We start from the raw sequence: 115,343 nt of genomic DNA, 5'->3' as shown, positions 1-115,343 counted from the left end.
CAGGTCAGCGGGATCGAGGTCGAAGTCGACGAGGTAGGGCACCTGACCGGGCCTGACGTAGTAGAGCCGTTCACGCGCCTGAGTGGTGATGTACACCGGATCATCCCAGCGCGCCTGCTCGCGCTCGAGCTCGGCGATCTGCTCCTCGGTCAGCTGCACCGAGTGCTCGAGGGCGGCGATCTTCTGGCGCTGGTCCAGGTACGTGCCGATGGTCGGCACGAGCACCCAGGTGCCCAAGACTACCAGCGAGAGCATGATCGCTGCGAAGGCCGAGAGGCGGATGCCACTGGCCCACTCCCGCACATCGACGGCGCGGTCGGCGAGGCGGGTGCGCGTTCGCGTTCTGCGGCCCGACGGGGCGGATGCCGAGGTGCGCGGTGCGTGCTGCGGGCGCGGCTCGTCGCTGTGCGGAGACGATGAAGGGGGAGCTGGTCGTCGTGCCATGCTCCCCCTCCTTCGTAGCGTCTCAGTGCGGTATCAGCCGTTCAGCGTCCGCGTGTCTTGGCTCAGCGGCCGAAGCGCGGGAACGCCGATGCACCGGCGAACACCGCGGCGTCACCGAGGTCCTCTTCGATGCGCAGAAGCTGATTGTACTTCGCGACGCGCTCGCTGCGGGCGGGCGCACCGGTCTTGATCTGACCGGCGTTGGTCGCGACAGCGAGGTCGGCGATCGTGGTGTCTTCGGTCTCACCCGAACGGTGCGAGAGCATGGCCGTGTAGCCGGAGCGCTGTGCCAGGCTGACCGCGTCGAACGTCTCGGTGAGCGTGCCGATCTGGTTGACCTTCACCAGCAGCGAGTTGCCGACGCCACGGGCGATGCCGTCAGCGAGGCGCTCGGGGTTGGTGACGAACAGGTCGTCTCCGACCAGCTGCACCTTGCTGCCGAGGGCATCCGTGAGCAGCTTCCAGTTGTCCCAGTCGTCCTCGGCCAGCGCGTCCTCGATCGTGACGATCGGGAAGTCATTGACCAGGCCCTGGTAGTACTCGATCAGCTCGGGGCCGGTCCAGTCCTTGTTGTCGAGGCGGTACACGCCGTCGTTGAAGAACTCGGTCGCGGCGACGTCAAGACCCAGGGCGATGTCCTTGCCCGGGGTGAAGCCCGCCTTCTCGATCGCCTTGATCAGGAATTCCAGGCCTTCGCGGTTGCTGGGCAGGTCGGGAGCGAAGCCGCCCTCGTCGCCGAGACCGGTGGCGTAGCCGGCGGCCTGCAGCTCGCTGCGCAGCACGTGGTAGGTCTCGACGCCCCAGCGCAGCGACTCCGAGTAGGTGTCGGCGCCGATCGGGGCGAGGAAGAACTCCTGCATGTCGATGCCGTTGTCGGCGTGCTCGCCACCGTTGATGACGTTGAACAGCGGAACGGGCAGCACGTGCGCGTTCGGTCCGCCCAGGTAGCGGTACAGCGGCAGGTCAGCCGAATCGGCAGCAGCCTTGGCCACAGCGAGGCTGACGCCGAGGATGGCGTTGGCGCCCACGCGCTTCTTGTTGTCGGTGCCGTCGACCTCGTTGAGGATCTCGTCGACGATGCGCTGCTCGCTCGCCTCAACGCCCTCGATGGCGGGGCCGAGCTCGTCGAGCACTGCCTCGACGGCCTTCAGGACGCCCTTGCCGCCGTAGCGACCCTTGTCGCCGTCGCGCAGCTCGTATGCCTCGAAAGCGCCGGTGGATGCACCCGACGGGACGGCGGCGCGCTGCACGATCCCGTCATCGAGGAGCACCTCCACCTCGACGGTCGGGTTTCCGCGCGAGTCGAGAATCTCGCGTGCGCCTACTGCCTCGATGAGTGCCACAGATGTGCTCCTTTTCAGAGAGGAAAGGTGGTGTGGAGCGACGTCGATCCGTGGCCCAGTCTAACCCGGGGTGCTCAGCCCGCCGGGGACGCATGACGCGGCGCCAGCGATGACACCAGAACCGCCCAGGACGGCCCGGGATCCGCGCCGGGCGGAAAGCGCTGGGCGATCTCGAGCGCGACCAGACCGTGCGCGAACGCCCATGCGGCCCGTGCCCGCGGGTGATCCTCCACGCTCTCACCGAACAGTTCGAGCAGTGCGCGCATCGCCCGCTCCTCCGCGCCGGGTTCGAGCTGGGTGCGGTCGAGCGGATGCTGGGTCATCAGACAGTACAGTTGCGGTGCCGCGAGCGCCTGGGCACGGTACACCTCGGCGAATCCCGCCAGCCCGTCAGCGCCCTCCAGTGCAACGCCGAGCCGCATGAAACCGCGAGAGATGAGCGCGTGCACGATGGCGTCAAGGCCTCGGAAGTGCTTGTACAGGCTCGGCGGCTTGATATCGAGCGCACGGGCGAGCTCACCGATTCCGAAGCGGTCCGCCCCGACGTCTTCGAGCACCCGTTCGGCGACATCGAGGATCTGCTCGCGGCGAGCGCTCATGCCTGACACGCGCCGGGCGTCGGCGCGCCGGCGACCGATCGAATGTACCCGTCGCGGTCTCGCAGTCCGTAGCCGACGGCACGGTCGACGGCGATGTGCGCCAACCAGGCGAGCCCCATGCCAACGACCACGGCTCCCCCCGGCGCACCTCCGACCACGGGAAGCGCGATCAATGAGCCACCCGCGATGAGCAGCACCGGAAAGCGCGCGAGGTGCAGCATGTTGTACCCCACCACCCGGTCAGGGCGCAGCGCCCCCGATCGGTTCGGGTCGAAGGCGCCGATGAGCGCGACGTCGGGCAGCAGTGCGAAGACGATCACCGGACCACCGACGATCCAGCCGTAGTCGACCGATGAGATCACGGACAGCGTGATCGCGGCGGCGGCGAGAATTCCCCAGAGGATGCGAATGACCATGTGGCTAATGGTATTAGCCACATGGTCATTCGTCAATCATCGCCGCGTGCGTCTGCGGCAGAGAAGGTCAGCCGGTCCGGCCGCGTCGACGGAGGGCGAAGAACGTCACCGCGCCGCCGACGGCGAGCAGGACGCCACCCCCGAGCAGGAGCCCGACCGGGAGGGACGAGCCCGTCGCAGCCAGGTCACCGCTCTCGCCGGGCGACGCGACGTCGGCCGCGACCACCACGATCTCGACGCCTGCGCTCTCACCCGACGCGGCGACGAGGACGATCTCGTGCGTCCCCGGCTCGGTCGTCGCGGGAATCGTGACCGTTGCGGAGAGTTCGCCCGAGGCATCTGCCACCGCCGTGGCCAGAACGACCGGATCGGAGTGCAACTCGATGGTCGCCGCCTCGCCCGCGGCCAGGCCGGATGCCGAGATCGTCACCTCGCCACCGGCAGCGACCGACAACACCGACGTGGTGACCGCGAGCTCTCCGCCATCGCCAGGCTCTGTCGGGTCGGTCGGGTCGGTCGGCTCAGGCGTGGGCTCCGGGTCGACCGGCTCCCCCGCCTCACGACCCAGCGCGAACCGGTCGATGACCCACGGTGAGGTCTCCGGGGTGCGCACGTCGTACGCGTACGAGACGACCTCGTTCGCGGCCGTGTCGAGCATCGCGAACACCGCCAGATCGTTGGACTGCACGAACGGCTGGGGGTCTCCGGTTTCCGTGCGGAACGGCGCGACGTTGGGCACCACGGCCTCAAGGCCGCCCGGGTTGCCCTGCGACAGGTAGTTCGAGGCATCCCAGGGCTCCGGCGGCAGGGGCCGGCTGCGACCACTCAGCTCGTGATACGCGCCGTAGGAGTTACCGGTATTGCTGGTCTCGAGGTAGTTGACTCCGTTCTCGGAGACGAAACGGTTCCACAGGTGGGAGTGACCGTTGTGCACGAGATCGACGCCGGCGGACTCGAGCAGAGGCGTCAGGTCGTTCAGCAGCATGTTGTTGTCGGGTTCGTACTCGTAGCGCACGCCGACGACCTCGCCCTCGGCGTTCGTCTCTTCGATGCGCGTCGGTTCGGCGAAGTGCGGCATGACGTTGTCACCGAGCCCCTGCGGCCCCTCGTGCAGCATGACGACCCGAAAGCGCGCGTCTTGGAAGTCGTCACTCGCGAGTTCCGCCTCGAGCCATTCGTACTGCTCGCTGCCCTCTTCGAGCGACTCGAACACGAACTCGCCGTAGCCCTGCTCCAGGGGCGCGTCGAGGTTCGCCGCCGCCTCCTGATAGCGGCTGGTCGAGGTGCGCTCCTGCGCGTCGGCCTGCGCGGCGGTGCCCCGCCAGATGCGCGTCGAGTACAGCGAGACGAGCCGGATGTCACCGAAGGTCACCGCGTAGTAAGTCTCGCCGCCGGGTGAGTCATCGGGAAGCGTGAACATCTCCTCGTAGCTGGTCGTGCTGAACGAGTTGTTCTCGATCCACTGCGCTTTCACGTCGGGGTCGGCGGTGGGATTCACGTCCGCGGCGACCTTCTCGTACTCGGCCTCGGCGATCTCCACCGGCACCGGCGCGCCGAACGAGGCCCCGATCTTGGTCTTGCCGTCTACCCGGCCCTGCACCTCGTGGTTGCCGACCGCGGGGAACAGCACGGCGTTCTGTACGATCTCGCCACCGGAGTACTGCTGCACGCCATTGTTGTCGATGCGTCCGCCGTTGCCCTGGAGTGCGGCGAAGAAGGCGCTCCCGCGGGTGTCGTCGAACCACTCCGATGCGCGGTCGGGGTGGTTGACGAGGTCGCCGGCGAGGAACACCGCGTCGATGTCGCCGATCGTCTCGGCCGCCATCTGCAGGTTCGCGGGAGTGTTCGCCATCGCCTGGTGGTCGCTTGTGATGAGCACCCGCAGGTCGTCGCCGGCCTGCGGCGATGGCGCGAGCGAGAAGGTGCCTGAGACGACGGTTCCGTCGCCGTCGGTCGAGACGACGCGGTAGTCGACGCGTTCACCGGCGGCGAGCCCTGCGACGGCGGCTTCGTGACGCCACACCTCGCGTGCTGCGATGCCGTCCTCGGCAGAGGGCAGGAGGTCTTGCGGCAGACGCGAGGAGGCGTCCTCGGCAAGTCGCGAGAAGCGGGACGATTCCGCCGCGTAGGCCGTGACGCCGGAGAAGGTCGCCCCGGCGGCCGCGGCGCGTGCCTGCTCCACGGTCAGCGACGACACGCCGTCCCCGACGAGCACGACGTTCCCGTCACCTGCATACTCGGTGGTCCAGACCACTCGTACGCCGTCGGCGGTGGGGAGTTGCAGGAACGGATCGCTCAGCAGCGCGAGATCGCCCACCGGGTCGGTCGTCGGATCCTCGACGGCGTGGGCAGCCGAGGCGAGCGGCACTGCGAGTGTGGCGCAGAGCAAGGCGCCCAGAGCGACCGTGGAGGTACGCGAGCGGCGTCGGTTCATGGGGTGGAGATCCTTCCGTTTCGGCGCGCGCGATCGTGGCGCGGATCGCGCGGCGCAGGGGGTAGATCTCGGATGCTAGGGACGCGACCTGAACACGAATGCACGCTCGGGTGAACTGCCGGGTGACTCCCCTGGCAGCCGTTCCCGCGTCGTGAGCGTCCCGGCCGCCTCGCTCAGACCACGACGGCGAGCGCGACCCCGTCCCATCCCTTCAGACCGACAGTCTGCAGGGCGGTGGCATCGAAGCGTGGGTCATCTGCCAGCATCCGCAGTCCCGCGCGCGTACCCACCACCATCGGATCGGTGCTCGACGCGTCGGCGACATCGCCGTTGCGTCCGATGTTGTCGACGACCACGACGGTGCCCGGATGCCCGAGCTTCGCGGCCCAGTCGAGATAGATGGTGTTCGATTCCTTGTCAGCGTCGATGAACACCAGGTCGAAGCCGCCGACGAGCGTCGGCAGCACGTCGGCGGCGCGTCCGATGCGGATGTCGACGCGGTCACCGACCCCGGCCGCGTCGATGCTCGCTCGTGCCACGGCGGCGTTGCCGCTCTCGGCCTCGATCGTCGTCACCCTCCCGCGCTCACCCACGGCGCGCGCCATCCAGATGGTCGAGTAGCCGCCGAGCGTTCCGATCTCGAGCACCCGTTCGGCGCCGCTGATGCGCACCAGGAGGTTAAGGAGTTTGCCGGCCACGGGCGCGACCTCGATCTCGGGCATCCCCGCGTCCCGCTGTGCAGCGAGCGCCGCCTCGAGCGCGGGATCGTGCCCGACGAGCGTCTCGGCGAGGTAGTGGTCGACGTCGTGCCAGTTCTGCGGTGTGGATTCGGCCATTCCCTCAGCCAACCTGGCGCGCCGCGCGCGGTCAAGACTCTGCGCTGTGTGGGAAATCCCAGACCGTCCGCGCGGCCGGCGGCGCGCCGTGCCGCGACACACCGATCGGATACCGGATGGTCTGGGATTTCCGACGGGATCAGGCCACCGACGGGATCAGGCCACCGGCGGAGCGGGTGGCGCGACCGGCGGGGCGACGGATGCCCGGGGCTTGGGCTCTGCCAGGTTCGGCTGCTGACGGAACTGGCCGGTCAGCAGCAACACGACGATCACCACGCCACCGACGATCCACCCCGAGGCGCCGAGCGCCATCGACAGCGCCGGGTCGGTCACGGCACCGGCCGCGAGGAAGACGATCGGCAGGCCGGCCGCCGCGTTGAGCGCACCGTGCGCGAACACGGCCGGCCACATCGACGCGCTGCGCAGCCGCAGCCACCCCAGCAGGACGCCCCAGACGATGCAACCTGCCGTCATCAGCAACACCCCGGTGATGTCGGTGCGGCCGAAGTTGTAGCCGAGCAGAATGACCGGCGCGTGCCACACACCCCAGATCACGCCGCTGATCAGCAGTGCGGGCCAGGTGCCGTAGCGGCGCAGTGCGGGCACCAGGAATCCCCGCCACCCCACCTCTTCTCCGAAGGCCATCACGGCGTTGATCGTCGCCGCCGCGAACGGGATCGAGGCCAGCTGCACGGCAACCAGCACCCACGCGGGCGGCAGCGGCGTTCCCGCGGGCACCGACGATTCGAGCGTCTGCGCGAATCCGGAGAGCCCGATGAAGTCGGCCGAGAGCCACCCGAGCGCGACCGACAGCAGCATCGCCGCCACGACGACGGCGACCGTGCCGAACAGGCCGATCACGCACATCCAGATGACGCGCTTCGCGGGGCGCAGCGGCCACATTCCGAGAAACCGCAGCCGCTCACCCTTCGGGATCGGATGCATCGTGAACATCACGATCAGCAGTGCAAGAGCCGGCGTGAACATCATCAGGGGCAGCAGTGCGCCGGTCAGGGGCGAGGCGAGGCCGTCACCCAGCCACAGCGGCAACGCCACCAACCAGGCCAGGCCGCAGGCCAGCAGAACGAAGGCAAGGATCGGGCCGAGCCCGATAGTCACCTTCCGACGAGTCGTGGACTGTTGTACAGCATCCATTGTCCTCCTCCGGTTTCACGCATGCGCCGACCGGGCACGGTCGAGATATGCCTGCAGTGTCGCGGCGCCGACCTCGGCGCCGTCCACGGTCACCACCAGGGTGCGCTTGCCGCGCCGCTGCACCTCGATCGCCGGTCCGGTTCGAAGCACGATACCGTTTCGGCCATCCGTGCTGAGCCGCCATCCCCAGCCGCCGAACTCGGCGAAAGGGTGGCACTGCACGGCCCGCACCGAGATGATCTGCTCAAGCGGCACGTCGATGCGCGGGAATCCGAGGAACGAGCGCACCCGAAGGCCCTCGGCACCGGCCCGCACTCGGAACGACGACATGGCGCCGACGGCGACGCCGATGAGCACGATCACCAACAGCGGGATCCACACGATCTCTGGCGCCTGCACGGCTGTCACCGCAGCGATGCCGACCAGCGCGGCGACACCGACGCCCAACGCGATCATCCCCGCACGCGCCATCGACGCGGTCGCCAACCATACGATCCGCTCCCCCGCCGAGATCGACGCGAGGTGGGCGGGCTGCAGCGCCACCGCCGGTGTCGGGTGCACGTCAGGTTGCAGCACCCAACCGGCGGCGGTGAGCACGAGCAGCGCGCTGAACCCGCCGATCACGGTCGGCAGGATCGACCCCGCCTGCGTCGCGTCGTCGAGTCCGCGCTGCAGCCAGACCGAGCCGGTGGTGAGAACGGCGCTGAAGCCCGACATTCCCAGAGCAACAGCACCGAGCAGACGCGCGCTGCCGCCCCACTGCCCCCGCGCCACGCTGAGCACGGTGATCACCATCAGCACCGGCACGCCGAATCCGAGACCGATCGACAGCCACAGGTACGTCACCGGCGCACCGAAGCCGTCCACACCGCCCGGCCCCCAGTGGGTCGACGCCGGATCGGGCACGTCGGGCAACCACGCGAGCACAAGCCCGGCCGCGATCGCCGTGAGCATGACAGGCAGCACGAGTCCGACGACGACGAGGGCGCGGCGCGCGCGCCGCAGTTCGTCGTGCCGCACGTCCGTGACGGACAGTTCGGGGGCATCGCTGCTGCGGGAACGGTCGTTCATCGGTTCGTCTCCTTGATGAGGGCGGCGAGGGTGGTGGGCGTGACGCCGAGCTCGACGGCACGGCGCACGAGGGCGGTGATGTCGTCGGCAAGCGCGGCGAGAGGGGCGGCGGATGCTGAGATGACTGCGCCCCGGCCACGACGCAGATCGACAAGACCCTCGTCGCGCAGTTCCTGGTAGGCGCGCAGCACGGTGTGGACGTTGACGTCGGTCGCATCGGCCAACTCGCGCGCCGCCGGCAGACGATCGCCGGGGCGCAGTCGCCCTGCGAGCACGTCACCCCGCACCGACGCCGCGATCTGCTCGAACAGCGGCCGTGGACTCTCGGGGTCGATCCGGATCAACATGAGCACCTCCAACACGCTTATTCTAGTTCAAATAGAACAGTTGTCGATAGTATCCAGCCGATCGCGGCCACCAGAGTCTCCCCCGGCAGACTGACCGCATGCGCATGACCCCTCGTCGCCTCGCCCTCGGCATGAGCCTGTGGGCTCCGAACCTCTTCAGCGGCATCCGCGTGCGTCGGTTCTCGGATGACTGGACGCACGCCACCGTCGAACTGCACGTCAACGTGTTCACCCGCAACTACGTCAAGACGGCCTTCGGCGGATCGATGTCGGCCATGACCGACCCGTACTTCTTCATGCTCGTGATGCACCAGCTCGGTCGCGATTACGTGGTCTGGGACACCCGCGGCGAGATCGAGTTCGTCAAGCCCGGACGCGGCGTGCTGACAGCCCACTTCCACGTGTCACCTGAGCAGGTGCAGCGTCTGCGCGAGCGTGCGCACGGCGGGGCGAAGGTGCTCGAGTGGTTCGAGACCGAGATCACCGACGCGGCCGGCGACACCGTGGCACGTGTGCGGCGCGAGGTCTACGTGCGCGAGAAGAAGCGCGTCACCGACGCGCGCGGCGCGTAGGTCACCGCCCGTTCACCAGACGGTGGGACCATGATCGGATGCCCCTCGCTCGCCGCCTGAACCTCGCCGACGCCATCGCCATCGGACTTGGCTCGATGATCGGTGCCGGCGTGTTCGCCGTCTGGGCACCCGCCCTCGGCGCGGCAGGCTCCGGCATCCTGATCGCCCTCGCGATCGCCGCGCTCGTCGCCTTCGCCAACGCGACTTCGTCGGCACAGCTCGCCGCGGTGCACCCGGTCGCCGGCGGCACCTACGCCTATGCGCGCGCCGAGATCGGCCCCTGGTCGGGGTTCATCGCCGGCTGGTGCTTCGTGATCGGCAAGATCGCCAGCAGCGCAGCGATGGCGATGACCTTCGCCGCCTACGCGGCCCCCGAGGAGTGGCGTGTACCGGTGGCCGTTCTCGCGGTCGCCGCACTGGTGACCGTGAACTGCTTCGGCATCACCCGCACGGCCCTGCTGACCCGCATCCTGGTGGTGATCACGCTGCTCGGGCTCGCTGTCGTCACTGCCGCCGGCGCCACCGCCGCCCCGGGCGCGACCCCTGACGCGTTGCCCGACGCCACCCTGTACGGCATCCTGCAGGGCGCCGGTCTGCTCTTCTTCGCCTTCGCCGGCTACGCCCGTATCGCCACCATGGGCGAGGAGGTCACCGACCCGGCCCGCACGATCCCGCGCGCTATCGTGTTCGCCCTCTCGGGCGCGGTCGTCGTCTACGTGGTGATCGGGATCACCGTCGTGTCGACTCTCGGAGCCGACGCGATCGGCAGCGTGCACCCGCTCGCCGACGTCGTCGCCGCCGCGGGCTGGGCAGGCGCAGAACCCATCGTGCGCGTCGCAGCCGCGACGGCATCGCTCGGGGCTCTGCTGGCGCTGCTGACCGGTATCGGACGCACCACCCTGGCGATGGCGCGCGAACATGACCTGCCGCGATTCCTCGCGCACGTCGACCCGCGGTGGCACGTCCCGCGCCGGGCTGAGATCGCGATCGGCCTCGCGGTCATCGGCATCGTGCTGATCGCCGATCTGCGCGGAGCGATCGGCTTCTCATCCTTCGGAGTCCTGCTCTACTACCTGATCGCGAACGCCGCGGCGTTCCGCCAGCACGGTGCTGCGCGCCGCTACCCGCGGTTCCTGCAGGTGATCGGCGCGCTCGGATGCCTCATGCTCGTCAGCACCCTGCCGCTGATCGCCTCCGCGATCGGCACGGTGGTGCTGCTGATCGGCGCCGCGTACCGCGCCGTGCGGTTGCGCGTCGCCGACCAGCGATGACGTGCCTCAGCCGAGCGGCTTGACCTCGACCGTGCCGACCACGTCTCCGGCCCGCACCGTGGCGAAGCCGGTGTAGCCGTCGGCCGTCGCGCGCTCCAACAGCGCCTTCATGTTCTTCGGACGGCGCTCCAGCCGCACCCGCGCCGCACCACCGTCGCGCAGCAGCGCCGCCTTGTGCGCCAGCAGCTCAGCCACCGGAACATCGGCATCGTGCACCAGCACCACCGCCTGCGCAGCCTCGGCCGCAACCTCGGCGACCAGATCGACAATGCGCTCGAACCCGATCGAGAAGCCGACAGCGGGCACCTGCTGCCCGAGGAACCGGCCGATCATGCCGTCATAGCGGCCCCCGCCGCCGAGCGAGTAGTCGACCGACGGGTGGGCGAGTTCGAAGATGGTGCCCGTGTAATAGCCCATGCCCCGCACGAGGAAGGGGTCGTAGACCAGCGGCGGCTCGCCGGCATCCGGACGCGCAGCGCTGACCGCGTCGCCGAGTGAGACCAGGTGCTCGACGATCTCGTCGGGGGCCCCCTCGGGAAGTGCCTTGCGGATCTGCCGCTCGCCGTAGGGCACATAGTCGCGCGTCTGCGGACGCGTCAGGAACGCCTCGAACGTGTCGACCGCCGCGGCGGTGACCCCGCGATCGCGCAGCTCGGCGGCGACTCCCGTGGGTCCGATCTTGTCGAGCTTGTCGATCGTGATCAGCACACCGGGACGCTCATCCGCGGTGAAGCCGAAGGCATCGAGCATCCACTCCAAGGCGCGCCGGTCGTTGACGCGAACGATGCCGCCTTCGAGACCCAAGGCGTCGATCGTATCGATCGACGCGACGATCAGCTCGGCCTCGGCGCGAGCGGTCTCATCGCCCATGATGTCGATGTCGCACTGCACGAACTGGCGGTAACGGCCCTTCTGCGGGCGCTCGGCACGCCACACCGGCCCGATCTGGATCGAACGGAAGACGCCGGGCAGCTGACCGCGGTTGGTCGCGTAAAAACGCGCCAGCGGCACCGTCAGGTCGTAGCGCAACCCGAGGTCGCTGAGCGCCGCCGGGTCATCGGCCGCGGCACGAATGCCCTCGGCATCGAGCCCACGGCGCAGGATGCTGTACGACAGCTTCTCGTTGTCGCCGCCGATTCCGGCATGCAGACGCGCATGCTCCTCGACCACCGGCGTCTCGATCTCGTCGAAGCCGTGCGCACGATAGCGCTCGCGGATGACGGCGAGCACACGCTCGCGACGGGCCTTGTCAGCGGGGAGGAAATCGCGCATTCCGCGCGGCGGGTTCACAGTTGCCACGGGTCTATCTTTCCAGGTCTGAGAGGTATCCCTCTTGGTATACTTCAAGTATGACCATGACGACGATCAAGGTCTCCACCGATCTGCGAGACCGACTCAAATCACACGCAACTGCCGAGCAGCTCACAATGAACTCGTACCTTGAGAAGCTGCTCGAGCGGGAGGAGCGCGCACACCGCTTCGCTGTGCTGCGCGAGCAGATGGCGAACACGTCCGAGGAGGACTGGAAGTCCTACCGCGAAGAGACTCAGTGGTGGGACACCCTTGAGAACGGGTGAACTCCGCCCCGGTGACGTCGTCTGGGCAGAGCTCTCGCCGGTCATCGGACGCGAGCAGGCAGGCCGCAGACCGGTGGTCGTGGTGAGCGGCCCCGAGCATCTCCTGCTCGCGGACACCCTCGCGATCGTCGTTCCGATCACTTCGGTGCATCGCGGCTGGGACAACCATGTGCCGTTGCCGAACGCGGGGCTCCGCACGCCCTCGTGGGCGATGACGGAACAGGTACGCACCATCTCGCGGCAGCGCATCGTCGGCAGCGCGGGCTGGGTCGGTCCGCGCACCCTCCATGAAGTCAGAACGTGGATCCGCGACTTCCTGGAGGCGTGACAGCACTACCCAAAGGAGCCAACCGTTGCTTCTCGACCCCTCGGAGTCGACGTTTGGCTCCTTCGCAGGGCGAGAATCGCGCCCGTTGACGGGTCAAGCATCCGATTCGGCGGCGCGCACGTCGTCCTCAAGTGCACGCAGGCGCTCGCGCAGGGCACGCTCGGCGTCCCAGCCGTTCGCGCGGGCGTGGGCGACCAGAGACAGCAGCGCGTCGCCGAGTTCGATCTCGGATGCCGGCAGCGGCGCCGGCTCGTCGCGGGGGTGTTTCGTCTCGGTCGCTGCGCTCCCTCGCTCAACGGCCGGAAGTGCCACCGCACGCCCGAGCACCTTCTGCGCTCGGGCGAGCACAGGCATCCCCGCGGGAATCCCGTCGAGCACGCTGCGACGCTCGTGCTTCTCGGCGGCCTTCGCCGCGTTCCAGTGCACCAGCACCTCTTCGGGCGTCTCAGCGATGGCATCCGAGAAGACGTGCGGATGCCGGCGCACCATCTTCTCGGTGAGGCCGCGCGCGACGTCGTCGATGTCGAAAGCGCCGTCGTGCGCGGCGATGGCCGCGTGGAACAGCACCTGCCAGAGCAGATCCCCGAGCTCTTCGCGCAGGTCTGCGCCGTCGCCGGTCTCGACCGCCTCGATGACCTCGTGCGATTCCTCGATGAGGTACGGCACGAGGTCGCGGTGCGTGATCTGCTGAGACCACACGCACCGCTCGCGCACCTGCCGCATCGTCTCGGCGGCAGCCCGCAGCGGGTCCGAAAGATGCGACGGGTCGGTCATGGGTCTCTCCTCAGTCGAGAATGGCGACCGTGGCGCGACGGTAGTGGCGCGCGCGCCACGAGACGATGAAGCCCGACAGCACCAGTGCGATCAGCGAACCGCCGAGCACGCCAAGGATCGCCTCGTCGCGCACGAGCTCGTCGCCGGCGAACGCGAGGTTGGCCAGCAGCAGCGACACGGTGAAGCCGATGCCGCCCAGCGCACCGGCGGCAAGCAGGTCGGGCAGCTCCAGTGCGGGCGGCGTGCCCTTGGGGCGGATGCGCATGGCGATCCATCCGAACAGGCCGATGCCGATGATCTTGCCCACGGGCAGGGCCACCAGAATGCCCCAGAACGCGGGCGAGAGCTGGCTGGGCGCCACCTGCGGGATCACCACGAACGCCGCGACGAACGCGAACAGCGGCAGGATGACCCCGTTCACGGTCGGTTCCAGACCGTGCCGCACCTGCTCGGCCGGCGCCGGCGACATGACCAGCCCCAGCAGCACACCCGCGATCGTCGCGTGGATGCCCGACGAGGCGACCAGTCCCCACGTGACGACGGCGATGACGCCCATGAGCACGGCGATTCCCGACGAGCCGTTCCTGGCCACGATGCGGCTGAGCACGCCGAACCCGATCACGCCGACAGCGGCGAGCGCCAGTTGCACCCAGTTGACGTCGTGCGCGAACAGCACCGCGATGAAGACGATGCCGATGATGTCGTCGAGGATCGCCAGTGCAAGAAGGAAGACGCGCACCGACGTGGGCAGCCCCTTGCCGAACATCGCGAGCACGCCGAGCGCAAAGGCGATATCGGTGGCCGTCGGAATGGGCCAGCCGCCCGCCGTCGCGGGCTCTGCCCCGGCGATCAGCAGGTAGACGGCGATCGGCACGAGCACGCCACCGGTCGCGGCGATCGCCGGCTGCACAGCCTTGCGGGGCGAGTCGAGCTCACCGTGGGTGAGTTCGTAGCGCAGCTCGATCGCGACGACGAAGAAGAACACCGCCAGCAGTCCGTCCGACACCCAGTGGGCGATCGACAGGTCGAGTGCCGTACCCGGGATCGCGATGTGCGCGTCGAGGACGGCACCGATCGCATCGTGCGTGGGCAGGTTCGCCAGCAGCAGTCCGAGCCCGGCGGCGATCAGCAGGAGCGCCGCGGGAAACTGCTGTCCGCGGAGGGGATTGTCTGAAATGCGCATCGCGTCCATCGTAGGCGGCGTGTGTCACGTGGCGCGGGCGACATCCACGACGGGGATACTCTCGAAGAATGTCCCCCGAGCCCACGAACACCGAAGCCATCCGCGTCATCACCCGCTTCGAGGCATCGAACGGCATCCCCGAGGCGATGCGCGCCGACGTGCGCATGCTGGGCGGGCTGCTGGGTCAGGTGCTGCGCGAATCCGGCACTCCCGGACTGTACGAGGACGTCGAGCGCCTGCGCCTGGCGACGATCCAGGCCGCGGATGCCGACAGCACCGACGCCTTCGAACGCGCCGCATCCATCGCCGACGCGTTCACGATCGAACGCGCCGATGAGGTCGCCCGCGCCTTCACCTGCTACTTCCACCTGGTGAACCTCGCCGAGGAGCACCAGCGCGTCCGCGTGCTGCGGGAACGCGCCGGACAGCCCGGTCGCGAGAACGTCGCCGACACCGTCGCCACCGCCTACGCCCGGCTGCGTGCAGAGATCGGAGAGGATGCCGCCCGCGAGCGCCTCGCCGACCTGCGCTTCCACCCCGTCTTCACCGCGCACCCGACCGAGGCTCGTCGCCGGGCGGTATCGGGCAGCATCCGCCGCCTCTCCGACCTGCTCGGGCAGCACGATCTGGCCAGCCCCGGCGGCTCCGAACAGCGCCGCGCCGTGCGTCGGATGCTGGAAGAGATCGACACCCTGTGGCGCACCGCGCCCCTGCGGGCTGAGAAGCCCACTCCCACCGACGAGGTGCGCACCGTGATGGGCGTCTTCGACGAGACGCTGTTCACCACCGTCCCTCACGTGTACCGCCGGATCGACGACGCTCTGCGTGGCGAGGGCTCCGGCTCGAGCGCCCCCGTGGTGCCCGCGTTCGTGCGGATCGGTTCGTGGGTCGGCGGCGACCGCGACGGGAACCCGTTCGTGACCGCTTCGGTCACCCGTGAGGCGGCCGAGATCGCCTCGGAGCACGTGCTGCGCGGCCTGGAGCGCGCGATCGAGCGCATCGGCCGCACCCTGACGCTCGATGCCGAGAGCACGCCACCGACCGCCGAGGTCGCCGATCTCTGGGATGCCTTCGCACGAGACCACGCCGACGCGGCGACCGAGATCGCCAAACGCTCGCCCGGTGAACCGCACCGCCGTGCCATGTTCGCGGTCGTTCACCGCGTACACGCCACACGCGTCGAGACCGAGAGCGCCTACGCCGCTCCCGAAGAGCTACTGGCCGATCTGCGTGCCGTGCAGCGCTCGCTCGCAGCATCCGGAGCCCGCCGACACGCGTTCGGAGGCCTGCAGCACCTGATCTGGCAGGTCGAGACCTACGGCTTCCACCTCACCGAGCTCGAGGTGCGCCAGCACTCGCAGGTACACGCCGAGGCGCTCGCAGAGCTCGACGCCGGCGCCGAGCTGAGCGAGCGCACGCAGGAGGTCCTGGAGGTCTTCCGCGCGATCGCCGACATCCAGCGCCGCCACGGGCTGCGCGCCGCGGGCCGCTACGTCGTCTCGTTCACCCGTTCGGCCGACGACCTCGCCGCCGTGCACCGGCTCGCCCACTACGCTCTCGGCGACCAGGCTCCCGTGCTTGACGTCGTTCCGCTGTTCGAGACCTTCGCCGACCTGCAGGCGGCGCCCGGCATCATGGCCGAGGTCGTGCAGCAGCCCGCGTTCCGCGCGCGACTGGACGAGACCGGCAACCGACTCGAAGTCATGCTGGGCTACTCGGACTCCTCCAAGGACGTCGGTCCGGTCGCCGCGAACCTCGCACTGTACGAAGCGCAGCGCGACATCGCGCAGTGGGCCGTGGAATCGGGCATCCGACTCACCCTCTTCCACGGTCGCGGCGGTGCCCTCGGGCGCGGCGGCGGACCGGCGAACTCGGCGATCCTCGCCCAGCCGCCGCACTCCGTCGACGGCCGCTTCAAGCTCACCGAGCAGGGCGAGGTGATCTTCGCCCGCTACGGCGAGCCGGCCATCGCCATGCGACACATCGACCAGGTCGCCGCGGCGACGCTGCTGGCGTCATCGCCCAGCGTCGAGCAGCGCACCAGCGGCGCCGCCGAACGGTTCGCCGGCATCGCCAAGGTGATGGACGTCGCCTCGCGCGAGCGCTTCTTCTCACTGGTGGGCGCCGACGGCTTTGCCCCGTGGTTCGCCACCGTCACCCCGATGGAAGAGATCGGTCTGCTCGCCCTCGGCTCCCGCCCGGCCCGCCGCGGCCTGTCGGTCGAGTCGCTCGAAGACCTGCGGGCGATCCCGTGGGTGTTCGCCTGGACGCAGGCGCGCATCAACCTGGCCGGCTGGTTCGGACTCGGAACGGCGCTGCAGGCAGTCGGCGACGAGCAGGCGCTGGTCGAGGCCTACCGCGAATGGCCGTTGCTGCGCACCATGATCGACAACGTCGCCATGAGCCTCGCCAAGACCGACGAACGCATCGCCGCCGAGTACCTGTCGCTCGGCGACCGTGACGACCTCGCCGGCATCGTGCTCGACGAACTGCGACTGACACGGGAGTGGGTGGTCCGTCTGACCGGTGGCGAGCAGCTGCTGGCCGACAAGCCGATCCTGCAGCGCGCCGTCCAGCTGCGCACGCCCTACGTCGATGCCCTCTCGTTGCTGCAGTTGCGCGCGCTGCGCGCCCTGCGCGCCGACGCAGATGCCCCCGCCGCCGACCCGGAGCTGCAGCGCCTGCTGCTGCTCTCAGTCAGCGGAGTCGCCGCCGGTCTGCAGAACACCGGCTGACAGCATCCGCCGCGTCTTGTCGTCGGTACCAGCGGATCTCGCGCGTTAGAGTGAGACCTCTGCCTGATCCGGCGACGCATCACGCGACACGATCGCATACATCACATCCCCCGTCAGAAAGCTCCCCCGCGTGACCGATACCACTGCCGATTTCCACCCGCTCAACGTTGCCGCTCAGCCCGTCTTCGACGCCGTGCTGCACGTCAACCCCAACGAGCCGGAGTTCCACCAGGCAGTGCACGAGGTGCTGCACTCCATCGGCCCGGTGCTCGAGCGCCGTCCCGAGTACTTGGACAAGGGTGTGCTCGACCGCATGGTCGAGCCCGAGCGGCAGATCATCTTCCGAGTGCCGTGGATGGACGACTCGGGCAAGCTGCAGGTGAACCGCGGCTACCGCGTGCAGTACTCCTCGGTGCTCGGCCCCTATAAGGGCGGCCTGCGCTTCCACCCGTCGGTGAACATCTCGATCATCAAGTTCCTCGGATTCGAGCAGATCTTCAAGAACGCGCTGACCGGTCAGGGCATCGGCGGCGGCAAGGGCGGCTCGAGCTTCGACCCGCACGGCAAGAGCGACGCCGAGGTCATGCGCTTCTGCCAGTCGTTCATGAACGAGCTGTTCCGCCACATCGGCGAGCACACCGATGTGCCCGCGGGCGACATCGGCGTCGGCGGCCGCGAGATCGGCTACATGTACGGCATGTATCGCAAGATCACCAACCGCGCCGAGACGGGAATCCTCACCGGCAAGGGCATCGGTTGGGGCGGCGCGCAGGTGCGCACCGAGGCGACCGGCTACGGTGCCGTGTTCTTCGTGCAAGAGATGCTCGCGGTGCACGGCGAGAGCCTTGAGGGCAAGCGCGTCGCCGTCTCGGGCTCCGGCAACGTCGCGATCTACGCGATCGAGAAGGCCACCCAGCTCGGGGCGCGTGCGGTGACGGCATCCGACTCGTCGGGTTACATCGTCGACGACGCGGGAATCGACCTGGGGCTGCTGCGCCAGATCAAGGAGGTCGAGCGCGGTCGCATCATCGAGTACGCCAAGCGTCGCCCCGGCACCCGCTTCGTGGAACGCGGAAACGTCTGGGAGACCCCGGTAGACATCGCGATCCCGGCCGCCACGCAGAACGAGCTGAACCTCGAGTCGGCGCAGATGCTCATCGCCAACGGCGTGCGCGCTGTCGCCGAGGGCGCCAACATGCCGTGCATGCCTGAGGCCGTCGGCGCCTTCCAGGATTCCGATGTGCTGTTCGCCCCGGGCAAGGCCGCGAATGCCGGTGGCGTTGCGACGTCGGCGCTGGAGATGAGCCAGAACGCCTCGCGTCAGCGCTGGAACTTCGCCGACAGCGAGCAGAAGCTGCGCGACATCATGGCCGACATCCACGATGCGTCGTTCCGCGCAGCCGAGCGCTACGGCACGCCTGGCGACTACGTCGCGGGGGCCAACATCGCGGGCTTCGAGCGCGTCGCCGACGCGATGCTCGCCCAGGGCGTGATCTAACCCCCACTCCCCCTTCTATCTGTCACAAAGCCCTGGAATTCCGGCCGAATTCCGGGGCTTTGTGACACATAGGCGGATGCCGGAGAGCGGATGCCGGAGGGCTGATGCCGCGGTCAGAGCCTGTGGTCGTCGGCGTGGCGGGCCAGTGACGTGCCGTAGCGCTCAGTGAGCTGCACCATGAGGTCAGGGGTGTCGCGGTCGACGCCGAACACGTGCCCGGGAAAGTCGAGCTCGGGCATCGCGGCGGCGATCTCATCGGCCTGATCGGGTGAGAACAACCGCACGGGATCGCCAACGGCCACCCATCCGATCGGAACGACGGTTCCCTCGGGCAGCACAGCCCGGCGCTGCACGATCGCATTCACCCGGATCTCGCAACGTGCCCCCACGATCGCCCCGTTGAACACCCGAGCCCCCGAGGCGAAGAACACCTCTTCACCGACGGTCGCGCCGGCGATACTGGCCAGAGTGCCCACCAGGGTGTGATCCCCGATATGCACGGCATTGGCGGCCGTGGCACGGATCAACGCATTCTCCATCACGATCACGTACTCGCCCAGTGTGATGGGCCCGCCTTCCGCCGTGATCACGGCGCCGTGCAGCACCTGGCAGTTCGGTCCGATCTCGACATCGCCCGAGATCACAGCGGTCGGCGCCACGACGGCGGTGTCGTGGATGCGGGGCCGAGCCCCGAGGTGCTCGTACATCATGCGGCCAGACTAGCGCTCCCCGGGCGGTGTTCCGAGGCCAGGACGTCGGAAATCCCAGACGAACCCTGACTGGCTCGGTGTGTCTTGGGTGGACACGCCCGTAGCGCGTGGGATCGTCTGGGATTTCCGACGTGGCTCAGCGGGCGCGCAGCACCGCCGGCAGCACGATGTGCGCCTCGGGGATCATGCCCGGGGTGACGCGCTTGCGGAAGATCCAGTAGCTCCAGGCCTGGTAGAGCAGGATGACCGGCAGAGCGACGACGGCGACCACCGTCATCACTCCCAGGGTGTACGAGCCGTTGGCGGCGTTCCAGACCGTGAGGTCGAACGCCGAGTCGACGGTCGACGGCAGCACCAGCGGGAACATGCCCGCGAAGATCGCACCGGCGCCGAACAGGCCGAACCCGGCGTAGCCGACGAAGGCGTAGCCCTCGTTGCGCTTGCGTGCGGCCACCCAGCCAAGAACCGCCGAGACGACGGCGAGCGCGATGAACGCCCAGGCGAGGATGCTGCCACCGTGCGCGATCTGCACCCAGATCGCCCAGAGCGCGGCCGGCACCAGGCACAGCGGCGCCCAGCGGGCAGCGAACCGGCCGGCCCTCTCGCGCACGGGCCCGTCGGCCTTGAGACCGAGGAAGGTGGCGGCGTGCGCCAGCGAGAAGCCGACCACGGCGAGTCCGCCGAGCACGGCGGTCGGGGTGAGCCAGACGAACGGTCCGCCCACGCGGTCGCCGTTGCCGTCGATCGGCAGTCCAATGGAGGTCAGCGCGAGCGCGGCACCGATGCAGAACGCGACGATGAGCGAACCGAGGCCGATCATCCAGGTCCAGAACGTGCGCCAGCCTTCGGTGTGGATCTTGCCGCGGTACTCGATACCGACCGCTCGCACGATCAGGCCCACCAAGGCGATGGTCAACGGTACGTACAGCGTCGAGAACAACGAGGCGTACCAGGCCGGGAACGCGGCGAACATCGCCGCACCGGCGGTGATCAGCCACACCTCATTGCCGTCCCAGACCGGGCCGATCGTGTTGAGCATGACCCGACGATCACGCTCGGAGCGCGTGGAGAAGCTCATGTGCATGCCGACACCGAGGTCGAAGCCCTCGAGCAGCAGGTAGCCGATCCACAGAACGGCGATGGCGATGAACCAGACGACGGGAAGCGGTTCCATTTCGATGTTCCTCTCGAGTCAGCCGGTCAGTACGCGAACGCGAGCACGTCGTCTCGCTTCTCGTCGCCGTCGGGGTCGTCACCGTGGCCGTCACCGGCCGCGAGCTCGGGCATGGAGGCCGCGACACCGCCGCGGATGTACTTGACCATCAGGTATCCCTCGATCACGAGCATGATGCCGTACACGAGCGTCAGGGTGATGACCGAGAACAGCATCTCGCCCGCTGTGACTCCGGGAGAGACGGCCGCCGCGGTGAACATGAACACGCCGTCAACGCCGGTCGGGTCGGGGTTGGGCGCCACGACGAAGGGCTGGCGTCCGAGCTCGGTGAAGATCCAGCCCGCGATGTTCGCGGCGAACGGGGCGACGATGCCGAGCAGCGCCAGGCGCATGATCCAGGGAGAGCGGGGCACGGTGCCGCGGCGGGTGAGCCAGAGGGCGACGACGCCGCCCAGCGCGACGATGCCACCGAGTCCGATCATGAGGCGGAAGCCCCAGTAGGTCACCCACATCACGGGCACGTAGTTGACTTCGGCTCCCGCGTGGATGCCGTAGAGCTCGTCGTCGGGGATGGTCGCGCCGTACTGGTCGATGTACGTGGGTTCGAGGTCGCTGATGCCGGGCATGTCGGCACCCCATTCACCGGTGCCGAGGAAGCCGAGCACGCCGGGGATCTCGATGAGCGTGACGACGTCGGAGCAGTCGGTCGAGCCGGGGTCCCCGAGCGACAGCACCGAGAACGACGAACCGGTGTGGCAGGCGGCCTCTGCGGCGGCCATCTTCATGGGCTGCTGTTCGTACATGAGCTTGCCCTGGATGTCGCCGGTCACGACGGTGCCTAGGAAGCCGGCGATGGCGACGATGGCGCCGACGCGCAGCGACCAGATCCACACACCGTGGTCGGTGCGGTCACGCCCGGGGACGCCCTGGGCCTCTCCGACGACGACGTTGCCGGCATCATCGACCGTGTCGATGCCGTCGTGGCGACGACGCCACAGGTGGTACCACGAGATGCCGAGCAAGAACATGCCTGCCACGACCAGGGCCCCCAGGATGGTGTGCGTGTACGCGGCGAGGGCGGTGTTGTTGGTGAGCACTGCCCAGACGTCGGTCATGACCGGGCGTCCGTCATCGCCGAGCTCCACGCCGACGGGGTGCTGCATCCAGGAGTTGGCGACGATGATGAAGAAGGCCGAGATCCACGAGCCGATCACGGCGCACCACAGTGCCGCGAGGTGGAGCCCCTTGCGCAGGCGGCCCCAGCCGAAGATCCAGATGCCTAGGAAGGTCGACTCGACGAAGAACGCCAGCAGACCCTCCATGGCCAGCGGTGCACCGAAGACGTCGCCGACGAAGCGGGAGTACTCGCTCCACGCCATGCCGAACTGGAACTCCTGGACGAGTCCCGTCGCGACGCCGACGATGAAGTTGATCAGGTAGACCTTGCCCCAGAACTTGGTCATACGCAGGAACTTCTCATCGCCCGTGCGGACCCACCGGGTCTGCATGATCGCCACCATGAGGCCCAGCCCGAGCGTGAGCGGGACCATCAGGAAGTGATAGACGGTTGTGATTCCGAACTGCCATCTTGCGATGTCGAGCACGTCCACGCGGTGTCTCCTTCTGGATGCGGAATGCGATCGGCTCTACCGACCTCTTGAATTCTACGACACGTAGAACTATTTCGACGAAGCATAGAACAAATTCGACAGCAGGTAGAATCAAAGTCACCCATACGTCGCGAAAGGGAAGGAGGACGACATGGGAACGCTAGGAGAACTGGAGCGGGCCGTCATGGATGCCCTCTGGGACGCGAACGGGGCGCAAAGCGCCTATGACGTGCAGCACACCCTCGAGGAGCGCGGTCGCACGCTCGCCGCAACGACCCTTCTGACCGTGCTGTCACGCCTTGAGAAGAAGGGGTTCGTGGCATCCGACCGCTCCGCCCGCCCGCACCGTTACACCGCGCTCGCCTCGCGCGCCGACCACGTCGCTGAGCTCATGCACTCGGTACTGGGAGACGCCCGCGATCGCACGGCCGTGCTGGAGCGCTTCGTCGGCGGCGTGTCGACCGAGGATGCCGCGGTACTGCGCCAACTACTCGGACGCGCGAGCTGAGCCTGTGCCGCTGCCGCTGGCGACCGCGGTGCTGAACGCCGCCGACCCGACGCTCGACGGTGCGCTGGTGATCCCTCACGAGGTCATCGTCGCGGGTGCCGTGGTGCTGGGAGTCATCGCGATCGCCCTCGCCTGGCCGGTACCGGTAGCGCTCTCGCGCGCCGGCTGGCCGATGCGCGCCCCTGTCATCACGCTGCTGCTGTGGCAGGGCATCGGGCTCGTCGGCGGCCTGTCGATGATCGGTGCGCTGGCGTTGACGGGTTATGCCGCACTGCCGCAGCACCCCTGGCTCGCGGCTGTCCCCGCGATGCTGTTCACTGCTTACCTGCTGGTGCACCTCGGCGTGACGGTCGTGCAGGTGACCCGCCAGCGCCGACGCCACCTCGCGCTGCTCGAACTGCTCACCTCGCCGCATCCGACGCGAGCCCGCACGCGCGTGATCGACGACGCGGTTCCGGTGGCCTACTGCCTGCCCAACGGAACGGGCTCGGTGACTGTACTGTCACAGGGTCTGCTCGACCGGCTCGACCCCGACGAGCTCGTCGCAGTGATCGCGCATGAGCGCGCGCACGTCGAGCAGCGCCACGACCTGCTGCTGCTCGCCTTCCGTGCCTGGCGGTCGGCGCTGCCGTGGTTCCCGACCGCCGCGCGCGCCGAGGTCGAGGTCGCCGCCCTCGTCGAGATGCTCGCCGACGATCACGCTCGCCGCGAGGTGCGCGATGAGGTTCTCGCCCGTGCGATCCTGCAGGTCGGCGCCGGCGGGATCAACGGCGGCGCCGTCGCCGAGCAACCGGTCTCGGGCTCGATGCGGGTCAGCGACCGTTTCCGCCGCCTCGCCTCCTGACGCATCCGCGCGAAGGGCCGTCAGCCGACGCGCTCGACCATCGGCCGCGAGATGGTCTCTCTGCTCAGACGCACGACCGAGTCGCCCGACTGCCGGTCGGCTGTACGGTGCGAGACGAGCATCACGATGCGATCCGTCGTCGCCGCGCGCACGTCGGCCATCATCGCCGCCGCCGTGGGCTCGTCCAGGTGCGCGGTCGGCTCGTCGAGCAGGATGACATCCGCCCGGGTGAGCAGGGCACGCGCCACAGCGAGCCGCTGGCGTTCCCCACCCGACAGAGCCGACCCGCCCGCGCCGACGCGCGTGTCGAGTCCGTCGGAGAGCCCGCCGAGCAGGCGCGTGAGTCCGGCCCGTTCCAGCGCCTGTTGCATGAGGGCGTCATCGGGCGCGTCGTCGCGCGACCGTGACAGCAGCAGATTGCCCCGCAGCGTCGAGTCGAACACATAGGCGTCCTGCGGGCACCAGGCCACGCGGTCGCGCCACCCGCGCTCGTCCAGTTGCGTGAGGGGGTACTCCCCCGCGCGGATGCTGCCCGCTTCAACCGGCAGCGACCCCATCACGGCCGAGAGGATGGTCGACTTCCCGGATCCGGAGGGCCCGTCGATCACCAGCCACCGTCCACGTTCGGCGGCACCGCTGATGTCCTGCACCGCGGGCGTCGCCGCTCCGGCGTAGCGGATGGTGATGTGCTCCAACCCGACCCGGGCGATCTCGCCGGGGCTCTGCGCGCCCCACTCGGCCACGGGTGCGGGCCGCAGGATCGGATCGAGACGGCGGATCAGCGCACGCAGCGTGGGCGTGCGCTGCACCGCCGACACCAGTTCGGCGAGCGGCTCGAGCACACCGAGCGCGAGCAGGGCGATCACCGACACCAGTTCGGCGGGGACGCCGGGCGACAGCACGGGAACCAGCACGGCGAGGATCGCGGCGGCAGCGGTCACCACCGCCGCTCCCAGCCCCGCAGACCAGGCGGCGCGCCGCTCGGCGTCAGCGAGGTCGTCGGCGGCGGCGTTCAGGTCGTCCAGCGCGTGCCGGGCGACACCGTTGCCGCGCAGGTCGTCGGCGGCGGATGCCAGTGCCGAGGTGCCGCGCACGATCGCTGATCTGGCGGCGATGCGCGCGGTGCCGGCGCGTCGCTCTCCGGCGATGGCGAGCACGGATGCCAGCGCGACCGCACCGAGCAGCACGAGTGCGACGAGCAGGGTCAGGTGCGGGGTGACGTATGCCGTGGTGATGATCGTTCCGGCGATCACCAGCAGCCCGGCGCCGATCGGCGGGATCACCCGCGGAAGCTGGTCACGCAGATCGTCGGCGAGGGTGACGAGGTAGTCGAGGGGTGCCCCGCCTTCGAGCAGGCGGCGCGAGCCGGCACCGCGCGCCGCGATCGCCTTCCACAGGCGCAGGCGAAGGTCGTCGACGACGAGGAACGCCGCCCGGTGCGTGACGAGTCGTTCGGCGTAGCGGCCGGCTGCCCGCCCGATACCGAAGGCACGGACGCCGACGATGGCGACGAGCAGGTACATGATGTACTCCTCGACGCTGGCGCGCACGATCAGCCATCCCGACACGGCGGTGAGCGCCGCGGCAAGTCCCGCCGCGAGTGCGGCGAGGCCGACCGCGCCGGCCCAGAGCCAGGCGTGCGGGCGCAACAGCGAGCGCAGCGTGAGGCCGCGCCGGCCGGGCTGACTCCGCGGGGGCGCGGTGGCGCCCTCCGTAGAGGATGCGCCGGTCGCCCCCGAGACAGATGCCACAGACGCGGATGCCACAGACGCGGATGCCGGAGTATTCTGCGCTGCGCCGAGCACCGGCGATGCGGCCGAATCGTCCTCGGTCGAGACGACCGGCACCCGCTGTGTCGCCAAGGCCAGAGTCTCGGCCTCATGGCTGGCGAAGACGACGGTGCACCGGTCGGCGCGGCGCAGCACCGCCCGGCGCACGCGCTCGGCGGAGTCGCTGTCAAGGTGTGCGGTGGGCTCATCCAGAACGAGCAGTCGAGCCCCGGCATCCACTCGCGCCAGCGCTCGCGCGACCGCGAGGCGACGCAACTCACCGGGGCTCAGCTCTGCGACGGCGGCATCGGCGAGAGCCCCCAATCCCAACTCGTCCAACCCGGCCGGCCCGGCACCGTACAGGGCGAGCTCATCGCGGGGCGTCGCGGCGAAGGCGCGCGGTGCCTGCGGCGCCCACGCGACGGCATCCGCCGTGATGCCCTTAATGGCGCCCGAGACCTCGGCATCGACAGGCAGCACCCCGGCGAGCGCGCCTAGCAGCGTCGACTTGCCGGTACCGCTGGGACCGGTGACGGCGACGATCCCGGTCAGTTCGGCGGTGACGCTTCGCAGCGCGGGTTCGGTGCGGCCGGCGTAGCGCACGGCGAGTGCGTCCAGGTGGATGGCGTCAGCATCCGCCGTCGCGGTGCGCGCATCGCGCGCGAACGGACGCGCGAGCAGCGCCTTGGCGCGGTCAAGCGCAGACAGCCCGTCCTGCGAGGCGTGGAACGCCGTACCGACGTCACGCAGAGCCTGAAAGCACTCCGGCGCGAGGATCAGGGCGAGCAGTGCCGGTTCGAGCTCCATCGTGCCGTTGAGCAGCCGCAGTCCGAGGAACACGGCGACGATCGCCACCGAGATCGTCGCGATCAGTTCCAGGGCGAGCGCCGAGAGAAACGCCCAGCGCAGTGTCTCTTCGGTGCGCGCACGGTAGCGGCTCTGGATGCCGTCCAGCGCGCGGGTCTGCTCATCGATGCGCCCGAGCCCGACGAGCACGGGCAGGCCGCGCGCGAGCTCGGTGAGATGGTCGGCGAGGCGGGTCAGGGCGTTGAGAGCGGCGTCCGTGCGCTGCTGCGTGTGCTTTCCGATCAGCACCATGAACAGCGGCACCAGCGGCACCGTGAGCACGATGATGAGGGCGCTCAGCCAGTCGGCGCCCAGGATGCGCAGGCCCACCAGCAGTGGGATGACGGCGGCCGATACGAGAGCCGGCAGCGACTGCGTGTAGTAGTCGTCGAGATCGTCGAGCGCGTCGGATGCCAGCACGGCCGTGCCCCCGCCGGCGCGGTCGCCCGCGGCGATGCGGCGCCAGATCTGCCGACGCAGGTCGCGCTTGACGGCGGTCGCGATGCGGCGCGCGACGACGGTGGTGGCCCATTCCCCTCCGGTGCGCAGCAGTACGCCGGCCAGGCCGAGCACCAGGACGAGTTGCACGGTCGACGGCGCTAGGCCGCCCGACGCGAGCCCAGCGATACCGCGGGCGACGGCCTCGGCGATCAGCACGAGTCCGGCCGCGCGTGCGGCGGCGAGCACGCCCAGGCTGTACAGCGAGCGCTTCGGCACGGGCCCGAGATCGGGGCGGCGGAAGCCGGGGGCCTGAGCGGCTCGGGCCGCTTCAAGGGCCCACGGGTCGTTCGGGATCGGCTGTACGCTCACGCGACGATTCTACAGTGCGTAGAAATCACGTCCCGGCCGCACGTTCATGCCTCACCGACCTCGGCGAGCGCGCTCAGCAACGCGCGCGTGCTGCTCTCGGGGGCATCCCACGTGACGACGTGGCCGGCGCCAGGGACGATCCGCTCGGCCACGCCCTCGAACGCCGCCCAGGCCGGCATCGCCGTAGCGATGTTGCCGGTGCTGTCCCGCGCACCGCGGATCAGAGCGAGCGGCACCGGGGTGCGGTACTGCGGATCGGGATCGGCGAAGGATGCCGTGGCGCGCCACACGTCCATGAAGCGCTTCTTCGGCATCCGATGGAAAATCCGTTCGATCTCTTCGATGGCACCGGGCTCGACCGCCGATGCCCTCGCCATGATCCGCGGCAGTCGTGACGCGGGGATCAGCGCCAGCACCGGGGCCGCGAGCGCGAGAGCGAAGCGCTCCCGCCCGGTGAGAGGCCCGGCGTTCCAGGTCGCGTCGACGACGATCAGCCCGCCCGCGCGCTCCGGATGCTCGCGCACGAACGTCTGCGCGAGATTGCCGCCCAGCGAGTGCCCCACGAGCACGGGCCGATCGAGTTCCAGGGTCTCCAGGAGTGCCATGAGGTCGGCGAGGGCATCCGCCGCGGTGAAGCGCACGCCGGTACCCAGCTCGGAATCGCCATGACCGCGCAGGTCGCACAGCACGACGCGATGCCCCATCGCGATCGCCGCGTGCGCCTGCGCGCGGAACATCGTGTGGTCCATGCCCGCACCGTGCAGCAGCACCACTGCGCGCCCACGTCCGCCGCTGTCGTGAAAACGCACTTCCGCGCCGGGACGGTGCAGCGTGCGATCGACGGCGATCATGCTCCGACCGTAGACCACGCCCGACCGGCCATACCAGCCCTAGCCGGCGGTTGCGGCTTTCACGGGTTCGGGGAACATCGCGGTGAACAGGTTCCCGACCCAGTCGATGAGCTGATCGGTCTGATCCGAACCCGCATCAGCGGCCGGCATCGGCACGACAAGCGCCTCTCCCCCGCCCACGAGCTTGGCCTTCGGATACAGCCGCTGCAGACGCACCTTCATCGAGTCCTCGAAGCGTGCCGGGGCGATGCGCAGATTGGAGCCCATCGCGACGACATCCGACAGACCGGCCTTCGCCGCACGGCGACGCAGCCGCGCCACCTTCACCAGCGTCGACACCTCGTCCGGGAACGCCCCGTACCGGTCGACCAGCTCTTCGACGACCAGATCGATCGCATCGTCGGCCGCCCCCGCACCGGCCGCGGCCGACAGCTTCTGGTAGGCCTCCAGACGCAGGCGCTCACTGTCGATGTAGTACTCGGGGATGCGCGCGTCGACGGGCAGTTCAAGACGCAGCTCGGTCTCGCCCGAGGTGTCCTCGCCGCGGAACGTCGCCACGGCCTCGCCGATCATGCGCAGGTACAGGTCGAATCCGACACCGGCGATGTGACCGGCCTGCTCGGCGCCCAGAAGGTTTCCGGCACCGCGCAGCTCGAGGTCCTTCAGCGCGACCTGCATACCCGAACCGAGGTCGTTGTTGACGGCGATGGTCTGCAGGCGATCGGCGGCCGTCTCGCTGAGCGGCTTGACATCGTCGTACAGGAAGTATGCGTAGGCGCGCTCGCGTCCGCGACCCACGCGACCACGCAGCTGATGCAGCTGCGACAGACCGTACTTGTCGGCGCGGTCGATGATGATCGTGTTGGCGTTGGAGATGTCGAGACCGGTCTCGATGATCGTGGTTGAGACGAGCACGTCGTACTTGCGCTCCCAGAAGTCGTCGACGACCTGCTCGAGCTGGTGCTCGCCCATCTTGCCGTGTGCGACGGCGATGCGTGCCTCGGGCACCAGCTCGGCGAGCTCGGCCGCGACCCGCTGAATCGACTGCACGCGGTTGTGCACGAAGAACACCTGACCCTCGCGCAGAATCTCGCGGCGGATCGCCGCCGCGATCTGCTTGTCGCTGCGCGCCCCGACGAACGACAGGATCGGATGCCGGTCCTCGGGCGGCGTCTGCAGAGTCGACATCTCACGGATGCCGGTGACGGCCATCTCGAGCGTGCGTGGGATCGGCGTGGCGCTCATGGCGAGGATGTCGACGTTCGTCTTCATCTTCTTGAGGGCATCCTTGTGCTCGACGCCGAAGCGTTGCTCCTCGTCGATGATCATCAGACCGAGGTCCTTGAAGATCACCTGATCGGTGAGCACACGATGCGTGCCGATGACCATGTCGACCGAACCGTCGACGAGCCCCTGCAGGGTGAGCCGGGCCTCTTTGTCAGTCTGGAAACGCGACAGGGGGCGCACCTTGACCGGGAATCCGGCGAAACGCTCGGTGAACGTCTCAAGGTGCTGCTTGACCAGCAGCGTGGTCGGCACGAGCATGGCGACCTGCTTGCCCTCCTGGATCGCCTTGAAGGCAGCACGGACGGCAACCTCGGTCTTACCGAAGCCCACATCGCCCGACAGCAGACGATCCATCGGGATCGGCCGCTCCATATCGGCCTTGATCTCATCGATCGTCTGCAGCTGGTCCGGTGTCTCAGCGAAGGGGAAGGCCTCTTCGAGTTCGCGCTGCCAGGGCGTGTCGGGGCCGAAGGCGTGCCCCTTCGCACTCATGCGCGCCGAGTAGAGCTTCACCAGTTCGACGGCGATGTCGCGTACCGCGCGGCGTGCCTTGCCCTTGGCCGCGGCCCAGTCACTCCCGCCCATCTTCGACAGCGTCGGGGCTTCACCACCGACGTACTTCGAGAGCAGGTCGAGCTGGTCAGTGGGCACGAACAGCTTGTCGCCGGGGTAGCCGCGCTTGGCCGGCGCGTACTCGAGCACCAGGTAGTCACGCGTGGTCTTGACGGCGTTGCGGCCACCGCTGGACACCTCGCGCTGCGCCATCTCGACGAACCGCCCGATGCCGTGCGTGGCATGCACCACGTGGTCGCCGGGCTTCAGCTGCAGCGGATCGACGACGTTGCGACGACGCGACGCCAGCTTCTTGACCATCCGCTGATCGCCGCCGATGGTGCGGCCGTAGAACTCGTTGTCGGTGAGCACGGCGATCCGGGCATCCGGCACCTGGAACCCCGACTCGACCGTCGCGGCGGCGATCGACGCCACGCCGCCCTCGGGGGCGTCGACGAGATCGTCGACAATGCGCGCGGCGAGCCCGCGGTCGCTGAGCACGTCGCGCGCCCGCTCGACCAGCCCCTGCCCCGAGGCGACGATGACCACGCGCCACTTCTCGGCGAGTTTGGTTTCGACGAACGCGATCGCCCCGTCGACGTTGCCGTGGAATGACGGGATCACCGACGAGTCGAGGTTGGCGGCATCGTCGTCGTCGGTCGCGAACGGGCTCAGCCGCCACCACACGCCGTCCCGGTCACGGACGATCTCACGCAGCCGGGCCAGCGAGATGAAATCACCAGCGCCGAGGTCGATCGGCGCCGAGGCACCCGAGGTCGCCGCGCTCCACGCCGCATCCAGGAACTCACGGTTCGTCTCGCCCAGATTCTGCGCCCGCGCGCTGGCGCGCTCGGGGTCGATCACGGCCGTGGCAGATCCTGCGGGCAGGTACTCGGCAAGCGTCACCAACGGGCCGGCGACAGCCGGCAGCAGCGACTCCATGCCCTCGACCGGAATGCCCTCCGACATCTTCTCGAGCATTCCGCCGATCGCGGGGAACCCCGCCACCAGAGCGCCCGCACGCTCGCGCACCTCAGCGGTCAGCAACAGCTCGCGGCTCGCGGGCAGCGACACCCCGGCGACATCACCGGGCAGCGACCGCTGATCGGCGACCGAGAACGCGCGGATCTGGTCGATCTCATCGCCGAAGAACTCCACCCGCACCGGGTGGTCAGCGGTGGGCGGGAAGACGTCGAGGATGCCACCGCGCACCGCGAACTCACCACGGCGCGACACCATGTCGACCCGCGTGTATGCACGCTCGACCAACTGCTCAACAGCGCCTTCAAGCTCGAGTCCGCGACCGCCCACGGCGAGTTCCAACGGTGCCGCGTCGCCCAGGTTCGCGGCCAGCGGCTGCAGCGCGGCCCGAACCGACGCGACCACGACGAGCGGCCTCTCCCCGCTCCAGGTGGTGATGCGGCGCAGCGTCTCCAAACGCCGCCCGACGGTGTCGGGGCTGGGGCTCAGGCGCTCGTGCGGCAGGGTCTCCCACGCGGGGAAGGTCAGCACCTCAGCATCGGCGAGGTAGGCCTCCAGCGCCGTCGCGACGGACTCCGCACGCCGGCCCGTGGGGGTGACGATGAGAGCGGATGCCGGTTTGCCGGACGCTGCGCGTTTGTGCAGCAGCCCCGCCACGATCGGCACGTCGAGTCCGTCGACGGCAGAGATATCGGCATCGGTCTGCGCCCAGGTGAGGGCGTCTCGGTACAGGTTCGCCTCTTCCAAGGCGCGCAGAATCCCCGGAACAGTCACCGGAGAAGTCTACGCGGAGCGCCGACATCGCACGCATCCGACGGCCCCGCGAGCAGCCGACGTAGCCCGCGGATCACGCTGTCAGCGCGGACCGATCGCCTCCGGGTCCGACCCCGACGCCGACCGCGGGCGCCACCTCGCGCGGAACCCCTCGACCGCGAGAATCGCCAGTGCGGCGGCGAGGATGCCGTAGACCAGGGCATCCGCTCCCTGCATCCGCTCCCCCAGCAACAGCGCTACCCCGACGAGCATCACCGGCTCGGCATAGCCGAGGAGCCCGAACACCGGCATCGACAACCGCGACGACGCACCCAGGTAGAACGTCATCGCCACGGCGCTGCCCACACCGATCGCGGCGAGCGCCGCGACCTCGAACGCGGTCGGTTGCATCGGCTCGGCCAGCGCCAGCAGCGCCACCGCGAGCGGCGACAGCAACGCGGTCTCGAGACCGAAGACCATCGCACCGTCTAGCCCGAACCGCTGGCGCAGCACGAAGTACACCGTGTAGGGAATGCAGACCATGAGCGTCACCCACGACAGGGCGGGCGTGGCGATCAACTTGACGGCGACCGCGACGGCGGCCAAGCCGACGACGACCCACTGCACCGTGCTGACGTGCGCGTGCAGCAGAAAGCGGCCGCCGAGCACGAGACAGATCGGCAACAGCAGGAAGCCCAACGCGGTATCGAGGCCGTGCCCGTGCATCGGCGCCCACATGAACAGCCACAGCTGTGCGCCGACGATCGCGGCCAGCAGCAGGCTCAGCAGGGGCATCCACCACCGCGTGCGAAGTCGGCGCCACAGCACCGCGACGGCGCGACGGGCCGCGGGATGCAGCAGCGCCGCGGCGTAGCAGACGGCGGTGAGCAGCACGCGCCAGGCGAAGACGACCTCGGCGGACGAGCTGACGAAACCGGCGAGGTAGAACATGCCGGCGAAGATGGTCGATGCCAGCAGCGAGAACAGCACGCCTCGCGGCGATGACCGCTGCACGACCACGGCTCGTCCTCCCCTGATGACGGCTGACAGCCGCGTTCCTGATTCTACTCGCGCGCCCGCTACGCTGGCGCGATGGAACCGGTGGCCCTGCGCACAGAACGACTCGTCCTCAGCATCCCGACCGAGGCCGACGCCGACGCGATCACCGCGGGCTGTCAGGACCCCGAGGTGCCGCGCTGGACGACCGTCCCCAGCCCGTACACGCGGGAGAACGCCGTCGAGTTCGTCGGCCTGGTCAGCGGCTGGTGGGCCGATGGGGTCGAGACGGTGTGGGCGATTCGCAAGGACGGCGAGCTGGCTGGCATGGTGGGTTTGCACCGGATCGCGGCGCACCCGCACGGCGGGGAGGCCGAGATCGGCTACTGGGGCGTCGCGACGTTCCGCGGCCAGGGCATCATGACCGAGGCGGCCCGTGCTGTGGTCGACTTCGCGTTCGACGACTTGGAGCTTGCGCGACTGACATGGCGAGCGGTCGCGGGCAACACCCCATCGGCCCGCACGGCGCGGGCGCTCGGCTTCCGCTACGAGGGGCTGGTGCGCCAGGGCCTGACGGGTCCACGTGGGCGTGACGACGGCTGGGTGGCCGGCCTGCTGGCATCCGACGATCGCATCCCCGTGCCCTGGCCGGTGCTCTCCTCCTGAGGTGCTCTCCCCCACCCACGAGGGGTCAAAAAACGCGCAGTCCGGGCGTGCGCACACGACATTTCTTGACCCCTCGTGGGGAGGTACGTGGGGAGGTGAAGGGGGAGGTGAAGGGGGTCTCGACGCGTGTCGGCGGGGCGTGCCAGGATGACCGCATGCCCGAAATGCCGGAGGTGCAGGGACTGGTCGACTTCCTCGGTGAGCGCGCCGCGGGGCGAGTGATCACGCGCGCGAGCGTCTCGGCGATCGCCGCGCTGAAGACCTTCGACCCACCGATCACGGCGCTGCAGGGCGCCACGATCACGGGCGCTGCCCGGCATGGCAAGTTCATCGACCTCGCACTCGGCGATCAGCTGCACCTTGTCGTGCATCTGGCGAAGGCGGGCTGGCTGCGGTGGTACGAGAACCTGCCTACGACTCTCATCAAGCCGGGCAAGAGTCCGATAGCCCTGCGCATCGCACTCGACGACGGCAGCGGGTTCGATCTGACCGAGGCGGGCACCAAGAAGTCGCTCGCCATCTCGGTGGTGCGCGATCCGCTCGATGTGCCCGGTATCGCGCGCCTGGGCCCCGACCCGCTCGACCCGGCATTCACGCGGGAGGCGTTCGCGGCCGTGTTGGCCGGCCGCCGTACGCAGATCAAGGGGCTGCTGCGCGATCAGGGTCTGATCGCGGGCATCGGCAATGCCTACAGCGATGAGATTCTGCACGCCGCGAAGATGTCGCCGTACGCACCCGCGGCGAACCTGGACGACGCCGATGTCGATCGGCTGTACGAGGCGATGCAGACCACTCTGCGCACGGCGATCGACGAGGCCGCAGGAAAGCCCCCGGCCGATCTGAAGGATGCGAAGCGGTCGGGCTTCCGGGTGCACGCACGACGGGGGCAGGCCTGCCCTGTCTGCGCCGACGAGGTGCGCAGTGTGTTCTTCGCCGATCGCAGCCTGGAGTACTGCCCGACGTGCCAGACGGGAGGCAAAGTGCTCGCCGACCGGCGCCTGTCGCGGCTGTTGAAATGAGAACCCCGGAATGTTGATTCGCGGGAATGCAATCGCACGCGCGGCGTTGAGTAGACTCTGAGCATCAACGTGCTCCGGGGTCGGTGAGAATCCGAACCGGCGGTGACAGTCCGCGAACGCCTGGCGACAGGCGCCGATCCGGTGAAAATCCGGAACCGACGGTGATGCGAGCGAAGCTCGCTAGTCCGGAAGAGAGGCAGCACGAGCAACGCGCGTGCGCGTTCGCTGCCGTCCCCGGAATCCCAGAGAAGGATGACCGATGGCAGTGACCGAGACCGAGCGCACCGCGATGCGCCGCGCGCTCGAGATCGCGACGAGCGGCCCGCGCGGACTGAACCCGCAGGTGGGTGCGGTCATCCTCTCCCCCTCCGGTGAGACGCTCGCCGAGGGCTGGCACCGCGGCGCCGGCACGGCGCACGCCGAAGTCGACGCGCTCTCGAAGCTGACAGCGGATGCCGCCCGCGGGGCCACCGCCGTGGTCACTCTCGAACCCTGCAACCACACCGGTCGCACCGGCCCGTGCGCACAGGCGCTGATCGATGCCGGGGTCACGCGTGTCGTTTACGCGCTCGACGATCCCGGCGCCGAGTCCAGTGGTGGCGCTGAACGGTTGCGCACCGCCGGTATCGAGGTGCTGTCGGGCGAGCAGGCCGGCGCTGCCCACGACCTCATCGCCGACTGGCTGGAGCTGCAACGGCTGGGCCGCCCGCACGTCACGGTGAAGTGGGCGCAGAGCCTGGACGGCCGGGCCGCGGCATCCGACGGCACCAGCCAGTGGATCACCGGGCCCGAGGCGCGTGCTGACGTGCACCGGCGCCGCGCGGCGGCCGACGCGATCGTCGTCGGCACCGGAACCGTGCTGGCGGACGACCCCGCGCTCACCGCACGCGACGGCGATGCCCTGCACGCCCGCCAACCGGTGCCGGTCGTGATCGGAACACGGCCGACGCCAGCGGGTGCCACCGTGCACCGGCATCCGCACGCCCCGCTGTTCTTCGCAACGCACGACGTCGCCGCTGTCGTCGCCGCGCTCGGCGAACGCGGCGTGCAGCGCGTATTCGTGGAGGGCGGTCCGACGCTGGCCAGCGCGTTCGTCGCCGCCGGCCTGGCCGACACCGTGCTGGCCTACATCGCCCCGGTGCTGCTGGGCGGGGATCGCCTGGCCCTCACCGATATCGGCGTCGCCACGATCGGCGATGCCCGCCGACTTCAGGTCGACGAGTGGATTCCGCTCGGCGCCGACCTGCTCGCCGTGGCGCGTCCCGTCGCCACGCGCGTCGACTCTGTCTCCCCACCGGAAGGAAGCTGATGTTCACCGGAATCATCGAAGAGATCGGCGAGATCGCCGCGATCGCGCCCTCGGGCGACGGTTGGCGTCTCACCGTCCGCGCTCCCAAGACCGCATCGGATGCCGTCCATGGCGAGTCCATCGCGGTGAGCGGCGTGTGCTTGACTGTCGTCGGCTCGACCGCAGACACGTTCGACGCCGATGTGATGCGGCAGACGCTCGACGTGTCGGCGATCGCTGACGCGCAGGTCGGCACCCGGGTGAACATCGAGAAGGCGATGCCGGTGGGTGCGCGTCTGGGCGGACACATCGTGCAGGGACACGTTGATGGCATCGGCACCGTGGTCGAGGTGCGTCCCGGCGCCGAGTGGCGGGTGCTGCGCATCAGCCTGCCCGCCGAGCTCGCACCGCTGGTGGTCGACAAGGGGTCAATCGGCGTGGCCGGCACGTCGCTCACCGTGAGCGCCGTGAGCGAGCCCTCGACCGCCGTGGACGGGCACTGGTTCGAGGTGTCGCTGATCCCCGAGACGCTGGATGCCACCACGCTCGGCGCGCTCGAAACGGGCGACACCGTCAACCTCGAGACCGACATCCTCGCCCGACACGTCGAACGCCTGCTGGCGTTCCGTTCCCACCCGGAAGGAGGCTCGCGATGAGCCTTTCCCCCATCTCCGACGCGCTCGACGCGCTGCGCGCGGGCCGCCCGGTGATCGTCGCCGACGACGAGAACCGCGAGAACGAGGGCGACATCATCATCTCGGCCGAGCTCGCCACCCCCGAGGTGATGGCGTGGATGGTGCGCTGGACGTCGGGACTGATCTGCGCGCCGATGCCGGCCGACCTCGCCGATCACCTGAACCTGCCGCCGATGGTCGAGGCCAATGAAGATGCCCGGTCGACGGCGTACACGGTCAGCGTGGATGCCGCCGAAGGCGTGACCACCGGAATCAGCGCGCACGATCGCGCACTCACCCTGAACGTGCTGGCCAACCCCCAGTCGACCGCCACGAGCCTTATTCGCCCGGGCCACATCCTGCCGCTGCGTGCGGTCGATGGTGGCGTGCGCGAACGCGCCGGACACACCGAGGCAGCCGTCGAACTGATGCGCCTGGCGGGGTTGCACCCGGTCGGGGCGATCGCCGAGGTCGTCGATGAGGACGGCAGCATGATGCGCCTGCCCAGTCTGCTCGAGCTCGGTGCTCGCGACAATGTTCCGGTGATCACGATCGAGCAGATGATCGCGTACCTCGACGAGCACGAGCCGCGTGACGCACACGCGCCGCACACCCCGCACCGTCGGGTGAGCCTGCGCGCTGACGCCACCGTGCCCACCGCGCACGGCACGTTCCGCATGCTCGCGTACAAGGACCGCGTCACGGGCACCGATCACCTCGCGATCGTCTCGGGCACGCTCAGTGAGACGGCTCTGGTGCGAGTGCATTCGGAGTGCCTGTCGGGTGAGGCGTTCGGTTCGTTGAAGTGCGAGTGCGGCCCGCAGCTGCAGTCGGCGCTCGATCGCATCGACGACGAGGGCGGTGTGGTCATCTACATGCGCGGTCATGAGGGCCGCGGCATCGGGCTGATCAACAAGCTGCGCGCCTACAGCCTGCAGGAGGAGGGCCTCGACACGGTCGACGCCAATCTCGCGCTCGGTCTGCCGGCCGACGCCCGCGACTACGCGGCAGCCGCCGGCATCCTCACCGACCTCGGTGTCTCGCGTGTGCGTCTGCTGACCAACAACAGCGACAAGGTGAACAAGCTGCGCGAGCTCGGACTCGATATCGTCGAGCAGGTGCCGCTGATCGTCGGAGTCGGCCCCAACAACCACCAGTACCTCGAGACCAAGCGCGACCGCATGGGCCACATCATCGGCGAAGCCGAGCTGGCCGAGGCGCTCGCGCAGGGAAAGGACCACGCATGAGCCACGCCGGAGCCCCCGCCGCCGCACCCATCGACGGAAGCGGTCTTCGCATCGTCGTGATCGCCGGCACCTGGCACGAGACGATCTCGAACGGCCTGATCGCCGGAGCCCAGCGCGTGCTGGATGCCGCCGGAGCCGAGCACTCACTGGTGCGCGTGCCGGGCTCGTTCGAGCTCGCAGTCGCCGCGCAGGCCGCCTTCGCCGGTGGTGCGGATGCCGTCGTCGCGCTCGGCGTGATCATCCGCGGTGGCACCCCGCACTTCGAGTACGTCTCGGCGGCAGCCACCGATGGACTGAACCGGGTATCGCTGGATGCCGGCAAGCCGGTCGGCTTCGGACTGCTCACCCTGGACGACGAGCAGCAGGGCCTCGACCGGGCGGGACTGGAAGGCTCGAAGGAGGACAAGGGCGCCGAGGCCGCGGATGCTGCCGTGCGCACTGCTCTGGTGGTGCGGGAGCTGCGCGGCTGATACGCGCCGCGTAGCAGATCCCACTCTCTTTCGCGGATGGCTACTCTGGGGTCATGGAGACCCTGCGGCACATCGTTGTATTCATCCACCTGATCGGTTTCGCCGTGCTGTTCGGCGCCTGGGCCGTGCAGGCCTTCGGCGGCAAGCGCGAAGTGACCCGTCTGATGCACATCGGCATCTCGATCGCGGCTGTGGCGGGGCTCGCTCTCGCCGCCCCCTGGGGTATGCCCGAAGGCGCCGAGCTCAACCACATGAAGATCGGCGTCAAGCTGGTCATCCTGCTGGTCATCGGCGCGTTCCTGGGCATCGGCCAGGCGCGCCAGAAGAAGCACGGCGCGGTTCCGCCCGCTCTGTTCTGGGGCATCGGCATCCTGACGCTGACGAACGCGGGACTCGCCGTCCTCTGGTGATCCGCTGAGCGGCTGTAGCCCCGGAGCGCCCGACGCTCCGGGGCTACAGCTATGCCTCGGTAACATCCGTGTCGTGTGGCATCCGGTGGCCGTGACCCCCACTAGGCTCGATCCAACGCCGATTTCGCGCGCATCGATGAGGCTGACGCGCGCGCCCGGTGAGCACAACGTCTTGTACTCGCCCCCTTCGGCGAACTCCCCTGCAATCCGTGTGCCTCGCTGATTGGAATTCCCATGCGCAAGCTGCTCAGTTCTGCTGTCTTCCTGTCCGCTTCCGTTCTGGTGCTCGCCGGCTGCAGTAGCAGCGACACCGGCAGCGGCGCATCGGCCGAGGGTCTGAAGGGCTCGGGCAGCGGTGACAGCTGCGTCATCGATGCGACCGTCCCCGTGGGTGCTGCGCTCAGCCTGACCGGTGGGGCGGCGAGCTACGGCGAGTCGCAGCAGATGGGTCTCGAACTCGCGCTGGAGCACCTCAACGAGAAGGACGGCGTCGCATACGATCTCACCGTCGAGGACGACGGCACCGACCCGCGCCAGGCCATCAGCGTCTTCGAGGGCTTCGTCTCGGCGGGATCGAGCGCCATCATCGGCCCGACCCTGTCGAACACGGCGTTCCAGGCGCAGCCCATCGCGCAGGAGTCCGGCGTTCCCGTGCTCGCGATCTCGAACACCGCCACGGGCATCACCGCACAGGGTGACTTCGTCTTCCGCGACTCGCTCACCGAGGCTCAGGTGATCCCGCAGACGATCGCCGCCGCCAAGCAGAACCTGGGCCTTGAGAAGGTCGTCGTGATGTACAGCAACGACGACGCGTTCACCGAGTCGGGCGTCGAGGTCATGCAGTCGGCGCTGGATGACGAGGGCGTCGAGGTGCTCGACACGCTCACGTTCTCGGTCAAGGACACCGACTTCCGCAGTCTGCTGACGGCCGCGAAGCAGCAGAACCCGGATGCCATCGTCGTCTCGGCCCTGATCGAGGCGGCCATCCCGCTGGTGACTCAGGCGCGCGAGCTGGGCATCGACCAGCCGATCATCGGCGGCAACGGCTTCAACAACCCGCAGCTGATGGCCGATGCCGGCGAGGCCGCCGAGGGCGTCATCGTGGGTGCCGCGTGGAACTCCGCGTCGGACAGCCCCGAGAACACCGCTTTCATGGCCGACTTCGAAGAGAAGTTCGGTTCGGCTCCCGACCAGTTCGCCGCGCAGGCGTACTCGGGGCTGCTGGTCATCGACCACGCCGTGCGCACCAACTGCTCGGGCGAGCGTTCCGACGTGCAGTCGGGCCTGACCCAGGTGACCGACCTGGCGACGCCGCTCGGCGCGATCAGCATCAACAGCGACCGCGACGCCGAGCACCCGGCCGTCGTGCAGATCGTGAAGGACGGCAAGTTCACCGTCCTGAACTGATCGCCGCAACGCAGAGAGACTCCCCATGCAGCAGTTGTTGAACGGCCTGTTCCTCGGGTCGATATACGCCCTGTTCGCCATCGGTTTCACGTTGGTGTTCGGGATCCTCGACCGACTCAATCTGGCTCACCCGGCCGCGTTCGCCGCTTCGGCGTTCTTCGGCATCTGGCTGACCGAGTCGTTCGACATGCCCATCGCCCTGGTCCTGGTGATCGTGTTCGCTTTCGGCGCGCTCCTGGGCCTTCTGATCGAGCGCATCGCGTTCCGGCCGCTGAAGGATCGCCCCGACGCGCACTTCGCCGGTCTGATCTCGTCGATCGCGGTCGGTGGCATGCTCATCGCGCTGCTGCAGGCGGTGTTCGGCCCGAACACGCGCCGGTTCCCTGCTGACACCGTGCCGGCCGAGACGATCGACTTCGGTGCCGGCGTGACCGCCAGCGTGCTGCAGATCGTGATCGTCGCGGTCTCGCTGGGACTGATGATCGGGCTGACCGTGCTGGTGGGGCGCTCCTCTCTGGGGCGTTCCATGCGCGCGGTCGCCGAGAACCCGGGCGCCGCCCGGGTTCTCGGCGTGAACGTCGACCGGGTGACGGCGACGACGTTCGCGATCTCGACGGCACTGGGTGCGGTGGCGGGTGTGCTGTTCGCGCTCAGTGTGAACAGCGCCCAACTGGGTATGGGCACCGCGATCGAGTTGAAGGGCTTGGCGGTGATCATCGTCGGCGGCATGGGGTCCTTGCCCGGCGCACTCGTGGGCGGTCTGATCCTCGGCGTCGCCGAGGTCTTCGCGATCCAGTACGTCGGCTCGAGCTGGCGAGATCTGATCGCCTTCGCCCTGCTGTTCCTCATCCTGCTGGTGCGTCCGCAGGGCCTGTTCGGCAAGCGGAAGGTGCGTGAGGTCTGATGCTGTTCACCGAGTCCACGCTCGTCTTCATCGCGCTCAACGGGGTCTTCGCGTTCTCGTTCTACGCGGTGCTCATCGCCGGCCAGCTGAGCCTGGCGCAGGCCGGGTTCGCGGGGCTGGCCGCCTTCACCGCGGCGGCGATCACGCCGGCGCCGACGGTGTGGGGGCCGATCCCCACCCTGCTGTTCGCGATCACCGTCGGCATGCTGGTCGGTGCTGCCGCTGCCGTCGTCCTCGGGCTTCCCACCATGCGCCTGCGCGGTGTCTTTCTGGCGATCGCCACGCTCGGCGCGGCCGAGGCCATCCGCATCTTCCTGCTCAACGCCGAATGGACCGGCGGCGCTCAGGGCATGCCGGTGCCCAAGATCATGAACCCGGTGGCCGCGTGGATCATCCTGCTGGTGGTCGCGTACTGGTTCTGGCGGCAGGCGCGTTCGCGCTATGGCCGGGCGCTGGACGCGATCCGCGAGGATGAGCTTGCCGCGCGCTCGATCGGCATCAACGTCGGCGGGCACCGGCTGAGCGCATTCGTCGCGGCCGGCGTCATCGCCGGTCTGTACGGCGTGATGTGGGCGTACTACCTGCGACTGATCGCCCCCGAGGATTTCGCGTTCGAGAAGGCGATCGACGGCCTGGTCACTGCCGTGGTCGGCGGCACCGCCAACTTCCTGGGCCCGATCCTCGGCAGCGGCTTCCAGACGCTGCTGCCCGAGCTGCAGCGGGTGATCGGTATCGAGGCGGGGTGGATCCGCCCGTTCATCTCGAGCCTGCTGCTGCTGCTGGTCATCCTGTACCTGCCGGGCGGTATCGCCAGCCTCATCCCCCGTCGCAAGCAGCGGATCGATGTGTCGACGCTCGACAGCGGCGAGCCGTTCGTCGGCCGCATGCACCCTGCCAAGGGCGAGGTCATCGCCGAGCTGAAGGGGTTGTCGAAGGAGTACGGCGGCGTGCACGCCGTGCGCGGTGTCGACCTCACCGTGCGCAGTGGAGACGTGGTCGGTCTGATCGGCCCCAACGGTGCGGGCAAGACCACGCTGGTGAACATGATCAGCGGCCTGACCCCGCCGTCGTCGGGTTCGGCGACGGTGCTGGGCGTGCCGATCGGGCGCACGCCAGTACACAAGATCGCGGCTGCGGGTGTCACCCGCACGTTCCAGCACTCGAAGCTGTTCAACCGGCTGACGGCGCTCGAGAATGTGCTGATCGGTGCGCACCTGGTCGCGAAGCCGACCTTCCTGCGCCGTCTGCTGTGGCTGCCGTCGGCGCGCCGCGACGAGCGTCTCGCGCTCGAGCACGCCGCCCGCTGCCTGCGCCGCGTCGGCCTGCTCGATAAGGCCGATGTCACCGCCAAGGGCCTGTCCTACGGCGACCAGCGTCGGCTCGAGATCGCGCGCGCTCTGGCTGCCGACCCTTCGCTGCTCATCCTCGACGAACCGGCCGCGGGCATGAACCATGTCGAAGCCGAGGGGCTTTCCGAGCTCATCCGCTCGCTCACCGACGATGGTCTGACGATCATCTTCATCGAGCACAACGTCGGCATGGTGCTCGACACGTGCGACCACATCATCGTGCTGAACTTCGGTGAGGTGCTCGCTGATGGCACGCCCGCCGAGATCGCCGCGGACGAGCGCGTGATCGAGGCCTATCTGGGCGCCGCCGACGAGAGTTCCGCGCCGCACACCTCGACGCCCGTCGCTCGTTCGGAGGAGAGCAATGACTGATCCGCTGCTGAGTGTCACCGACCTGTCGGTGTCGTACGGGCGCGTGCACGCCGTCCGCGGCATCTCGTTCGACGTCGCGCCTGGGTCGCTGGTCACGCTCGTCGGTGCCAACGGCGCCGGCAAGTCATCGGTCATCAATGCGATCGCCGGTGTGGTCAAGCCGTCGGCCGGCAAGATCGTGTTCGACGGCGTCGACGTCACCAAGTCGAAGTCGCACCACCTCGTGCCCCGTGGCCTGGTGCAGGTACCCGAGGGTCGGCAGATTCTGGCGACGATGACCATCGCCGAGAACCTGCAGCTGGGGGCCCGTTTCTACGGGGCCGGTGCGAGCGCGGGCATCGACGAGATGTACCAGCGGTTCCCGGTGCTCGGCGAGCGCCGCAAGCTCGCCGCCGGTTCGCTCTCGGGCGGTGAGCAACAGATGCTGGCGATCGCCAGGGCGATGCTTGCGCGTCCGAAGCTGATCCTGATGGATGAGCCTTCGATGGGGCTCGCACCGAAGATCGTCAACGAGGTCTTCGGCGTGATCGACGAGGTGCTCGCCGGAGGCACGACCGTGCTGCTCGTCGAGCAGAACGCCCGTCGTGCGCTGCAAGCGGCCAGCGAGGGGCACGTGCTGCAGAACGGCGAGATCGTCCGTTCCGGGGCATCCGAGGCGCTGCTGGCCGACGACGACATCATCCAGGCGTACCTGGGCACCGGACGGGAGAAGGAATGACCGACCGACGTCGCATCGCCCGCCGCATCCCCACCTGGGGCGCCGTCGCACCGTTGCTGGGATTCCGTCGCCCGGTCTGGAACGGCGTCGATCGCCGCCTCGCCCAGGCACTGTCGGTGAAGGACCTCGCGCGCATCGCGCGACGCACGACTCCCCGCCCTGTCTTCGACTACGTCCACGGCGCCGCCGAGGACGAACTGAGCATCGCCCGTGCCCGGCAGGCGTTCGCGGGCGTCGAGTTCGAGCCGCGCGTGCTGCACGACGTGGCCGAGGTCGACACCTCCACGACGATCCTGGGAGCGCGCGCCTCGTTCCCGCTGATCATGGCGCCCACCGGGTTCACGCGCATGATGCACCACGAGGGCGAGATCGCCGTCGCGCGGGCTGCAGCCCGTGCCGGCGTGCCGTACACGCTATCGACCATGGGGACGACCTCGCCGGGCGAGCTGCGCGGCGCCGTCCCGGACGGCGCCAACTGGTTCCAGCTCTACCTGTGGAAGGACCGCGACGGCACGCGGCAGCTCATCGACGAAGCGCGCCGCACCGGCTACGACACGCTGGTGCTGACGGTCGACACGCCCGTCGCAGGAAACCGACTCCGGGATGCGCGCAACGGGCTGACCATCCCGCCGACGCTGAATCTCAAGACGATGTGGGACATGGCCTGGCATCCGTCGTGGTGGTTCAACGTCCTCACCACCGATCCGATCGAGTTCGCCAGCCTGCGCTCGTTCGACGGCACGGTCGCGGAGTTGGCGACGAAGATGTTCGACCCGAGTCTGAAGATCGAGGACCTGGCTTGGCTGCGCGAGGAGTGGGACGGCAAGCTGGTCGTCAAGGGCATCCAGTCGGTCGCGGACGCGGAGCGGGTGGTGGATGCCGGAGCCGATGCCCTGGTGGTCTCCAACCACGGCGGACGTCAGCTCGACCGGGCGCCCACTCCCCTGCGGCTGCTGCCCGAGGTCGCCTCGGCGGTCGGTGACCGCACCGAGATCTTCCTCGACACGGGCATTCTCTCGGGTGCCGATGTGCTCGCGGCCGTCGGACTGGGTGCGGATGCCTGCATGGTCGGCCGCGCGTACCTGTATGGCCTGATGGCCGGCGGCGAGCGCGGGGTGGATCGGATGCTGCAGATCATGCGCGCCGAAGCGGTGCGCACCATGCAGCTGTCGGGCGTGTCGACGGTGAACGAGCTGCGTGGGCGGGTGCGGTTGGGCTGACCCGTGGTGGAGCCCAGAGCACAGCCCCACTCGGGAGCGGATGGCGGTGCGACTGGTCAGTCGTCGAGGAACTCCTCGACGGCTGCGATCGTCTCGCTGTTGTCGCGGTGCAGGATTCCCCGGATACCGACGGCAGCAGCCCCGTCGAGCGCTCCCTGGCGGTCGTCGATGAAGAAGACACCCGCCGGGTCAGCCTCCATCCGCTCCAATGCACGCAGGTACGCCTGTGGATCAGGCTTGCTCACGCCCTGCTCGTGGCTGTAGCAGATGGGGTCGAAGATCTCTGAGAAGCCGTAGCGCCGTTCCTCTTGCTCGCGGGCGCCATCGGCCGAGTTGGACAGGATCGCAAGTCCGGCCCGGCCTCGTAGCGATCGGGCGTAGTCGATGAGTTCGGCGTTCGCGGTACCGCAGTACGCGTCCCAGAAGTCAGCGCGCATGGCATCCCGTTCGGAGGTCTCGAGGTTCAGTGCGGCGCGTATCCGCTCCCAGAACTCGCTCTCCTTGCCTGCAACGAGATCGATCTGCGGCAGGCGCGCCTCGGCGAGGCGCGCCTCGAATTCCGGGCGCGGGATGCCCGTGTGCGCGCACCACCGCTGCCACCACTGCTCCTGCCAGGCGTCGTCATCGACGACCTCGAGCACGCCACCGATGTCGAACAGGACCCACTTCTGCGCGCGCGTAGGTGGTGATTCTGCGTGCGTTGCGCTTGCGGATGAGCTCATTGCGACACGGTCACGCGGCAGGTGCTTCGGAGGAGTCAGCATCCGCACATCCTGACATGCACGCCTTCGGAAGCTTGCGCTGTCAGACGATCTTCTCCGACAGAGATTCCCAGGCGGTGTAACCAGACAGGCACCGCATAAGAACTTCGGCGGAGAATAGAGGGGATCCCCCAAGCATCCTCCCTCCAGATCGAGGTCCTCATGTCTCGCACGGCGCCAGCACGCCGACGCGGACGCCGTGCGCAACAGGACGGTCCGCGCGCCACGTTCCGCCAGCTCCTCCCCTTCCTGTTCGAGCATAAGAAGGTGCTCGTCGTGGTCGCGGTGCTCAGCATCGTCGGCGCGGCGGCATCGCTCGTGCAGCCGCTGCTGGTCGGCCAGGTGATCGACCGTGTGCAGCGTGACGAGGCGCTCGGCACGCTGGTGTGGTTGCTGATCGCGTTCGTCATCGCCGCCTCGGTGATCTCGGGCTACCAGCACTATCTGCTGCAGCGCACCGGCACAGCCGTGGTGTACTCCAGCCGCCGCAAGCTCATCGCGCGAATCCTGCACCTGCCGATCAGCGAGTTCGACTCGCGACGCACCGGTGACCTGGTCTCGCGCGTCGGTACCGATACGACGCTGCTCTACGCCGTTCTGACGCAGGGTCTGGCGGATGCCGTCGGCAGCAGCATCCTGTTCGTCGGCGCGCTGATCGCGATGCTGATCATCGATCCGCTGCTGTTGCTGCTGATCGTCGTCGTCATCGGCGCCTCGGTCGTCGTGGTCGTGGGGCTCAGCGGCCGCATCCGCACCGCATCCGCCGCCCAACAGCACAAGGTGGGCGAACTGGCCTCCGGCATCGAACGGGGTATCTCGTCGATCCGCACCATCCGCGCTTCCGGTGCGACGGCGCGCGAGACCGCAGCGGTCGATGAGCTCGCCGGCGAGGCCTACGGACTCGGTGTGCGGATCGCGAAGATCTCGTCGATGGTCGTCCCGATCGCCGGCATCGCCCTGCAGCTGTCGTTGCTCGTCGTGCTCGGTGTGGGCGGGTTCCGGGTGGCGTCCGGTGCCCTCACCATCGCGGCGCTGGTGACCTTCATCATGTTCCTGTTCATGCTGATCATGCCGCTGGGGCAGGCGTTCGGCGCGATCACCTCGGTCAACCAGGCGCTCGGTGCGCTGGGTCGCATTCAAGAGGTGCTGGATCTGCCGACCGAGAGCCAGGACGACGAATCGGATGCCACAGTCACTGCCGCCCCGGTCGTCGGCGCCCCGGCCATCGAGTTCCGCGATGTGCGCTTCCGCTACCCCGACAATGTCATCGCCGCGCGCGAGGCCGCCGCGAAAGAGGCGCAGAACCTGCTGGTCGACGCACATCTGGAGCACGCCTCGGACGAGGTCCGGGCCGATATCGACCGCGACGTGCTCAAGGGCGTCTCGTTCGCTGTGCCGCGCGGTGCACGCGTCGCGTTGGTCGGACCGAGCGGCGCCGGCAAGAGCACGATCCTCTCGCTTGTCGAGCGCTTTTACGATCCGACGGGCGGATCGATTCGCCTGGCCGGGCACGATGTGCGCACCTACCCGCGTGAGCAGCTGCGCGCGCAGTTCGGGTACGTCGAGCAGGATGCCCCCACGCTCGCCGGAACGCTGGCCGAGAATCTGCGTCTTGCCGCCCCGGACGCCACCGACGAGGAGTGCGAACGGGTGCTGCGTTCGGTGAACCTCGGCGATGTGCTCGAGCGCAGTCCGCTCGGACTGACTGCGCCGGTCGGTGAGGACGGCGTGATGCTCTCGGGGGGTGAGCGCCAGCGTCTGGCCATCGCACGCGCCCTGCTGACCGAGGCGCCGATTCTGCTGCTGGACGAATCGACCTCGTCTCTGGACGGTGTGAATGAGCAACGGATGCGCGAGGCGATCGACGCCGCAGCCGAGGATCGCACGCTGCTGGTGATCGCCCACCGCCTCTCGACCGTCGTCGACAGCGATCTGATCGTCGTGCTGCGTGACGGCGTCGTCGAAGGACAGGGCACTCACGACGAGTTGATCGAGTCGACACCGTTGTACCGGGACCTCGCACGGCATCAGCTTCTCGTCTGAGCATCGGGTGGCGCCGACACCCCCACTTCGCGCCGAGACCCCGTCGTATGGACGTCCATACGACGGGGTCTCGGCGGTATCTAGGGGTCTCGGCGAGTCAGGACGGGGCGTACTCTGAAGCATGCGTTCCTGGTACCTGCGTGCACGCGAGTCGTTCTGGTTCGTGCCGGCACTCTTCGCTCTCGGCGCCGTCGCGCTCGCTCTGACGCTGATCGAGGTCGACCGCCTACTGCTGGAGACCGGCATGGCCGTGCCTCTGGCGACCGGTGGCCTCTCGGCCACCGGTGGGCGCGCGATACTCACCGTCATCGGTGGCACGATGCTGGGCGTGGCCGCGACCTCGTTCTCGATCACCATCGCCGTGCTGGCCACCGCTTCGTCGACCTACGGACCGCGCCTCGTGCGCAACTTCATGGCCGATCGGGGCAACCAGGTGGTGCTGGCGGTGCTCACCTCGACGTTCTTGTACACGCTCGTCGTGCTGCGCGCCGTGCGCACCGAACAGGACTCCAGCGAGGCATTCGTGCCGGCCCTCGCTGTCGGGTTCGCCGTCGTCCTTGCCGTGTGCGATGTTGCGGTGCTGGTGTACTTCATCCACCACATCGCTCGGTCGGTGCAGGTCACCACGCTGCAGGCCCGGGTGTTCGACGAGCTGATGGCCGCGATCGACTTACTGTACCCGTCTGAGCGGGAGCGCACCGAGGATGCCGTCGAGATCGCCGGCCTGCGCACGGCGGGAGTCATCACTGCTGCGCGAGCCGGGTACGTGCAGCACGTCGATCTGCCCTCGCTCACTGCGTGTGCGCGCCAAGTGGATGCGCTCATCCAGGTGCTGGCTCCTCCGGGGCGTCATGTGCTCGCCGGCGACGCTCTCGCCCGGGTCCTCTACTCCTCGGAGCACGACGACGATCCCGGTGCGGATCGCCTTGAGAGAACCGTACGGGCGGCGATCACCATCGAGCGCTACCGCACGCCGCAGCAGGACCTGCGCTATGCCGCTCAGGGGCTGACCGAGACCGGGATCCGTGGACTCGGCAGCGGTACGAACGATCCTTACACTGCCGTCTCGGCGATCGATGCGCTCGGAGTAGCCCTGACCGAGTTGTTCCGGCGCCCGCCGGCAGCGACCGTGCACTCCGACGCGTCGGGCCGTGCACGCGTACTGTGCGCATGGCCGCCCCCCGCACAGGTGCTCGCCGATGTGATGCTGGCTCTGCGCACCTACGCGATGGGGCATCCTCTCGCCGTGCACGCCGCAATCCGGATGCTGATGCGTGTCGAAGCGGTAGCCGTGGGCGAGAACCGGACGGCGCTCCGTGACGAGGTCGCGGCGTTCCGTCAGGCGTACCTCGCAGCCTCGCCCACAACGGTCGACGCGACGCCCATCGTGGCCTCGTTGGACGGCCTGATCACCCGCGTGGACGCACCGGGAGCATGACGCGACGCCGGGATGCCGGCGACCACTCAGCCATGGGTCGTCTCCGGCATTCCGGCGTCGCGAATCTGCGTTGGAGGTTCAGCGCGCGGTGTTCAGGCGGTAGCGCAGTGCCTCCAGCTCGCTGTGCAGCGCGGCCGGGAGCGTGTCGCCGAAGACCTTGTAGAACTCCTCGGTGGAATCTGCCTCGGCCAGCCACGCATCAACATCGACGTCGAACAGCTCATCCAGATCGGCGTCGGTGACGTCGAGGCCGTCGAGGTTGAGGTCCTCCCGCAACGGCAGTCGTCCGATCGGGCTGTCGACGGCGGCGACTTCGCCCGAGATACGGCGGATGATCCAGTCGATCACGCGCGAGTTGTCGCCGAACCCGGGCCAGAGGAACCGGCCGTCCTCGCCGCGGCGGAACCAGTTGACCTGGAAGATGCGCGGAGCGCGATCGAACCGCAGCGAGCGGCCGACCTTCAGCCAGTGGCCGAAGTAGTCGCCCATGTTGTAGCCGCAGAACGGCAGCATCGCGAAGGGGTCGCGGCGCAGTTCGCCGACCTTGCCCTCGGCCGCGGCGGTGCGCTCGGACGAGATGGTCGACCCGAGGAACACGCCGTGGGTCCAGTCGGTCGCCTCGACGACGAGCGGCACGTTGCTGGCACGGCGTCCGCCGAACAGGATGACATCGAGCGGCACGCCCTCTGGGTCCTCCCAGTCCTCGGCGATCTGCGGGCACTGCGATGCAGAGACCGTGAAACGCGAGTTGGGGTGCGCCGCCGGACGACCCGAGTCCGGAGTCCAATCGTTGCCCTGCCAGTCGATCAGATGCGGCGGCGGGGTCTCGGTCAGCCCCTCCCACCACACGTCTCCGTCGGGACGCAACGCGACGTTCGTGAAGATCGTGTTGCCCCACAGCGTCTCGACCGCGGTGACGTTGGTCGACTCGCCTGTTCCGGGTGCCACGCCGAAGAATCCCGCCTCGGGGTTCATCGCGTGCATCCGCCCGTCCTCGCCGGGGCGGATCCAGACGATGTCGTCGCCGAGCGTCTCGACCTTCCAGCCGGGGATGGTGGGGCGCAGCATGGCCAGGTTGGTCTTGCCGCACGCCGAGGGGAACGCCGCGGCGACGTGGTACGCACGCCCCTTCGGGTCGGTGACGCGGATGAGCAGCATGTGCTCGGCCAGCCAGCCCTCATCGCGGGCGATCACCGACGCGATGCGCAACGCGAAGCACTTCTTGGCGAGAATGGCGTTGCCGCCGTAGCCCGAGCCGTACGAGTACACCTCGAGCGTGTCGGGAAAGTGCACGATGTACTTCTCATCGTTGCAGGGCCATTCGACGTCTGCCTGGCCCGGCTCGAGCGGAGCGCCCACCGAGTGCACGGTCTTGACCCACGGCGCGCCCTCGGCGATCTGGCGGGTGACCGCGTCGCCGACGCGCGTCATGATGCCGATGGATGCCACCGCGTAGGCGCTGTCGGTGACCTGGACGCCGATGTGCGAGAGCTTGCCGCCGACGGGACCCATCGAGAACGGGACGACGTACATGGTGCGGCCGCGCATCGAGCCTTCGAAGACGCCATCGAGCGTGGCGCGGATCTCGGCCGGGGCGACCCAGTTGTTCGTGGGGCCGGCGTCTTGCTCGCGCTCGGAGGCGATGTAGGTGCGTCCCTCGGTGCGCGCGACGTCGCTGGGGTGCGAGCGGGCGAGGTAGGAGCCTGGGCGCCACTCGGGGTTGAGTTTGAGGAGCTTGCCCTCGTCGACGAGGGTGTGCATCAGGGCGTCGTTCTCGGCGCGCGACCCGTCGATCCAGTGGATGCGATCGGGCTGGGTGAGCGCGGCGATGCCGTCGACCCACTCGCGCAGCTCAGCCATGGCCGGGGTGTCATACGCGGGCACGGCACCGAAGCTGCGCAGCGGTGCGGCGGCAGGGATGCTGGGTGCGTACGTCTCGGCGAGTGCCATGTCTGCTCCTTGATAGGGGATGCGATACGTCCATCATCCGTGAGTTTTCCTTTCACTTTCGGGCGGTCCGCGTTGAAAGAAAAGCTGATCTTTCGGCTATGCTCAAGGAATGGCGAGCACCAGCGGACTCGAACTCAGCACTCTCGGACATCGCATCCGGCACCATCGCACGGCGAAGGGCTTCACTCTCGATGACCTCGGCGCGCGAGTGGGGATCGCCGGTTCGCAGCTCAGCCTGATCGAGAACGGCAAGCGCGAGCCGAAGCTGTCGCTGTTGCAGGCCATCGCCGATGCGTGCGCCACCGACGTCGCCGACCTGATCTCGGGAGAGCCGCCGAACAAGCGCGCCGCTCTTGAGATCGAACTCGACCGCGCGCAGGCCAGCCCGGTCTTCCGCCAGCTCGGCATCTCACCCATCCGGGTGTCGAAGGGCATGAGCGACGAGACCATCGAGTCGGTCCTCGGCCTGCACCGTGAACTGCACCGCCGTGAGAGCGAGGCCATCGCCACGCCGGAAGAAGCCCGTCGAGCCAACACCGAGATGCGTCTGACCATGCGCTCGAAGGGCAACTACCTTCCCGAGATAGAGGCCCTCGCAGAGAAGCACCTCAAGGCCGCGGGGCACGTCTCGGGCGCGCTGACGCACCGCACGGTCAGCATCATGGCCGAGAAGCTCGGTTTCGAACTCATCTACGTCGACGATCTGCCCCACTCGACCCGCTCCATCACCGACCTCGAGAACGGCCGCATCTACCTGCCACCGGCATCCATCCCCGGCGGTCACGGACTGCGATCGATGGCGCTGCAGGCGATGGCGCACCGGCTGCTGGGCCACACCCCTCCGACCGACTACGCCGACTTTCTGCAACAGCGCCTGGAGATCAACTACTTCGCAGCCTGCTGCCTGATCCCCGAGACCGCGGGCGTCGCCTTCCTGCAGCAGGCGAAAAAGGACCGCAACCTCGCCGTCGAGGACTTCCGCGATGCGTTCGGCGTCACCCACGAGGCCGCGGCCATGCGCATGACCAACCTCATGACACACCACCTCGACATGCGCCTGCACTTTCTGCGCGTCGACGAGAACGGCGCCATCACACGGGTGTACGAGAACGATGACCTCCCCCTGCCAATGGACGTCACCGGTGCGGTCGAGGGCCAGCCGGCGTGCCGCAAGTTCTCGGCCCGGGCAGCGTTCGAGCAGCGCAACCGTACGACCGAGCACTATCAGTACACCGACACCCCGTCGGGCACCTACTGGTGCGCGACGCAGACCGGTTCGGCCAGCGACGGCGGGTTCTCGATCACCGTGGGCGTCCCCTTCGATGACGCCCGCTGGTGGCGCGGACGCGAGACCCAGCACCGCGCACAGTCGAGCTGCCCCGACGAGACGTGCTGCCGACGGGCATCCGCCGCGATCAGCCAACGCTGGGAAGGGCGCGCCTGGCCGAGCGCCCGCGTGCACACGCACATGTTCTCGCCGCTACCGCGCGGCGCCTTCCCCGGAGTCGACGACAGCGAGGTGTACTCGTTCCTCGACCGGCACGCCGGCGAGTAGAACCCGTGGCGCGCCTGTCCGGGGAGTTTGCCGGTACGCGTCACTGAGAACAGGATCGTTCACGAGAACAGGATGAGCCCCGCCGATTCAGCCTGTTTCGGGCAACGAGCCTGTTCTCGTGAACGCGTGTCAGCGTCGGCGCAGCGTCAGGGTCTGCGAAGACGTGCCCAGCGGCCCCGCCTCATCACTGAGCACCGACTCGGTCAGGCCGATGCCGCCGGGGCCGAACGACACCGACGTATCGAGACCGATCCACTCACCCTGTGGCTCTCGGAACAGGCTCGCGGTCAGGTCGACGTTCGGATAGAGCAAGTCGTTGGGTGACACGCGGATCGCGATGCCGTTGGCGAAATCGAGCGCCCCGAGCATCCGCGCACGCGCCGACACCGCTTCATCCGCCAGCAACGGCACCGTCGGACGAAGCCAGCTCTGAGCCCGCCCCGGCCCGAAATCGCGGTGTCGGAACTCCACCGAACGGATCGCCCCGCCCTGCCAACCCTCGTCCATCTTCCAGCCGGCCAGGTCCGCGCGCGGTGGCATGGACGCCAGCGACGTGCCGGCGAGGTCGGCCGTGTCGCCGGTCTGCAGCATCCACGCCCGCAGTGTCAGCGCCGCGCGCCCGCCCTGGCTGAGCGTCGCCTCGACGAGTTCGATGGTGCGGCCGGGCCGCACCACGCGGATGCTGACCTCGAACGCGGCCATCGGGATGACACCGAGGATGTCGTAGTTGGCCCGCGCGAGCACCAGCGGCGTATCCGCGCGGCGCACCGCGTGATCGGCCTCGATGATGTGCGCCAGCAGACCCAGCACCGGTGCGACGTGCTGCTCGTCGGGGTTCCATGCTCCGCCGACATGGTCGGTGGGCTCGAACTCGGTCGCAGACAGTCGACGGAAGTAGCAGCTCACAGGGTCATCCTCTCGCACTCGGGCGTCGGAAATCCCAGACGTTCCGCGCCCCGCACGGCATGTCACCACCGGACACGCCGGTGCGACGGCATCCGATCTGGGATTTCCGACACGAGCCCGACCCGCACCGGCCGAACAGGATCAGGCGTTGAGCGTCACCTCGCGGCGCGGCGGAAGCACCACCGGGTGCGCACCGGCCATCACTTCGAGCACGCGCACCACCTGGCACGAGTAGCCGTACTCGTTGTCGTACCAGACGTACAGCACCACGTCGCGATCGTTGGCGATGGTTGCCAGACCGTCGACGATGCCGGCACGGTGCGAGCCGACGAAGTCCGTCGAGACGACCTCGGGGCTCTCGACGTAGTCGATCTGCTGGCGCAGCTTGGAGTGCAGCGACGCGCGGCGCAGGTAGTCGTTGAGCTGGTCCTTGGTGGCCGGGTTCTCCAGCGTGAGGTGCAGCACGGCGAGCGAGACGTCGGGCGTGGGAACGCGGATGGCCGAACCGGTGAGCTTGCCGGCCAGTTCGGGCAGTGCGCGGGCCACGGCCTTGGCCGCTCCGGTCTCGGTGATGACCATGTTCAGCACCGCCGAGCGGCCGCGACGGTCGCCCTTGTGGAAGTTGTCGATCAGGTTCTGGTCATTGGTGAACGAGTGCACGGTCTCGACGTGTCCGCGCACGATCCCGTATGCCTCGTCCATCGCCTTGAGCACCGGGGTGATCGCATTGGTGGTGCACGATGCGGCCGAGACGATGCGGTCATCGTCGGTGATGGTCGAGTCGTTGATGCCGTGCACGATGTTCTTCAGGTCGCCCTTGCCGGGAGCCGTCAGCAGCACGCGGGCAGCGCCCTTGGCCTGCAGGTGGCGGCTCAGGCCCTCTTCATCGCGCCAGCGTCCGGTGTTGTCGACGATGATCGCGTCGCGGATGCCGTAGGCGGTGTAGTCGACCGTGGACGGGTCGTCGGAGTAGATGACCTGGATGCGGTTACCGTTGGCGATGATCTGGGAGTTCTCCTCATCGACGTCGACAGAGCCCTCGAACCGTCCGTGCACCGAGTCGCGCAGCAGCAGCGACGCGCGCTTGACGAGGTCGTTCTCGGCCCCGCGACGCACGACGACGGCGCGCAGGCGCAGCCCGCTTCCGCCCCCGGTGTGCGCGATGAGGATGCGCGCGAGCAGTCGGCCGATACGTCCGAACCCGTACAGGACGACGTCAACGGGCTCGGCCGGTTCGGCCCCGAGCGCCGGGGCGAGCGCCTCGCGCAGATAGTCGACCAGGTCACGATCGCTTCCGGCGTGCTCGGCGATCAGACGGGCCACGTCGATGGACGACGCGCCGGGCTTGATCTCGCACAGGGCCTCGAGGACGGCGAGGGTGTCCTCCAGCTCGAGGCGTCCGTGGCCGAGCGCGGCGACGCGCTCGTGCACTTCGAGGATGCCGGTGGTCGAGAGCCCGAGCAGACGATGACCGTGCAGCGACGTGACGACGTCACGGGTGCGGTTGAGCTTGCCGATGAGCGGGATCATCCGCTCAGCGAGTTCTTCGTCTGCCTGCCATTCGTCGCGATGCGTCGCGATGTCGTACATGTGCGTCCTTGCGGTGGTGCTGGGCGCCGGATGGGCGCGGCGCGGCGGGAACGGGCGGATCTGCCCGCTTCCAGCGTACGAGCCCGCCCCCTGAAAGGTCGTGCGGATCCGGTGCGCAAGAACGACGGTTGCGACGATCCCGTTAAGTTTCGCGATTCGGATGCCCGCTGGCGCGGAGGATTCGCGTGATTCTGCGCCGGTTGCTGAGGACGGGTGCGGGTCGCATCGCGCCCGATGTCACCGGCGGCGCCTAGGCTCGGCTCATGGCCGAACTGCACGACCTGACCGCGATCGACCAGGTGGCGGCGCTACGTCGCGGCGAACTCTCGCCTCTCGAGGTGGTGACGCACTATCTGGCGCGGATCGCGCGCCTGGATGACCGTGTTGGCGCGTTCGTCGAGGTGACGGCGGATGCTGCACGCGAGCGCGCGGAGAGTGTGACGCGGGCCGAGCCGGTCGGCGCTCTGTGGGGGTTGCCGTTCGCCGACAAGGACCTCGTGCCGCGGGCCGGTGTGCCGACGCGGTTCGGGTCGCGTCTGCATCAGGATCTCGTTCCGGACGAGACTGCCGATCAGGCCGCCGTGCTCGATGAGGCAGGCGGTATCAGCCTGGGCAAGACGAGTACGCCCGAGTTCGGTCTGACCGGGTACACCGAGACGCAGATCGGAGCGCCCACGCGCGACCCCTGGAACCTCGACAACGGCGCAGGCGGCTCCAGCGGAGGCGCTGCCGCGGCCGTTGCGGCCGGTCTGCTGCCGCTTGCGCCGGCATCCGATGGCGGCGGATCCATCCGCATTCCTGCCGCGACGGTCGGCGTCGTCGGCATCAAGCCGTCGCGGGGCCGAGTGCCGTTCGCCTCGGGGCTGGACAGCCCCGGCGGGCTCGCGGTCGCCGGCCCGATTGCGCGCACGGTGGCCGACGCCGCGCTGCTGCTCGACGTGCAGGTCTCGGGGCGGCCGTACGGGTACGCCACGCGCGCTCCAGGGTCCGGGCCGTTCGGCGAAGCGGCGCAGCATCCGACGACCTTCGCGCGCATCGGCGTCACCACGGTCTCGCCGTGGGATGACGACGAAGACATCCGACTCGATCCCGACGCGGCGCGTGCCGTCGACGTCGCTGCGGCACTGCTGTCGGATGCCGGGCACGGCGTCGACCCGTTCGATTGGCGACCCCGCGGGTACGCCGAGATGTTCACGACGATCTGGCGGATGAGCGCGGCGCGCATGACGCTGACCGATGCCGAGTTGGAGTTGGTCGAGCCGATCACGGCGTGGCTGGTGCGCGAGGGGCGCGCACTCAGCGGCGCTCAGGTGCTGGAGGCGCTCACGGCAGCATCCGCATTCGAACGCGACACGATCACCGCCTTCGCGCCGTTCGACGCCGTGCTCACTCCCGCGCTCGCGCTGCCGCCGCAGCCCGTCGGCTGGTTCGACCGGGCGGATGCCGCGCGCGGCTTCTCGCAGCAGGTGCAGTACGCGCCGTACTCAAGCTTCGTGAACGTCGCGGGCCTGCCCGCCCTCGTGCTGCCGGTGACCGTCGACGCTTCAGGCCATCCGGTGAGCGTGCAGTTGATCGGTCGCCCCGGCGGCGAAGCTCAGCTCGTCGCTCTGGCGGCAGGACTCGAGCGGCAGATAGGTGCATTGCCGCATCCGGCGCTCTGGAGTCTCTGAGCACGACTAGCCTGGTGCGATGACCACGACGTTGCATGCCCGCGCCGTTCTGCTCGACATGGACGGCACCCTCGTCGACTCGACCGCGGTGGTGGAGCGGATCTGGCTGAAGTGGGCCGAGCCGCACGGGCTCGACCCGGCGCACGTGCTGGAGGTCGTGCACGGACGTCAAGGGCATCAGAGCATGGCGATCATGCTGCCCGAGCGCGACCATGCGATCAACCTGCGAGAGAACGACGAGATGCTCGCTCGCGAGACCGGCGACGTCGACGGGGTCGTCGCGATCGCCGGTGCGGCCGCTCTTCTGGAGGCGCTGCGCGGGCATCCCCATGCCATCGTGACGAGCGCGGATGTCGCGCTGATGACGGCGCGGATGGATGCTGCCGGGCTGGCGATCCCCGAGCTTCGGGTCACCGCCGAAAGCGTGTCGGCGTCGAAGCCGCACCCGGAGGGGTTCCTGAAGGGCGCGTCGATCCTGGGCATCGACCCGGCCGACTGCATCGTCTTCGAGGATTCGGCCGCCGGGGTCGAGGCGGGACTCGCCGCCGGCATGCGCGTGATCGGCGTGGGTCGGCATGCCGCCGGGCACGGCCCGACGCTGGCCGTGCCCGACCTGACGCACGTCACGATCACCGAGACCGCTGAGGGAATCGCCCTGTTCGTCGAGTGACGCTCAGGCGCTTGCTCTACGCCGCTCCCGGGCGCTCATTCGAGCCGCCACTCCTCGTTCTGTCCGTCGGGTGAGACCCAGGTCTGCGGCGGCTCGTCAAACTGCACCGCCGAGCTCAGCCAGTAGGTCTCGTCGGGATTCCAGCCTGCGATGACCGACGCACGGCCATCACCCACCTCGATGGCTGTGCCAGCGACCGCGAGATAGGCTCCGGTCTGCAGATGCACGGCATCGTAGTGCTGGGCGACGGACGCCCAGTCCGGGATCACCCACTCCCCCACACGCCCGGTCGTGCGATACCAGTCATGCCTCCGGGATGCCGTGACCACCAGCGGGAAACGTCGGCAGAGGTCTGCCCACGCGTGCGCCCCGTCGATCTCGAACACGCGAGCATCGGGTGCGATCGTCGCGCGGCGCGCGAAGCCGCGCTCCCAGCCCAAGCCGTCCTCGACGAACCACAGGGCGGCAGGGCTACCGTCGAAGGTCTCGCCTGCTGTCGACGGGGCAAGCCACGCCGGCATCGACCACCAGTCACCGCTCATGTTCGCTGCGGGGTCGACCGGCCGGTCGCGTTGTGCCTGCTGCTCGCCTTCGATCATTCGGGCGCGATGCTGGCGCAACTCCTCGGCAGAGATCGCTCGAGGCGCGGCGATGCCTTCGTCATCCCACTGCACGGCCCACTGTGCTTCTCGCAACATCGGCCACCACCACGACGAAAACGCCGGCGCCAGGTGCACGGCGACCCTCTGCAACGCATCACGCATCTCGGGGGTCGCCGCCAGTTGGTCCTCCCCGTCGGGCTCCTGCCAGTACCGCGCCATGTCGATCGAGCGCGCCAGTGCCGATCTCGCGTGCGCCTGTGACGGCTCGGCGAACGTCACCTGTGCGAGCACGTGTGCCGCTTCTGCGGGCGACATCGTTTCGGGTTCTGCTGGCGGCCCGCCGCCGATCCAGATCATGGTCCCCGTCGACTCGAACGCGCGGGCAGCGGCGCGTACAGCACGCGAGAGCTGCCATTGCGCCTTCTGCTCCTCGACGGCCATCGCGTACTCCAGCAGAAGGCGCCGCCCGCGCGGGCCGGCGAGTAGGTCGTCGATCTGAGGGTCGTGGCTCACGCCCCCAAGCTATGCGAGTGACGCTCAGTCGCGGGTGTAGTCCTCGAAGATCAGGGTGGTGCGGGTCGAGCGGATCGACGGGATCGCCTGGATGTCCTCCAGCACGATGCGGCGCAGATCGCGGGCATCGCTGGCCCGCACGAGCAGAATCACGTCGAAATCGCCGCCGACCAGCGCCATGTGCTCGACCTCGGGGATTGCCCGCAGCCGGGCCTGCACGTCTTGCCAGGTCGCCTGCTCGATCGCGAGCATCACGTAGGCCGACGCATGATGGCCGAGCTGCACCGGGTCGGTACGGACCGTGTACCCCGTGATCACCCCGAGGTCGGTGAGTCGTTTGATGCGGGCGTGAGCCCCGGCACGCGAGATGTGCACGGCCTCGGCGATCGCCGTCATCGAGGCGCGCGCGTCGCGGCGCAGTTCGGCGAGGATCGCGTGATCCGTCGCATCCATCTCGGCCATCAGAGCTCCTTCGATCTGTCACAGAATCCTGACACTCTGCACGCAGTACACGCAATACCTGACCAGACGTTCAGGAATCAGGCGAAACGGTTGGACGACTGGCACGGAGAGAGGATGCTGAGATCACCCGTTCGGCGAAGGAGGCGAACATGAGCGACCGCGTGCTCACCCCCGAGACCCTGCTGCCCCGTGACGAGCCGGTGCGTCTGATCGCCCCGGACGGCACCGCCGAGGCCGACCAGCACTACCCGATGCCCGACCTCGCGCATCTGCGTGATGCCTACCGTGCGCTCGTCGAGGGCCGGCGCATCAACGATCAGGCCAGCGCGCTCGTGCGCCAGGGTCGCCTGGCGGTGTACCCCTCATCGCACGGGCAGGAGGCGTGCCAGGTCGCCGCCTCGCTCGTACTCGGCGAACGCGACTGGCTGTTCCCGACGTACCGCGACTCGGTCGCCGTGATCGGCCGCGGGGTGAACCCGGCGGATGCCATGGTGCTGCTCGCCGGCGACTGGCACTCGGGCTACGACCCCACCGAGCACCGCGTCGCCCCGCAGGCCACCCCCCTTGCCACGCAACTGCTGCACGCCGTGGGCTTCGCGCAAGCGGCCAAGTACCGCGGCGAAGACACCGTGGTGCTGGCCCTGTGCGGTGACGGTGCCACCAGTGAGGGAGACTTTCACGAGGCGCTCAACTTCGCCGCCGTGTTCGCCATACCCGTGGTCTTCTTCGTGCAGAACAACGAATTCGCCATCTCGGTGCCGCTGTCCCGTCAGAGCGCCGCCCCCTCACTCGCCCACAAGGCGGTCGGCTACGGCATACCCGGCCAGCGTGTGGACGGAAACGATGTCGCCGCTGTGCTCTCGGTGCTCGGCGACGCCGTCGATCGTGCGCGCGCTGGCGAAGGACCGTCGCTGATCGAGGCGCACACCTACCGTATGCAGGCGCACACCAACGCCGACGACGACACCCGCTACCGCGAGCGTGCCGAGGTGCAGGCCTGGATCGAGCGCGACCCGCTCACCCGCATCCGCGCCTACCTGACGGCGCATGACGCACTCGACACGGCCACCGAGGATCGGATCGCCGCTGACGCCGAACGGATCGCCGCCGATCTGCGCGCCGCGCTGAACGCCGACACCGACCTCGACCCCGAGGACCTGTTCCGCTTCGTCACCACCGATCGCACCCCGCAGCTCGACGAGCAGTGGCAGATGCTGCGCGACGAGATCGCCCGCGGGGCAGCATCCGATGCCGTGTCACCGACGGGAGGATCCCGATGACTATCGCGCACGACGACATCCGGCTCGACGCCGGCGCCCCCACCACGCAGACGATGACGATGGCGGCCGCGCTCAATCTCGCCCTCGCCGACGCGATCCGCGACGACCCCGCTGTCGTCGTGTTCGGTGAGGACGTCGGCGCCCTCGGAGGCGTCTTCCGCATCACCGACGGACTGACCGAACGCTTCGGTGAAGAACGCTGCTTCGACACCCCGCTGGCCGAGTCCGGCATCGTCGGCACCGCAGTGGGCATGGCCATGAACGGCATGCGTCCCGTCGTCGAGATGCAGTTCGACGCCTTCGCGCTGCCCGCGTTCGAACAGGTCGTCAGCCACGTCGCCAAGCTCGGCAACCGCACCCGGGGCGCGGTGCGCCTGCCGATGGTGATCCGGATGCCCTCGGGTGGCGGCATCGGCGGCGTCGAGCATCACTGCGACTCGTCCGAGGCGTACTACGCGCACACTCCCGGACTCACGGTGGTCGCACCGTCCACCCCACAGGACGCCTACTCGATGCTGCGCGCGGCGATCGCCTCGCCCGACCCGGTGATCTTCATCGAACCGAAGAAGCTGTACTGGACCAAGGGCGAGGTCGACACTTCGCAGGTCGCCCATCTCGGAACAGCGCGCATCGCCCGCGAGGGCACGGATGTGACCGTGCTCGCCTACGCCGCTATGGTGCCGGTCGCGTTGGAGGCGGCCGAGATCGCTGCATCCGAGGGACGCAGCGTTCAGGTCATCGACGTGCGCTCGCTGTCGCCGTTCGACGACCAACTCGTCACCGCCGCGGTGCGCGCAACGGGGCGAGCCGTGGTCGTCGCCGAGGCACCCGGGTACGTCAGCGTCGCTGGCGAGATCCAGGCACGCGTCTTCGAGCGCTGCTTCGAGTACCTCGAGGCTCCGGTACGCCGTGTAACCGGGTTCGACACCCCGTTCGCGCCGCCGAAGTTGGAGCACTTCTACCTGCCCGACGCGGATCGCATCCTCGACGCTATCGACTCGCTGCACTGGGACGACGACGAGGAGACGCGATGACCACGACGACCGCAAGCGTGTTCCGCCTGCCCGACCTCGGCGAAGGGCTCACCGAGGCGGCGCTCGTGCAGTGGCTGGTACAGGTGGGCGATGAGATCAGCACCGACCAGGCGGTGGCCGAAGTCGAGACTGCGAAGAGCGTGGTGGAGTTGCCCTCACCGTTCGCCGGCACCGTCACGGCGTTGCATGGTCAGGCCGGCGAGACGATCGCCGTTGGTGCCCCCGTACTCGAGGTGTCCTCCCCCGCCGCCTCTTCCCCTCACGAGGGGTCGCCCTCCGCGCCCGAGGGATCAACCCCCACCCACGAGGGGTCAAGAAACGCTGGGTCCGCGGGGGCGGAAAGCGTTCTTTCTGACCCCTCGTGGGAGGGAGCTGACGAGGCGGGAGACAAGCCCGGGGCGGCAGAGAAGGAGGCGTACCGCGCCGAGGAACGCGCGGGCAGTGCGGACACGAAAGGCTCGGATGCCAGCGGCTCGGGCAACGTCCTGATCGGCTACGGCACCACCGAACGATCCTCCTCAGGACGTCGGCGTGCCCGTGCTGTGCCGCGCTCGCAGCCGCCCGCGCCGGTGGCATCCGCTCCCGTCGCACATGCTCCCGCGCCACCGGCCGCCGAAGCCGCACCGCGTCGCACCGTGGCCGTGCGCTCACCGCTGGTGCGCCGCCTCGCCCGTGACCTCGGCGTCGACGTGCACACCATCACCGGCACAGGCTCCGATGGGGCGATCACCCGCGGCGACGTGCTGCGCGCGGCCGTCGACGGGGCGGTTGACGGGGTGGCGGCTCCCGTGGAATCCGCCACACCGGTGCCCGCGCCTGTGGCATCCGCCGTCTCACCGTCGGATGCCCTGGCCGTGACGTCCCGCGAGAAGCTCAGTCCGCTACGCAAGGCCGTCAGTGCGAAGCTGACGCGCAGCCGGTCCGAGATTCCCGAGGCGACGGTGTGGGTCGACGTCGATGCCACTCGCCTGTGGGAGCTTCGCGCAGAGATGGCAGCCGAGGGCGAGCGGGCGCCGTCACTCACCGCACTCATCGCCCGGTTCACGCTGCTTGCGCTGGCCGAGTATCCTCTGTTGGCCTCGCGGCTCAGCGACGACGCTGACGAGATCCTGTCGTTCGACGGCATCAACCTCGGGGTCGCCGCTGATACCGAACGCGGCCTGCTGGTGCCGGTGATCGCGCGAGCGCACGAGCTGTCGATCGCCGAGCTCGACGCGCAGCTGCGCGAGATCGCCGATGCTGCCCGTTCGGGGCGCATGCCACCGGAGCGCCTGCGCGGATCAACCTTCACGCTGAACAACTACGGCAGCCTCGGTGTTGACGGCTCGGCGGCCATCATCAATCACCCCGATGTCGCCATCCTCGGCATCGGCCGCATGATCGAGCGTCCGTGGGTGGTCGACGGCGAGATCGTGGCCCGGCGCATCGCTCAGTTGTCGCTGGTGTTCGATCACCGGGTGTGCGACGGCGGCTACGCGGCCGGCTTCCTGCGACGGGTGGTCGAGTTGATCGAGCATCCGCTGCGCGCCTACCGAAGAATCTGACTCACCCCTCCCCCATCTATTCGTCGCAAACCCGACGAAAAACGACCGAATAGGGGCAATATGCGCCGAATAGACGGGAGGGGCGGATGCTGACAAGGAGAGATATGACCGACGCATTCCTCATCGGCGGCGCGCGCACGGCGGTCGGCCGCTACGGTGGCGCGCTGGCGGGTGTGCGCCCCGACGACCTCGCGGCGCTCGTCGTGCGCGCGGCCGTCGATCGCGCCGGAGTGCCCGACGCCGAGGTCGACGAGGTCATCCTCGGCGCGGCGAACCAGGCCGGCGAGGACAACCGCAACGTCGCCCGCATGGCCGTGCTGCTGGCCGGGTTGCCCGATGACGTGCCCGCGATCACCGTGAACCGGCTGTGCGCCTCGGGGATGTCTGCGATCGCCATGGCCGCGCAGGCAATCCGCGCGGGCGATGCCGATGTGATGGTGGCGGGCGGTGTCGAGTCAATGACCCGGGCCCCCTGGGTTCAGGCCAAACCCGAGCGCGCCTGGGCAAAACCCGGCGCGGCATTCGACACGTCGATCGGGTGGCGGTTCACGAATCCGCGCCTGCTCGCCCGCGAGAAGGCGACCTTCTCGATGCCCGAGACCGCCGAGGAGGTGGCACGGCGCGACGGCATCACCCGTGAGGATGCCGATGCGTTCGCCCTGCGCAGCCAGCACCGGGCGATCGCGGCTGTGGATGCCGGACGCTTCGCCGACGAGATCGTGGCCGTGCCGACCCGCGCGGGCGACGTGCTCGTCGATGAAGGCCCACGGCGCGACACCAGCCTCGAAGCACTCGCAGCGCTACGCCCGGTCGTTCCCGGCGGCAGCGTCGTCACGGCCGGCAACTCGAGCTCGTTGAACGACGGCGCCTCTGCGGTCGTGGTCGCGAGCGCAGAAGCCGTGCGCCGATTCGGGCTGCGTCCGCGTGCCCGCATCGTCACCGCGACAACGGCGGCCCTGGCCCCCGAGATCATGGGACTCGGCCCGGTACCGGCCAGCGAGCGCGCACTGAGACGGGCCGGACTCGACGTGTCGGCGATCGGAGCGGTGGAGCTCAACGAGGCGTTCGCGACGCAGTCGCTGGCATCCATCCGGCGTCTGGGGTTGGATCCCGACATCGTCAACCGCGACGGCGGGGCGATCGCGCTTGGGCATCCGCTCGGTTCAAGCGGCAGCCGCATCGTCATCACGCTGATGGGGCGCATGGAGCGCGAAGGCGCGGGCCTCGGCCTCGCGACCATGTGCGTCGGCGTGGGCCAGGGCAGCGCAATGATCCTGGAGCGGGTCGCATGACGAGCCGACTCGCGGGAACCGAGGTCACGAAATACACGCGCGCGCCGTTCCCGTCGCACTTTCTCACGCATCAACGGCCGGGATGCGGGAGAAACTGCGACCGGAATGCGCAGGCTCTCCTCACGCGATGCGGAGGGCACCGATGACCGAGCCGCTGCTGATCGAGCGCCACGCCGACCGCGTCGTCGCGACGCTGAACCGGCCCGACAAGCGCAACGCGATCGATCAGGACATGATCGACGAACTGCACGCGCTGTGCGCCGAGCTTGAGGCCGACCCGCGCACGCTGATCCTGGCGGGCTCCGACACCGTCTTCGCCGCGGGTGCCGACATCGCCCAGCTGCGCGAACGGCGCGCCGACGACGCCCGCCGTGCCATCAACGCCACCGCGTTCATCCGCATCAATGAACTGCCGATGCCGGTGATCGCCGCGGTCAGCGGGTACGCGCTGGGTGGCGGAGCCGAGCTCGCCTACGCCGCCGACCTGCGCATCGGCTCACCGACATTGAAGATCGGCAACCCCGAGACGGGATTGGGCATCATGGCCGCCGCCGGGGCGACCTGGCGTCTGCCCGAGATCGTCGGTCAGGCGCGCGCCGCTGAGCTGCTGCTGACCGGTCGCGTGCTTGACGCCGATGAGGCGCTCACCTGGGGGCTGATCTCGGCGACCCATCCGATCGACGGCCTGCTCGACGCCGCGCATGCGATGGCCGATCGCATCGGCGCGAACGATCCGCGCGCGACGCAGCACACCAAGCGGGCGCTGCGCGCCCCGCGCGATCAGCACCCGGATATCGAGCGCGAGCTGCAGGCCGAGCTGTTCGAGAGCGATGAGAAGGAGCGGCGCATGACCGAGTTCCTGCAGCGGAGGGCGAAGCGATGAACGCACCGGATCACGTCGGAGTGCTGGGTGGCGGGCGGATGGGGGCGGGCATCGCCCACGCCTTCCTGCTCGCCGGGGCACGCGTGAGCATCGTCGAGCGCGACGATGAGAGTGCGGATGCTGCCGCGCACCGTGTTGCCGAGAGCATCCGCCGCTCCGCTGAGCGGAACCCCGCCCTCGACCCAGCCGAGGCGTGTGGGCGGCTGCGGACGGGCATCGATCTGACGGTGTTCACCGACGCCGGTCTGGTGGTCGAGGCGGTTCCCGAGGACCGCGGCCTGAAGCAGGATGCCCTCGCCCGCGTCGATGCCGTGCTCAGCGCCGGCGCGGTACTCGCTTCGAACACCTCGTCGATCTCGATCGATGATCTGGCTGCCGAGCGCCGCGACCCGACCAGGTTTCTGGGGATGCACTTCTTCAACCCGGTGCCCGCATCGGCGCTGGTCGAGATCGTGCGCGGCGCGGACACGGATGCCGACGTCGTCGACAGTGCCCGGGGCTGGGTCGAGGCGCTCGGCAAGACCCCGATCGTGGTGCGCGACTCCGCCGGGTTCGCCTCATCACGGCTCGGGGTGATGCTCGGCCTGGAGGCGATCCGGATGCTGGAAGAGGGCGTCGCCAGCGCGTCGGACATCGATGCGGCGATGACGCTCGGCTACCGGCATCCGATGGGTCCGCTGCGCACGACCGACATCGTCGGACTGGACGTGCGACTCGGCATCGCCGAGGAGCTCGCCCGTGAACTGGGCGAGCGGTTCGCACCCCCGCAGCTGATGCGCACGATGGTCGCCGAGGGTCGACTGGGCCGCAAGAGCGGCGAAGGCTTCTACACGTGGAATGAGGAATGATGAACACCGAGATTCTGCCCAGCTACGTCCACGGTGACTGGTGGACCCCTGCCGTCGCCGGCGGCACCGCGGTGCGCGATGCGTCGACCGGTGAGGTCGTCACGCACGTCAGCACCGAGGGCCTCGATCTCGCGGGCGCTCTGGAGTACGCCCGCACGGTCGGCCAGCGGAGCCTCGCGGCGCTGACCTTCCATCAGCGTGCGCTGCTGCTGAAGCAGTTCGCGCTGGCGCTGACCGAGCGCAAGGATGAGCTGTACGCGCTCTCGGCCCGCACCGGGGCGACGAAGACCGACTCGTGGGTCGATATCGACGGCGGCATCGGTGTGCTGTTCTCGTACTCGGGCAAGGGCCGGCGCGAGCTGCCGAACAGCACAGTGCACGTCGACGGACCGGTCGAACCACTGTCGAAGGACGGCTCGTTCTTGGGCCGGCACGTGTACACGACGCTGCCCGGCGTGGCCGTGCAGATCAACGCCTTCAACTTTCCGGTGTGGGGCCCGCTCGAGAAGCTCGCGCCGGCGTTCCTCGCTGGAATGCCGACGGTGATCAAGCCCGCGACGCCGACGGGGTATCTGACCGAGGCCATGGTGCGCATCCTCGTCGAGTCGAACCTGCTGCCCGAAGGCTCGGTGCAACTGGTCAGCGGCAGTGTGCCGAACCTGTTCGACCATCTGCGGCTGGGCGATCTCGTCGGTTTCACCGGCAGCGCCTCGACCGCCGAGATGCTGCGCGCCCACCCCGCGGTGCAGACCGGCGGCGTGCGGTTCACGGCCGAGACCGATTCGATCAACGCCTCGGTATTGGGCACGGACGCGGTCGAGGGCACACCCGAGTTCGACGCCTACGTGCGCCAGCTCGTGGTCGAGATGACGACCAAGGCCGGGCAGAAGTGCACCGCGATCCGTCGCGCGGTCGTTCCCACGGCCGTCGCAGATGCCGTCGTCGAGGCCGTGCGCTCGCGCATCGAGGCGAAGACGGTCATGGGCGACCCCCGCGCAGAGGGCGTCACCATGGGCCCCCTGGCTTCGGCCGCGCAGCGCGATGAGGTGCGGCGGCAGGTGCAGAAGCTGGTCGACGGCGGCGGTCGGATCGTGATCGGCACAACGGATGCCCCCGAGGTGCGTCTGGCCGACGGCACCACCGGCGCCGCGACCGACGGCGCGTTCGTCTCGCCGGTACTGCTGCGTTTCGACCGCTCGGATGCCGACGCCGTGCACGCCGTCGAGGCATTCGGCCCGGTCTCGTCGCTGATCACCTACGACACGATCGCAGATGCCGCCGACATCGTCGCACGCGGCGGCGGTTCGCTGGTGACCAGCATCGCCACCCACGACCCCGCGCAGGCCGTCGCGTTGGCGACGCGGATCGCGCCGTTCAACGGTCGGATGCTACTGCTCGACCGCGACGATGCGCGGTCGTCGACGGGGCACGGCTCTCCCCTGCCCGGTCTGGTGCACGGTGGCCCCGGCCGGGCCGGCGGCGGCGAGGAGCTGGGTGGCATCCGCGCCGTGCTGCACCACATGCAGCGCACCGCCGTGCAGGGGTCGCCCGAGATGCTCACCGCCCTGACCGGCATCTGGCACGCCGGCGCCAGCGCGAACGCCGGCGACCGGCATCCGTTCCGCAAGGCGCTGTCGGAGCTACGTATCGGCGACCGGATCTCATCGGATGCCCGTGAGGTCACGCTCGACGACATCGAGACGTTCGCGCACTTCACCGGCGACACGTTCTACGCGCACATGGACGAGGAATCCGCCGCGGCCAACCCGTTCTTCCCCGGCCGCGTCGCACACGGCTACCTGTTGGTCTCGTGGGCTGCAGGCCTGTTCGTCGACCCCGAGCCCGGGCCCGTGCTGGCCAACTACGGTCTCGAGAATCTGCGGTTCATCACACCGGTATCGCCGGGTGACAGCATCCGCGTCGATCTGACCGCCAAGCAGATCACGCCGCGCGAGACCGACGAGTACGGCGAGGTGCGATGGGACGCCGTGATCCGCAACCAGGACGATGAGATCGTCGCGACCTACGACGTGCTGACGCTGGTCACCAAGGAGGCGGCGGCCGAGGTCGTGACGGCGTGAGGGAGATGATGCGACGCGACGCCGCCTCGGCGATGCTCGGCATGACCGTCGAGGTCGACGAGCCAGGGCGCGCGGTCGTGTCGATGACGGTGCGTGCCGACATGCTCAACGGCTTCGCGATCACCCATGGTGGTCTGGTGTTGGCTCTCGCCGATACGGCCTTCGCGATCGCCTGCAACGAGGATGAGCGGGTCACCGTGGCATCCGGCGCAGACATCACCTTCCTGAAGTCGACGGGTGCCGGTCAGGTACTGTCGGCGACGGCCGTGCGACGGGTCGTCAGCGGACGCACCGGCCTCTACGACGTGACCGTGCGCGATGAGACCGGCGACGTGGTGGCCGAGGTGCGAGGCCGGTCGATGATCACGAACCGGGCCGTGAGCTGAGGCCGTTCGACTGGTGAAGCATCGTCGATCGCTGCGCTTGACGCAGACGGCGGTGTACCGCCGAAACAAGCCACGCCTGATCTGCACCCCAAGAAGCTCCTCGCGGGCGATCGCCGCGATCTGATCGAACGATTCTGTCGGCTCCACGGTGGGCGCTGTCATGCTCTCGGGGATCCCGGCTGCGCGACGAGGATGACGGATCACACCGGCCCCAGGGTTGAGAAGCAGCGAGCCGGTCGTCTTTGGCGAGGACTGATACTTTCGGGAGACGAGGAGACGACATGGGACCAAGGACAAACAGAGAACCAATGAACTTCTCTCGTGCTGAGTTCCTACGAGGGGCCCTGGCTGCGTGGCTGTGGTTTCTGATCATCCACCAGGTTTTCCTGCTCTTTCCCGCGGCCGGCTACGGGTATGTCGCGCTGCACTTCTCTGTTCCATGGTCCTTCGGGGCGCTCCTCGTCGGCTCGCCGATTGCGTTCATGATCGGACGCGCGCTGCGCACCAATCCCCGCAAGTGGGTGCATGTGACCGCCTTCGCATCCTTTGGGCTCCTGCTAGGCATGCTCACAACGGCTATTGCCCTGTGGTTGGCATTGGACGGTGACTTCGCAGAGTGGTGGGTATTCTTCTCGTTGGTCGCAATCTCGGCGTCTCCTGCCGTTGCCTTGGGCTGGTGGTATGCCGCCAGTCGTGCGCTCAAGTCAGACGAGAGAAACACGACCAGACGGCGCGTGGATCCTGATAGTCAGTACGAAGACGGAGTCTTAGAGCTGGATCGCTAACGAGGATGCGACTTGCGACCGGAGCGATTCGTCACGTTCAGTCGTTGCCGCTCTCACGCCGCTCACCCCCGCATCGCGAGCACGAACGGCAACACCTCGGTCGCGCCGGCGCGCCGCAGTTCGCGGGCTGCGACGGTGAGCGTCCACCGGCTGTCGACCTGATCATCGACGAGCAGCACGGGCCCGTCGGGGACGTCGAGACCGTCGGCGCTGAAGCGCTCCCAGAGCCCGGCGAGGCGGAACACACTGTTGCCGCCGGGCTGTCCGCTCGGGCCGCCGCCGGCGAACGCCAGCGAGCCCAGATACGGCAGTCGCCCGATCTCGGCGATGCCGCGTGCGAGTGACTCGACCAGCAGCGGATGCGAACGCGACGGCATCCCGACAACGGCGACCGGCCGACGCTCCCAGCCCCAATCCGCGAGCACGCGCACGCAGGCACCGAGCACCTGCGGAGAGACAGGAGCATCCGCGGCTCCTGCGGCAAACATCTCGCGCAACGTGCCGCCCCAGCCGAGATCGGTCAGGCGCGCCAGCGCCCGACCCTCCCCCGCCTGCTCCTCTGCCGGGATGCGTCCCTTCACCGGAACGCCGACGCGATCCGCGCCGGTCGGCCATTGTTTACGCGGTTCGAGCGGCACGCCGACACGGTCGAGCGACTGGCCGGCGGCATCCGCGGCCGACGATCCGATCTCGGCCGGAAACCACACGCCGGCGCAGTTGTCGCAGCGCCCACAGGGGGCCGCGGTGTCGTCGTCGAGCGAGCGCTGCAGGAACTCCATCCGGCATCCGTCGGTCTGCTCGTAATCGATCATGTGCTGCTGCTCTGCACGGCGCTCGGCCGCGATGCGCTTGTAGCGTTCGGCGTCGTACGTCCACGGCTGCCCGGTCGCGACCCAGCCGCCCTGCACGCGCCGCACCGCGCCGTCGACGTCGAGCACCTTCAGCAGCAGCTCGAGCGGGGTGCGGCGGATGTCGACGATCGACTCCAGTGCCGGCGTCGAGATCGGCGCATCGCCGAGCGCGGCGATCACCCGCTCGGCACGCTCCCGGTCGGGCATGGAGGCCGTCGCGAAGTAGTGCCAGATGTCGCGGTCTTCCACGCCCGGCAGCAGCAGTACGTCGGCGCTCTCGCTGGCACGTCCCGCACGACCCACCTGCTGGTAGTACGCCACCGGCGACGACGGAGCACCCAGGTGCAGCACGAACCCAAGGTCGGGCTTGTCGAACCCCATGCCCAGTGCGCTCGTGGCGACGAGCGCCTTGACCTCATTCCGCTTGAGTCGGCCTTCGAGGTCTGCCCGCTCCTCTGCATCGGTCTGCCCGGTGTACGCGAGCACCTCGTGGCCGTGTTCACGCAGCAGCCGCGCGGTGTCGACGGCTGCGGCCACGGTGAGCGTGTAGATGATGCCCGAGCCCGGAAGGTCGTTCAGGTGGCTGAGCAGCCAGGCGAGCCGCTGCGTCGAGCTCGGCAGACGCAGCACGCCCAGACGCAGTGATGTCCGCGCGAGCGGCCCGCGGATCGTCAGCACACCGGCCGGCCCGCCCGTGGCATCCGACCCCACCGCATCGAGCTGCTCGGCGACGTCGGCGACAACGCGGCTGTTTGCCGTCGCGGTCGTGGCGAGAACGGGCACACCGGCGGGCATCGCACTGATGAGGTCGCGCAGCCGCCGGTAGTCGGGCCGGAAGTCATGACCCCAGTCGCTGATGCAATGCGCCTCATCGACCACGAGCATGCCCAGACGCTGCACGAGCGCGGGCAGCTGCTGTTCACGGAACGCCGGGTTGTTCAGCCGTTCGGGAGAGACCAGCAGCACGTCGACCTCGTCACGGTCGAGCCGCGCGAGCACCTCATCCCATTCATGAGCATTGGTGGAGTTGATGGCGACCGCGCACACACCGGCCCTCTCAGCCGCGGAGATCTGGTCGCGCATCAGCGCCAGCAGCGGCGACACGAGCACCGTCGGTCCCGCTCCCTGCCGACGCAACAGCAGCGTGGCGACGAAGTAGACCGCCGACTTTCCCCACCCGGTGCGCTGCACCACCAGCGCCCGGCGCCGCCCGTCGACCAGCGCCTCGATCGCCTCGTACTGGCCGTCGTGAAACTCGGCGTCGGGCCGCCCGACGAGCTCGCGAAGCGCGTCGAGGGCGGCCGTGCGGGTGTCGGAGGAAGCCATACCTCCACTCTGCCGCACGCCACCGACAGCGCATCCCTTGCACCTCGCCGGCGCGCGTGTCAGAATTACCTAACGATCGGTCAGTAAACAGGAGTCGATGATGACAACCCCCGCAGACCTCTCTCTCGTCGAGGGCGACGCCGACGCGCAGGAGCACTTCGACGATCTCGTCGCGCACGAGCAGCGCATCGAGCCGCGCGATTGGATGCCCGAGGCGTACCGCAAGACGCTGATCCGCCAGATCTCACAGCACGCCCACTCCGAGATCATCGGCATGCAGCCCGAGGGCAACTGGATCACCCGGGCGCCGAGCCTGAAGCGCAAGGCGATCCTGATGGCGAAGGTGCAGGACGAGGCCGGCCACGGTCTCTACCTCTACTCGGCCGCGCAGACCCTCGGCATCACGCGCGACGAGATGATGGACCAGCTCATCAGCGGCAAGGCCAAGTACTCGTCGATCTTCAACTACCCCACCCCGACCTGGGCCGATATGGGCGCGATCGGTTGGCTCGTCGACGGCGCCGCGATCGTCAACCAGGTGCCGCTGTGCCGCGCCTCGTACGGCCCGTACGGTCGGGCGATGGTGCGCATCTGCAAAGAGGAGTCGTTCCACCAGCGCCAGGGGTTCGAGATTCTGCTGCAGCTCATGCAGGGCACTGACGAGCAGCGCGAGATGGCCCAGGACGCCGTCAACCGCTGGTACTGGCCGAGCCTGGCTATGTTCGGCCCTCCCGACGATGAGTCGCCCAACTCGGCGCAGTCGATGAAGTGGAAGATCAAGCGCTTCTCGAACGACGCCCTGCGTCAGCGCTTCGTCGGGATGCTGGTGCCGCAGGCCGAGATCCTCGGCATCACGCTGCCCGATCCCGATCTGCGCTACGACGAGCAGACCGGCCAGTACGCGATGGGTGAGATCGACTGGGACGAGTTCTACGAGGTGCTGCGCGGCAACGGGCCGTGCAACGCCGAGCGCCTCGAACGCCGTCGCACGGCGCATGAAGACGGCGCATGGGTCCGCGAGGCGGCAGCCGAGTACGCCCGGAAACAGTCACTGCGCACGGAGGAGATCGCCTGATGGATGCTGAAACCTGGCCACTCTGGGAGGTGTTCGTCCGCGCGAACCGCGGGCTGAACCACGTGCACGTCGGCTCACTGCACGCACCGGATGCCGACATGGCTTTGCGCAACGCGCGCGACCTCTATACGCGCCGCAGCGAGGGCGTATCGATCTGGGTGGTGCCCGCCGAGGCGATCACCACGAGCGACCCCGACGACAAGGACGCGTTCTTCGAGAGCCCAGCCGGCAAGAACTACCGGCACGCGGTGTACTACACCGCTTCTGAGGGGGTGCCGCACCTGTGAACAAGAACGTCACCGTGTCGGTGGACCAGCTCGACCTGGCCGCCGAACTGACCGGCACCGATGCCCGCGCGACATCGGCCGACATCGCCGAGTATGCGCTCTGGCTCGGCGATGACGCGCTGATCCTGTCACAGCAACTGGGCGCTTGGGTCTCGCGTGCCCCCGAGCTTGAAGAGGACGTCGCCCTGGCGAACATCGCCCTCGACCTGCTGGGGCACGCCCGCTCACTGCTGCACTACGCCGGCACGTGGGACGGCCGCAGCGAGGATGACCTCGCCTACTTCCGCGACGAGCCCGAGTTCCGCAGCGCCTGGCTGATGGAACAACCCAACGGCGACTTCGCCCAGACGATCGCCCGTCAGCTGTTCGCATCCGCGTACATGTTCGAGCTGCACTCGGCGCTGCGCGCCTCGTCCGACGAGACTCTCGCCGCGATCGCCGCGAAGTCGGTGAAAGAGGTCGACTACCACCGCGACCACGCCGTGCAGTGGGTGCTGCGCCTCGCGGGCGGCACCGAACTCTCACGCGAGCGCATGATCCGCGCGATCGGCGACGTCTGGCCGTACGTGGCAGAACTGTTCCGCGACGAACCACTGATCGACCGGCTCGAAGGCGCCGCGGTGCGGCCCTCGACGCTGCGCCCCGGTTTCGACGCCGTGATCGACGAGGTCTTCCGCGCCGCCGATCTGCAGATCCCCTCGGGTGGCGACTCGCGCGGTGGCGGGCGCCGCGGGTCGCACGCCACACCGATGGGTCACCTGCTCGCCGAGATGCAGGTGCTCGCACGACGGCATCCGGGGGCGACGTGGTGACCGCCCTCGCGACGTCCCCCGAACACGGCACCGCACGCGAACAGCACGCGTGGCGGGTGGCCGCGAAGGTCGTCGACCCCGAGGTGCCCGTGCTCACGATCGAAGACCTCGGCGTGCTGCGCGCTGTGCGCGTCGACGCGTCGGAGCGCGGCGAGCGCGTCGTCGTCGACATCACCCCGACCTACAGCGGATGCCCGGCGATGGACGCCATCCGCGACGACGTCGTGCTGGCACTGACCGCCGACGGTTTCGCCGACGTCGAGGTGCGCACCGTGCTCTCCCCCGCGTGGACGACGGACTGGATGAGCGAGGAGGGCAAACGCAAGCTGACGGCGTACGGTATCGCCCCGCCCAGCGGACGGGCGGCCCACCGGCAGGGTCCGGTGCGGCTCGCCCTCAGCATCCGATGCCCGCGCTGCGGCTCCCTCGACACGCATGAGGTGTCGCGCTTCGGCTCGACCTCGTGCAAGGCACTCTACGAGTGCCGCGCGTGCCTGGAACCCTTCGACCATTTCAAGGTGATCTGATGGCACTCTTCCGCGTTCCCACGCCACAGGCCCCCGTCACAGTCGCCGGCGGCGACGGCGGCCGGCACCGCGCGCGATTCCACGCACTGACCGTGTCGCATGTGCGTCCGCTCACCAAGGACGCCGTCGAGGTGAGCTTCGCCGTGCCACGCGAGTTGGTCGACGACTACGCTTACCTGCCGGGTCAGTACGTGGCACTGCGGGTGCACCTGGAGGGTGCGGAGGTGCGGCGCTCGTACTCGCTGTGCCGCCCGCCGACCCCGGCCGACGAAGGTGGCACAACGCTGAGCGTCGCGGTCAAACGTGACGAGGGCGGGCTGTTCTCGACGTGGGCACAGACCGAACTGACCCCGGGCTTCGAGATCGACGTGATGAGCCCGCAGGGCACGTTCACCTCGGGCCTGGCCGAGCTGGCCGGAGCGCACGTGGTCGGCATCGCCGCAGGATCGGGCATCACCCCGATGATGGCGCTCGCCAGAAGCCTGCTGACAGCATCCGATTCGACGAGGTTCACGCTGTTGTACACCAACAAGGCGACCAGCGACGTGATGTTCCTCGAAGACCTCGCCGACCTCAAGGACCGCTATCCGACCCGGCTCGTGCTGCACCATGTGCTCTCGCGCGAACAGCGCACCGCGCCATTGATGTCGGGGCGCCTCGACGAAGAGCGTCTACGCACCATCTTCGGCGCGCTCATCCTTCCCGACACCGTCGACGAGTGGTTCCTCTGCGGCCCGTTCGCGCTGGTCGACCTGTGCCGCGAGGTGCTCGCCGACCTCGGCGTGCCCCGCGAACACGTGCGCTTCGAGCTGTTCACCACCGGCGATGCGCCCGCAGAACGCGGCCCCCGCAAAGTCGAGGTGCGGCAGGGCGAGAAGGCCGTGCGCATCGAGATCAACCTCGACGGCGTCTCGTCGACGGTCGAGAGTCCCGTCGATGCACACGAGTCGGTGCTCAACGCCGCCCTGCGCGTGCGCCCGGATGCCCCGTTCGCCTGCTCGGGTGGCGTGTGTGGCACCTGCCGCGCACGCGTCGTCGACGGCAGCGTGACGATGACCGAGAACTACGCACTCGAACCCGATGAGATCGAACGCGGTTACGTGCTGACCTGCCAGTCACACCCCACCAGCGACCGCCTCGTCGTCGACTACGACGTCTGACCGCATCCGCCGACAGCCCGCAGGAGGACACGCCATGATCGACCTCGCCATCGCCGATGACGTCGCGCACGTGACGCTCAACGCGCCCGACCGCCTCAACGCGCTCGACGAACAGGCACTGCACGGGTTGGACAGCGCCTACACCGAGGCCGAACAGGCCGGCGTGCGCGCGCTCGTGCTGCGGGGCGAGGGACGCGCGTTCTGCGCCGGACGCGACATCTCGGGGGTCGACCCACGAGACGACGACGTGCTCGGATACCTGGGCGGTACGGTCACCCCGCTGCTCAAGCGCATGGCGGCGTTTCCCGCGCCGACGTTCGCCGTCGCGCACGGCGCCTGTCTGGGAGTCGGGCTGGGACTGCTGATCGCCACCGACGTGGTCTATGTCGCGGAGTCGGCCAAGATCGGTTCGCCGTTCGCCGCGCTCGGGGCGACGCTTGACTCGGGCGGCCATGCCCTGTTCGCCGAGCGTCTCGGTGCGCACAAGACACTCGACCTCATCTACAGCGGCCGGCTCATGTCGGGGGCTGAGGCCGTAGCATCCGGTCTGTTCTCACGTGTGTTCCCCGACGACGAGGTGCGGCAGGCCACCGACGACGCCGCGGCCGCGGCGGCCCGCGGCGCGACCGCGGCATTCCTGGCGAGCAAACGGCTCATCGCCCGCATTCGCAACGAGCGCCTCACCTTGTGGGAGGCGGTCGATATCGAGAACGCGGCGCAGGCGGCACTGTGCGACACGGACGACTACCGCGAGGGCTTCGCCGCCTTCCAGCAGAAACGCCGGCCCACCTTCAGAGGGCATTGACACCACGGAGGGTCATCGTCTTAAAATGAACACATGTTCATTTTAAGGGTGCGATAGTGCGCACCGCCGCGCACAACGAAGCCCTGCGCGACGCGACGCGCCAGACGATCGAGACGGCCGCGGTGCGCGTCTTCGCTCGTCGCGGGTTCGCCGCGTCGAGCATCCGGCACATCGCCGAAGAAGCCCACCTCAGCACCGGCTCGATCTACCGTCACTACGCCAGCAAAGAGGCCCTGTTCTACGAGCTGCTCGATCAGGCGACCACCGGGCAACGCGAAGCCGCCCACGCTCTCGCGAGCGACGCCGACCCGCACCAGCTGGTGCGCGAGTTCACCCGCTCATTCCTCTCGGACCTGCGACGAGGCTCCGGAGAAGCCGAGTTCTTTCTCGTCATGAATCAGGGCTTCCTCACCGACACGCCCGCCGGCACCCGAGAGCGACTGCACACCACCCAGCGACCGCTCTGGCATGCCTTCTCGGCACTCGTCCGCAGAGGGCAAGCGGCTGGCGACTTCGCCGACGGCGACCCCGACCAACTCACCACCCTCTACTTCGCCACACTCTCCGGCATCGCCGGCATGCACTCCACGATGCCCGCAGCGACCGACGGCACCGCCGTCGACATCGTGCTGCGCCTGCTCATTCGAAAGGAACGCGCATGAACATCACGATCGCCCGCGGCGACGAACTCGGCGAGGGCTACCGCCGACGGATCAGCGCCGTCCTGGTGAACGGCTTCGCCGAGGACTTCGAGTACTTCTCGAAGAACCCGCAGACCCTTGCGGACGCCTTCGCCCACATGATCATCCTGGAACGCTTCTTCGTGGCGCTCGTCGACGGTGAGCCCGCCGCGATCGCCTCGGTGACCGAAGGCGATCAGGAGTGCTTCGCCCCCGACCGCCGCGAGATGCAACGCACCCTCGGATGGTTCCATGGGCTGATCAGCTTCGCCATCGTCCGCAGCCAGTTCCTCGGCGCCTACCCGGGCGCTCGTCCCGGACTCGCCGAGATCGGCTTCGTGACCACGGCACCGCAGCACCAGAGCAAGGGCGTCGCCACGGCGCTGATGACGCACCTGCTCGAGCTGCCCTACGACGAGTTCATCCTGCGCGACATCAAGGACACGAACGCCCCGGCGCTCGGCCTGTACCGAAAGCTCGGATTCACCGTGTCAGACACGCGCCCCGTGAAGTTCGCCGCACGCGCGGGCTTCTCCACCTACGTCTCGATGAGTCTGGCGAAGTCGACAACTCGCAGCTGAGCACACCGCTGGGCGCGCGGGACGCCTAATCTGGGAAGATCATGTGCCGCTTGTTCGCCTTCGTCTCGCCCTCGCGCTCCACCGCGCGCCGTGAGCTGCACCCCGATGGACTCGACAGCCTGCTCTCGCTTGCGCGCCTGCACGGCGACGGCTGGGGTTGGGCGGGTGTCGACGATGACAGCGCGCCCACGATGCGGCGCTCACCGCACTCGGCCGTCACGGATGCCGGCTTCGCCTCGGCCATCGACACACCCGCGCACGCCGCGCTGGTGCACCTGCGGTGGGCGACCGCGGGTCTGCCGGTCAACCTCGACAACGCCCACCCGTTCCTGGTCGACGGCCTGACGTTCGGTCACAACGGCACCATCACACCGCTCGATGACCTGCGGTCGCTGCTCTCACCGGCCAGTGTCGCAGCGCTGAGGGGCACAACCGACAGCGAGATGTACTTCGCGCTGATCCGCGAGCAGATCGCGCAGGGCCACGGTCTGCTTGACGCGACGGTCAACGCCGTGCGCAGCCTGCGCGAGCACTTCCCCTACGCCAGTCTGAATGCGCTACTGCTGAGCGGAGAGCAGCTCATCGTCGTGCACGCCAGCGCAACCAGCGCACTCACCGCGCACGACATCTCGCGTATGGGCCCCCTCGCCGACGATCTGCCGTCCGGCCACAACGAGGACTACTTCGCCCTGCGGTGGCGCCAGTCCCCCGACGGCACAGTCGCCATCAGCTCGACCGGGGTCGCCGGCGACGGCTGGCAGGCGCTACCGGCCGAATCGGTCACCGCGATCCACCTCGCCGATCGTTCCCGCGAGATCGTCGAGCTGACACCGACAGCGCTCTCGCGCGGTTAGTATCAGAAGGTCCGGCCGTTCGCGGCCGGTGCCCGAAAAAGGGGCACGCAGCACTCCGCGCCGTCGCGTGAGCCGCCAGACACATACGGTTCCCTCCGTCACTGTCTTGAAAGGCTCAGTCATGCCCAGCGTCTCCGCGCACGTCGCCCTCACTCTCGCCCAGCACATCGACCACGTCTTCGGGGTGATGGGCAATGGCAACGCCTACTTCCTCGATGCCATCGAGACTCAGACCGATGCCGTCTTCACCGCTGTGCGCCACGAGCAAGGTGCGGTCGTCGCCGCCGACGCGCACTTCCGGGCATCCGGACGCATCGCCGCCGCGACCTCGACCTACGGAGCCGGCTTCACGAACACCCTGACGGCGCTGGCCGAGGCCGTGCAGGCGCACGTGCCGCTGGTGCTCGTCGTGGGCGACGAGCCCACCTCGGGCCCGCGCCCGTGGGACGTCGACCAGATCGCGCTCGCGTCGGCCGTCGGCGCACGCACCTATACGACCGGACGTGCCGACGCCGCGGCGACCACGGTCATCGCCATCGAGCACGCCCTGACCTACCGGGTCCCGGTGGTGCTGGCCATTCCGTACGACGTCGCAGCTCTCGAGGCCGGCGCGGTGCCCGAGGCCCCCGAGCCGCGGGTTCCGGCACCGCTCGCCCCTCGCGGCGAATTCGGTGCGGGGATGCTCGATGAGATCGCCCATGCGCTCGCGCAGGCCGAGCGTCCGTTCCTGCTGGCCGGTCGCGGCGCCTGGCTGGCGGGTGCGGGCGAGTCCCTCGGTGCTCTTGCCGCAGCCACCGGTGCGCTCACCGCGACGACGGCGCTCGGGCGAGGCGTCTTCCCCGACGCACGCTACGACCTTGGCGTGACCGGCGGATTCGGCGCCGATGGGGCCATGGAGCTGGTGCGCGAGGCCGACGTCGCCGTCGTCTTCGGTGCGTCGCTGAACCAGTTCACGATGCGTTTCGGCGACCTGTTCGCGCCGGGCACCCGGGTGTTCCAGGTCGATGTCGCCCCGGCCGCGACCCACGCGCATGTGGGCGGATTCGTCCGTGCCGACGCGCGCTTGGCCGCAGAAGCGCTGGTCGCCCGGCTCGCCGCCGTTCACAACTCCGGAAAGACACCGGCGGATCGGCCCGCAGACCGGGTGAGCACCACACCGGAGGCCCTTTCTTCCGGAGTTGCGCGCACACCCTGGCGCGAAACCGTCGACGTCACCGCCGCGCGCGCCCAGGCCGATGCCGGCGAGTTCGCCGAGGACGGCCGCCTCGACCCGCGCGCTGCCGCCCGCCGCCTGGCCGAGTTGCTGCCCGAGGACCGCGTCGTCGTGTCGGACGGCGGGCACTTCATCGGCTGGGCGAACATGTACTGGCCCGTCGCCTCCCCCGACCGGATGATGATGATCGGCACCGCGTTCCAGTCGATCGGGCAGGGCTGGCCGAGCGTGGTCGGCGCGACCCGTGCGCGCCCCGAGTCGACCGTGGTGCTCACCTCGGGCGACGGCGGTGGCCTGATGGCGATCGCCGATCTGGAGTCGGCCGTGCGTGCGGCCGCCGGCCACGGGATCGCTGTGGTCTGGAACGACGCCGCGTACGGCGCCGAGGTCAACCTGTACGGGCTGAAGGGACTGGCCGAGGGGCCGATGCTGATCCCCGAGGTCGACTTCGCCGCGTTCGCCGCGGCCGTCGGTGCCGAAGGCGTCGTCGTGCGCTCGCTCGCCGACCTGGAGCGGCTGCGCACCTGGGCCACCGAGAGCCCCGACGAGCGGCGCTTTCTGGTGCTCGACCTGCGCATCTCGGGCAAGGTGATCGCCCCGTATCAGCAGGAGATCATCCGTGTGAATTCCTGACACCGGTCGGAACCGGCCTCAGATCCACCCCTTGTCCTGCGCGATCCGCACGGCCTGCGCGCGGTTGGCCGCACCAGTCTTGCCGATGGCCGACGAGAGGTGGTTGCGCACGGTGCCCGCCGAGAGGAAGACCTCGGATGCTATCGCGCCGGCCGACCGCCCGTCGGCGGCCAGGCGCAGCACCTGCTGCTCGCGTTCGCTGAGCGGGCTGGCCCCGTCGAACAGGCTCTGCTCGACGAGCGCCGGATCGAGCACGCGCAGCCCGGCGTGCACGCGCCGCACCGCTTCAGCGAGTTGCTCGGCCGGGGTGTCCTTCACGACAAAACCGCTCGCGCCGGCGTCGAGCGCCGAGCGCAGGTAGCCGGGTCGGGCGAAGGTCGTGACGATCAGTACGCGGGTGCCGTCGTGTGCGGCGCGCACACGACGGGTCGCCTCGATGCCGTCGACGTCGGGCATCTGGATGTCCATGAGGCAGACATCGGGGCGCAACCGGGTGACGGTCTGCACGGCCTGTTCGCCGTCGGCGGCGACGCCCACGACTTCCAGGTCGCTCTCCAGATCGAGCAGAGCGGCCAGGGCGCCCCGCACGAGTGCCTGATCGTCGGCGATCACCAGGCGGATGCGTTCCGTCTGGTGATCCGCATCGGGCATCCGATTCACCATCTCAGCTCCACTCGTGTTCCTCCCGCGGGCCCCGGTCCGAATTCCAGTGCGGCCCCGGCGGCCGCGGCGCGCTCGCGCATGCCGCGCACGCCGTTGCCCTCGGTCGCGCCGTGCGCGGGAACATCGGATGCCGGGCCCCGGCCGTCGTCGGCCACGATCAGACTGCCCGGGATGATCGTGACATTCACCTCGGACGCTCCGGCATGCCGGAGCACGTTCGTGATCGCTTCGCGGAGCACCCAGCTCGCCGTCAACGATTGGACGGGCGAGAGTGCCGTAGTCTCGCCGTCGACGCGCAGGTCGACGCCGGCGGCCTGCAACGCGTCACGACCGGATGCCAGCTGCTCGACCAGCGTTGTGGCGCGGGCTCCCGCCACCGTGGCCCGTACTCCGGCGATGGCCTCGGCGGTGAGCGCGGTGATGTCGGCGAGTTCGGCCTTGGCGCGTTCGGGGTCGGTCTCGATCAAGCGCTGCGCGAGCTGGGCCTTGAGCTGCACGACGGTCAGCGAGTGCCCGATCAGGTCGTGCACGTCACGGGCCGCCGCTTCGCGCCCGGCGCTGGTCGCCAGTTCCCGGCCCAGGCGTTCGGTCTCGGCAGAGCGGATGATCAGCCACGTGGTGACCGTGTTGACGACACCGAGCAGGGCGACGATGACCAGCACCGTCAGGTACGGGAGTCCCCCGGGGATCAGGAACACGCTCAGTGCGGTGAGGGTGATCGAGGCTGCCATCGTCACCCAGTGCGCCGCCCTGGTCAGCCCGTACGACGCGAACGACATCAGGAACGGCAGAAAGCTGATGTAGCTGACACCGCCCCCGGGGATGGTCAGCAGCATGCAGGCGATCAGTGCACCGAAGACCCACCACTGCCCGGCCGGGACGGGCCGACCGAGCCCGCTGCCCAGACGCAGCCCGCGGATGAAGCCGCCGATGTACAGCACGACGAACACCACCAGTGCGGCCCAGCCGAGCACGATCCACCCGACGCCTGCCGTCGACCGCACCAGCGCCAGCGCCGGATAGATCAGGAAGATCAGCCAGACGGCGGCCATCACCCAGCCGTAGCGGTCCCAGGGGTCCCTCTCGGCGGGCGGCCTCGGCGTGGGTCGCTGCGGGCTGGTCATCGTCCCACCCTATTGCCGCTAGCGGCGGGCCTTCGAGCGCTTGATACCGGCGATGACCAGCGCGACGAATAGCCCCACCCAGACGGCGATGTTCAGCAGCACAGCCCACATCTGATCGGTCTGCCCGGTGGTGAGCATGCCGTCGGTGAGCGGCCAACGCGACAGGGAGACGAACCCGTACAGGGGCGTGAACCGGGCGATGTCGAGCATCACACCGTCCAGCGGCATGAACACATTCCCGAAGAAGGCGAAGAACGTCATCGAGATCGACGCGAGAGCCGCGGCCGAATCGGCGGTGAAGAACAACCCGACACCGAGCCCGAACAGACCGAAGATGAGGCCGACGCCCAGGATGATCCCCGCGGTGGCGAACCAGCGCCACAGGTCGTCGGCAGCAGCGCCCGTCAACGCACCGGCTGTGAAGACAGCCAGCAACGCGAGCACAGCGAACGAGAACGCGGTGATCACCTTGGTAGTCACGTACCCGGCCGTGGTCAGCGGGGTCATCGCGAGCTGGCGCCCCCACCCCTGCTTCGACTCGGCAGAGGCGAGCGAGGTCAGCGAACTCATGGCGACGGCGGTACCGTAGGCCGCCATGGACGTCATCACGTAGAACGCGACGTTTCCGTTGCCGGCCTGCTGAGACCCGTACGCGGAGTTCGCGCCGAACAGCAGATACATCACCACCGGCATCGCCAGGGTGAACGCGAGCGTGTAGGGGTTGCGCAGCTGTCGCAGGCCTTCGATCCGCAGCATCGTCGTCGTGGTCATCATCGGTCAGTCCTCCGTGAGGGTGGTGAAGGCGGTCTCCAACGTGGGCGCGGTGATCTCCAACCCGTGCGCGCCGGCGCCGAGCAGCAGGCCGGCGATGGCATCCGAATCGGCACTGCGCAGCGTGACGCGACCGGCGTCGACGCGCAGGTCGACGACGTCAGCGTGCTGCTGCAGTGCGCTCAGCAGTTGCTCAGCACCCTCCCGTGGAAGGGTCGCGGCGACGGAACGCGCGCCGAGACCGGCGCGCAGTTCTGCCGTCGGCGCATCGGCGACGATGCGCCCGCGGTGCATCACAACGGTGCGCCGCGCGAACTGCTCGGCCTCCTCCAGATAGTGGGTGGCGAAGACGATCGTGCGTCCGGCGTCGGCATCCGCGCGCATCACGTCCCAGAACCGGCGGCGTGCGGTGACGTCCATGCCCGCGGTGGGCTCGTCGAGCACGAGGATGTCGGGGTCGGCAGTGAGGGCGAGAGCGAACTTGACGCGCTGTTGCTCACCGCCCGAGCACTTCGACACGCGTCGGCGGGCGAGGTGCGCGAGGTCGGTTCGCTCGAGGATCTCGGGCACCCGGTCGAGCGTGGCCCGACCGTGCAGCGACGCGATCAACTGCACGGTCTCGCCGACCGTGAGATCCGAGAGCAGGCCACCGGTCTGCAGCACGGCCGCGATCACGCCCGATCGTGCGGCGCGGGCGGGAGCGAGTCCGAGCACGCGCGCCGTGCCCGCGTCGGGATCGGTGAGTCCGAGCAGCATGTCGAGCGCGGTCGTCTTGCCGGCCCCATTGGGGCCGAGCAGCGCGACGACCTCACCGCGGCGGATGCTGAGATCGACGCCGTCGACAGCCTGCACACGATCCGCGCCCGTTCCGAAGTGGCGGCTGATGCCGCGCAGCTCGATCACCGCGTCGGTCGGCGGCGCTGCGGTCTGCGCTGTGTGTGTCTGCGTTGTGGTGAGCATGCTTCCAGCATCGCGAGAGCGGGTCGCGGATGCCGGAGGGCGATGTCATGGGTTCGGCATGACATCTGTCATGCCGAACCGCGGCGATCAGGATGCCGGCAGCAGCATCCCCTCCAGGAAAGCCCCCAGCTCATCGACCGCGTCCAGCGGCAGGATCGCGGCGACGTACTGGTCGGGGCGCACGACGATCACCACGCCGTCACGCGACAGCTCGCGCGCCTCGAAGATGTCGACATCGGTCCACTTGCTCGGCCCGGCTGCGTACACCTTCTCCCAGTCGGTCAGCCCCAGCGGTCCGGTCTTGGGCGCGAACAACTCGGGCGCAGAGGTCACCTCGACCTCTTCGAACGGCTGCTGGAACACGGCCTTCACATCGAAGACGGCGTCGACATCAGCATCCGACGGAGTGAAGCGCGCGAACAGCGGCGCGGCCTTCTCCGCCCACGCACCCAGCGCAGCGCCGGTGCGATCACCGAACGCGTAGACGCGCCACCGGCCATCGGCACGCGCATGGTGTCCCAGGTGGATGACGTTGCCGTCACAGACGCGCACGACCTCGGCCGATTTGAAGCGCTTGCCGAGCGGGAAGCCCGCGGCGAGCGCCTGATGGGCATCGGTGCCGGTGATCATCGACGAGGTGTACTGAGTCATGAACCCGCTGGGGAACTCGGCCGTGCCGAGGTAGAACGTCGCCAGCTCGGTGGGGTCGGAGATCTCTTCGGGCTTGCGCGCCATCAGGCTCGACCACTCGCGGTCGAAGTCGATCAGCTGCTGCGCCACCGGGCGGCGCTCGGCGCCGTACGTCGCCAGCAACTCCTCGGGGCTGCGCCCGGTGAGCACGGATCCGAGCTTCCAGCCCAGGTTGAAACCGTCCTGCATCGAGACGTTCATGCCCTGGCCTGCCTTCGCGCTGTGCGTGTGACAGGCGTCGCCGGTGAGGAAGACGCGCGGCGTGCGCCCCGAGCCATCGATCACATCGTCGAAGCCATCGGTGACGCGGTGCCCCACCTCATAGACGCTGTGCCAGGCGACATCCTTGACGTCGATCGAGTAGGGGTGCAGGATCGCGTTCGCCTGTCGGATGATCTCGTCGATCGGGGTCTGCCGCACGCGGTGATCGTCGTCCTCGGCGACCGCGCCGAGGTCGATGTACATCCGGCTGAGGTAGCCGCCCTCACGCGGGATGTGCAGGATGTTGCCCGCCTCAGCGTTGATCGCACACTTGGTGCGCCAATCGGGGAAGTCGGTGTTGACCAGCACATCCATGACGCCCCAGGCGTGCGCCGAGATGCCGCCGACGTGCTTGCGTCCGATGGCCTCGCGCACCCCGCTGCGTGCACCGTCGCATCCGACCACGTACTTCGCACGGATCGTGCGCTCCCCCGCGCCGTCGCGCACGCGCACCTCGACCGGAAATGCGCCGCCCTCGTGCACGGTGAGTCCCACGAACTCGACGCCGTAGTCGGGCACGATGCGTCCCGGCCCGTCGGCAGCGGCCTCAGCGAAGTAGTCAAGCACGCGCGCCTGGTTCACGATCAGGTGCGGGAACTCACAGATGTCGTACGCGTAGTCGGCCGTCCGCGCGGTGCGAATGATGTTCTGGGGGTTCTCGGGGTCGGGGCCCCAGAAGTTCATCCAGCCGATGTTGTACGCCTCGGCGATGATCCGCTCGGCGAACCCGAACGCCTGGAACGTCTCGACGCTGCGCGGCTGAATGCCGTCGGCCTGCCCCAGCACCAGACGCCCCTCGCGCTTCTCGATCACGCGCGTGTTCACGTCGGGGTACTGCGACATCTGCGCGGCCAGCAGCATGCCCGCCGGTCCGGAGCCGACGATCAGCACGTCCACCTCATCGGGAAGATCGGTGGGGCGGTCGACACCCAGGCCCTCGGCGGGCAGCACCCGCGGGTCGTGGGAGACGTAGCCGTGGTGGTGGAACTGCATCGCTTCTCCTTCAGCAGGACGTCGTGGGGCGGATGCCGTCTGCATCCGCCCCTCAGAGGGTCAGGCCTTCGACAGGCCGTAGATCGGGCTCTTCGACTGCTCGGCCTCGTGGTCGGGGCCGAGCGGGATGCCGCTGCGATCTCGCAGCAGCAGCGTCGCCAGCAGGCCGATCACGGTCATGCCGGCGAGGTACCAGGTGACGGCCTCGGTCGAGCCGGTGGCCTGCACGATGGCCGTGGCGATCGTGGGGGCGAACGCACCACCGGCGATCGCACCGATCGCGTACGAGATCGAGACGCCCGAGAAGCGGATGCTGGCCGGGAACAGCTCGGTGTACAGCGCCGCCTGCGGACCGTAGGTGAAGCCCAGCCCGATGGTGAGGATGGCGAGCCCCGCGAACAGCAGACCGATGTTGCCGGAGTTCACCAGCGGGAACAGGGTGAACACACCCCCGAGCTGCAGGATCCATCCGAGGATGTACGTGTTGCGGCGGCCGAACCGGTCGCTGACCCAGCCGGCGATCAGCGTCGAGACCAGCCACGTCACGGCAGAGCCGGCGACGGCCCACAGCACAGGGCCCCGCTCCATGGCCAGCGGACCCTCGGGGTTGGTGGCGTAGCCCTGGATGTACCCGCCGGTGGTCATGTAGCCGACGGCGTTGTTGCCGGCGAAGACGAGTGCAGCGATGATGACGAGCGGCGTGTGCTTGCGGAACAGCTGCACGATCGGCATCTTGGCTTCTTCCTTGCGCTCGGCCAGCTCGGTGAACACCGGGCTCTCCTCGACCTTGCGGCGCACGTAGTAGCCCACGAGGATCAGCACGACGCTGAGCAGGAACGGCACGCGCCAGCCCCAGATGAGGAACTGCTCACCGGGGGCGATCGCCGTCATGGTCGCCATGACGCCCGAGGCCAGCAGCAGACCGAGCGGAACGCCGATCTGCGGCGAGGCTCCGAAGATGCCGCGCTTGGTCTTGGGGGCGTGCTCGACGGCCATCAGCACGGCACCGCCCCACTCGCCACCGGCCGAGATGCCCTGCAGAATGCGCAGCAGCACCAGCAGCAGCGGCGCAGCGAAGCCGATCGTCTCGTACGTCGGCAGCACACCGATCAGGGCGGTCGCGGCGCCCATCAGGATCAGCGTCCACATCAGCACCGCCTTGCGGCCGACCTTGTCACCAAAGTGTCCGGCTAGGAACGCGCCGAGCGGGCGGAATAGAAAGCTCACACCGACGGTGGCGAAGGCGATCAGTGCACTGTTCGTGCCGAGCGGCGCGAAGAAGAGCTGGCCGAAGACGAGCCCCACCGCCGTGGCGTAGATGAAGAAGTCGTACCACTCGACGGTCGTTCCGACGACCGTGGCGAACACGACTCTGCGGCGGTCCCGTGGGTTGGCGATGGTTCCCGTCGGTGTGAACCCGGGCTGTTCGCTCATGGTGCTCCTTTGACTTCCTCGTCGGTGACGTCGTTGTCGGTGGCGGCAGTTGCTTGCCACCCGTTCGGTGATCATATACGATTTCAAATACGACGCACAAGACATCGTTCAGACCGGCAGAATCGGCGAACGACCCAGCGCGAGGAGGCGCCCACCGTGACCGAGATCACCCGTCCCGGCAAGATCATCGCGATCCATCTCAACTACGTCTCGCGCTCCGACCAGCGCGGGCGCCGCCCCGCCGCCCCGTCGTACTTCTTCAAGCCGGCCAGCTCGATCGCGGGCACCGACGGCACCGTCGAACGCCCTGCCGGCACCGAGCTGCTTGCCTTCGAGGGCGAGATCGCCCTCATCATCGGCACCGCCGCCCGGCGCGTGTCGGTCGAGCAGGCCTGGGCGCACGTGGCACACGTGACCGCCTCGAACGACCTGGGACTGTACGACCTTCGCACCAACGACAAGGGGTCGAACGTGCGCTCGAAGGGCGGCGACGGCTACACCCCGGTCGGACCGAACCTGATCGCGGCGGCCGACCTCGACCCCGGTGCGCTGCGCGTACGCACCTGGGTCAACGGAGAACTCGCACAGGACGACATCACCGCCGGACTGCTCTTTCCCCTCCCCCAACTCATCGCCGATCTCTCGCAGCACTTCACGCTCGAACCCGGCGACATCATCCTCACCGGCACCCCGGCGGGGTCCAGCGTGATCGTGCCCGGCGACGTCGTCGAGGTCGAGGTCGACGCACCGACCGCGCCCGGGGCCCCCTCGTCGGGCCGCCTGCGCACCACTGTCACGCAGGGAGAGATCCCGTTCGACGCGCAGCTCGGCTCGATGCCCGCCGTCGATGACCTGCAGCGCGAAGAGGCCTGGGGCTCCCGCGAGGCCGCCGGCCTTCCAGCATCCGCACCCGCGTCCGCCGTCACCACCCACCCCACCCACGAGGGGTCAAAAAACGTCCCCTCCGCAGCACCCAACCCGACATTTCCTGACCCCTCATCGGCCGAGCCGGCCGCGGGGCTCTCCGCCGAACTGCGCGCCAAGCTGCTCGAGGCGCCCACCGCGGGCCTGTCGAGCCAGCTGCGCAAGCGCGGACTGAACTCGTGCTTCATCGACGGCGTCTCGGCCAACATCGCCGGCAGCAAGATCGTCGGCACCGCCAAGACGCTGCGCTTCGTGCCCGCCCGCGAAGACCTGTTCAAGACCCACGGCGGCGGCTACAACGCCCAGAAGCGCGCCTTCGACGCCGTAGAAGAGGGCGAGATCATCGTCATCGAGGCGCGCGGCGACGCCACTACCGGAACACTCGGCGACATCCTCGCACTGCGCGCCGTGGCACGCGGCGCAGCCGGTGTCGTCACCGACGGCGGTGTGCGCGATTTCGACGCCGTCGCCGAGATCGGCCTGCCCGTCTTCTCGCAGGGCCCGCACCCCTCGGTGCTCGGCCGACGTCACGTGCCCTGGGAGCACGACGTCACCATCGGATGCGGTGGCGCGACCGTGCAGCCGGGCGATGTCATCGTCGGCGACGGCGACGGCGTGATCGTGATCCCCGCCCACCTCGCCGAAGAGGTCGCCGACGACGCGCTCGCGCAGGAGCACGAGGATGCCTGGATCGCCGAGCAGGTCGCAGCGGGCCACCCCGTCGACGGCCTGTTCCCGATGAACGCGCAGTGGCGCGCTGCATTCGATGCACGCTCCGAACCGCAGACGGGTCAGGGCTGATGCCCACCGCAGGCGAGGGCAGTAAGTCGGAGCAGGCGTACACCTGGTTGCGTGAGCGCATCAGCTCGCACCGGTACGGCCCGGGCTACCGCCTCGTACTGGGCGCCATCGCCGAAGACCTCGATATGAGCGTCGTCCCGGTGCGCGAGGCGATCCGCCGCCTCGAGGCGGAGGGGCTCGTCACCTACGAACGCAACGTCGGCGCCCACGTGTCTCTCGTCGACGAAGGCGAGTACGCCCACACCATGCAGACCCTGGGTCTGGTCGAGGGCGCCGCGACGGCACTGTCTGCCCCTTTGCTCGACGAGAGCGCGCTCCGGCGCGCCGAAGAGATCAACGACCGCATGCTGCGGCTGCTCGATCACTTCGATGCGCACCGTTTCACCGAACTCAACCGCGACTTCCACTCCGTGCTCTACGAGCCGTGCCCCAACCCGCACATCCTCGACCTCGTCCACCGCGGATGGGGACGACTGTCGGGCATCCGCGACACGACGTTCGCCTTCGTGCCGGGCCGCGCCCGCCACTCGGTCGAAGAGCACACCCACATCCTTGAGCTCATCCGTTCCGGCGCCGACGCGCTGACCATCGAGCTCGCCGCACGCGACCACCGCTGGCGCACCATGGACGCGTTCCTGGATTCCCTCCACACCCACCGCGAAGAAGAAGGACGATGATGACCGACGTGTACACCCCGGCTGATCTGCCGCAGAAGATCCAGCACTACATCGACGGCGAGTTCGTCGACTCGGTCGACGGCGACACCTTCGCGGTGCTCAACCCCGTCACCAACGAGACCTACGTGCACGCCGCGGCCGGCAAGAAGGCCGATATCGACCGTGCCGTCGCGGCAGCCAAGGCCGCGTTCGAAGACGGCCCGTGGCCGCGGATGCTGCCGCGCGAGCGCTCGCGGGTGCTGCACCGCATCGCCGACATCGTCGAGTCGCGCGATGCCCGCCTCGCCGAACTGGAGTCGTTCGACTCGGGCCTTCCGATCACACAGGCGCTGGGCCAGGCGCGACGCGCCGCCGAGAACTTCCGTTTCTTCGCCGACCTGATCGTGGCGCAGGCCGACGACGCCTACAAGGTGCCGGGCCGCCAGATGAACTACGTCAACCGCAAGCCCATCGGGGTTGCGGGCCTGATCACGCCGTGGAACACGCCCTTCATGCTCGAATCGTGGAAGCTGGGCCCGGCGCTGGCCACCGGCAACACGGTCGTGCTGAAGCCGGCCGAGTTCACGCCGCTGTCGGCGTCGCTGTGGGCGGGCATCTTCGAAGAGGCCGGCCTGCCCAAGGGTGTGTTCAACCTCGTCAACGGCTTGGGGGAGGATGCCGGCGATGCGCTGGTGAAGCACCCCGACGTGCCGCTGATCTCGTTCACCGGCGAGAGCAGCACCGGTCAGCTGATCTTCGGCAACGCCGCACCGTATCTGAAGGGCCTGTCGATGGAGCTGGGCGGCAAGAGCCCGGCGATCGTGTTCGCCGACGCCGATCTCGATGTCGCCATCGACGCGTGCATCTTCGGTGTCTTCTCGCTCAACGGCGAGCGCTGCACGGCGGGTTCGCGCATTCTCGTCGAGCGGGCGATCTACGACGAGTTCGTCGAGCGCTACGCCGCCCAGGCGCGTCGTGTGAAGGTCGGGCACCCGCATGACCCGGCCACCGAGGTCGGGGCGCTCGTGCATCCCGAGCACTACGACAAGGTGATGAGCTACGTCGAGATCGGCAAGACCGAGGGGCGTCTGGTCGCCGGCGGTGGCCGTCCCGAGGGCTTCCCGACGGGCAACTACGTCGCCCCGACGGTGTTCGCCGATGTCATGCCCGACGCCCGTATCTTCCAGGAGGAGATCTTCGGTCCCGTCGTGGCGATCACGCCGTTCGAATCGGATGCTGAGGCACTGGCTCTGGCCAACAACACCAAGTACGGTCTGGCGGCGTACGTCTGGACGAACGACCTCAAGCGCGGGCACAACTTCGCGCAGTCCGTCGAGGCCGGCATGGTGTGGCTGAACTCGAACAACGTGCGCGATCTGCGCACCCCCTTCGGCGGTGTGAAGGCGTCCGGCCTCGGCCACGAGGGCGGCTACCGCTCGATCGATTTCTACACCGACCAGCAGAGCGTGCACATCACGCTCGGCGAACCCCACAACCCCACCTTCGGCAAGAACTGAGCAAGGAAGCCGTCATGACCGACAAGACCGCGAAGACCCTCACCTCCTCTGGCTTCTCCGTCAGCCAGGAGGCACCCATCAACAGCGATAACCCGGTGGCGACGCCCGCGTCGACCCCGCCCGACATCCTGCGCTGCGCGTACATGGAACTCGTCGTGACCGACCTCGCCGCGTCGCGCGAGTTCTACGTCGACGTGCTCGGCCTGTACGTCACCGCCGAGGACGATGAGGCGATCTACCTGCGCTCGACCGAGGAGTTCATCCACCACAACCTGGTGCTGCGCAAGGGGCCCATTGCCGCGGTGGCCGCGTTCTCGTACCGGGTGCGCAGCGCCGAGGACCTCGACCGGGCAGTGGCGTTCTACACCGAGCTCGGCTGCGATGTGCGCCGCAACCCCGAGGGGTTCGTGCTCGGTATCGGCGACTCGGTGCGCGTCGTAGACCCGCTGGGCTTCCCGTACGAGTTCTTCTTCGAGACCACGCATGTCGAGCGGTTGTCGTGGCGCTACGACCTGCACACCCCGGGTGAGCTGGTACGTCTGGACCACTTCAACCAGGTCACCCCCGACGTGCCGCGCGCGGTGCGCCACTACCAGGACCTCGGTTTCCGCGTCACCGAAGACATCCAGGACGAGTCCGGCACCGTGTACGCGGCGTGGATGCGCCGCAAGCCCACGGTGCACGACACAGCCGCGACCGGCGGCGACGGCCCCCGCATGCACCACGTCGCCTTCGCGACGCACGAGAAGCACAACATCCTCGCGATCTGCGACAAGCTCGGCGCGCTGCGCAGATCGGATGCCATCGAGCGCGGCCCCGGCCGCCACGGCGTCAGCAACGCGTTCTACCTGTACCTGCGCGACCCCGACGGGCACCGTGTCGAGATCTACACCCAGGACTACTACACGGGCGACCCCGACAATCCGGTGATCACGTGGGACGTTCACGACAACCAGCGCCGCGACTGGTGGGGCACCCCGGTGGTTCCCAGCTGGTACACCGACGCCTCGCTCGTGCTCGACCTCGACGGCAACCCGCAGCCGGTGATCGCGCGTACCGACAGCAGCGAGATGGCCGTCACGATCGGCGCCGACGGGTTCTCGTACACCCGCCCCGATGAGGGCGAGAAGTCGATGCCCGAGTGGAAGCAGGGCGAGTACAAGCTCGGACACCAGCTGTGACGCTGCCCGCCGAGACCATCGCAGCACTGGCGGCGGAGCTCGCCGAGGCCGAACGCACCCGCGGGGTGATCCCGCGGATCACGGCACGGTATCCGGATGCCACCATCGAGGACTCCTATGCCATCCAGGGCGTCTGGCGCGACTCGCAGGTCGCTGCCGGACGCCGTCTGGTGGGGCGCAAGATCGGGCTCACCTCGAAGGCCATGCAGCAGGCGACGGGCATCACCGAGCCCGACTATGGCGTGATGTTCGATGACACCGTCTACGCAACGGGATCCGAGATCCCGTTCGACGACTTCTCGAACGTGCGTATAGAGGTCGAGCTGGCGTTCGTGCTGAAGCAGCCGCTCGAAGGCCCCGACTGCACGCTCGATGACGCCCTCGCGGCGATCGATTACGCGGTGCCCGCGTTGGAAGTGCTCAACTCGCACATCGAGCTGGAGGGTCGCACGATCGTCGACACGATCAGCGACAACGCCGCGTACGGGGCGATGGTGCTGGGTGATGTGCGTCTGCGCCCCGACGAGATCGACCTGCGCTGGGTGCCCGGCGTGCTCTCGCGCAACGGCCAGATCGAAGAGACGGGCGTTGCGGCGGGTGTGCTCGGGCATCCGGCCACCGGTGTGGCGTGGCTGGCGAACAAGTTCCATCAGCACGGCGCGCGCCTGGAGCCGGGCGAGATCATCCTGGCAGGATCGTTCACACGCCCGATGTGGGTCGAGCGCGGCGACACCGTGCTCTGCGACTACCGCGAGATGGGAACGATCGAATGCCGCTTCGTCTAGAACCGACCTTCCGCGAGGCGCTCGCGCAGGCCAACCGGCCGCTGATCGGTATGTGGCTGAGCGCCGGCTCGACGTTGAACGCCGAGATCTGCGCTGGTTCGGGTCTGGACTGGCTGATGATCGACATGGAGCACGGGCCGAACACGCTCACGACCGTGCAGCAGCAGCTGCAGGCCATCGCCGCCTACCCGACCACCTGTGTGGTGCGCGTACCGGTGAACGATGCGGTGATCATCAAGCAGGTTCTCGACACCGGCGCACAGAATCTGCTGGTGCCGATGGTCGCGTCGGCCGACGAGGCACGCGCCGCCGTCGCGGCGGTGCGCTATCCGCCCGAGGGCGTGCGCGGGGTGGGTTCTGCGCTCGCCCGCAGCGGCCGCTGGGGCCGCGTCGTCGGCTACGTGCCCAACGCCTCCGAGACGGTGTCGCTGTTCGTGCAGATCGAATCGGCGGATGCCGTCGACGCCGCCGCCGAGATCGCCGGCGTCGACGGCGTGGACGGCGTGCTGGTGGGCCCGGCCGATCTGGCCGCGTCGATGGGCGTCCCCGGTCAGCAGGGGCATCCCGATGTGGTCGCCGCCGTGCACCGGGTCTTCGCGGCGGTGCGCGCCGCGGGCAAGTACGTGGGCGTGAACGCCTTCGACCCCGCCGCGGCCGACGCCTACCTCGACGCCGGCGCCCGTTTCGTCACGGTCGGCGCCGACGTGACCCTGCTCGCACGCGGCTCTGAGGCTCTGGCGGCGCGGTTCATCCCGGCATCCGATGCCGAGTCCGACGCGTACTGACCTTCTCCCTGTATGTCACATGCTCGGCACCGTGACGGTGCCGAGCATGTGACGTATACGGCGCATGTGCGCCGCGGCGATCAGAGGCTGACGAGCACCAGTACGGTCATCAGCACCACGCCCGAGCCGAGCAGCGTCACGAAGGTGTACCCGAGGATGTCGCGCATCTTCAGACCGGCGATCGCCAGCACGGGCAGCGCCCAGAACGGCTGGATCATGTTCGTCCACTGGTCGCCGTAGGCGACCGCCATGACGGCCACCGCGGGGTCGACACCCAGTTGGTCGGCGGCATCGAGCATGATCGGCCCCTGTACGGCGAACTGCCCGCCACCCGAGGGCACGAAGAAGTTCACGACACCGGCGGCCAGGAACGCCAGCACGCCGAACGTGACCGGAGTGGCGATCGCGACGAACGAGTTCGAGAACAGTTCGATCAGCCCCGAGCCGGCCATGATGCCCAGGATGCCCGCGTACAGCGGGAACTGCACGAGGATCTCGCCGACGTTCGATGCGGCCTTCTTGGTCAGGTGAATCAGTTCGAAGGGGTTGCGCACCAGCAGCAGGATCAGCGCCAGGAACGACCAGTTGACGATGTCGAGGGTCAGCGTGCCGCCCTGAACGAAGTGCACGACGAGGTAGACGGCGAGCGCCGCACCGAGCGCGAGGGTGAGGATGCGCGACGCGTCGACGCGGTCGGCGGGGGTGACGACCTGGTCGTCGGCCTCATCATGCTCCTCAGAGCCGACGTGCACCGGCAGCTCGAAGATCGGGTCGTCCTTGCGCGGACGGATCAGGAAGAACAGCAGCGAGCAGACGACGATCACGCTGACGGCGGCCAGCAGGTTCCACGTCGAGAACAGCGTCTCGGTGACGGGGATGACCTCGTCGTTCAGAGCCGGTGCAAGGAAGGATCCCGGCGTCGCTGCGGTCAGTGGGCCCGAACCCGAGTAGCCCATGTGCCAGACGACGAAGCCCGAGTAGCCGGCGGCCACCAGCAGCGGGAAGTGCACCTTCATGCCGCGCTTGCGTGCCTGTACGGCGACCTCACGGGCCAGCAGGGTGCCGACGATGAGGCCCAGCCCCCAGGTGATCAGGCAGGCCAGGGCCGCGACGATGAAGACGAAGACGTACGCGAACGCCGCGTTGCTGGGCACTCGGGCGAGCCAGCCGAGCAGCTTGCGCACGGGGCCGGTGTTGGCGAGCATGTACCCCAACAGCAGGATCAGGCACATCTGGGTCATGAAGGCCAGCAGGCCCGCCAGACCGTCGCCCCAGCTGACGACGACGTCGACAGGGCTCGTCTGTGTCAGTGTCATCGCGAGGATGGCGACGATGAACGTCAGGACGATCGCGAAGGTCAGCGCCGAGGGAATCCACTGTTCGAGGAACCTGTTGATGGGGCGCATGAAGCTGCGCTTGCCGGGGCGTGTCTGCGTCGTGTGCATGACAGCTACTCCTTTGTCTCTGGGCACACGTGTCCGTGCCTCAAAGACCATAGCGAATTCACGGCTGCGGCTTTGGCATCGCACAGCCTCGACACGCACACTGGAGACATGAACTTCGACACCCTGCGCGCCCTCGCCGACCGCGCCGCCCTGTTCACGGCCCTCCGGCAGGACCAGCTGGTCGCCGCCGTCGACGACCTGGGCGAGCACCGCTGGAGCGTCGACCTCTCGGCAGGAGTGTTCACCTTCGCCGCCGATGCCGACCCGTCGCGCACTCTGCAGGCGACGCCGCACCTGATCGCTTCCATCGCACCGGGCCCCCGCTCGCTGATGTGGTCGTGGGCACTCCCCGAAAGCTACGACACCACCGTGGCCGACCGCCTACGGACGTACGGCGAGCAGCACGGCATCGCCGAGCTCACGGCAGGCGAGGTCGCTCTGCCCGACGGCGATGACGGAGACTCCGTGCTGTCATCGGTCGCGCACCTGGTCGGCGGCGCGGCCGTCGAGATCACCGGACTGTCGCCGTACTACATCGCCAACGTCGGAGACACGCGCGCGGTGATCCTGCTCGACGCTGCGGTACCGACGTTGAGCGTCAGCACCGCGGTGCAGGCGCTCCCCCGTGTGCTCGCCGGCCTGACGATGCGCGATCCGCGGGCCTCCGTCTGGGATCTCTCGCGTCTGGCCGGGTGGCGACTCGAGTGGGCCGATGAGTCGTTCTCGGCGGCCGTCGTATCGGATGCCACCGGCACCGCCACATTCCGGTTCGACGAGCACGCCCGCATCTCCGGCATCGAGAGCACACTCACCGGCGCCTGAACCGGCGGATGTGCGACCCTGGAGGCATGCGCAACGCGATCATCCGGTTCGGTGCACTCTACGTCTTCAACGCGGCGGCGCTGCTGCTGCTCGGTCTGCTGCTGCCGAGCGTGAGCGTGGGCTGGCACGCCCTGTGGGCCGCCGTCGTGCTCACCGCCGCCGCACTGCTGATCAAACCCGCGCTGCGCGCGGCGTTCCGCAAGGGCGTCGCGAAGTCAGCGCATGAGCGCACGAAGCTCGGCGAGAAGGCAGTGCAGTACGCCAGCGTGTTCGCCGTCGAGCTGATCGTGTGGATCGTGACCGTGCTGCTGAGCGGTGTGCGCGTCAGCGGATTCTTCTGGGGCTGGGTGCTCCCGCCCGTGCTGCTGCTGATCGGCTGGGTCGTCTACGACCGCCTCGACGACCGGTTCCGCGCGAAGGCGGGCCAGATCTACGACGCGACCTCGGCGAAGATCACCGGGCGCCGCCCGTCTCCGGCATCCGACGCTCCCGCTCCCGACTCCCCCGCGACCCGCGCGGGGCGCGAGGAGCTCGCCGACGGGCTGACACCCGAACAGCGTCGGATGCTCGACGACCTGGGGTGACGCACGCCGCGCCGCGGCGGCGCGTACGGCGTCTCGCTACGCCCGCTCGGCGGCCTCGACGACGTTCGTCATCAGCAGCGCGACGGTCATCGGGCCGACACCGCCCGGGTTGGGCGAGAGGAATCCGGCGACCTCGGCGACGTCGGGATGCACGTCGCCGTACACCTTCGACTTGCCCGTCTCGGGGTCATCCTCACGGGTCACTCCCACGTCAAGCACGGCGGCGCCGGGCTTGACGTCGGCTGCGCGGATGAGGTGCTTGACCCCCGCGCCGGCGACGATCACATCGGCCATCCGCAGGTACGGCGCCATATCCGGCGTGCCGGTGTGCACCTGGGTGACCGTGGCATTGACGTCGCGCCGCGTGAGCAGCAGCCCCATCGGCCGGCCGATCGTGACGCCGCGACCGACGACGACGACGTGCTTGCCCGAGAAGTCGTAGCCGTTGCGCACGAGAAGCTCGATCACGCCGCGGGGCGTGCACGGCAGCGGTGTGTGGATCGGCGCGTTGACGTTGAGCACCAGCCGGCCGAGGTTGGTCGGATGCAGACCGTCGGCGTCCTTGGCCGGGTCGATGCGCTCGAGGATGGCATCGGTGTCGAGGTGCTTCGGCAGCGGCAGCTGCACGATGTAGCCGTGGCACGCCGGGTCGGCGTTGAGCTCATCGATCAGCGCTTCGACCTGCTGCTGGGTGGCATCCGCCGGCAGCTCGCGCTGGATGGAGTTCATGCCGATCGCCTCAGACTGGCGGTGTTTCATGCCGACGTAGAGCTGCGAGGCCGGGTCGGCCCCCACCAGCACGGTGGCGATGCCGGGCACGATGCCGCGGGCACGCAGCGCCGCGACGCGCTCGGTCAGCTCACTCTTGATCTCGGCCGCAGCGGCCTTGCCGTCGAGGGTCTTCGCCGTCATGTCACGGTTCCTTTCACGGCCGTTCCCTCCCCTCCCACGAGGGGTCCCCTCCCACGAGGGGTCAGAAAACGTCTGGTCCGGGCATGCCCAGGCGACGTTTCTTGACCCCTCGTGGGGCGGGACGGGCCCTCGCGGGGAGGGAACGAGAGGGGGTTACTGCTGGAGGTCGGGGTACAGCGGGAAGGCCACCGCGAGAGCGTCCACGCGGGCGCGCAGCGCGTCGATGTCGGCACCCGGCTGCAGCGCCAGGGCGATCACGTCGGCGACCTCGGTGAACTCGGCGTCGCCGAAGCCGCGCGTGGCGAGCGCCGGCGTGCCGATGCGCAGCCCCGAGGTGACCATCGGCGGGCGCGGGTCGTTGGGCACCGCGTTGCGGTTGACGGTGATGTGGATCTCGTGCAGCAGGTCTTCGGCCTGCTTGCCGTCGATCTCGGCGTCACGCAGGTCGACCAGCACGAGGTGCACGTCGGTGCCGCCCGAGCGCACCGCGACACCGGCGTCCTTGACGTCCTGCTGCGACAGCCGGTCGGCGATGATCGACGCACCGCGCAGCACGCGCTCCTGACGCTCCTTGAACTCCGGCGAACCGGCGATCTTGAACGCCGTCGCCTTGGCGGCGATGACGTGCATGAGCGGACCGCCCTGCTGACCGGGGAAGACAGCCGAGTTGATCTTCTTCGCGATGTCGGCGTCGTTCGTCAGGATGAAGCCCGAGCGAGGGCCACCGATCGTCTTGTGCACGGTCGACGAGACCACGTGCGCGTGCGGCACCGGGTTGGGGTGCAGGCCCGCGGCGACGAGACCGGCGAAGTGGGCCATGTCAACCCAGAGCAGTGCGCCGACCTCATCGGCGATCTCACGGAACGCGGCGAAGTCGAGCGTGCGCGGGTACGCCGACCAGCCGGCGATGATCACCTTGGGCTTGTGCTCGATGGCGAGCGCACGCACCTCGTCCATGTCGATCTTCGAGGCCTCGGGGTCGACGCCGTACGCGACGATGTCGTACAGCCGACCCGAGAAGTTGATCTTCATGCCGTGGGTGAGGTGGCCGCCGTGGTCGAGCGACAGGCCCAGCAGCGTGTCGCCGGGACGGGCGATGGCGTGCAGCACGGCCGCGTTGGCCGTCGCGCCCGAGTGGGGCTGGACGTTGGCGAACTCGGCGCCGAAGAGCTCCTTGGCACGCGAGATGGCCAGCGACTCGGCGACGTCGACCTCTTCGCAACCGCCGTAGTAGCGGCGGCCGGGGTAGCCCTCGGCGTACTTGTTGGTGAGCACCGAGCCCTGCGACTGCAGAACCGAGACGGGCACGAAGTTCTCAGAGGCGATCATCTCGAGGTACGTGCGCTGGCGGTTCAGCTCGCGCTCGAGAACCTCGGCGATCTCGGGGTCGACCTCGGCGAGCGGGGCGTCGAAGTAGCGGTCGGTCATGGCAGTCTCCTGTTCACAGGGGAAATAGGGAATGTTCCTCATCGGCCCAGGCGCGCGGTCGAATCCCATGAGGTCGCTCCCCGGTGGTGACCCACCCAGACGCCAGTCGCGACGCACATGAGTCTAGCGGATCGGCCGGACTTAGACCGTTGCGCGTTTCCCGTGAACCGATAGGTTTTGTTCATGGCCCTTCCAGATTCCCTCCCCCTGATCCCCTCCCCGATCTCGGCCACGGCCGGAGAGGGGCGCCTCGCACTGACGCCGGGCACCATCGCGCACGGGTGCGAGGCAGCATCCGCCGCCCTGATCGACGCCGTCGAGCGCCGTACCGGCACCCGCCTCACCACGTCGGATGCCACCGATGACGCCGCGACCACGATCGCTCTGCGGGTCGACCCGGCAGTGGCCGCCGCCGAGGGTTACACGCTGCGCGTCGCCGAGACCATCGAGGTGGTCGGCGCCGATGCGGCCGGTCTGTTCTACGGCGTCCAGACCCTGTTGCAGCTGCTGCGCGAGGGCGAGGACGGCTGGGGATGGCAGCGCGCCGAGGTGTCGGATGCCCCCCGCTTCGCCTACCGCGGTGTGATGCTCGATGTCACCCGCCACTTCTTCCCCGTCGACGAGGTCAAGACCGTCATCGACCGCGCTGCCGCGCTGAAGTTCAACCACCTGCACCTGCACCTCACCGACGACCAGGGCTGGCGCATCGAGATCGATGCCTGGCCGCTGCTGGCAGAGAAGGCCTCGACGACGTCTGCCAACGGCGACGCCGGCGGCTTCTACACGAAGGACGACTACCGCGAGATCGTCGCCCACGCGGCATCGCGGCATGTCACGATCGTTCCCGAGATCGACCTGCCCGGCCACACACACGCGATCGGCGTCGCCTACCCGGATCTCGTCGAAGAGCCTGTGCTCAACGACGAGCTCGTGCGCGCCACCGAGGCGTGGGGGCAGCAGCTGCCCGTGCGCGGCGAGCCGTTCACCGGCTGGGGCGTGGGCCACTCCAGCGTGCGCATCCGCGACGAGCGCACGTACGACTTCGTGCGCGACGTGCTCACCGAGCTCGCCGAGATCACCCCCGGCCCGTACCTGCACATCGGTGGCGACGAGTCGCTGGGCACCTCGGCCGAGGACTTCGCGTACTTCGTCGAGCGCGCGACGGCGATTGTGCAGCAGATCGGAAAGACTCCGGTCGCGTGGCACGAGGCCGGCGCTGCCGCCGAGATCGCCACGGGCACGGTCGGCCACTTCTGGGGTGCCCTCAAGCCGTCCGAGCTGCACGCGTCCGAGGCGGCGCATTTCGTCGCGCGCGGCGGTGGGCTGATCCTGTCGCCGTCCGACACGATCTACCTCGATATGAAGTACGACGCCGACTACCCGCTGGGCCTGGCCTGGGCGGGCCTGATCGACGTGCGCCGCTCGTACGAGTGGGAACCGACCGACATGCTCGATGTGCCCGACGAGGCGATCCTCGGCATCGAGGGACCGCTGTGGACCGAGACGGTGCGCACCTTCGAAGACGCAGATCAGCTGATCTACCCGCGCATCGCGGCCGTCGCCGAGCGCGCATGGACGCCCGCGGGATCGCCGCAGCTGACCTGGGACTCGTTCCGTACCCGACTGGGAGCAATGGCTCCGCTGTGGCAGGCTGACGGCATCCACTTCCACCGCGCAGCTGAGATCGACTGGAGCTCCTGATGACCCCGACCACCGACTTCCGCGGATCGCGGGTCGTCCATTCCGCACGCCTGGTCGACGGAGATGGTTCGATCACCGAGAACGCGTGGGTGCGCTTCGAGGATGGCCACGTCGCCGCCCGCGGCACGGGAACGGACTGGACCGATGCGGACGACGTGGTCGATGCTGTGTCGGTCGCCGGTCCGGGTGCGCTGCTGTGCCCTGGATTCATCGACATCCACGGTCATGGTGGCGCCGGCGCCGCCTATGACGACGGCGCCGAGGCGATCCGCACCGGCCGGAAGATGCACCGCGCGCACGGCACGACGCGTGCCGTGATCTCGTTGGTGACCGCGAGCGTCGACGCGCTCGCGCAGCAGGCCGCCGTGATCGCCGATCTCGCCGAGTCGGATGCCGAGATCCTCGGTAGCCACCTGGAGGGCCCCTTCCTCGATCCCGGCCATCAGGGCGCGCACGAGCCGTCACTGCTGCGCCACCCGCAGACGGCCGACGTGGCGCGCCTGCTGGAGGCCGGCCGCGGGACGGTGCGTCAGGTCACGATCGCGCCGGAGCTGCCCGGTGGCCTCGACGCGGTCCGTCAGATCGTCGCGTCGGGCGCGGTCGCCGCGATCGGTCACACCGACGCGGATGCGGATGCCGCACGCGCGGCCTTCGAGGCGGGCGCATCGATCCTGACCCACGCGTTCAACGCTATGAACGGCATTCACCACCGCACGCCGGGGCCGGTCATCACTGCCGCGGCCGATCACCGCGTGGTGCTCGAGGGCATCGCCGACAACATCCACCTGCACCCGAACATCATCAAGCTGCTGTTCGACGTCGCGCCAGGTCGCGTGGCGCTGATCACCGATGCGATGGCGGCGGCCGGTAGCGCCGACGGTCACTACGACCTCGGCGCGGTGAAGGTCACGGTGAAGGACGGCGTCGCCCGCACCGACGACACCGGTTCGATCGCGGGTTCGACGCTGACGCAGGACGTGGCGCTGCGCAACGCCGTCGCCGCGGGTGTGCCGTTGGCCGAGGCCGTCCGCGCCCTCACATCGACGCCTGCCGGCGCGATCGGATACGGCGCTTCGCTGGGAACGTTGCAGCCGGGCTTCGTCGCCGATGCGGTGTTGATGAGCGACGGGTTCGACGTGCAGGGCGTCTGGGTCGGAGCGGCGCCGACGCGCTCTTGCTGAGAGAACGGGGTTCGGGCCGCCGTACTCCCCAGCACGGCGGCCTCGCGTCCCCAGGAGCCGGTCGGACCGAAGGCTCCTCCCCCGAGGTCTTCGGCCCGGACCGGGTCATCGATGCGATACCCCGTGCATCGATGCTGCAACGCCGCCCCCCGGTGGTGCTGCAGTTCGCTCCGAGTAATGAGACGCCGCTGTATCGGGTTCATTACGCGGGTCCCAACAAATTTCTCGAGAAAGTTCCGCTGCCCGGTTGGGGAGTTCTCCACAGGGTTGGTTTCGCTGATCGTTTGTGGCCAGAATTGGGAGGACGCGTGATGAAACGACACTTCACGCGTCTCTTCGTGTGAGCGCGTTCCGATAGGCGCGTGGTGAGGACATCAAGTGGGAGACCAGAAAGCCGATCATTCGGCATCCGCCGATGCAGACCTGGTGTTGCGTGCGCGATCGGGCGACACCGAGGCATTCGCGGAACTCTGGCGACGACACCACATGTCCGGCCTGACCGTGGCACGGTCGGTGACGTCATCGATCGACCCGGACGATCTGGTGCAAGAGGCCTACGCCCGCATCTACCAGGCGATCCTCAAGGGCGGCGGCCCGAATGGGTCGTTCCGCGCGTACCTGTTCACCAGCATCCGCAACACCGCGGCGGCATGGGGGCGCTCCCGCCGCGAGGTTCCCATCGATGAGATGGACGCGGTCGTCGATCCGCACAGTACCGACTCGGCCGCCGATGAAGCGTTGGATCGCGGGCTGACTGCTCAAGCGTTCCGGTCGCTTCCCTCGCGCTGGCAGGAAGTGCTCTGGTACTCCGAGATCGAGCAGATGAAGCCGGCCGAGATCGCACCTCTGCTCGGGATGACCGCCGGCGCGGTCTCCCAGTTGACCTTCCGCGCGCGGGAGGGCCTGCGCGAAGCGTGGATCCAAGCGCATCTGCGCAGCGTCGCTGAGGGCTCCGAGTGCCAGTGGACGATCGAACACCTCGGCGCTCATTCACGCGGCAATCTCGGACCGCGTGCGCAGCAGCGTATCGACGCGCACCTCGCCTCGTGCACGCGGTGCATCATCGTCGCCGCCGAGGCGAAGGACGTCTCCGGGCGCCTGGCGATCGTCATCCTTCCGCTCGTACTGGGCGCTGGCGCCGCCTCCAGCTACCTCGCCACTTTGCAGGGTGGCGGTGCGCCGATCGTCGCATTGGCCGCGATGCCCGCGGGTGTGGTGGATGTCGCCACAATCGGCGGGACGACATCAAGTGTCGGTGCACCGACGATCTCCGGGGCGGGCGCGGTACCGCCGAGCATGGGCGGCGCCGAAGCTGCGGGAGCCGCGGGCTCCGGCAGCACTGGCGCGGGTGCGGGTTCCGTCGCCGGAATCGGCGCACTGGTCGGTGCGGGTTCGGCCGCGCTGGTCGTCGCCGGCGTCGTCGCCGCTGTCGCGGTAGTGCCCGCATTGACGTCGGCGGGCAGCGCCACCTCTTCACCGAGCGCCTCGCTGTCGGACTCGTCGGCGATCACTTCCGAGGTGAACCCCGACACATCGAGGCCACTTGAGAACCCGCTGGTGATCGAGGTCGACGACGAGCCGCCGGCGGCGCCGTCGCCCCTGCCGGGCGTCGAGGCTGCGCCTCCGGCCGACGAGACCACCACCAGCGAACCCGCCGCGCCCGAGACGGCCCCCGCGCCCGACCCGAGCCCGGAGCCGACGGTCACACCCGAGCCGAGCCCGACTCCGACGGTCACACCCGAGCCGACTCCGACGGTCACGCCCGAGCCCACTCCCACCGTGACGCCGAAGCCGACAGTCACGCCGAAGCCGACACCCACCCTCACGGTCACGCCGAAGCCGACACCGACAGTCACGCCGAAGCCGACCGTCACACCGACGGCCCCACCGACGCCAACGCCAACGCCAACGCCAACCCCAACGCCAACCCCCGTACCCGAGCCAGAGCAGGATCTCGCACCGATCGTGTGGGACGGTCAGCGCGAGGTCTGGGTCGACGACGCATTGAGGACCCACTACGTCCTGTCCATCAGCGGCACCCCGAACGCCGTCGTGCAGGCGTGGATGGGTGGCCGCGCCGGCGGAGGCGATGAGATCGTCCTCGACGGCCACGGCGAGGGCCTGATCGATCTGCGTCCGAACGGCCTGCAGCTCGCGTTCGGCACCGAACTCGGGTTGCGCTACGTCATCGACGGCGAGCCTGGCGAGTGGACGTACTTCACGATCGAGAGCGCCCTCCGCCGGTAGCGACCGCTCACCCGGCATCGGCGTGGGCCAGCGCGCCCGCCGAATAGACTGGACTCATGTCCCAGGATCCCGCCACCGAAGCCGGTGTGACCCGCCCGAACGTCACCCCGCTCGACATCATCCGCGTGCTCGTGCTGCTGGCAGCCCTTGCCAGCCTCGCCCTGTGGGGCTTCGCCACGTGGGCGATGCCGTGGAGCATCGTCGTCGGCATCGGTGCGCCGCTGATCGTGCTGGTGCTGTGGGCGCTCGTGCTCTCATCGAAGCCCGTGCTGCGTCTGCACCCGTTCCTGCGCGCCCTGGTCGAACTGCTGATCTACGTGGGTGTCACGCTGGCATGGTGGTCGATGGGCTCCACGTGGATCGGCATCGCTTTCGCCGTGGTGGCTGTCGCAACGGGGGTCATCTCCGGGCGCCGCGCCTTCCGCTGATCCCCGCGTCGCCATGACCGACGTCGTCGCGCTGCTGCGGACCGAACTCGGCGATATCGTCGATACGACGTCCGGCGCGCTCGAGGCCGCCAGGGCCGACCGTAGCGGACATCGTTCTGCCGGGCGCCCTCTGGCCGTGGTGCATGCCAGAACCGTCGACCATGTGCAGCGCACGATGCGCATCGCCTCGCAGACCGATACCCCGGTCGTGGCCCGCGGTGCGGGTACGGGCCTCGCGGGCGGCGCGAACGCCGGCCCCGGCGAGATCGTGCTGTCGACAGCGGCGATGACCGGCATCCTCGAAGTACGGCCCGATGATCTCATCGCGGTCGTCGAGCCGGGCATCCTCAACGCCGACCTGAACGCGCATCTGGCACACCACGACCTGTGGTGGGCGCCCGACCCTGCCAGCCGCGAGATCAGCACGGTCGGCGGCAACATCGCCACCGGTGCCGGCGGCCTGCTGTGTGCAAAGTACGGCGTCGTGCGCGATGCGGTGCTCGGGGTGGATCTGGTGCTCGCCGACGGACGGATGCTGCGCCTCGGCCACCGCACGGTGAAGGGCGTCACAGGCCTGGATCTGACCTCGCTGGCGATCGGTTCCGAAGGCCGACTGGGCGTCATCGTGGGTGCGACGCTCAAGTTACGCCGGCGCCCTGCGGGCGTCGTCTGCACGCTCACGGCTTCGTTCCCGACAGTGAGCGCTGCGGCAGCGGGCGCGGCCGCAGTGACGGCCGCCGGCGTGCAGCCGTCGATCATGGAGCTCATGGACGCCACGGCGCTAGCCGCCGTCCACGATCTGCTGGGGATGCCGCTACCAGCCGCGCGATCCGCGCAGCTGACCATCCAGACCGATGGCTCGGCCGCACGCGACGAGGCTGCCGCGATCGCACACGTGCTCGAAGCGTCCGGCGGCACTGTCGCGGTCACGGATGATCCGGATGCCGGCGAGGAACTCCTGCGCGTGCGCCGCTCCATGCACCCGGCGATGGCCGCGCTTGGCACGACGCTGATCGAGGACGTCGCTGTTCCGCGCAGCGCGATGGCGGCGATGTTCGACGAGATCGAGCGGATCGAGCAACAGCACGGCGTCAGCATCCCGACCGTCGCGCATGCGGGCGATGGCAACCTGCATCCGAACTTCATCTTCGACGGCGAGGACGTACCCGATCACGTCTGGGCCGCCGCCGACGATCTCTTCCGCACGGCGGTGCGGCTGGGCGGCACCCTCACCGGTGAACACGGCATCGGCATGCTGAAGAGCCGCTGGTTGGCCGAGGAACTGGGTGCTGACCAATGGCAGCTGCAACGCGATATCGTGCGCGTGTTCGATCCACAAGGAATCCTCAACCCGGGAAAGGTGTTCGATGCCTGATATCCACGTCAGCGCCGCGGTGATCGTCGACCGCGCCGGCCACGCACTCGTGGTGCGCAAGCACGGCACCACCCGGTTCATGCAGCCCGGTGGCAAGCCCGAACCCGGCGAGACCGCCGCGCAGACGCTCATTCGGGAACTGGAGGAGGAGCTCGCTCTGCGGGTCGACGAGACGGCGCTGCAGCCGCTGGGAAGGTTCGTTTCGGCAGCGGCCAACGAGCCCGATCACCGCGTGGTCGCCGAGGCATTCGCGCTGCGGGCGGAATCTTCGGACGTCGTCGTGCAGGCCGAACTGGCCGAGCTGCGTTGGCTCGCCCCGGGCGATATGCACAGCGTTCCGCTCGCCCCGCTCAGCGTGGAGCATCTGCTTCCGCTCGCGTGGCGCTGAGCGGAAGCAGATGCCGGCCCGAGGGCCGGTGCTGGCTCAGATGCCCTGCCAGGCGGGCTTGTTCTCGTAGCTGTAGCGGTAGTAGTCGGCAAGCTTCAGTTCGCTGGCGGCGGCTTCGTCGAGCACGACCGTCACATGCGGATGCAGCTGGATGGCCGAGGCCGGCAGGATCGCGCTGACGGGCCCTTCAACGGCCCCGGCCACGGCGCGCGCTTTGCCCTCACCGAACGCGAGCAGCACGAGGTGCTTGGCGCGCAGGATCGTTCCCAGCCCCTGGGTGACGCAGTGCCGGGGCACGTCGTCGATCGAGTCGAAGAACCGGGCGTTGTCCTCACGGGTGCGCTCGGTGAGCGTCTTGACGCGTGTGCTGGAGGCGAACGACGAACCGGGCTCGTTGAACCCGATGTGGCCGTCTGTGCCGATCCCGAGGATCTGCAGGTCGACGCCGCCCGCGGCCGCGATCGCCGCCTCGTAATCGGCGCCGGCGTGCTCGACGCTCTCGATGGCTCCGTTGGGCACGCGGATCCGATCGGGGTCCAGCCCCAGAGGTTCGATGACCTCGCGGGTGATGACCGAACGGTAGCTCTCGGGGTGGGCCGGATCGATGCCGACGTACTCGTCGAGCGCGAATCCACGCAGGTGCGATACGTCGTGGCCGGCCAGGCGATCACGCAATGCCTCATAGACCGGCAAGGGAGTCGACCCCGTGGCAAGCCCCAGCACGGGCTCGGCGACCGTGTCGATCAGTCGAACGATCTCGTCGGCGATGAGCGCGCCTGCTTCGGCCTTGCTGGGGAGGATGACGACTTCAGCCATGGGGGACGATCTCCTTGTCGAGTGCGGTGGTATCTGCAGGTGCGCTGCCCAGCAAGGCGGCCCCGATGGCCGCCACCGGCGAGTCCGCCGGAAGCATCTCTATCCTCTCATCGAGGTGCAGCGACCCCAGGAACGGTGACGTTGCCGCATCTGCTCGCAACGCGGTGCGGATGCCGGGCTCGAGCCGTTCGGCGAGAGCGGTCAGTCCACCGCCGATCACGACGCTCTCGACATCCACCGACAGCACGAGCGCCCGCACCGCCGCCGCCACGCCGCGGAACAGGTCGTCGCGCAGCACGGTCGCAGTCGGGTCACCGGCATCCGCGGCGTCGAGGATGTCTTTCACCGGCAGATCGACCTCGCGTGCCCAGGCGCGAGCCAGTGCTCCCCCGCCGCACATGGTCTCGATGCAGCCGCGCTGTCCGCAGCCGCACACGCGGCCCTGCGGATCGACCGAAAGGTGGCCGATCTCGCCGGCGATGCCGCGAGACCCGCGCCAGATCCGTCCGTCGATGACGATGCCGGCCGCGACCCCCGTGCCGAGGTTGAGGTAGGCGATCGGGGTGTTGTCGTCGCGCAACGACGCAGCACCCAGGGCAGCGGCCTTGACGTCGTTCTCGACGAAGCAGGGCAGGTCGAGCGCGCGCTGCACCTGCGCCGCGATGTCGAGCGACTCCACCCCCAGGTTGACTGCGTGCAGCACTCTCCCCGCGCTCGCGTCGACGAGCCCGGGAATGCCGATGCCGATCGAGCGGATGTCAGAACCGGGCAGCTGGTCGCGGAGGGCACGAGTAGCGTCGAGGATGCCCGCGATGACGGCGTCGCCGCCGATGCCGGTCGGCTGGCGGACGTCGGCGAGGATCGCGCCGTCATCGGCACGCGCGATTCCGGCGATCTTCGTGCCGCCGATGTCGAGGCCGATGCGCACGCCTGGATATCGGTTCACGATCGTCATATTTGTTAGTACACCTTACGAACCGCCTTTCGCGCAACATGGCGCGCCGCGGAGCCCTCGGGTTACCCAAACGTTACGGCGCAGCCTGCGCCTTCGCCGCTCCGCACACCCCGCTCAGCGCCCGCGTCATTTACCATGAGTTCAATACGTCGCGCAATCCGTTGGGGGGCTGTTCCGTGACTGATGTGATCTCCGGACCCGATACGGGTGCCTCTTCCGAGGGCTCCGAATCGGTCGACACGCGACCCCCCGGCGATATCGACCGCCCCATGGAGTGGGCGCCCGCTGAACCCGCTCCGAAGAAGCGCCGCCTCGGCCTGTGGGTCGGCCTCGGCGGCGGTGCTCTGCTGCTGGTTGCCATCGGCGCGTCACTCGTGCTGATCGCTCCGGGGACGACCGTGGCCGGCGTGGCCGTAGGCGGCATGACCCCTGGCATGGCCGCGGATGCCATCAACAATCGCATCGCGACCACCGACGTCACCCTCACGGATGTCGACCAGGAGGCACAGGTCAGCGGCGCCGCCCTCGGAGCGAGCATCGATGCAGCTCTGCTTGCCGAGCAGGCGTTCGCCGAGCGGCCGATGTGGAACCTCGGCGCTTGGATGGGCGACTCCGTCACGGCGGCGATCACCCTCGACGCCGACACCGCCACCAGCGCGCTGCGCGCCGCAGCCCCCACCAGCTTCACTGCCGCCACCGACGCCGAGGTCATCTTCGACGCCGACGCGGCGAAATACATCGCGACTCCCGCCGCTACCGGCACGGGCATCTCGGTCGACGACCTGACGGTCGCGTTCACCGAGGCCGTGAACAAGGGTGAGACGACGCTCGAGTTCTCGGGCGCTCCCACGACCGTGGAGCCTCCGATCACCGATGAGAAGGCGACGGCCGGCGTCGAGCAACTCAACACCATGCTCGGCACGATCGGATTCTACGTCGGCGACGAGCGGACGGTACCGGTCGCCCCGAACGTGGCCGCGAGCTGGCTGAGCGTCGAGGCCGTCGACGGCGAACTGCAGATCATCGCCGATTCCACCCAGATCCAGAGCACCGTCGATACGCTCGCAGAATCCGTCAACAGAGAGGCCGTGCCGGCCAAGAACATCGTCGACTCGGGCGGAAACGTGCTACGCACCGAGACTGAGGGTGCCACCGGCCGAGAGCTGGCCGACACGACCGGTATGGCCACCGAGTTCGCCGCCGCGCTCGAGAAGGGCGAGGCGGCCTACCCGCTCACCGTCACCGAGACGCCCTTCGAGACCACCGATGTCACCCGTAGCCTCACGGTCGACATCAGCGACCAGCGCACCTATCTGATCGAGAACGGCAAGGTCGTCAAGTCGTGGCTGGTCTCGACCGGACTGCCCGGCACCCCGACGGATCTCGGGCACTTCCGCGTGCGCGCGCATGTCCCCATCCAGGACATGCGCGGCACGAATGCGGACGGCTCGAAGTACGTCACCAAGGACGTGCCCTGGGTGCTCTACTTCAACGGCGACGAAGCCTTCCACGGCACGTGGTGGCACTCCAACTTCGGCAACCGCATGAGCCACGGCTGCGTCAACATGACCTTCGACGCCGCCAAGCAGGTGTACGACGCTTCCCCCCTCGGACTCGAGGTGTGGGTGCGCGAGTAACCTCGGCACGAAGACGGAAGAGGGCGGATGCTGACAGCATCCGCCCTCTTCCGCGTCTCGGACGCGACCCGATCAGGCCAGTGCGTCGATGACGCCGTTCAGGGTCTGCGACGGGCGCATGGCCGCCGCGACCTTCGCCGCATCGGGCCGGTAGTAGCCGCCGATCTCGACGGGCGCACCCTGCACAGCGTTCAGCTCGTCGACGATCGTCTGCTCGTTCGCAGCCAGGGTCTCGGCGACCGGTGCGAATGCAGCGGCGAGCGCGGCGTCCTTCGTCTGCTTCGCCAACTCCTGTGCCCAGTACATCGCCAGGTAGAAGTGGCTGCCGCGGTTGTCGATCGTGCCAAGAGCACGGCCGGGCGAACGGTCCTCTTCAAGGAACGTGCCGGTCGCAGCGTCCAGCGTCTCGGCGAGGATGCGTGCGCGCTCGTTGCCGACGCGGTCGGCCAGGTGCTCCAGCGATGCGGCCAGGGCGAAGAACTCACCCAGCGAGTCCCAGCGCAGGTAGTTCTGCTCGACGAGCTGCTGCACGTGCTTCGGCGCGGAACCACCGGCGCCCGTCTCGAACAGCCCACCGCCCGCGAGCAGCGGCACGATCGAGAGCATCTTGGCGCTGGTACCGACCTCGAGGATCGGGAACAGGTCGGTCAGGTAGTCGCGCAGCACGTTGCCGGTCACCGAGATGGTGTCCAGGCCGTGGCGCATGCGCGCCAGCGTGTAGCGAGTCGCCTCTTCGGGCGCGAGGATCGTGATCGTGATGCCGGCGGTGTCGAGCAGCGCGAGGCCCTGGTGCACCTTGGCGATGATCTGCGCGTCGTGCGAACGGTTGGCGTCCAGCCAGAACACGGCGGGTACACCCGTGGCGCGTGCCCGCGTGACCGCGAGCTTGACCCAGTCCATGACCGCGATGTGCTTGGTCTGCGTGGCACGCCAGATGTCGCCGGCGCCGACGGTGTGCTCGATGAGCACGGTGCCTTCGCTGTCGACGATCTGCACCACGCCGTCCGCAGCGATCTCGAAGGTCTTGTCGTGGCTGCCGTACTCCTCTGCGGCCTGCGCCATCAGGCCCACGTTCGGCACGGTGCCGATCGTGGCGGGGTCGAGCGGGCCGTTGGCGATGACATCATCGATCACGGTCTGGTAGACGCCGGCGTAGGACGAATCGGGGATCACAGCAAGGGTGTCGCCCTCGGCGCCGTCAATGCCCCACATCTTGCCGCCGTTGCGCACGAGAGCAGGCATCGAGGCGTCGACGATCACGTCGCTGGGCACGTGCAGGTTGGTGATGCCCTTGTCGGAGTTCACGTACGACAGGCGCGGGCCATCGGCGATCGCTGCCTCGAACGCGGCGGCGATCTCGTCGCCCCCGGCGATGTTCGACAGACCTGCGAGGATCGAGCCGAGACCGTCGTTGGCGCTCAGGCCTGCGTCGGCGAGCTGCTGGCCGTAGCGGCTGAAGACGTCGGCGAAGAATGCCTTGACGACGTGGCCGAAGATGATCGGGTCGCTGACCTTCATCATGGTGGCCTTGAGGTGCACCGAGTAGAGCACGTCATCGTTCCTGGCCGCTTCAAGCGTTTCGGCGAGGAAGGCATCGAGGTGCTTCGCCGACAGGAAAGTGGCGTCGATGATCTCGCGCGGCAGGACCTTCAGTCCCTCCTTCAGCACGGTGGTGGTTCCGTCGGCGGCGATGTGACGGATGCTCAGGACGTCGTCGTGCGCGGCGACCCACGAGCGCTCGTTCGACTTGAAGTCGTCGTGCCCCATCGTGGCGACACGCGTCTTCGAGCCCTCGGCGAACGGCTTGTTGCGGTGCGGGTGCTTCTTGGCGTAGTTCTTCACGGCCAACGGGGCACGGCGGTCGCTGTTGCCCTCGCGCAGCACGGGGTTCACGGCCGAGCCCTTGATGCGGTCGTAACGGGCCCGCACGTCGCGCTCATCGAGGTCCTTCGGCTCGTCCGGGTAGTCCGGGACGTCGAAGCCCTGCTGCTGCAGTTCGGCGATTGCCGCCTTCAGCTGCGGGATCGATGCCGAGATGTTCGGCAGCTTGATGATGTTGGCCTCGGGCAGCGTGGCCAGGCCGCCGAGCTCGGCGAGGGCATCGCCGATCTGCTGCTCGGGGGAGAGCTTCTGGGGGAAGGCGGCGAGGATGCGTCCTGCCAGCGAGATGTCACGCGTCTCCACCTCGATGCCTGCCTGGCTCGTGTATGCCTTGATGATCGGCAGGAAGGACGCGGTCGCCAGGGCCGGCGCCTCGTCTGTGTAGGTGTAGATGATGGCGTCGTCGGTCACCGGATCTCCGTTCGCGAGGGCTTTTTATCTCGATACCAAGATACCCGAGTGCATTCGTACGACAGCATTCTCTCCAACGTCGCGCTGTAGGGGCTAGCCTGGGGACATGTCGGAACTGCGTATGGTCGAACTCTCCGCGACGACGATCGTCGCTGTCAACAAGCTGTCGCTCAAGCCCGGACAGGAGCAGTTCCTCGCTCCGGTCTCCTATGGCATCGCCGCCACGGTCGTGAACCCCCAGACCACGTGGCAGCGCGTCGTGCTCGACGGCGACCAGGTCGTGGGCTTCGTCAGCGCAAGCTTCGACCCCGAGGCGTTGGAAGAGACCTTCCGCAGCGTGCTGTGGCGCATCAACGTGGATGCCGATGATCAGGGCCGCGGTGTCGGTCGCTTCGCTGTGCAGGCTCTGATCGACGAGGCCCGCGCCCGCGGCGTCGATCACGTGAACGTGATCTATGAAGCCGGTGATGGGGGCCCCGAAGCGTTCTTCCGACGCGTCGGCTTCGAACCGGTCGGCGAGACCGAGTACTCCGAGGTCATCGCCGAGATCCGCGTCACGCCCTGAACCGGCGGCGGGGTCTCGAATCCCCTCCCCCATCGAGGCCCCGTCGCCGCTCGCCTTTTCTCAGGACGATCGCAAGTTCTCAGGACGAATCAGCCACCAGCATCCTGCAGAAGTGCATTCGTGCTGAAGAAGTGAGCACCCGTCAGCGGCTGTCCCGCGGCGGATCGTCACGATGCGGGCGCGTCCACATCCCGAGCACGTCCGAGGTGCGGTTGATCACGTCGGTGGTGCGTTCCATGAGAGTGCGCGCGGCATCGCGCAGCGCATCGGCCCCGTCGGGTTGCAGCTTCTCACCGCGCACGCTGCGTTCGGCGAGATCGAAGGCGCGCTCGAGGCGCTCCACAGCGTCGCGGTACGCGCCGTAATCGGATGCCGTCACCCGCTGCTCCTCGTTCGGCCGGAGCTCCCGCGCCTCCTGCACCGCGGCGAGGAAGGCCGCGGTGGCGGGGGCACGGGCATCCGACATCGCGGGGAACGCGAGCAGTTTGTCGGGGTCGGTCTCGTACTCCATCCACCGAGTGAGAACGGCGTCGTGGCGGTGGCGCATACGCTCCAGCGGGGCGCCCCCACCATGGCTCAACGCCGTACGCTCGGCGACTACCCGTGCACGGGCGGCCTTGACCCGAGCCGTCGCGGCCTTCGACGCCAGCTGCGCCTCGCGCAGCGCGCGCCGTGCGGCCGCCACGGCGCCGGAATCCGTCCGCGACGCGGCACGGTCGGCCGTGACCCTCGTCGCCTCGGCGCGAGCCACACGTGCGTTGTCGGCGGCGACGCGGGCGTCCTGCTGCGCCTGGCGCAACTCGAGCCGCGCCGCGTCGTAACCGAGTCTCTTGTTGCTCACGCTGGCCCTCCGTGACACCACGACAGCGGTGGTCGCCCCGCCGATGACGACGGGTGCGACCCACCACAGCTCTGCTGCCACCGCCCAGAACGGATCCACACCTTCAACCTAACCACGTGCTGCGCCGCTCGGAACAGAATCACACCAGAGTCTGCTGCCAGGCCGCGTGAAGCTGCGCGAACTTGCCCGAGCCACCGATCAGCGCCTGCGGGGTGTCGTCCTCGATGATGCGGCCGTGCTCCATCACCAGCACCCGGTCGGCGATCGCAACCGTCGACAGCCGGTGCGCGATGATGATCGCGGTACGGTCGGCGAGGAGCGTCTGCAGTGCGTCCTGGATCAGGCGCTCGGACGGGATGTCGAGCGACGCGGTCGCCTCGTCGAGGATCAGCACCGCCGGGTCGGCGAGGAAGGCCCGCGCGAACGAGATCAGCTGACGCTGCCCCGCGGACACGCGCCCGCCACGCTTGTTGACGTCGGTGTTGTATCCGTCGGGAAGGCTCTCGATGAATCCGTCCGCGCCGACCGCACGGGCAGCCGCACGGATCTCATCGAGCGTGGCGTCCGGCTTGCCGAGCGCGATGTTGTCGGCGACCGTGCCGCTGAACAGATATGCCTCCTGTGTGACCATGACGATCGCGCGGCGCAGATCCTTGGGGTGCAGCATGCGCAGGTCGACACCGTCGAGGGTGACCGTACCGATCGACGGGTCGTAGAACCGCGAGATGAGCTTGGCCAACGTCGACTTGCCCGCTCCCGTCGTGCCGACCAGGGCGATGGTCTGCCCCGAGGGGATGTCGAGCGTGAAGTTCGGGAGGATCGTCTTCTCGCCGTTGTACCCGAAGGTGACCTCGTCGAAGCGGATCGCCCCACGCGACTCCCACAGGTCGACCGGCTTGTCGGGGTCGGGAACGGTGGGCACCTCGTCGAGTACTCCCGAGACCTTCTCCAGTGCCGCCGTGGCGGACTGGTAGGAGTTCAGGAACATCGCGATCTCTTGCATGGGCGCGAAGAAGTTGCGCACGTACAGCACCGTGGCCAGCAGCACGCCGACGCCGAGAGCGCCGTCCGACACGCGGATGCCGCCCCACAGCACCACAAGAGCGATGGTCAGCGCCGACACGGCTATGAGCCCCGGTTCGAACGTGCCGAACAGCACCATCGAGCGGCGGTTCACGTCGCGGTAGTCGCCGGCGACCTTGCGGAATGTCTCATCGTTGCGGGGTTCCTTGCGGAACGACTTCACGGCGCGGATGCCGGTCATCGTCTCGACGAACTGCACGATCACCTTCGCACTGATCACGCGCGACTCGCGGTACACCAGCTGGGAGCGCTTGTAGAACCAGCGCATCAGCAGTGCCAGCGGAATGCCGGCGAGCGCGAGAATGAGCCCGGACTGCCAGTCGGCGATCACCAGGGCGATGAAGGTGAACACGCCGAACAGCACGCCCGAGACGAGGTTGTTCAGACCGCCATCGAGTAGCTCACGGATCGAGTCGAGGTCGCTGGTCTGGCGCGAGATGATGCGCCCCGACGTGTACGACTCGTGGAACTCGAGGCTGAGCCGCTGGGTGTGCACGAAGATGCGCTTGCGCAGGTCGAGCAGCACGGCCTGGGTGATCTTGGCGGCGAGCACGACGTACAGGCCGATCAGCGCCGACCCCAGGATGCCTGCCACCAAGTACACGATGGTGACGGTGATCGCCGGCATCCAATCGGCGTTCTGGAGCAGTTGCGGGAGTGCGCGGTCGAGCGCGATGCCGATCAGGATGGGGCCGGCGACCTGCAGCGCAGTCGACACGACGAGCACGAGCGCGGCGACGACGATGCGCAGGCGCAGCGGCGTCACGAGCGACCCGAGCAGACGCAGTGAGCGCTGGCGGATGGCGCGGCTCTCTTCCCGCGTGTAGTCGGAACGATCCTCGTTCTGGGTTCCGGTGATGCTCATGCCTGCACCTCCTCGTCGTGGGTCTGGTCGTGCGGGGCGCTGCCCGCTTTCTCGTCTTGCTGACGCGCGTGTGCCTCGGCGACGGCGTCGGTGATGATCGGGATCGCGTCGGTGCGGGCGGCCTCCTCGGCTTCGAGACTGGAGATCACGTGCCGGTAGTGCGCGCTGGTGCGCAGCAGTTTGGAGTGCGTGCCGACCGCGCTGATGCGCCCGCGTTCGAGCAGAGCGACCCGGTCGGCGAGCGCGACCGTCGAGGGACGGTGCGCGACGATCAGTGCGGTCGTGTCGGCGAGCACGTGGCGCAGTGCTTCCTCGACCAGGGCCTCGGTGTCGACGTCGAGTGCCGACAGGGGGTCGTCGAGCACCAGCACCTTGGGTGCGGCGGCCACGGCGCGGGCGAGTGCCAGGCGCTGGCGCTGTCCGCCCGACAGGCTCAGACCCTCTTCACCGATGATCGTCTCGACGCCGTCCGGGAGCTGATCGACGAAGCCCGCCTGGGCGACGTCAAGCGCCTCGCGCAGCACGCGCTCGGCCTCCTCGCCGTGCAGGTCGAGCTCCGCACGGCCGAGCAGCACGTTCTCACGGACGGATGCCGAGAACAACGTCGCGTCCTCGAAGGCCATCGCGATGTGGCGGCGCAGTTCCGACAGCTGCAGGTCGCGAACGTCGACGCCGTCGAGCGTCACGCGTCCGCCGGTGACGTCGTAGAGCCGGGCAGGCAAGGTCGTCAGCGTGGTCTTGCCGCTGCCGGTGAGTCCGACCAGGGCCAGGGTCTCGCCGGGCTCGAGCACGAGATCGATGCCGTCGAGCAGGTCGCGCTCGGCGGCGCCGGCGTCCTGATAGCGGAAGTGTGCGCCCTCGAAGGCCAGGCGTCCGCGGGGCTCGGCGATGTGCTTCGGGCTCTCGGGGTCGGTGATCGTGTTGGTCTCCTGGAAGATGTCGAACACGCGATCGGTCGCCGTGCGGGCATCGAGCATGAACGAGAACAGGAAGCCGATCGATTCGATCGGCCAGCGCAGCACGGTCGCCATCGCGAAGAACGCGAACAGCTGCGGCACGTCGATCGCACCATCGGCGATCAGCCAGATGCCGGTGATCAGGCTCAGCCCGAACGCGAT

At 68.7% G+C, this 115,343-nt stretch carries 101 protein-coding genes and 2 riboswitches (2 of these 103 only partly in view); of the genes, 60 read left to right on the top strand and 41 right to left on the bottom strand.

What is annotated here, in order from left to right:
* The 9 genes from PTQ19_RS04365 to PTQ19_RS04325 all read right to left on the bottom strand — a co-directional run.
* On the bottom strand, positions 1 to 444 hold the 5' portion of the coding sequence (locus PTQ19_RS04365; protein WP_179411431.1) for an FtsB family cell division protein. It extends 126 nt beyond the left edge of the window; the window shows 444 of its 570 coding nt (coding positions 1–444); it begins with the start codon at positions 442 to 444; the stop codon falls past the left edge of the window.
* Between the two features lie 62 nt (positions 445 to 506).
* Complete coding sequence (gene eno, locus PTQ19_RS04360; RefSeq protein WP_206823273.1) at positions 507 to 1,787, bottom strand: phosphopyruvate hydratase; 1,281 nt, start codon at positions 1,785 to 1,787, stop codon at positions 507 to 509.
* 74 nt (positions 1,788 to 1,861) lie between these two features.
* A complete protein-coding gene (locus tag PTQ19_RS04355; protein ID WP_274368602.1) occupies positions 1,862 to 2,386 on the bottom strand; it encodes a TetR/AcrR family transcriptional regulator in 525 nt (174 codons plus the stop codon).
* Entirely contained in the window at positions 2,383 to 2,802 is a 420-nt protein-coding gene (locus tag PTQ19_RS04350) for a DUF4260 family protein (protein ID WP_274368601.1), read from the bottom strand. Before PTQ19_RS04350 ends, PTQ19_RS04355 begins: the two co-directional genes overlap by 4 nt.
* Before the next feature lie 67 nt (positions 2,803 to 2,869).
* On the bottom strand, positions 2,870 to 5,236 hold the full coding sequence (locus tag PTQ19_RS04345; protein WP_274368600.1) for a metallophosphoesterase family protein: 2,367 nt from the start codon (positions 5,234 to 5,236) through the stop codon (positions 2,870 to 2,872).
* 173 nt (positions 5,237 to 5,409) lie between these two features.
* Positions 5,410 to 6,072: an O-methyltransferase gene (locus PTQ19_RS04340; RefSeq protein ID WP_274368599.1), complete on the bottom strand. Its 663-nt coding sequence runs from the start codon at positions 6,070 to 6,072 to the stop codon at positions 5,410 to 5,412.
* A 156-nt stretch (positions 6,073 to 6,228) separates the two neighbouring features.
* A complete protein-coding gene (locus PTQ19_RS04335) occupies positions 6,229 to 7,227 on the bottom strand; it encodes a CPBP family intramembrane glutamic endopeptidase (protein ID WP_274368598.1) in 999 nt (332 codons plus the stop codon).
* Positions 7,228 to 7,242: 15 nt separating this feature from the next.
* Positions 7,243 to 8,298 (bottom strand): DUF1648 domain-containing protein, encoded by a 1,056-nt coding sequence (locus PTQ19_RS04330; RefSeq protein WP_274368597.1) that lies wholly within the window; start codon positions 8,296 to 8,298, stop codon positions 7,243 to 7,245.
* The gene (locus PTQ19_RS04325) at positions 8,295 to 8,645 is read right to left on the bottom strand and encodes a GntR family transcriptional regulator (protein ID WP_179411437.1); all 351 of its coding nucleotides are present in this window, start codon (positions 8,643 to 8,645) and stop codon (positions 8,295 to 8,297) included. Before PTQ19_RS04325 ends, PTQ19_RS04330 begins: the two co-directional genes overlap by 4 nt.
* Positions 8,646 to 8,743: 98 nt before the next feature.
* On the opposite strand from PTQ19_RS04325, the gene PTQ19_RS04320 reads away from it, so the two are divergent.
* Positions 8,744 to 9,217 (top strand): DUF4442 domain-containing protein, encoded by a 474-nt coding sequence (locus tag PTQ19_RS04320; RefSeq protein WP_274368596.1) that lies wholly within the window; start codon positions 8,744 to 8,746, stop codon positions 9,215 to 9,217.
* Positions 9,218 to 9,255: 38 nt separating this feature from the next.
* Positions 9,256 to 10,488: an APC family permease gene (locus PTQ19_RS04315; protein ID WP_274368595.1), complete on the top strand. Its 1,233-nt coding sequence runs from the start codon at positions 9,256 to 9,258 to the stop codon at positions 10,486 to 10,488.
* A gap of 6 nt (positions 10,489 to 10,494) precedes the next feature.
* Here PTQ19_RS04315 and PTQ19_RS04310 read toward each other — a convergent pair whose 3' ends face one another.
* Entirely contained in the window at positions 10,495 to 11,760 is a 1,266-nt protein-coding gene (locus tag PTQ19_RS04310) for a histidine--tRNA ligase (protein WP_274369027.1), read from the bottom strand.
* A 77-nt stretch (positions 11,761 to 11,837) separates the two neighbouring features.
* On the opposite strand from PTQ19_RS04310, the gene PTQ19_RS04305 reads away from it, so the two are divergent.
* The gene (locus PTQ19_RS04305) at positions 11,838 to 12,065 is read left to right on the top strand and encodes a hypothetical protein (protein WP_274368594.1); all 228 of its coding nucleotides are present in this window, start codon (positions 11,838 to 11,840) and stop codon (positions 12,063 to 12,065) included.
* A complete protein-coding gene (locus tag PTQ19_RS04300) occupies positions 12,052 to 12,393 on the top strand; it encodes a type II toxin-antitoxin system PemK/MazF family toxin (protein ID WP_274368593.1) in 342 nt (113 codons plus the stop codon). Before PTQ19_RS04305 ends, PTQ19_RS04300 begins: the two co-directional genes overlap by 14 nt.
* Positions 12,394 to 12,486: 93 nt before the next feature.
* Here PTQ19_RS04300 and PTQ19_RS04295 read toward each other — a convergent pair whose 3' ends face one another.
* Together PTQ19_RS04295 and nhaA are read right to left on the bottom strand one after the other, a co-directional pair.
* Entirely contained in the window at positions 12,487 to 13,167 is a 681-nt protein-coding gene (locus PTQ19_RS04295) for a MazG family protein (protein WP_274368592.1), read from the bottom strand.
* Between the two features lie 10 nt (positions 13,168 to 13,177).
* Positions 13,178 to 14,350, bottom strand: coding sequence for a Na+/H+ antiporter NhaA (gene nhaA, locus PTQ19_RS04290; RefSeq protein ID WP_274368591.1), 1,173 nt, complete (start codon positions 14,348 to 14,350; stop codon positions 13,178 to 13,180).
* Between the two features lie 68 nt (positions 14,351 to 14,418).
* On the opposite strand from nhaA, the gene PTQ19_RS04285 reads away from it, so the two are divergent.
* Together PTQ19_RS04285 and gdhA are read left to right on the top strand one after the other, a co-directional pair.
* On the top strand, positions 14,419 to 17,085 hold the full coding sequence (locus PTQ19_RS04285) for a phosphoenolpyruvate carboxylase (RefSeq protein WP_274368590.1): 2,667 nt from the start codon (positions 14,419 to 14,421) through the stop codon (positions 17,083 to 17,085).
* A gap of 130 nt (positions 17,086 to 17,215) precedes the next feature.
* Complete coding sequence (gene gdhA / locus PTQ19_RS04280) at positions 17,216 to 18,583, top strand: NADP-specific glutamate dehydrogenase (RefSeq protein ID WP_274368589.1); 1,368 nt, start codon at positions 17,216 to 17,218, stop codon at positions 18,581 to 18,583.
* A gap of 113 nt (positions 18,584 to 18,696) precedes the next feature.
* Here the strand turns inward: gdhA and PTQ19_RS04275 are convergent, their stop codons facing one another.
* From PTQ19_RS04275 to PTQ19_RS04265, 3 genes are all read right to left on the bottom strand, one after another.
* Positions 18,697 to 19,293 carry a gamma carbonic anhydrase family protein gene (locus tag PTQ19_RS04275; protein ID WP_179411447.1) on the bottom strand — a complete coding sequence of 199 codons (597 nt, stop codon included), beginning with the start codon at positions 19,291 to 19,293 and terminating at the stop codon, positions 18,697 to 18,699.
* A gap of 136 nt (positions 19,294 to 19,429) precedes the next feature.
* Positions 19,430 to 20,467, bottom strand: coding sequence for a cytochrome d ubiquinol oxidase subunit II (cydB, locus tag PTQ19_RS04270; protein ID WP_274368588.1), 1,038 nt, complete (start codon positions 20,465 to 20,467; stop codon positions 19,430 to 19,432).
* Positions 20,468 to 20,493: 26 nt separating this feature from the next.
* Positions 20,494 to 22,077 carry a cytochrome ubiquinol oxidase subunit I gene (locus tag PTQ19_RS04265; protein WP_179411450.1) on the bottom strand — a complete coding sequence of 528 codons (1,584 nt, stop codon included), beginning with the start codon at positions 22,075 to 22,077 and terminating at the stop codon, positions 20,494 to 20,496.
* Between the two features lie 151 nt (positions 22,078 to 22,228).
* Here PTQ19_RS04265 and PTQ19_RS04260 point away from each other — a divergent pair, with 151 nt between their 5' ends.
* Positions 22,229 to 22,585 (top strand): BlaI/MecI/CopY family transcriptional regulator, encoded by a 357-nt coding sequence (locus PTQ19_RS04260; RefSeq protein WP_179411451.1) that lies wholly within the window; start codon positions 22,229 to 22,231, stop codon positions 22,583 to 22,585.
* Between the two features lie 4 nt (positions 22,586 to 22,589).
* On the top strand, positions 22,590 to 23,429 hold the full coding sequence (locus tag PTQ19_RS04255) for a M56 family metallopeptidase (RefSeq protein ID WP_206550253.1): 840 nt from the start codon (positions 22,590 to 22,592) through the stop codon (positions 23,427 to 23,429).
* Positions 23,430 to 23,449: 20 nt separating this feature from the next.
* Here PTQ19_RS04255 and cydC read toward each other — a convergent pair whose 3' ends face one another.
* The 4 genes from cydC to PTQ19_RS04235 all read right to left on the bottom strand — a co-directional run bounded on the left by cydC (position 23,450) and on the right by PTQ19_RS04235 (position 32,298).
* Positions 23,450 to 26,854 carry a thiol reductant ABC exporter subunit CydC gene (cydC, locus tag PTQ19_RS04250; protein WP_274368587.1) on the bottom strand — a complete coding sequence of 1,135 codons (3,405 nt, stop codon included), beginning with the start codon at positions 26,852 to 26,854 and terminating at the stop codon, positions 23,450 to 23,452.
* Between the two features lie 44 nt (positions 26,855 to 26,898).
* Complete coding sequence (locus PTQ19_RS04245; RefSeq protein WP_274368586.1) at positions 26,899 to 27,705, bottom strand: alpha/beta fold hydrolase; 807 nt, start codon at positions 27,703 to 27,705, stop codon at positions 26,899 to 26,901.
* A gap of 39 nt (positions 27,706 to 27,744) precedes the next feature.
* Entirely contained in the window at positions 27,745 to 31,299 is a 3,555-nt protein-coding gene (mfd, locus tag PTQ19_RS04240; RefSeq protein WP_274368585.1) for a transcription-repair coupling factor, read from the bottom strand.
* Between the two features lie 81 nt (positions 31,300 to 31,380).
* Entirely contained in the window at positions 31,381 to 32,298 is a 918-nt protein-coding gene (locus tag PTQ19_RS04235) for an EamA family transporter (RefSeq protein ID WP_274368584.1), read from the bottom strand.
* A gap of 72 nt (positions 32,299 to 32,370) precedes the next feature.
* On the opposite strand from PTQ19_RS04235, the gene PTQ19_RS04230 reads away from it, so the two are divergent.
* The 12 genes from PTQ19_RS04230 (at position 32,371) to PTQ19_RS04175 (ending at position 44,018) form a co-directional block, all read left to right on the top strand.
* The gene (locus tag PTQ19_RS04230) at positions 32,371 to 32,940 is read left to right on the top strand and encodes a GNAT family N-acetyltransferase (protein WP_274368583.1); all 570 of its coding nucleotides are present in this window, start codon (positions 32,371 to 32,373) and stop codon (positions 32,938 to 32,940) included.
* A gap of 155 nt (positions 32,941 to 33,095) precedes the next feature.
* Positions 33,096 to 33,959, top strand: coding sequence for an Fpg/Nei family DNA glycosylase (locus PTQ19_RS04225; protein WP_274368582.1), 864 nt, complete (start codon positions 33,096 to 33,098; stop codon positions 33,957 to 33,959).
* A 66-nt stretch (positions 33,960 to 34,025) separates the two neighbouring features.
* A riboswitch (FMN riboswitch) is annotated at positions 34,026 to 34,165 on the top strand.
* Positions 34,166 to 34,218: 53 nt separating this feature from the next.
* On the top strand, positions 34,219 to 35,268 hold the full coding sequence (gene ribD / locus PTQ19_RS04220; RefSeq protein ID WP_274368581.1) for a bifunctional diaminohydroxyphosphoribosylaminopyrimidine deaminase/5-amino-6-(5-phosphoribosylamino)uracil reductase RibD: 1,050 nt from the start codon (positions 34,219 to 34,221) through the stop codon (positions 35,266 to 35,268).
* Positions 35,268 to 35,903, top strand: a complete 636-nt coding sequence (locus tag PTQ19_RS04215) for a riboflavin synthase (RefSeq protein ID WP_274368580.1) — start codon at positions 35,268 to 35,270, stop codon at positions 35,901 to 35,903. Before ribD ends, PTQ19_RS04215 begins: the two co-directional genes overlap by 1 nt.
* The gene (ribA, locus tag PTQ19_RS04210; RefSeq protein WP_274368579.1) at positions 35,900 to 37,168 is read left to right on the top strand and encodes a GTP cyclohydrolase II; all 1,269 of its coding nucleotides are present in this window, start codon (positions 35,900 to 35,902) and stop codon (positions 37,166 to 37,168) included. The genes PTQ19_RS04215 and ribA overlap by 4 nt, the downstream gene beginning before the upstream one ends.
* On the top strand, positions 37,165 to 37,638 hold the full coding sequence (gene ribH / locus PTQ19_RS04205; protein WP_179411461.1) for a 6,7-dimethyl-8-ribityllumazine synthase: 474 nt from the start codon (positions 37,165 to 37,167) through the stop codon (positions 37,636 to 37,638). Before ribA ends, ribH begins: the two co-directional genes overlap by 4 nt.
* A gap of 53 nt (positions 37,639 to 37,691) precedes the next feature.
* Complete coding sequence (locus PTQ19_RS04200; RefSeq protein WP_179411462.1) at positions 37,692 to 38,048, top strand: Fe-S protein; 357 nt, start codon at positions 37,692 to 37,694, stop codon at positions 38,046 to 38,048.
* 234 nt (positions 38,049 to 38,282) lie between these two features.
* A complete protein-coding gene (locus PTQ19_RS04195) occupies positions 38,283 to 39,455 on the top strand; it encodes an ABC transporter substrate-binding protein (RefSeq protein ID WP_274368578.1) in 1,173 nt (390 codons plus the stop codon).
* Between the two features lie 25 nt (positions 39,456 to 39,480).
* The gene (locus tag PTQ19_RS04190) at positions 39,481 to 40,359 is read left to right on the top strand and encodes a branched-chain amino acid ABC transporter permease (protein ID WP_179411464.1); all 879 of its coding nucleotides are present in this window, start codon (positions 39,481 to 39,483) and stop codon (positions 40,357 to 40,359) included.
* Entirely contained in the window at positions 40,359 to 42,080 is a 1,722-nt protein-coding gene (locus tag PTQ19_RS04185; protein WP_274368577.1) for an ATP-binding cassette domain-containing protein, read from the top strand. The genes PTQ19_RS04190 and PTQ19_RS04185 overlap by 1 nt, the downstream gene beginning before the upstream one ends.
* The gene (locus PTQ19_RS04180) at positions 42,073 to 42,798 is read left to right on the top strand and encodes an ABC transporter ATP-binding protein (protein WP_206550263.1); all 726 of its coding nucleotides are present in this window, start codon (positions 42,073 to 42,075) and stop codon (positions 42,796 to 42,798) included. The genes PTQ19_RS04185 and PTQ19_RS04180 overlap by 8 nt, the downstream gene beginning before the upstream one ends.
* Positions 42,795 to 44,018, top strand: a complete 1,224-nt coding sequence (locus tag PTQ19_RS04175) for an alpha-hydroxy acid oxidase (protein ID WP_179411467.1) — start codon at positions 42,795 to 42,797, stop codon at positions 44,016 to 44,018. Before PTQ19_RS04180 ends, PTQ19_RS04175 begins: the two co-directional genes overlap by 4 nt.
* Before the next feature lie 56 nt (positions 44,019 to 44,074).
* Here the strand turns inward: PTQ19_RS04175 and PTQ19_RS04170 are convergent, their stop codons facing one another.
* Positions 44,075 to 44,740 (bottom strand): HAD family hydrolase, encoded by a 666-nt coding sequence (locus tag PTQ19_RS04170; RefSeq protein WP_274368576.1) that lies wholly within the window; start codon positions 44,738 to 44,740, stop codon positions 44,075 to 44,077.
* Between the two features lie 201 nt (positions 44,741 to 44,941).
* On the opposite strand from PTQ19_RS04170, the gene PTQ19_RS04165 reads away from it, so the two are divergent.
* Together PTQ19_RS04165 and PTQ19_RS04160 are read left to right on the top strand one after the other, a co-directional pair.
* Positions 44,942 to 46,822: an ABC transporter ATP-binding protein gene (locus PTQ19_RS04165; RefSeq protein WP_274368575.1), complete on the top strand. Its 1,881-nt coding sequence runs from the start codon at positions 44,942 to 44,944 to the stop codon at positions 46,820 to 46,822.
* 121 nt (positions 46,823 to 46,943) lie between these two features.
* Entirely contained in the window at positions 46,944 to 48,260 is a 1,317-nt protein-coding gene (locus PTQ19_RS04160) for a DUF2254 domain-containing protein (RefSeq protein WP_274368574.1), read from the top strand.
* Between the two features lie 78 nt (positions 48,261 to 48,338).
* On the opposite strand, the gene PTQ19_RS04155 is transcribed toward PTQ19_RS04160, so the two are convergent.
* Positions 48,339 to 50,210, bottom strand: a complete 1,872-nt coding sequence (locus tag PTQ19_RS04155) for a phosphoenolpyruvate carboxykinase (GTP) (RefSeq protein ID WP_274368573.1) — start codon at positions 50,208 to 50,210, stop codon at positions 48,339 to 48,341.
* 109 nt (positions 50,211 to 50,319) lie between these two features.
* On the opposite strand from PTQ19_RS04155, the gene PTQ19_RS04150 reads away from it, so the two are divergent.
* Positions 50,320 to 51,765: a helix-turn-helix domain-containing protein gene (locus tag PTQ19_RS04150; protein WP_274368572.1), complete on the top strand. Its 1,446-nt coding sequence runs from the start codon at positions 50,320 to 50,322 to the stop codon at positions 51,763 to 51,765.
* 129 nt (positions 51,766 to 51,894) lie between these two features.
* Here the strand turns inward: PTQ19_RS04150 and PTQ19_RS04145 are convergent, their stop codons facing one another.
* Positions 51,895 to 52,671 carry a thioesterase family protein gene (locus PTQ19_RS04145; protein ID WP_274368571.1) on the bottom strand — a complete coding sequence of 259 codons (777 nt, stop codon included), beginning with the start codon at positions 52,669 to 52,671 and terminating at the stop codon, positions 51,895 to 51,897.
* A gap of 141 nt (positions 52,672 to 52,812) precedes the next feature.
* Positions 52,813 to 54,261 (bottom strand): glyceraldehyde-3-phosphate dehydrogenase, encoded by a 1,449-nt coding sequence (locus tag PTQ19_RS04140; protein ID WP_274368570.1) that lies wholly within the window; start codon positions 54,259 to 54,261, stop codon positions 52,813 to 52,815.
* A 263-nt stretch (positions 54,262 to 54,524) separates the two neighbouring features.
* Here PTQ19_RS04140 and PTQ19_RS04135 point away from each other — a divergent pair, with 263 nt between their 5' ends.
* Together PTQ19_RS04135 and PTQ19_RS04130 are read left to right on the top strand one after the other, a co-directional pair.
* Positions 54,525 to 55,931 (top strand): amidase, encoded by a 1,407-nt coding sequence (locus PTQ19_RS04135; RefSeq protein ID WP_274368569.1) that lies wholly within the window; start codon positions 54,525 to 54,527, stop codon positions 55,929 to 55,931.
* A gap of 19 nt (positions 55,932 to 55,950) precedes the next feature.
* Positions 55,951 to 56,601: an HAD-IA family hydrolase gene (locus PTQ19_RS04130; protein ID WP_274368568.1), complete on the top strand. Its 651-nt coding sequence runs from the start codon at positions 55,951 to 55,953 to the stop codon at positions 56,599 to 56,601.
* A 35-nt stretch (positions 56,602 to 56,636) separates the two neighbouring features.
* On the opposite strand, the gene PTQ19_RS04125 is transcribed toward PTQ19_RS04130, so the two are convergent.
* Both PTQ19_RS04125 and PTQ19_RS04120 read right to left on the bottom strand, forming a co-directional pair.
* A complete protein-coding gene (locus tag PTQ19_RS04125; protein ID WP_274368567.1) occupies positions 56,637 to 57,716 on the bottom strand; it encodes a hypothetical protein in 1,080 nt (359 codons plus the stop codon).
* A 24-nt stretch (positions 57,717 to 57,740) separates the two neighbouring features.
* Positions 57,741 to 58,178: an Lrp/AsnC family transcriptional regulator gene (locus PTQ19_RS04120; protein WP_179411477.1), complete on the bottom strand. Its 438-nt coding sequence runs from the start codon at positions 58,176 to 58,178 to the stop codon at positions 57,741 to 57,743.
* Positions 58,179 to 58,327: 149 nt separating this feature from the next.
* Between PTQ19_RS04120 and pdhA the strand changes: the two genes are divergently transcribed.
* The 9 genes from pdhA (at position 58,328) to PTQ19_RS04075 (ending at position 68,311) form a co-directional block, all read left to right on the top strand.
* Positions 58,328 to 59,458, top strand: a complete 1,131-nt coding sequence (gene pdhA, locus PTQ19_RS04115) for a pyruvate dehydrogenase (acetyl-transferring) E1 component subunit alpha (protein ID WP_274368566.1) — start codon at positions 58,328 to 58,330, stop codon at positions 59,456 to 59,458.
* Positions 59,455 to 60,492 (top strand): alpha-ketoacid dehydrogenase subunit beta, encoded by a 1,038-nt coding sequence (locus tag PTQ19_RS04110; protein WP_274368565.1) that lies wholly within the window; start codon positions 59,455 to 59,457, stop codon positions 60,490 to 60,492. The genes pdhA and PTQ19_RS04110 overlap by 4 nt, the downstream gene beginning before the upstream one ends.
* Positions 60,489 to 62,036 (top strand): dihydrolipoamide acetyltransferase family protein, encoded by a 1,548-nt coding sequence (locus tag PTQ19_RS04105; protein WP_274368564.1) that lies wholly within the window; start codon positions 60,489 to 60,491, stop codon positions 62,034 to 62,036. Before PTQ19_RS04110 ends, PTQ19_RS04105 begins: the two co-directional genes overlap by 4 nt.
* A 104-nt stretch (positions 62,037 to 62,140) precedes the next feature.
* Positions 62,141 to 63,328 carry a thiolase family protein gene (locus PTQ19_RS04100; protein ID WP_274368563.1) on the top strand — a complete coding sequence of 396 codons (1,188 nt, stop codon included), beginning with the start codon at positions 62,141 to 62,143 and terminating at the stop codon, positions 63,326 to 63,328.
* Positions 63,329 to 63,470: 142 nt separating this feature from the next.
* A complete protein-coding gene (locus PTQ19_RS04095; RefSeq protein WP_274368562.1) occupies positions 63,471 to 64,211 on the top strand; it encodes an enoyl-CoA hydratase/isomerase family protein in 741 nt (246 codons plus the stop codon).
* Positions 64,208 to 65,059: a 3-hydroxyacyl-CoA dehydrogenase family protein gene (locus PTQ19_RS04090; RefSeq protein WP_274368561.1), complete on the top strand. Its 852-nt coding sequence runs from the start codon at positions 64,208 to 64,210 to the stop codon at positions 65,057 to 65,059. Before PTQ19_RS04095 ends, PTQ19_RS04090 begins: the two co-directional genes overlap by 4 nt.
* Positions 65,059 to 67,140: a phenylacetic acid degradation bifunctional protein PaaZ gene (gene paaZ, locus PTQ19_RS04085; protein WP_274368560.1), complete on the top strand. Its 2,082-nt coding sequence runs from the start codon at positions 65,059 to 65,061 to the stop codon at positions 67,138 to 67,140. Before PTQ19_RS04090 ends, paaZ begins: the two co-directional genes overlap by 1 nt.
* A gap of 5 nt (positions 67,141 to 67,145) precedes the next feature.
* Complete coding sequence (gene paaI, locus PTQ19_RS04080; RefSeq protein ID WP_274368559.1) at positions 67,146 to 67,526, top strand: hydroxyphenylacetyl-CoA thioesterase PaaI; 381 nt, start codon at positions 67,146 to 67,148, stop codon at positions 67,524 to 67,526.
* Between the two features lie 308 nt (positions 67,527 to 67,834).
* A complete protein-coding gene (locus PTQ19_RS04075; protein ID WP_274368558.1) occupies positions 67,835 to 68,311 on the top strand; it encodes a hypothetical protein in 477 nt (158 codons plus the stop codon).
* Positions 68,312 to 68,373: 62 nt separating this feature from the next.
* On the opposite strand, the gene PTQ19_RS04070 is transcribed toward PTQ19_RS04075, so the two are convergent.
* Entirely contained in the window at positions 68,374 to 70,488 is a 2,115-nt protein-coding gene (locus PTQ19_RS04070; protein WP_274368557.1) for a RecQ family ATP-dependent DNA helicase, read from the bottom strand.
* Positions 70,489 to 70,588: 100 nt separating this feature from the next.
* Between PTQ19_RS04070 and paaA the strand changes: the two genes are divergently transcribed.
* The 10 genes from paaA (at position 70,589) to PTQ19_RS04020 (ending at position 79,115) form a co-directional block, all read left to right on the top strand.
* A complete protein-coding gene (paaA, locus tag PTQ19_RS04065) occupies positions 70,589 to 71,563 on the top strand; it encodes a 1,2-phenylacetyl-CoA epoxidase subunit PaaA (RefSeq protein ID WP_425313184.1) in 975 nt (324 codons plus the stop codon).
* Positions 71,563 to 71,850 carry a 1,2-phenylacetyl-CoA epoxidase subunit PaaB gene (gene paaB / locus PTQ19_RS04060; RefSeq protein WP_179411488.1) on the top strand — a complete coding sequence of 96 codons (288 nt, stop codon included), beginning with the start codon at positions 71,563 to 71,565 and terminating at the stop codon, positions 71,848 to 71,850. The genes paaA and paaB overlap by 1 nt, the downstream gene beginning before the upstream one ends.
* Positions 71,847 to 72,662, top strand: a complete 816-nt coding sequence (paaC, locus tag PTQ19_RS04055) for a 1,2-phenylacetyl-CoA epoxidase subunit PaaC (RefSeq protein WP_274368555.1) — start codon at positions 71,847 to 71,849, stop codon at positions 72,660 to 72,662. Before paaB ends, paaC begins: the two co-directional genes overlap by 4 nt.
* Entirely contained in the window at positions 72,659 to 73,189 is a 531-nt protein-coding gene (paaD, locus tag PTQ19_RS04050; RefSeq protein ID WP_206550288.1) for a 1,2-phenylacetyl-CoA epoxidase subunit PaaD, read from the top strand. The genes paaC and paaD overlap by 4 nt, the downstream gene beginning before the upstream one ends.
* Positions 73,189 to 74,349: a 1,2-phenylacetyl-CoA epoxidase subunit PaaE gene (gene paaE / locus PTQ19_RS04045; RefSeq protein ID WP_274368554.1), complete on the top strand. Its 1,161-nt coding sequence runs from the start codon at positions 73,189 to 73,191 to the stop codon at positions 74,347 to 74,349. Before paaD ends, paaE begins: the two co-directional genes overlap by 1 nt.
* Before the next feature lie 34 nt (positions 74,350 to 74,383).
* A complete protein-coding gene (locus PTQ19_RS04040) occupies positions 74,384 to 75,154 on the top strand; it encodes an enoyl-CoA hydratase/isomerase family protein (RefSeq protein WP_274368553.1) in 771 nt (256 codons plus the stop codon).
* A 56-nt stretch (positions 75,155 to 75,210) separates the two neighbouring features.
* Entirely contained in the window at positions 75,211 to 75,816 is a 606-nt protein-coding gene (locus PTQ19_RS04035) for a TetR/AcrR family transcriptional regulator (RefSeq protein ID WP_274368552.1), read from the top strand.
* Entirely contained in the window at positions 75,813 to 76,415 is a 603-nt protein-coding gene (locus PTQ19_RS04030) for a GNAT family N-acetyltransferase (protein WP_274368551.1), read from the top strand. Before PTQ19_RS04035 ends, PTQ19_RS04030 begins: the two co-directional genes overlap by 4 nt.
* 50 nt (positions 76,416 to 76,465) lie before the next feature.
* A complete protein-coding gene (locus PTQ19_RS04025; protein ID WP_274368550.1) occupies positions 76,466 to 77,269 on the top strand; it encodes a class II glutamine amidotransferase in 804 nt (267 codons plus the stop codon).
* Positions 77,270 to 77,390: 121 nt separating this feature from the next.
* Complete coding sequence (locus PTQ19_RS04020) at positions 77,391 to 79,115, top strand: thiamine pyrophosphate-binding protein (RefSeq protein WP_274368549.1); 1,725 nt, start codon at positions 77,391 to 77,393, stop codon at positions 79,113 to 79,115.
* An 18-nt stretch (positions 79,116 to 79,133) separates the two neighbouring features.
* Here the strand turns inward: PTQ19_RS04020 and PTQ19_RS04015 are convergent, their stop codons facing one another.
* The 6 genes from PTQ19_RS04015 to PTQ19_RS03990 all read right to left on the bottom strand — a co-directional run bounded on the left by PTQ19_RS04015 (position 79,134) and on the right by PTQ19_RS03990 (position 86,011).
* Positions 79,134 to 79,766, bottom strand: a complete 633-nt coding sequence (locus tag PTQ19_RS04015; RefSeq protein ID WP_274368548.1) for a response regulator transcription factor — start codon at positions 79,764 to 79,766, stop codon at positions 79,134 to 79,136.
* 5 nt (positions 79,767 to 79,771) lie between these two features.
* Positions 79,772 to 80,902 (bottom strand): sensor histidine kinase, encoded by a 1,131-nt coding sequence (locus PTQ19_RS04010; protein ID WP_274368547.1) that lies wholly within the window; start codon positions 80,900 to 80,902, stop codon positions 79,772 to 79,774.
* Between the two features lie 18 nt (positions 80,903 to 80,920).
* Complete coding sequence (locus PTQ19_RS04005; RefSeq protein WP_274368546.1) at positions 80,921 to 81,676, bottom strand: ABC transporter permease; 756 nt, start codon at positions 81,674 to 81,676, stop codon at positions 80,921 to 80,923.
* Positions 81,677 to 81,679: 3 nt separating this feature from the next.
* A complete protein-coding gene (locus PTQ19_RS04000) occupies positions 81,680 to 82,633 on the bottom strand; it encodes an ABC transporter ATP-binding protein (protein WP_274368545.1) in 954 nt (317 codons plus the stop codon).
* Positions 82,634 to 82,720: 87 nt separating this feature from the next.
* A complete protein-coding gene (locus PTQ19_RS03995) occupies positions 82,721 to 84,577 on the bottom strand; it encodes an FAD-dependent monooxygenase (protein WP_179411500.1) in 1,857 nt (618 codons plus the stop codon).
* 60 nt (positions 84,578 to 84,637) lie between these two features.
* Positions 84,638 to 86,011 carry an MFS transporter gene (locus tag PTQ19_RS03990; RefSeq protein WP_274368544.1) on the bottom strand — a complete coding sequence of 458 codons (1,374 nt, stop codon included), beginning with the start codon at positions 86,009 to 86,011 and terminating at the stop codon, positions 84,638 to 84,640.
* A 156-nt stretch (positions 86,012 to 86,167) separates the two neighbouring features.
* On the opposite strand from PTQ19_RS03990, the gene PTQ19_RS03985 reads away from it, so the two are divergent.
* Genes PTQ19_RS03985 through PTQ19_RS03960 form a run of 6 tightly spaced genes read left to right on the top strand, consistent with a single transcriptional unit; the run spans position 86,168 to position 92,660 of the window.
* Positions 86,168 to 87,736, top strand: a complete 1,569-nt coding sequence (locus PTQ19_RS03985; RefSeq protein WP_274368543.1) for a fumarylacetoacetate hydrolase family protein — start codon at positions 86,168 to 86,170, stop codon at positions 87,734 to 87,736.
* On the top strand, positions 87,736 to 88,413 hold the full coding sequence (locus PTQ19_RS03980; RefSeq protein WP_274368542.1) for a GntR family transcriptional regulator: 678 nt from the start codon (positions 87,736 to 87,738) through the stop codon (positions 88,411 to 88,413). Before PTQ19_RS03985 ends, PTQ19_RS03980 begins: the two co-directional genes overlap by 1 nt.
* On the top strand, positions 88,413 to 89,909 hold the full coding sequence (gene hpaE, locus PTQ19_RS03975; protein ID WP_274369026.1) for a 5-carboxymethyl-2-hydroxymuconate semialdehyde dehydrogenase: 1,497 nt from the start codon (positions 88,413 to 88,415) through the stop codon (positions 89,907 to 89,909). Before PTQ19_RS03980 ends, hpaE begins: the two co-directional genes overlap by 1 nt.
* 14 nt (positions 89,910 to 89,923) lie before the next feature.
* A complete protein-coding gene (gene hpaD, locus PTQ19_RS03970; protein WP_274368541.1) occupies positions 89,924 to 91,090 on the top strand; it encodes a 3,4-dihydroxyphenylacetate 2,3-dioxygenase in 1,167 nt (388 codons plus the stop codon).
* A gap of 2 nt (positions 91,091 to 91,092) precedes the next feature.
* The gene (locus PTQ19_RS03965) at positions 91,093 to 91,875 is read left to right on the top strand and encodes a fumarylacetoacetate hydrolase family protein (protein WP_274369025.1); all 783 of its coding nucleotides are present in this window, start codon (positions 91,093 to 91,095) and stop codon (positions 91,873 to 91,875) included.
* A complete protein-coding gene (locus PTQ19_RS03960) occupies positions 91,860 to 92,660 on the top strand; it encodes an HpcH/HpaI aldolase family protein (protein ID WP_274368540.1) in 801 nt (266 codons plus the stop codon). Before PTQ19_RS03965 ends, PTQ19_RS03960 begins: the two co-directional genes overlap by 16 nt.
* An 80-nt stretch (positions 92,661 to 92,740) precedes the next feature.
* Here PTQ19_RS03960 and PTQ19_RS03955 read toward each other — a convergent pair whose 3' ends face one another.
* The gene (locus PTQ19_RS03955; protein WP_224817429.1) at positions 92,741 to 94,105 is read right to left on the bottom strand and encodes a short-chain fatty acid transporter; all 1,365 of its coding nucleotides are present in this window, start codon (positions 94,103 to 94,105) and stop codon (positions 92,741 to 92,743) included.
* A gap of 108 nt (positions 94,106 to 94,213) precedes the next feature.
* On the opposite strand from PTQ19_RS03955, the gene PTQ19_RS03950 reads away from it, so the two are divergent.
* Both PTQ19_RS03950 and PTQ19_RS03945 read left to right on the top strand, forming a co-directional pair.
* Positions 94,214 to 94,927, top strand: a complete 714-nt coding sequence (locus tag PTQ19_RS03950) for a DUF6882 domain-containing protein (protein WP_274368539.1) — start codon at positions 94,214 to 94,216, stop codon at positions 94,925 to 94,927.
* Positions 94,928 to 94,953: 26 nt separating this feature from the next.
* On the top strand, positions 94,954 to 95,511 hold the full coding sequence (locus PTQ19_RS03945; RefSeq protein ID WP_224817427.1) for a hypothetical protein: 558 nt from the start codon (positions 94,954 to 94,956) through the stop codon (positions 95,509 to 95,511).
* Positions 95,512 to 95,547: 36 nt separating this feature from the next.
* Here PTQ19_RS03945 and PTQ19_RS03940 read toward each other — a convergent pair whose 3' ends face one another.
* Both PTQ19_RS03940 and glyA read right to left on the bottom strand, forming a co-directional pair.
* A complete protein-coding gene (locus tag PTQ19_RS03940) occupies positions 95,548 to 96,423 on the bottom strand; it encodes a bifunctional methylenetetrahydrofolate dehydrogenase/methenyltetrahydrofolate cyclohydrolase (RefSeq protein ID WP_179411510.1) in 876 nt (291 codons plus the stop codon).
* A 153-nt stretch (positions 96,424 to 96,576) separates the two neighbouring features.
* Positions 96,577 to 97,851 (bottom strand): serine hydroxymethyltransferase, encoded by a 1,275-nt coding sequence (gene glyA / locus PTQ19_RS03935; protein WP_274368538.1) that lies wholly within the window; start codon positions 97,849 to 97,851, stop codon positions 96,577 to 96,579.
* Between the two features lie 37 nt (positions 97,852 to 97,888).
* Positions 97,889 to 97,971: riboswitch (ZMP/ZTP riboswitch) on the bottom strand.
* Between the two features lie 63 nt (positions 97,972 to 98,034).
* On the opposite strand from glyA, the gene PTQ19_RS03930 reads away from it, so the two are divergent.
* The 6 genes from PTQ19_RS03930 to PTQ19_RS03905 all read left to right on the top strand — a co-directional run bounded on the left by PTQ19_RS03930 (position 98,035) and on the right by PTQ19_RS03905 (position 105,171).
* The gene (locus PTQ19_RS03930) at positions 98,035 to 99,552 is read left to right on the top strand and encodes a family 20 glycosylhydrolase (protein WP_274368537.1); all 1,518 of its coding nucleotides are present in this window, start codon (positions 98,035 to 98,037) and stop codon (positions 99,550 to 99,552) included.
* Positions 99,552 to 100,733, top strand: coding sequence for an N-acetylglucosamine-6-phosphate deacetylase (locus PTQ19_RS03925; protein WP_274368536.1), 1,182 nt, complete (start codon positions 99,552 to 99,554; stop codon positions 100,731 to 100,733). Before PTQ19_RS03930 ends, PTQ19_RS03925 begins: the two co-directional genes overlap by 1 nt.
* Positions 100,734 to 101,111: 378 nt before the next feature.
* Positions 101,112 to 102,980: a sigma-70 family RNA polymerase sigma factor gene (locus PTQ19_RS03920; protein WP_274368535.1), complete on the top strand. Its 1,869-nt coding sequence runs from the start codon at positions 101,112 to 101,114 to the stop codon at positions 102,978 to 102,980.
* Between the two features lie 56 nt (positions 102,981 to 103,036).
* On the top strand, positions 103,037 to 103,408 hold the full coding sequence (locus PTQ19_RS03915; RefSeq protein ID WP_274368534.1) for a YrdB family protein: 372 nt from the start codon (positions 103,037 to 103,039) through the stop codon (positions 103,406 to 103,408).
* 13 nt (positions 103,409 to 103,421) lie between these two features.
* Positions 103,422 to 104,783 (top strand): FAD-binding oxidoreductase, encoded by a 1,362-nt coding sequence (locus tag PTQ19_RS03910; protein ID WP_274368533.1) that lies wholly within the window; start codon positions 103,422 to 103,424, stop codon positions 104,781 to 104,783.
* Positions 104,776 to 105,171 carry an NUDIX hydrolase gene (locus PTQ19_RS03905; RefSeq protein WP_274368532.1) on the top strand — a complete coding sequence of 132 codons (396 nt, stop codon included), beginning with the start codon at positions 104,776 to 104,778 and terminating at the stop codon, positions 105,169 to 105,171. Before PTQ19_RS03910 ends, PTQ19_RS03905 begins: the two co-directional genes overlap by 8 nt.
* A gap of 36 nt (positions 105,172 to 105,207) precedes the next feature.
* On the opposite strand, the gene PTQ19_RS03900 is transcribed toward PTQ19_RS03905, so the two are convergent.
* Positions 105,208 to 105,987 carry a glucosamine-6-phosphate deaminase gene (locus PTQ19_RS03900; protein WP_274368531.1) on the bottom strand — a complete coding sequence of 260 codons (780 nt, stop codon included), beginning with the start codon at positions 105,985 to 105,987 and terminating at the stop codon, positions 105,208 to 105,210.
* Positions 105,980 to 106,933 (bottom strand): ROK family protein, encoded by a 954-nt coding sequence (locus PTQ19_RS03895; protein ID WP_274368530.1) that lies wholly within the window; start codon positions 106,931 to 106,933, stop codon positions 105,980 to 105,982. The genes PTQ19_RS03900 and PTQ19_RS03895 overlap by 8 nt, the downstream gene beginning before the upstream one ends.
* 185 nt (positions 106,934 to 107,118) lie before the next feature.
* Between PTQ19_RS03895 and PTQ19_RS03890 the strand changes: the two genes are divergently transcribed.
* Complete coding sequence (locus PTQ19_RS03890; RefSeq protein WP_274368529.1) at positions 107,119 to 108,579, top strand: L,D-transpeptidase; 1,461 nt, start codon at positions 107,119 to 107,121, stop codon at positions 108,577 to 108,579.
* Positions 108,580 to 108,651: 72 nt separating this feature from the next.
* Here PTQ19_RS03890 and PTQ19_RS03885 read toward each other — a convergent pair whose 3' ends face one another.
* Positions 108,652 to 110,871, bottom strand: coding sequence for an NADP-dependent isocitrate dehydrogenase (locus tag PTQ19_RS03885; RefSeq protein ID WP_274368528.1), 2,220 nt, complete (start codon positions 110,869 to 110,871; stop codon positions 108,652 to 108,654).
* A 106-nt stretch (positions 110,872 to 110,977) separates the two neighbouring features.
* Here PTQ19_RS03885 and PTQ19_RS03880 point away from each other — a divergent pair, with 106 nt between their 5' ends.
* On the top strand, positions 110,978 to 111,436 hold the full coding sequence (locus tag PTQ19_RS03880; protein WP_274368527.1) for a GNAT family N-acetyltransferase: 459 nt from the start codon (positions 110,978 to 110,980) through the stop codon (positions 111,434 to 111,436).
* A gap of 142 nt (positions 111,437 to 111,578) precedes the next feature.
* Here PTQ19_RS03880 and PTQ19_RS03875 read toward each other — a convergent pair whose 3' ends face one another.
* The 3 genes in view from PTQ19_RS03875 to PTQ19_RS03865 are tightly spaced (at most 40 nt apart) and all read right to left on the bottom strand, a layout consistent with a single transcriptional unit that may run on beyond the window.
* A complete protein-coding gene (locus PTQ19_RS03875; protein ID WP_274368526.1) occupies positions 111,579 to 112,376 on the bottom strand; it encodes a hypothetical protein in 798 nt (265 codons plus the stop codon).
* A gap of 40 nt (positions 112,377 to 112,416) precedes the next feature.
* Positions 112,417 to 114,225 (bottom strand): ABC transporter ATP-binding protein, encoded by a 1,809-nt coding sequence (locus tag PTQ19_RS03870; RefSeq protein ID WP_274368525.1) that lies wholly within the window; start codon positions 114,223 to 114,225, stop codon positions 112,417 to 112,419.
* A protein-coding gene (locus PTQ19_RS03865; protein WP_274368524.1) for an ABC transporter ATP-binding protein crosses the window boundary here: on the bottom strand, positions 114,222 to 115,343 show its 3' portion. The gene runs 789 nt beyond the window's last position; 1,122 of the gene's 1,911 nt are visible here — the last part of the coding sequence; its start codon lies beyond the right edge, outside the window — the gene reads right to left on this strand; it ends in the stop codon at positions 114,222 to 114,224. Before PTQ19_RS03865 ends, PTQ19_RS03870 begins: the two co-directional genes overlap by 4 nt.

This window comes from Microbacterium esteraromaticum, assembly GCF_028747645.1.
Classification (GTDB): domain Bacteria; phylum Actinomycetota; class Actinomycetes; order Actinomycetales; family Microbacteriaceae; genus Microbacterium; species Microbacterium esteraromaticum_C.
Note: the sequence above shows the minus strand (reverse complement) of the source record. Positions and strands in the feature narration are given on the sequence as shown.

Coding starts and splice junctions, on each gene's coding strand:
- PTQ19_RS04355 (WP_274368602.1), bottom strand. CDS start 2,386: ATGAGCGCTCGCCGCGAGCAGATCCTCGATGTCGCCGAACGGGTGCTC.
- PTQ19_RS04350 (WP_274368601.1), bottom strand. CDS start 2,802: ATGGTCATTCGCATCCTCTGGGGAATTCTCGCCGCCGCCGCGATCACG.
- PTQ19_RS04345 (WP_274368600.1), bottom strand. CDS start 5,236: ATGAACCGACGCCGCTCGCGTACCTCCACGGTCGCTCTGGGCGCCTTG.
- PTQ19_RS04340 (WP_274368599.1), bottom strand. CDS start 6,072: ATGGCCGAATCCACACCGCAGAACTGGCACGACGTCGACCACTACCTC.
- PTQ19_RS04335 (WP_274368598.1), bottom strand. CDS start 7,227: ATGGATGCTGTACAACAGTCCACGACTCGTCGGAAGGTGACTATCGGG.
- PTQ19_RS04330 (WP_274368597.1), bottom strand. CDS start 8,298: ATGAACGACCGTTCCCGCAGCAGCGATGCCCCCGAACTGTCCGTCACG.
- PTQ19_RS04325 (WP_179411437.1), bottom strand. CDS start 8,645: ATGTTGATCCGGATCGACCCCGAGAGTCCACGGCCGCTGTTCGAGCAG.
- PTQ19_RS04320 (WP_274368596.1), top strand. CDS start 8,744: ATGCGCATGACCCCTCGTCGCCTCGCCCTCGGCATGAGCCTGTGGGCT.
- PTQ19_RS04315 (WP_274368595.1), top strand. CDS start 9,256: ATGCCCCTCGCTCGCCGCCTGAACCTCGCCGACGCCATCGCCATCGGA.
- PTQ19_RS04310 (WP_274369027.1), bottom strand. CDS start 11,760: ATGCGCGATTTCCTCCCCGCTGACAAGGCCCGTCGCGAGCGTGTGCTC.
- PTQ19_RS04305 (WP_274368594.1), top strand. CDS start 11,838: ATGACCATGACGACGATCAAGGTCTCCACCGATCTGCGAGACCGACTC.
- PTQ19_RS04295 (WP_274368592.1), bottom strand. CDS start 13,167: ATGACCGACCCGTCGCATCTTTCGGACCCGCTGCGGGCTGCCGCCGAG.
- nhaA (WP_274368591.1), bottom strand. CDS start 14,350: ATGCGCATTTCAGACAATCCCCTCCGCGGACAGCAGTTTCCCGCGGCG.
- PTQ19_RS04285 (WP_274368590.1), top strand. CDS start 14,419: ATGTCCCCCGAGCCCACGAACACCGAAGCCATCCGCGTCATCACCCGC.
- PTQ19_RS04275 (WP_179411447.1), bottom strand. CDS start 19,293: ATGATGTACGAGCACCTCGGGGCTCGGCCCCGCATCCACGACACCGCC.
- cydB (WP_274368588.1), bottom strand. CDS start 20,467: ATGGAACCGCTTCCCGTCGTCTGGTTCATCGCCATCGCCGTTCTGTGG.
- PTQ19_RS04260 (WP_179411451.1), top strand. CDS start 22,229: ATGGGAACGCTAGGAGAACTGGAGCGGGCCGTCATGGATGCCCTCTGG.
- PTQ19_RS04245 (WP_274368586.1), bottom strand. CDS start 27,705: ATGATCGCCGTCGATCGCACGCTGCACCGTCCCGGCGCGGAAGTGCGT.
- PTQ19_RS04230 (WP_274368583.1), top strand. CDS start 32,371: ATGGAACCGGTGGCCCTGCGCACAGAACGACTCGTCCTCAGCATCCCG.
- PTQ19_RS04225 (WP_274368582.1), top strand. CDS start 33,096: ATGCCCGAAATGCCGGAGGTGCAGGGACTGGTCGACTTCCTCGGTGAG.
- ribD (WP_274368581.1), top strand. CDS start 34,219: ATGGCAGTGACCGAGACCGAGCGCACCGCGATGCGCCGCGCGCTCGAG.
- PTQ19_RS04215 (WP_274368580.1), top strand. CDS start 35,268: ATGTTCACCGGAATCATCGAAGAGATCGGCGAGATCGCCGCGATCGCG.
- ribA (WP_274368579.1), top strand. CDS start 35,900: ATGAGCCTTTCCCCCATCTCCGACGCGCTCGACGCGCTGCGCGCGGGC.
- ribH (WP_179411461.1), top strand. CDS start 37,165: ATGAGCCACGCCGGAGCCCCCGCCGCCGCACCCATCGACGGAAGCGGT.
- PTQ19_RS04200 (WP_179411462.1), top strand. CDS start 37,692: ATGGAGACCCTGCGGCACATCGTTGTATTCATCCACCTGATCGGTTTC.
- PTQ19_RS04195 (WP_274368578.1), top strand. CDS start 38,283: ATGCGCAAGCTGCTCAGTTCTGCTGTCTTCCTGTCCGCTTCCGTTCTG.
- PTQ19_RS04190 (WP_179411464.1), top strand. CDS start 39,481: ATGCAGCAGTTGTTGAACGGCCTGTTCCTCGGGTCGATATACGCCCTG.
- PTQ19_RS04185 (WP_274368577.1), top strand. CDS start 40,359: ATGCTGTTCACCGAGTCCACGCTCGTCTTCATCGCGCTCAACGGGGTC.
- PTQ19_RS04180 (WP_206550263.1), top strand. CDS start 42,073: ATGACTGATCCGCTGCTGAGTGTCACCGACCTGTCGGTGTCGTACGGG.
- PTQ19_RS04175 (WP_179411467.1), top strand. CDS start 42,795: ATGACCGACCGACGTCGCATCGCCCGCCGCATCCCCACCTGGGGCGCC.
- PTQ19_RS04170 (WP_274368576.1), bottom strand. CDS start 44,740: ATGAGCTCATCCGCAAGCGCAACGCACGCAGAATCACCACCTACGCGC.
- PTQ19_RS04165 (WP_274368575.1), top strand. CDS start 44,942: ATGTCTCGCACGGCGCCAGCACGCCGACGCGGACGCCGTGCGCAACAG.
- PTQ19_RS04160 (WP_274368574.1), top strand. CDS start 46,944: ATGCGTTCCTGGTACCTGCGTGCACGCGAGTCGTTCTGGTTCGTGCCG.
- PTQ19_RS04155 (WP_274368573.1), bottom strand. CDS start 50,210: ATGGCACTCGCCGAGACGTACGCACCCAGCATCCCTGCCGCCGCACCG.
- PTQ19_RS04150 (WP_274368572.1), top strand. CDS start 50,320: ATGGCGAGCACCAGCGGACTCGAACTCAGCACTCTCGGACATCGCATC.
- PTQ19_RS04140 (WP_274368570.1), bottom strand. CDS start 54,261: ATGTACGACATCGCGACGCATCGCGACGAATGGCAGGCAGACGAAGAA.
- PTQ19_RS04135 (WP_274368569.1), top strand. CDS start 54,525: ATGGCCGAACTGCACGACCTGACCGCGATCGACCAGGTGGCGGCGCTA.
- PTQ19_RS04130 (WP_274368568.1), top strand. CDS start 55,951: ATGACCACGACGTTGCATGCCCGCGCCGTTCTGCTCGACATGGACGGC.
- PTQ19_RS04120 (WP_179411477.1), bottom strand. CDS start 58,178: ATGGCCGAGATGGATGCGACGGATCACGCGATCCTCGCCGAACTGCGC.
- pdhA (WP_274368566.1), top strand. CDS start 58,328: ATGAGCGACCGCGTGCTCACCCCCGAGACCCTGCTGCCCCGTGACGAG.
- PTQ19_RS04110 (WP_274368565.1), top strand. CDS start 59,455: ATGACTATCGCGCACGACGACATCCGGCTCGACGCCGGCGCCCCCACC.
- PTQ19_RS04105 (WP_274368564.1), top strand. CDS start 60,489: ATGACCACGACGACCGCAAGCGTGTTCCGCCTGCCCGACCTCGGCGAA.
- PTQ19_RS04100 (WP_274368563.1), top strand. CDS start 62,141: ATGACCGACGCATTCCTCATCGGCGGCGCGCGCACGGCGGTCGGCCGC.
- PTQ19_RS04095 (WP_274368562.1), top strand. CDS start 63,471: ATGACCGAGCCGCTGCTGATCGAGCGCCACGCCGACCGCGTCGTCGCG.
- PTQ19_RS04090 (WP_274368561.1), top strand. CDS start 64,208: ATGAACGCACCGGATCACGTCGGAGTGCTGGGTGGCGGGCGGATGGGG.
- paaZ (WP_274368560.1), top strand. CDS start 65,059: ATGAACACCGAGATTCTGCCCAGCTACGTCCACGGTGACTGGTGGACC.
- paaI (WP_274368559.1), top strand. CDS start 67,146: ATGATGCGACGCGACGCCGCCTCGGCGATGCTCGGCATGACCGTCGAG.
- PTQ19_RS04075 (WP_274368558.1), top strand. CDS start 67,835: ATGAACTTCTCTCGTGCTGAGTTCCTACGAGGGGCCCTGGCTGCGTGG.
- PTQ19_RS04070 (WP_274368557.1), bottom strand. CDS start 70,488: ATGGCTTCCTCCGACACCCGCACGGCCGCCCTCGACGCGCTTCGCGAG.
- paaA (WP_425313184.1), top strand. CDS start 70,589: ATGACAACCCCCGCAGACCTCTCTCTCGTCGAGGGCGACGCCGACGCG.
- paaB (WP_179411488.1), top strand. CDS start 71,563: ATGGATGCTGAAACCTGGCCACTCTGGGAGGTGTTCGTCCGCGCGAAC.
- paaE (WP_274368554.1), top strand. CDS start 73,189: ATGGCACTCTTCCGCGTTCCCACGCCACAGGCCCCCGTCACAGTCGCC.
- PTQ19_RS04040 (WP_274368553.1), top strand. CDS start 74,384: ATGATCGACCTCGCCATCGCCGATGACGTCGCGCACGTGACGCTCAAC.
- PTQ19_RS04030 (WP_274368551.1), top strand. CDS start 75,813: ATGAACATCACGATCGCCCGCGGCGACGAACTCGGCGAGGGCTACCGC.
- PTQ19_RS04020 (WP_274368549.1), top strand. CDS start 77,391: ATGCCCAGCGTCTCCGCGCACGTCGCCCTCACTCTCGCCCAGCACATC.
- PTQ19_RS04015 (WP_274368548.1), bottom strand. CDS start 79,766: ATGCCCGATGCGGATCACCAGACGGAACGCATCCGCCTGGTGATCGCC.
- PTQ19_RS04010 (WP_274368547.1), bottom strand. CDS start 80,902: ATGACCAGCCCGCAGCGACCCACGCCGAGGCCGCCCGCCGAGAGGGAC.
- PTQ19_RS04005 (WP_274368546.1), bottom strand. CDS start 81,676: ATGATGACCACGACGACGATGCTGCGGATCGAAGGCCTGCGACAGCTG.
- PTQ19_RS04000 (WP_274368545.1), bottom strand. CDS start 82,633: ATGCTCACCACAACGCAGACACACACAGCGCAGACCGCAGCGCCGCCG.
- PTQ19_RS03995 (WP_179411500.1), bottom strand. CDS start 84,577: ATGCAGTTCCACCACCACGGCTACGTCTCCCACGACCCGCGGGTGCTG.
- PTQ19_RS03990 (WP_274368544.1), bottom strand. CDS start 86,011: ATGAGCGAACAGCCCGGGTTCACACCGACGGGAACCATCGCCAACCCA.
- PTQ19_RS03980 (WP_274368542.1), top strand. CDS start 87,736: ATGCCCACCGCAGGCGAGGGCAGTAAGTCGGAGCAGGCGTACACCTGG.
- hpaE (WP_274369026.1), top strand. CDS start 88,413: ATGACCGACGTGTACACCCCGGCTGATCTGCCGCAGAAGATCCAGCAC.
- hpaD (WP_274368541.1), top strand. CDS start 89,924: ATGACCGACAAGACCGCGAAGACCCTCACCTCCTCTGGCTTCTCCGTC.
- PTQ19_RS03960 (WP_274368540.1), top strand. CDS start 91,860: ATGCCGCTTCGTCTAGAACCGACCTTCCGCGAGGCGCTCGCGCAGGCC.
- PTQ19_RS03955 (WP_224817429.1), bottom strand. CDS start 94,105: ATGCACACGACGCAGACACGCCCCGGCAAGCGCAGCTTCATGCGCCCC.
- PTQ19_RS03950 (WP_274368539.1), top strand. CDS start 94,214: ATGAACTTCGACACCCTGCGCGCCCTCGCCGACCGCGCCGCCCTGTTC.
- PTQ19_RS03945 (WP_224817427.1), top strand. CDS start 94,954: ATGCGCAACGCGATCATCCGGTTCGGTGCACTCTACGTCTTCAACGCG.
- PTQ19_RS03940 (WP_179411510.1), bottom strand. CDS start 96,423: ATGACGGCGAAGACCCTCGACGGCAAGGCCGCTGCGGCCGAGATCAAG.
- glyA (WP_274368538.1), bottom strand. CDS start 97,851: ATGACCGACCGCTACTTCGACGCCCCGCTCGCCGAGGTCGACCCCGAG.
- PTQ19_RS03930 (WP_274368537.1), top strand. CDS start 98,035: ATGGCCCTTCCAGATTCCCTCCCCCTGATCCCCTCCCCGATCTCGGCC.
- PTQ19_RS03925 (WP_274368536.1), top strand. CDS start 99,552: ATGACCCCGACCACCGACTTCCGCGGATCGCGGGTCGTCCATTCCGCA.
- PTQ19_RS03915 (WP_274368534.1), top strand. CDS start 103,037: ATGTCCCAGGATCCCGCCACCGAAGCCGGTGTGACCCGCCCGAACGTC.
- PTQ19_RS03910 (WP_274368533.1), top strand. CDS start 103,422: ATGACCGACGTCGTCGCGCTGCTGCGGACCGAACTCGGCGATATCGTC.
- PTQ19_RS03905 (WP_274368532.1), top strand. CDS start 104,776: ATGCCTGATATCCACGTCAGCGCCGCGGTGATCGTCGACCGCGCCGGC.
- PTQ19_RS03900 (WP_274368531.1), bottom strand. CDS start 105,987: ATGGCTGAAGTCGTCATCCTCCCCAGCAAGGCCGAAGCAGGCGCGCTC.
- PTQ19_RS03880 (WP_274368527.1), top strand. CDS start 110,978: ATGTCGGAACTGCGTATGGTCGAACTCTCCGCGACGACGATCGTCGCT.
- PTQ19_RS03870 (WP_274368525.1), bottom strand. CDS start 114,225: ATGAGCATCACCGGAACCCAGAACGAGGATCGTTCCGACTACACGCGG.